Here is a 113442-nt window from a genome sequence, read left to right on the forward strand (position 1 = left end):
GCGTCGATCAAGGACGTGGTGGCCGAGGTGCAGACCTATGTGCCGGGGTACCGGTTGCTCAACGAGCCGCAGTTCGACGAGCCGTCGGTGGTCAATGGCGGTCAGCATCTGGTGACGACGTTCATCGAGGTGGAGGGCGCGGGGGACTACCTGCCGCCGTATGCGGGCAATCTGGACATCATGACCGCCGCGGCGGCCAAGGTGGGCGACGAGATCGCCAAGGAAGTTCTGGCAGCCACGACAGGGGGCCACGCGTGAGTACCGAACAGATCTACTTCAATCCGATGTGGGATGTGCGGATGACGGATACGTCGTTGCGCGACGGGTCGCATCACAAACGTCACCAGTTCACCAAAGACGAGGTCGGTGCGATCGTGGCCGCGCTCGACGCCGCCGGGGTGCCGGTCATCGAGGTGACCCACGGTGACGGGCTGGGCGGGTCGAGCTTCAACTACGGGTTTTCCAAGACCCCGGAGCAGGAGCTGATCAAGCTGGCCGCCGAGACGGCCACCGAATCCAAGATCGCGTTCCTGATGCTGCCTGGTGTGGGCACCAAGGAGGACATCAAGGAGGCCCAGAACAACGGTGGGTCGATCTGTCGTATCGCCACGCACTGCACCGAGGCTGATGTGTCGATCCAGCATTTCGGGCTGGCGCGCGAACTCGGATTGGAGACCGTGGGTTTTTTGATGATGAGCCACACGATCCCGCCGGAGAAGCTGGCCGCCCAGGCGCGCATCATGGCTGATGCGGGATGTCAGTGTGTCTACGTGGTGGATTCTGCGGGTGCGTTGGTGCTGGAGGGGGTGCGGGATCGGGTGGCCGCGCTGGTGGCCGAACTCGGTGACGATGCCCAGGTCGGGTTCCACGGTCACGAGAACCTGGGTTTGGGGGTGGCGAACTCCATCGAGGCGGTGCGGGCCGGGGCCAAGCAGATCGACGGATCGTGCCGGCGTTTCGGTGCGGGAGCAGGTAATGCGCCGGTCGAGGCGCTGATCGGGGTGTTCGACAAGATCGGTGTCAAGACCGGGATCGATTTCTTCGATATCGCCGATGCCGCCGAGGAGGTCGTCGCGCCGGCGATGCCGGCCGAGTGCCTGCTGGATCGCAACGCGCTGATCATGGGGTATTCGGGGGTGTACTCCAGCTTCCTCAAGCACGCCATCCGCCAGTCCGAACGCTACGGGGTGCCCGCGCACAAGCTGCTGCACCGTGCCGGGCAGCGCAAACTCATCGGCGGCCAGGAAGACCAGCTCATCGACATCGCACTCGAAATCAAACGGGAGATGGACGCCGAGGCCGCGAAAGCCTGACGACGCCGTCACAACTCGTCGGCCGCGGATCCACCGCGGGCGTCCCGCCGGCGGCTACGCTCTGCGTGCGCCGCGCGAACAGCGCCGGTTCCCCGGTGCCACCGCGGCTCGCTGACACATCGGAGATGTCCTGATCAACGGCGATCCGTCCGCCGCCCCTACGCTGCCCGCCGACGTCGTCGGTCTCCTCGCCGCGCCCCGTGCCCGGGGCTGGATCCATCTGGTCTCCGCCGTCGTGGCCGTCTTCGCCGGCATCGCGCTGCTGCAGGTGGCCTGGGTGGCCACGGCGCCGCACGCCGGCTGGGCGGCGTCGGTCTACGTGCTCGGCGTCGTCGCGATGTTCACCGTCAGTGCGTCCTACCACCGGGTGCGCTGGGGGCCGCCCGCCGAGAAGTGGATGATGCGTCTCGACCACTCCGTCATCTTCGTGTTCATCGCGGCGAGCTACACCCCGTTGGCCGTCCTCGGCATGCCCGCAGACGTCGGGGCCGAGGTACTGACGATCGTCTGGACCGGTGCGGTCGCCGGGGTGGCGCTGAAGATGTTCTGGCCCGCCGCGCCCCGGTGGGTGGGGATTCCGCTGTACCTGATGCTCGGTTACGTGGCGATCTGGTTCGCCGAGGCGCTGCTCGACGTGGCCGGTGTGACCGTGGTGGCCCTCCTGATCGCCGGTGGTGTCCTCTACAACGTGGGTGCCATCCTCTACGGGATGCGATGGCCCAACCCGTGGCCCGCCACGTTCGGCCACCACGAGTTCTTCCACGCCTTCACCGTGGCCGCGGCGGCGTGCCATTTCGTCGCCATCTGGCTTCTCGTGCACTGAGGGGCGTCCCGGCGGCGTCACACCCACCGGGCACGATGGGCCCATGACGAACACCGCGTCGCCGCACGTACCGACGGCCGGCAGAGCCGACGCCCAGGCGATCCTCGAGCAGCTGGCGGGTCCGGCCGCCGTCCTGCGTGATGACCAGTGGACGGCGATCGAGGCACTCGTCGTGCACCGGCGCCGGGCGCTCGTCGTCCAGCGCACCGGGTGGGGCAAGTCGGCGGTCTACTTCATCTCGGCCAAGCTGTTGCGCGCCGCCGGGCACGGGCCGACGGTCATCGTCTCGCCGCTGCTGGCCCTGATGCGCAACCAGGTCGCCGCCGCCGAGCGCGCCGGAGTCCGTGCCGCCACCATCAATTCGAGCAACGTGACGGACTGGTCCGAGATCCACGATCGGGTCCGCCGAGGTGAACTCGACGTGCTGCTGGTCAGCCCGGAGCGCTTGAACAACCCCGACTTCCGCGACGAGGTACTGCCCGCGCTCGCCCAGGATGCCGGATTGGTGGTCGTCGACGAGGCCCACTGCGTGTCCGACTGGGGTCACGATTTCCGGCCCGACTACCGGCGCATCCGGACGCTGCTGGCCGACCTCGGCGCCGACGTGCCGGTGCTGGCCACCACGGCGACCGCCAACGACCGGGTGGTCGCCGACGTCGCCAGTCAGCTCGGGGTGGGCGGCGCCGACACACTGGTGCTGCGCGGCGGCCTGGACCGCGAATCGCTGCGGCTGTCGGTGGTCACGGCGGGCAGTCCGGCGCAGCGTGCGGCATGGCTTGTCGCGCAGCTGGATTCGTTGCCGGGCTCCGGGATCGTCTACACGCTGACGGTCGCGCAGGCCAACGATGTGGCGGCTCTGCTGGCCGAGCACGGGCACAAGGTCGCGGCCTACACCGGGGCGACGGAGGCCGCCGAACGCGAACAACTCGAGGCGGACCTCCTCGCCAACCGCGTCAAGGCACTGATCGCGACCTCGGCGCTGGGGATGGGATTCGACAAACCGGATCTCGGGTTCGTGGTGCACCTGGGCGCGCCGTCCTCGCCGATCGCGTACTACCAGCAGGTCGGCCGCGCCGGCCGCTCGACCGCCAGCGCCGAGGTGATCCTGCTGCCCGGTCACGAGGACCAGGACGTCTGGCGATACTTCGCCTCGGTGGCCTTCCCGTCGGAAGCGATGGTGCGCACGGTGATCGGTGCGTTGAACACCGAACGCGCGCAGTCGACCGCCGCGTTGGAGCCGCTGGTCGACCTCGGACGCTCGCGCCTGGAGATGGTGCTCAAGGTGCTCGACGTCGACGGCGCCGTGCGCCGGGTGAAGGGCGGCTGGATCGCCACGGGCGCATCCTGGGAGTACGACGAGCCGCGCTACCGCACCCTGGACGAGGCCCGCAAGCGCGAACAGAAGGCCATGCTCGACTATCAGTCCACGCCGGACTGCCGGATGGCGTTCCTGCGCAGCCAGCTCGACGACCCCGAGCTGCGCGACGGGGAGCGGTGCGGCCGGTGCGACAACTGCGCGGGCGCCCGGCACACCGCCGACGTCGACGCCGCCGTGGTCGACGATTCCCGCGACCGGCTCATGCGTCCGGGTGTGGTCCTCGCCGCGCGCAAACAATGGCCGACGGGGCTGAAGAAGCTCGGTATCGACCTGAGCGGCAAGATCGCCGACGGCCCTGCACCCGGCCGCGTGATCGGCAGGCTGACCGACCTCGGATGGGGTGCGCGCCTGCGGGCATTACTCGACGCGGGCGACGCCGAGGTCTCCGATGACGTGGTGCAGGCGGCGGTCGCCGTGCTGGCGTCCTGGGACTGGCAGACCCGGCCCACCGCCGTGATGGCCGTGGACTCGGCCACGCACCCGCTGCTGATCTCCTCGCTTGCGCGCAGGCTCTCCGAGCTGGGCAGGCTGACCGATCTCGGCGTGCTGCGCTACGCACCGGACAGGCGACCGGCGACGGCCGCGAACTCTGCGTACCGGGTCGCGGCGCTGAACGGGGCCTTCGCGGCGCCGGATGCGGCAGCGCTGGGTGCTGCCGGCGGCCCGGTCCTGTTGGTCGACGACATGGCCGACACGGGATGGACGCTGACGATGGCCGCCCGGGTGCTCAAAGGCGCCGGCGCCTCCGAGGTGCTGCCTTTCGCACTGGCGAGCACGTCCTGAACCGACGATTTCGAGAATTCTGACGCCCGCCTGGACCTGCGCGGACGTGGGTAGCGGGCCCTCACGGTGGCCCGGGTGCGGGTTTGGTGTGCGCGGTAATCGGCTAGGCCTTGGGTGCGACCGACTGTGTCGCAGACCGTTAGGAGTGGTTTTTCATGAACACGTCCGTCACGACTGTGCGCCGCGGACTCTTCGGCATGTTCGCCGGTGGCCTGCTCGCCTTCGGATCGGCCGCGATCGTCGCACCGGTGGTCAATGCGCAGCCCGGCCCGGCACCCACGCCCCCGGCAGACTGCTCGGCCAGCAACGTGGCCGGCACCGTCAGCACGGCGGCTGCATCCGAGGGTGCCTACCTTGCGGCCAACCCGCAGACCAACGAGGCCCTGACGCAGATCTCCAGCCAGCCCCAGCCGGAGGCGCAGACCGCGTACGGCGCGTTCTTCGCCCAGAATCCGGTGGTCGAGGACCAGCTGAAGGCGATCCACGAGCCGGTCAGCAACCTTCAGACCCAGTGTGGCCTCCAATTGTCGCCCACCCCGGTCGCCCAGGCCGTGTGGAATGCCGGTGAGACCGCCGGGGCGCCGACTCCGCCCACGGCGCCGCAGGCTCCCGAGGTCATCGGGCCGCCGACCGCGCCCGGTATGACTCCGGACAACCCAACCGCCTGACCTTCTCGGTGGAATGCTCGCCGTGCTCACGCCTCGCGTGAGCACGGCGAGCGACTTTTGGAAACTCACTGTTGGAGTCGTAGGCGGGCCACTTCCGCCGCCCCATTGCCTGTGATCAGCCAGAGGGTGGCCAGGCCGGTGACGAGTTCTTCCACGGTCACCTCGGCGCGCCCGTCGAGGTAGGCGAGGATGGCGTCGGCCGTACCGCCGATGATGAAGGCGGGAGCCACTTCGGCAAGGGGATCTCGCTCCAGTTCCACACCGTGGACGCTGCGCGCGTGTGACACCAGGACGGCGGTCAGCCCGCGCAGGACCGTCGACCGATGCTCGTGCAGCGCAACCGAACTCGCGACACCCCCCAGGAGGACCCGTCCCCGCCTCGGGTCCTCGACCAGCGTGCGCACGAGTGCGTCGACTGCAGCCCACGCCTGCCTGTCAAGTGTTTCGTCTCCTGTGCGCTCGGCCGCGTTCATCGTCGCGACGCGCACGTCGTCGGCGATGTCGTCGACGGCGGCGGTCGCCACGTCGTCGAGAGTTCCGAAGCTTTCGTAGAAGTACCGCTTGTTCAAGCCGGCATCGGCGCAGAGGCGTTCGACGGTGATCGTCCGCCACGCATTTCCGGCAATCGCGTCCATCGCGGCATCCAGCAGCCGGGCCCGCCGCTGTCGGCGACGTGCGTCAGCGGTCTGTCCGCCGTAAGCACGCTGCGGTGTCTCGGTCACCGTTCGATCGTCGCACCCTGGTGGGTCGGCGGCGAACCTTGACTTCATCTCCCCATTCTGGCACGGTTCCGTACCAGAGTATCTGGCACAGAGTAGTACCAGTTGAAGGAGAACCCATGAGTGCTTCGTCCATTACCGCAGCGACACCCGTCGACGACCCGTCATCGCCGCCGGGCGGTTCGGTGCTGGCGCAGATCCGCGAACACGCCGCCCTTGCGCCGGCATTGGCCCGCCGATGGGCATGGGACTACCTGAGGGAGTTGGGAGACGGCGGGCGCCGTGACGAGTTGGCGGCGCTGTTCGCCCTCGGCACTGCTCCCGAGGGTCCGGACGGCCCGATGGAAGGCCTGATCGTCGGCAAACTGTTCGGCATTCCGGAGACGCGACTCGCGAACCCCCTGATGAAGATCGATCCGACGTGGCGGGGCAAGACCTTCGATCTCCGCGAAGGAACCGGGTTCAACCGGCTCAGCCCCCTGGCGAGATACAGCCTTCGGGCCGTGGCACCGCTGTACGGCGGTCTGCGTCGCGCCGGGGCAGAGGTCGTCGGCTTCGGCTTCGACCACAAGATCGACAGGGCCGCCTATCCGCCGTTCAATCAGGTTCGGGCGCTGGACTATTCACCCGCGCAGTACCGCAACCCCAGCGTGCGGACCTTCCCCATCAAACGCACCCGCGACGAGATCGTGGAACTGCTGCCCGGCCTGTATCTCGGCCGCGCCCTGCTGACCCTCCCCGACGGCGAGGTCCGCCTCATCGCCTACTTCGCGCTGCGCGAGTTCAGCCGCGAACCCGGCGCGCAGTCATGATCGACCTCGCGGGCACCGTCGTCTGCGTCACCGGCGGCGCACGCGGCATCGGACGCGCTACCGCCGCGGAGTTGGTCCGGCGCGGGGCGCGTGTCTGGATCGGTGACCTCGATGCCGAGGAAGCCGACCGGACCGCACACGAGATCGGCGCCCGGGCAACACGACTCGATGTCACCGAAGTGTCCAGCATGGCGGCGTTCCTCGCGGCCGCCACCGCCGACGGCCCGGTGGGCATGCTGGTCAACAACGCCGGCATCCAGTTGATGGGCCCTTTCGTCGATCAGAACATCGAGCTCTACCACCGCGAGGTGGCGGTCAATCTCATCGGCGTCATCAACGGCATGCACACCTTTCTTCCCGGCATGCTGGACCGCAACCACGGCCACATCGTGAACGTGGCCTCGATGGCTGCGAAGGTGACCACGCCGGGGATCTCGGTGTACTGCGCGACCAAGTACGCCGTCGCGGCGCTCTCGCGCGCAGTCCGCGCCGAGATCGCCTCCAGCGCGGTGACGGTGAGCACCGTGATGCCGACCGCGGTGCACACCGAGCTGACCGCCGGCGTCGCCCTGGATCTGCTTCCGACCCGTCAACCGGAGGACATCGCCGAAGCGATCGCCGCTTCCGCCTCCCGGCCGCGCAGCGAGATCACCGTGCCGCGGTGGCTGGCTCCGATGGGAACGATCGAGGAGGCGGTACCCGAACCGGTGCTGCGGCGACTCAAGCACCTCGCCACATTGCGGCGGCCCCCCGGTCATTTCGACCGGGAGGCGCGCAAGGACTACCTCGATCGGATCGGCCGGTGACGGGTGCGTTGAGCGACCCCGTCACGGCCGCGCGCCTGCGCGTGCAGTCCGCCGCGGCGGCGGTGACGTCGCGGTACCCGAGCCGCGTGCATGCGCTGGCCCGACCGCCGGCCGGGTCGGGCCTGAAACCGGTGATGGGCAACTACGGCTTCCCAATCCTCGGGCACATCATGAGTTCGATCGTCGAACCGCTGGAGTTCGCGCGTGACCGGTACGACCGCTACGGCGCCGTCTCGTGGGCGGGCGGAATCGGTTTCCGCATCGTGCAATTGATGGGACCCGAAGCCCTGGAGACCGTCTGGATCAACAAGGACAAAGCATTCAGCAGCACGCGGGGGTGGGCGCCGGTCATCGGGCCGTTCTTCCACCGCGGGATCATGCTGCTCGATTTCGAGGAGCATCGCGACCATCGCCGCATCATGCAACAGGCGTTCACCCGCGGTGCACTCGAAGGCTATCTCGATCTGATGCGTCCCGGAATCGCGCGCACGGTCACGAACTGGCCGTCGGCCCAGCGCTTCTCGTTCTACACCGCGGTCAAGCAGCTGCTGCTCGACCAGGCTGCCGAGGTGTTCGTCGGCGCCGTCCTCGGCGCCGAGGCCGACCGACTCTCCGCAGACTTCCACCACACCGTGTGCGGCGGGCAGGCCATGATCCGTGCGGACGTTCCCGGCGGCACATGGGCGCGGGGATTGCGGGCCCGCGAACGCCTGGAACGGTATTTCGTGGCTCAGATACCGGCGCGGCGGGCCGGTGAGGGCACCGACCTGTTCTCCATGATGTGCCGCAGCCGCGGCGAACAGGGAGAACGGTTCAGCGACGCGGACATCGTGAACCACATGATCTTCCTGCTGATGGCCGCGCACGACACCAGTGCCATCGCGATCTCGATGCTGGTCTATGAGCTGGGCCGAAATCCCGAGTGGCAGAACCGGCTTCGCGACGAGGCCCGCGAGGCCCCCAATGACAGGCTGACCCTCGCCGACCTCGACGGTGCCTACCCGCTACTGGACGCGGCCTTCAAAGAGATCCTGCGGATGTACGCCCCGGCGGGCACCCTGTTCCGCCAGACCATCGTCGACACCGAGGTGGCCGGGCATTTCATCCCGCGGCGGACCCAGGTCGCCATCAACGTGTACGCGTCGATGCGCCTGGCCGACTGGTGGCCCGATCCGGACCGATTCGACCCCGGCCGCTTCCTCGCCGGCGCCGACGCCGCGGTGGCGGTACACCGGTACGCCTTCGCTCCGTTCGGCGGCGGCGTGCACAAGTGTCTCGGCCAGCAGTTCGCCGACATGAACGTCAAGGCGATCATGCACCAGTTGCTGAGGCACTTCGACTGGCATGTCGCGCCCGGGTACCGGCCGCTGATGAGCTGGGGGACCGGGCCCACCCCGGCCGACGGCCTCCCGATCAACCTCAGGCGGTTACCGGACCGGTGCTGACCGGTCCGGCCGGCGAGGTGGAGTACCGCCCAGCTGGACGGTCATCGCATCGGCCGCCGCGACCACCGCACGGGCACGCGCCGTGATCTCGTTGTCGGTCAACGCCTTTCCGATGTGCATCGACGTCACCATCACCTGACGCCGATGATGGTCGAAGACCGGAGCCGAGATGACACTGATGTCGTGGCGCCGGCTCCCGGGGCTCTCCTCGCGCAGGTACACCCGCTCGCCGATGTCGGAGACCAGCTCGCCCAGCAGTGCCCGCAGCTCGTCCGGCAGATCCGTCGGCATGCCTGCCAGCAGCGCGTACAGCCGCCGTCCACCGGTGGTCAGGCGTTCCACCAGGTACCCGTCGGCGCGGCAACGTGCCACGACACGACGGAGTCGGGCCTCGTCGGTCCGCAGGGGGATGGTGGGTTTCTTCGCGAGCCACTCACGTTCGGCTTCGTCATCCCACAGCACGAACATGAGCCCGACGGGCGGTGCGAACGGATAACTCTGCCCGACCTGCACTCCGGTACGCGTGCCGCTCGGGGCCACCAGGTCCAGAAGGGTGATGCGGTCGTTCACCACGGCCGACAGCGCCGCGGTGGCGGCGAACTGGGCCGAGAGCCGGCGAAGTTGCTCGCGTGCGGCCGGGCTGACACGCAGTGACTCCTGGGCCCTGTGCCCCAGCGTGATCAGTGCCGGACCCAGGCGGTAGGTCTTGTCGGTGGCATCGCGTACCAGGTAGCCGGCCTCGGTCAGGGCTGTGACGATGCCGAGGCAGGTGGGCTTGCTGAGACCCACGCGGCGCGCGAGTTCCGAGACGCCGAAGCGCTCGGTGGGGCGACCGGCGAGGAAGTCGAGTATCCCGACGACGCGATCGGTGGGCGGAGACGATCGCCCTGAACGGGGGACGGGTGCGGCCATGTCCCACAACGTACGACAGACGTTCCAAATATGAAACGCACTGGTCCATATATTGACTAGCCTTAGAACAGGTTCTAGTTTGGGGCTGTGTTCGCACAGCCGCTCAACGATGCCATCGCCGAGGCCGAGGCACTGGTCGCCGCCGCACCGTTCATCGAATCCGAAGCCGATCTCCTCGAAGGGCTGCAGTACCTCGCGGGCTGTATCGCCGCGTGTACCCATGTGGCCTTCGACTACGACCGCGACCATCCGTTCCTGCACAGTGGCACAGGCCCGTTCACGAAGATGGGCCTGGACAACCCGGACACGATGTACTTCGGCACCCGGGTACAGCCCGGCTACGAATACGTCGTCACCGGCAGGCGGGGTACCACCACCGACGTCAGCTTCCAGTTGCTCGGCGGCGAGTACACCGACGAGGTCGTCCCCGACAGTGAGACGGCCTTCGACGATCGCAAACTCGACATCGCCGACGACGGCACGTTCGAGTGGCGCTTCACCCCGGAGGTACCGTCGCAGCTGGTCATCCGCGAGGTGTACAACGACTGGTCGGCGCAGCGAGGAACGTTCGCGATCGCACGCACCGACACCGCCGGGACCGCGCCGGCTCCGCTGACCCGCGAGCTCATCGAAAAGCGGTACGCGGTCGCCGGCAAGCAACTGGTCCAGCGGGTCAAGACCTGGTTGCAGTTCCCGCAGTGGTTCTACAACGACAGCGAGCCGAACACGATGGTGTCGCCCCGCCTCACTCCCGGAGGTCTGGCCACCCAATACTCGTCCGCCGGTCAGTTCGACCTCGGCGAGGATCAGGCGCTGATCATCACGCTGCCCGTGACCGACGCCCCCTATCTCGGCTTCCAACTCGGCAGCCTGTGGTACATCTCGCTGGACTACATCAACCATCAGACGTCGCTGAACGGCACTCAGGCACAGGCGGATCCGGACGACAAGATCCGCATCGTGGTCGCCGACCGCAACCCCGGCGTGACGAATTGGGTGGAGACACTCGGGCATCGCAAGGGCTACCTGCAGTTCCGCTGGCAGCGGGTGTCGCGCGAGATGACCGAGGCCGACGGACCCTCCGTCGAGCTCGTGCACGTCGACGACGTCGCCTCGGCCCTGCCGTACTACGACTCGAACAAGATCTCTGAGGAGGACTGGCGAGCGCGGATCGCGCTGCGTCAGAAGCTGATCGGCGAAAGAATGGTGGGCTGACACGTGACCGGAGCACTTCCCCTGCTGGAGAACAAAGTCGTCGTGATCAGCGGCGTCGGGCCCGCGCTGGGCACCACGCTGGCCCGGCGATGCGCCGAAGCCGGCGCCGATCTCGTGCTGGCCGCACGGACCGTCGAACGTCTCGACGATGTCGCCAAGCAGATCACCGATCTGGGTCGGCGGGCGGTGTCGGTGGGCACCGACATCACCGACGAAGCGCAGGTGGACAACCTCGTCGAGGAATCGCTGAAGGCGTACGGCAAGGTGGATGTGTTGATCAACAACGCCTTCCGCGTGCCCTCGATGAAGCCCTTCGCCAACACCACGTTCGAACACATGCGTGACGCGATCGAGTTGACGGTCTTCGGCGCGCTGCGCATGGTGCAGGCCTTCACGCCGGCACTCGCCGAGGCCAACGGTGCGGTGGTGAACGTCAACTCGATGGTGGTCCGGCACTCGCAGGCCAAGTATGGCGCCTACAAGATGGCCAAGTCGGCGCTGCTCGCGATGTCGCAGACGCTGGCCACCGAGCTGGGAGACCAGGGAATCCGGGTGAACTCCGTTCTGCCCGGCTACATCTGGGGCGGCACGCTGGAGTCCTACTTCAATCACCAGGCCGGCAAGTACGGCACGACCGTCGAGGAGATCTACAAGGCCACGGCGGCGTCGTCGGACCTGAAGCGCCTGCCCACCGAAGACGAGGTGGCATCGGCGATCCTGTTCATGGCCAGCGATCTGTCCAGCGGCATCACCGGCCAGGCGCTCGATGTCAACTGCGGGGAGTACAAGGCGTAATGAGTGGACGTACCGATGTGGGCACCGTCGAGGACCTGCACGCCTCCGCGGTGAAGGCATGCGGGCTCGACGACTTCGGCGCCGACGACGACAACTACCGGGAAGCTCTCGGCGTGCTGCTGGAATCCTTCCAGCGCGACGCCGACCTGACCGAACTGGGCAGCAAGATGCAGCGGTTCTTCGTCAGGAACGCCCTCGTCGCGCGCCTGGTGTCCGAAGCGGCGTTCAAGCAGTACCCGGAACACGTCGACGTGCCCATCGAGCGCCCGATCTTCGTCACCGGCCTGCCCAGGACGGGCACGACGGCGGTCCATCGCCTGCTGGCCGCCGATCCGCGGCACCAGGGTCTGGAACTGTGGCTCGCGGAGTTCCCGCAACCGCGTCCGCCCCGCGAAACATGGTCGCAGAACCCCGTTTTCCAGCAGCTCGATGCCCAGTTCACCAAGGCGCACGAGGAGAATCCCGACTACACCGGGCTGCACTTCATGACCGCCGACGAGGTGGAGGAATGCTGGCAGCTGCTGCGTCAGTCCCTGCACTCGGTGTCCTACGAGACGCTGGCGCATCTTCCGACCTACTCGCAGTGGCTGTCCCGCCAGGACTGGACCAAGCCGTATCAGCGGCACCGCCGCAACCTGCAGCTGATCGGACTCAACGACCGTGAGAAGCGGTGGGTGCTGAAGAACCCCAGCCACCTGTTCGCCCTCGACGCGTTGTTCGCGACCTACCCGGATGCCCTGGTGGTGCAGTGCCACCGGCCGGTCGAGACGATCATGGCCTCCATGTGCTCACTGGCCCAGCACACCACCGAGGGCTGGTCGAACACGTTCACCGGTGAGGTGATCGGCGCCGACTCGATGGAGACCTGGTCGCGCGGGCTGGAACTGTTCACCAGCGAACGGGCCAAACACGACCCGGCCCAGTTCTACGACCTGGACTATTTCGCTCTCATCAAGGATCCGATCGGCGCCGTCGAGGACATCTACCGCGCCTTCGGCATCGACTTCACCGACGCCGCCCGCGACGCAGTGAGCAACACGCACGAGGAGAGCAAGAAGGGGCCTCGTGCGCCGAAACATTCGTACTCACTGGCCGATTACGGCCTGACCGACGAACAGGTCAAGGAGCGCTTCGAGGGACTGTGAGCGGCTGGACGGCTCAGCCGTCGCCGGGCGACGGGGCGGTGGAGTACTCCTCCAGACACCCTTCCGCGACGGCGTGCCTGATGCTGTCCGCCAGCCGCGGGCAGGAGCGGGACCGGGCGGGATCCCCTCCGGACTCCCGGATCTCGGAGAAATGCGCGCACCGCTTGGTCGCCTCGGCGTTCCACTGCACCGACGTGTGAGTCGGCCCCAGCTTCTTCACCTGGACCGCCACGTGGCAGAAGCGGCAGTCGACCGACGCGAGCCCTGAGGTCAGGTAACGCTGACGGTCGCGGTCGGTGCTCTCCCGCACGGCCGCAGCCCGATCCGGATCCGACGCGAAATCCGGTGCCTTGCGCCATGATCCGGACCCCTCGCTTCCCGGACCGTGCCCGTGCTCCTCGTCGTCGTGTCCGTGGAGCAGAAGCATCGACCGCGCCAGGCGGTCCACATCCGGCGGCTGGTTCATGTCGCCGGCTGCTCCGCCTTCGCGGCTTCCCTCGCCTTCAGGTTCTGCTCGACCTCCACGTTCCACTTCTGGTTGGCGATCGTGGTGTCGACCTCCATCTCGAACCGGTCGGTCATCTCCGGGGTCACGTCGGCGACGTCGACGTAGAACTGCTGGTACCAGCGGCGCATCTGATAGACCGCGCCGTCCTCCTCGACCAACAGCGGATTGTCGATGCGGGTCTTGTGCTTCCAGATCTCGACGTCCTGCAGGAAGCCCTTGCTGACGCCGTCGGTGAACGCATCCGCGAGCTTCTCGGTGGTTTTGTCGTCGAGCCCCTTGGGCTTCTCGACGATGACACCCCACTGCAGCACGAACGAATCCTGGGTCACCGGGTAGTGGCAGTTGATCAGGATCGACTCGGCCTTGAAGTCGCCGTACTTGTTGTGCAGCCAGTTGATCATGAACGACGGGCCGAAATAGCTGGCCTCGGAGTCCAGCGACGCCTCGCCGTACGCGGTGCCCATGTCGTTGACATCCGGCCGGCCCACGTTGTGTAGGTACTGGCTGGCGATGTGACCTTCGAAGACGTTCTTGAAGTACGTCGGCAGGCCGAAGTGGATGTAGAAGAAGTGCGCCATATCGGTGACGTTGTCGATGATCTCGCGGCAGTTGGAGCCCTCGATCAGCATCGAGTTCCACTTCCAGTCGGTCCACTCACCGCTCGACCACTCCGCGATCTCGGGGATGCGGACCTCTTCCTGCGGCGGATTGCCCTCGTGGTCGTGCCACACGAACAGCAGGCCGCCGCGGACGTCGGTGTGCCACGCCCGGGTGCGGGCCAGGCGCGGGGTGCGCTTGGCGTACGGGACGAGCTTGCACTTGCCGTCCCCACCCCAGCGCCAGTCGTGGAACGGGCAGGCGACCTCGTCGCCCTTGACCTCGCCCTGTGCCAGGTTGCCGCCCATGTGGCGGCAGTACCCGTCGAGGACGTTCAGCTCGCCCTTGGAGTCGGCGAAGACGACCAGCATCGTGCCGAAGATCTCGATGCCGTGCGGCTTACCGTCCAGGTAATCCTTGACCGGGCCCAGGCAGTGCCACCCCCTGGCGAAACGGTCAGGCAGGGCGCCGGTGTCGATCTCGCGGATGTTCGCGGCTCCCGCAGCTACCTCGGTGCTCACTCGGGCCTCCCCATGTCTCGGCTTCTAACTAGAACACGTTACAGTTTTGCCCACTTTCGGGCAATTCAAGCGCCCCTCACCTGCGGACAATGTTGTCGACGCCACTCCTGCAGCACCGGATACCCACTTGCGGCCGCATATATAGTGGACAAAGTGTCCAGTAATAGGAGGTGGCCCCGATGACCGCTGTGGTGGCGCGGCCGGCGACGGCAGGCATCGCGCGAGACGGCACGCGGCGCTGGCTCGCGGTCGCAGCGGCGACCTTCGCGATCGCGTGGGGCGGCAACGAGTTCACGCCCCTGCTGGTCATGTACCGGGTCAACGACGGGTTCTCGCCGCTGACCGTCGACCTCCTGCTGTTCGCGTATGTGCTGGGAATCGTGCCGGCCCTGCTGATCGGCGGGCCGCTGTCGGATCGGTTCGGGCGGCGCCCGCTGATGCTGCCCGCGCCGGTGCTCGCGGCGGCGGGCTCGCTGATCCTGGCGATGGGCGCGCACTCCGCCGTCGCGCTCGGCGTCGGCCGGGTGTTCAGCGGGCTGGGCCTCGGCCTCGCGATGGCCGTGGGCGGGAGCTGGATCAAAGAGCTCTCCAGTCCGCCCTGGGACGCCGGTGACGCCGGAGCCCGGCGCGCCGCGATGAGCCTGACCGCGGGCTTCGCCCTCGGCGCCGCCACCGCGGGCGTGCTCGCCCAGTGGGGCCCAGCGCCGTCGGTGTCGCCCTACGCGATCAACATCGCCATGGCGCTCGCTGCCGCCACGCTGCTGGCCACCGCCCCCGAGACGCGCGCTGCCGGGGACTCGGGTCAGCGCTGGTGGCGCGACCTCGCGATCCCGGGTGCATCGCACCGCCGCTTCCTCGTCGTCGTCGTGCCCCTCGCGCCCTGGGTGTTCGGCGCCGGGGCCTCGGCGTACGCGGTGCTGCCCGCGCTGATGACCGAGCACGTCGCGGCTGCGCCCATCGCGTTCTCGGCGCTGTTGTGCGCGGTCACCCTCGGTGTCGGCTTCAGCGTGCAGCACCTGGGCCGCAACCTCGTCACCGGGGGACGCGCGGGGCTGCTCGTGGCTCTTGGGCTCGTCGTGTGCGGGATGGCTCTGGCCGCCTGGGCGTCCGCTGCCCTGACGGTGCCGGCGTCGCTGGTGGCGGCCGCGGTCCTCGGTGCCGGATACGGGATGGCACTGCTGGCGGGTCTGCAGGAGATTCAGCGCATCGCGGGGCCGGATGATCTGGCCGGCCTCACCGCGGTCTTCTACAGCCTCTGCTATCTCGGCTTCGGAGTGCCCGCGGCGATGGCATTCCTCGCCGACCTCGTCAGCTACCCGGTGATGTTCGGTGTCGGGGCGGCGGCGGCGCTTCTCTGCCTGGCCGTCACGATCGTCGGCTCGAAGCGGGTGACCCCAATAGGCTGACGGGGTGGCCACCCGGGGACGACCGCGAAGCGAGACGGTGCGGGACGCCGTGGTGGCGGCGGCCGCCGAACTGGCGCGCAGCGGCGGCCCGGCGGCGGCGACGGTGGAGGCCATCGCCAAACGTGCGCAGGTCAGCAGAACCACGATCTACAAGTGGTGGCCGTCTGCGGCGTCCATCGTCCTCGAGGGACTCCTGGAATCCCAGCGTGAATCGATCACCCGCCCGCCCGGCAGCTCTACACTCCAGGCCGTCACGCACCACGTGCAGGCGTTGAACGCCATCCTGGCCGACCCGACCGCGGGCCCGTTGCTGCGCAACGTGATCGCGGCGTCGGCATCCGATCCGACGATTCAGCAGGCGCTGGCAGACCAGTGGATCGCCCCGCGCCGCGGCGCCGTGGCTGTCACCCTTCGCGAAGCGGTCGAGCGCGGGGAGCTACCGGGCGACACGAACGTCGAGGTGGCTGTCGACGCGCTGGTGTCTCCGCCGTACTACCGCCTGATGCTCGGAATGGCTCCGCTGGACCGTGACGCCGTGGACCGGTTGCTGCGCACGGTGTTCCACGGCTGCCTGACGCCTGCGGACTAGGCGTCCTGCCAGCCCGAGTGGATGTAGGTCTCGGCGAAGCGCTTCAGCGAGTCCTTCTTCTGTTCGATCGGTGCGTCGAAGCTCAGACCGTCGAACACCCACGGGATCACGATGTTGTCCGTGACGCCCGCCTCGGCGAGTTCCCGGTGGCCGTCGACGCCGAACTTGTCGATGCAGACCGCCTGGAATTCGAAGGGCTCGTCGGCACGGCCGAATTCGTCACGCAGAGCATTGATCTTGCCGATGGTTTCGGCGAGCTGGTCACCGGTCATCATCGCGCTCGTCCAGCCGTCGCCCACGCGGGCGGCCCGCTTGAGTGCGACATCGGTATGGCCGCCGACGTAGAACGGCACCGGCTTGCTCGGCGCCGGGCTCATCTGCAGGCGGTCGAAGTCGTAGAACTCGCCGTGGAATTCGACCATGCCGCCGCCCAGGACGAGCTTGATGACCTCGATCATCTCGTCAACCCGCTTGCCGCGCCGGGCGTACGGCACCCCGCACCACTCGAATTCCTCCGGCGCCCAGCCGATCCCGACCCCGAAACCGAAACGGTTACCGGTCAGATTCGCCACCGAGCCCACCTGACGGGCCAGCAGCAACGGGTTCCGCGAACCGAGCTTCATCACGTTGGTGTAGAAGCGCAGCGTCGAGGTGACCGCACCCATTGCCCCCGCGGCGATCAGCGGGTCGACCCACGGCGTGTCCTCGTTCCACATCCGGGAGCCGTCGGGAGTGTACGGATAGTCCGCCGACTGCTTCTCCATGTAGAACAGCGAGTCCGGCAGCGCGATCGAATCGAACCCGACCTCTTCGGCCGTCCTGGCGATGTCGATGAGCTGATCGACCGGGCCCATCGCCACGCTGCAGGTGTACTGCATCCGCGTCATGAGGTGGCGGCGGCCGGGCCCGGCTTGTCGGCGCCGACCACCCACATCGAGTAGTACTGCGCGCCACCGCCGTAGGCGTGACCGAGGGCCTTGCGGGCACCCTGGACCTGATGTTCGCCGCCCTTGCCCATCACCTGAATGGCCGACTCGGCGAAGCGGATCATGCCCGAGGCGCCGATCGGGTTGGACGACAGCACGCCGCCCGACGGGTTGAACGGAATCCGGCCCGTCATCGCGGTCTCACCGGCCTCGGTGAGCTTCCAGCCCTCGCCCTCGGGTGCGAAGCCGAGGCTCTCCAGCCACATCGGCTCGTACCAGGAGAACGGCACGTAGACCTCGGCCACGTCGATCTCGTCGATCGGGCTGGTGATCCCGGCGGCCTTCCACAGCGCGGCGGCCGCATCGCGGCTCGCCTGCGGGTTCACCTGATCACGGCCGGAATATGCCAACGGTTCGGTGCGCAGCGCGGTGGCGTGGATCCATGCGACCGGATGCCCTTCGGCGACACGGGCATCGGCACTGGCCTCGTCGCCGATCACCAGCGCCGCCGCGCCGTCGGAGGACGGACAGGTCTCGTCGTAGCGGATCGGGTCCCACAGCATCGGCGACTCCATCACCTTCTCCAGGGTGATGTCCGGCTGGTGCAGGTGGGCCAGGGGGTTCCTGGCGCCGTTCTGCCGGTCCTTGACCGCCACCATGGCGCCGATGTGATTCGGGGCGCCCGAACGCCGGATGTAGGCACGCACGTGCGGGGCGAAGTAGCCGCCCGCGCCCGCGCCCACCGGCTTGGTGAACGGCACCGGAATGCTCAACGCCCACATGGCATTCGATTCCGACTGTTTCTCCCAGGCCATCGTCAGGACCCGGCGGTACTTACCGGACTGCACCAGGCTGGCCGCGACGATCGCCGTCGAGCCGCCGACCGAGCCGGCGGTATGAACACGGATCAGCGGCTTGCCGGTGGCGCCCGTGGCATCCGCCATGAACAGCTCGGGCATCATCACGCCCTCGAAGAAGTCGGGGGCCTTGCCGACCACGACCGCGTCGATGTCGGCCAGCGTCACACCGGCGTCGTCGAGCGCCCGGTCGATGGCCTCGCGCACGAGGCCGTTCATCGACACGTCCTTGCGCTTGGCGACATACTTCGTCTGCCCGGTGCCGAGAACAGCAGCGAGTTTCTTGGTCGTATCAGAAGCCATGTCTATTTACCCTCCAGCACAGCGACCAGATTCTGTTGCAGCGCAGGCCCGCTCGTCGCATGGGCCAGCACGCGAGAGGCCTTGCCCTCGAAGATGTGCTGAGCGGCGAAGCCGATCCGCTCAAGACCGGCCGAGAACATCGGGTTGGCGGCGAGCGCGCCCCCGGACGGATTGATCGTCGTGCTGTCGGGCAATCCGATCGCCTCTTTGAGGATCAGCTGCTGATGACTGAACGGGGCGTAGATCTCCGCGATCTCGATCGACGACGCGTCGCCACCGGTGGCCGCGGCGGCGGACGCTGCGGTCGACGGCGAGGTGGTCAGATCCCGCGCGCCGAGGACCGGCGTCTCGATGCGGTGCTCGATTCCGGTGATCCAGGCCGGACGCTCCCGCAACGCGCGGGCACGGTCCCCGGAGGCCAGCACGATCGCCGACGCGCCGTCGGTGATGGGCGCAATGTCATGGCGTCGCAGCGGTTCTGCGAAGTAGGGCTGCTCCAGCAGCTCCTCGACGCTGGTGCCGGACTCCAGGCGATCGACCCGCGGGGAGGCGGCCTGGGCATCGAGGGCGACCTGCGCCATCTGCTCGGCCGTCCACTTGCCGGCGTCCAGCCCGAAGCGGGCCTGCAGACCGGCCATGCTCACCGAGTCAGGCCACAGCGGAGCGACCGTGTACGGATCGGTCTGCAACGAGAGCACGCGGCGCAACGTGCCCGCCGACGACTTTCCGAATCCGTAGACCAGCGCCGTCTCGACCTCGCCGGTCAGGATCTTGATGTAGGCCTCGTACAGCGCCCAGGCGGCGTCCATCTCGACGTGCGACTCGTTGATCGGCGGCACGGCGCCGATGGAGTCGATCGCCGAGATGAAGGAGAAAGCCCGGCCGGCAAGGTAATCCGAGGATCCCGAGCACCAGAAGCCCAGATCGGTCTGCTGGAGGCCGAGCTCGGAGTAGAGCCGGTGGAAACACGGCATCAGCATCTCGACGCCGTTGGTGGTGCCGTTCGTACGGCGGACGTGGGGCGCGTGCGCGAACCCGACGACAGCTACTTCAGACATGCGCGATCCGTTCCGCTTCTCGCTGATGGGTCATGTGATGTGAAGGCCTTTACAGGTGGTGCTTGTAGGTGTCGTAATCGGCGTCGGGTTCGCCCGTGGGCTTGAAGTAGTCGATGTTGTCGATGCCCAGGCCCCACTCCTCCTTGGGCTTCCACACGGCCTGCACCCGCATCCCCATGCGGACCTCGGCCGGGTCGATCTCGGTGACGAGGTGCAGGAACGGGATGTCGGCGCCGTCGAGCAGCACGTAGGCCGCGACATAGGGCGGCTTGATGCGCTGACCCGCGAACGGGATGTTGATGATCGCGAAGGTCGTCACCGTGCCCTTGTCGGGCAGCTCGACGTAGTTGTCCAGCTCCAGGCCGGTCGCCGGGTTGGCCTCCTTGGGCGGGAAATACACCTTGCCGGTCTCGCCCGTGCGGGCGCCGAGCAGCTTGCCCTGCTCGAGCGCGCGCAGGAACGTGCTCTCGGGAAGCGATGCCGTGTGCTGGATCTCGATGGACGTGGGCACCACCACCATCGTCACCGGGTCGAGGCCCTCGGGCGGCGGCGGCACGTCCTCGGCCTGATCGCCCAGGGTGAAGTAGGCGATGTCGGTGATCGCCCCGACCGGCTCGTCGACCCAGTGCGCCGCGACCCGGGCGCCGGTGCTGATCGCGTCGGCCGACCCCGTGTCGACCGCGTGCAGCAGCGGGGTGTCGGCGCCGTCGAGCGTGATCAGTGCCCAGGCGAACGGACGGTCGAGCGGCTGACCTTCCAGCGGCTCGGGTTGCCACGTCCACGAAACGACCGTGCCGACACTGGCCACCGGTACGATCTCGGTCAATTGCTCCCAGGTGACGGGGTCGTATTCGGCCGGCGGTACGAGCACCGTGCCGTCCGAACCGCGGACGCCGACGATGCGCCGCTCGCGGAGGGCGGTGAAGAACTGACCGAGGAGTGGTCCTACTGAACGGGTGTAGTCGAAAGCGAGCTTCAGCGGAGCGGAAAGCGGCGGCTCATGGGGATCGATCTGCACCGGGCTGCTTTGGCTGGTGGTCACGGCATCGAGTAGAACAGGTTCTAAGAATGGTTTCAAGAAGCGGGCCCGGTGGCCCGGAAGGGCGAGTGGCATGAAGTTGGGTTTGCAGCTCGGATACTGGGGCGCACAACCGCCGACCAACCACGCGGAGCTCGTCGCCACCGCCGAGGACGCCGGCTTCGACACCGTGTTCACCGCGGAAGCCTGGGGCTCGGACGCGTACACACCGCTGGCGTGGTGGGGCCGCGAGACGACCCGGATGCGGCTGGGCACGTCGGTGATCCAATTGTCGGCGCGCACCCCGACCGCGTGCGCGATGGCCGCGTTGACGCTCGACCACCTCTCCGGCGGTCGGCACATCCTCGGCCTGGGCGTCTCCGGGCCCCAGGTGGTCGAGGGCTGGTACGGCGCGAAGTTCCCCAAGCCGCTGGCGCGCACCCGGGAGTACATCGACATCCTGCGCCAGGTCTGGGCGCGGGAAGCCCCCGTCCACAGCGACGGGCCGCACTATCCGCTGCCGCTGACGGGTGAGGGCACCACCGGGCTGGGCAAGAACCTCAAACCGATCACCCATCCGCTGCGCGCCGACATCCCCGTCATGCTCGGCGCCGAAGGGCCCAAGAACGTCGCACTGGCCGCCGAGATCGCCGACGGTTGGCTCCCGATCTTCTACTCCCCGCGCATCGGGGCCATGTACAACGAATGGCTCGACGAGGGTTTCGCGCGCCCCGGTGCCCGGCGCACGAGGGAGACGTTCGAGATCTGCGCGACGGCGCAGGTGGTCGTCACCGACGACCGGCCCGCGATCATGGAGCTGATGAAGCCGCACCTGGCGCTCTACATGGGCGGAATGGGCGCCGAGGACACCAACTTCCACGCCGACGTCTACCGGCGCATGGGCTATGCCGAGGTCGTCGACGACGTCACCAAGCTCTTCCGATCGGGCACCGAGGACGGTAAAGCGCAAGCGGCCAAGGTCATCCCCGACGAGCTGGTCGACGATTCCGCCATCGTCGGTGACCTCGCCTATGTCCAGGAGCAGATCAAGGCGTGGGAGGCGTCCGGCGTCACGATGATGGTCGTCGGAGCCCGTTCGCCCGAACAGATCCGCGACCTGGCCGCCCTGGTCTGACCGTCCCTTGCCGAAATCGACTAGACACTTCCTTGCCGAGTGTCTAGTGCGCGTTCTAGATTGACGGTGTGACCGGTACCACCTCTCCGTCCCAGCACACCATCGGCGACACCGTCCTGACGATGCCCGTGCGTGTGCGCACCGCGCATCAGCACACGGCGATGTTCGTCGTCGACGCCGACGCCGCACAGCGCATGATCGACTACAGCGGCCTGCGGGTCTGCCGCTTCGGCAGGCAGAATCGCCGCGCGCTCGTGGTGCTGATGCTCATGCGCTACGAGGACACCGACCTGGGCCGGTATTACGAGTACGGCACCAACGTGATGGTGAACCCGCCCGAAGCCCCCGGGGCCACCGGCCTGCAGGCGCTGCAATCGGCGGGTGCGTTCGTCCACCACCTTCCCGTGGACCAGTCGTTCACGCTCGAGGCGGGACGGACCATCTGGGGGTATCCGAAGCTGATGGCCGACTTCACCGTTCGCGGGTCGAAGGACGGGTTCGGCACCGGCCGTCAGTTCGGTTTCGACGTGAGCATCGGCGGCGAGCGCGTCGTCAGCATGGACTTCACCGCCGGCCTGCCCGTCCCGTCGGCACTCAGCGGCCGCCGGCAGGTGCACTCCACGTACTCGCACCTCGACGGCGTCACGCGCGAGACCGAGGGGGAGATGGTGCTCTCCGGTGTGCGGTACCGCCCGGGGGGCGTTCGTCTCCGGCTTGGCGAACATCCGTACGCCGCAGAGCTTTCGGCCCTAGGCTTGCCCAAACGCGCGCTCGTGTCGAGCTCGGCGGTCAACGTCGACATGACCTTCGCCGACTCCCGGATCATCAGGTAGGAACCCCATGACCTCAACACTGTCCGGCCAGACCGTCAATCTGGATGTCGATCTCGCCGACGGCAACTTCTACGCAGACGGGGTCGCGGCCCGCGAGGCGTATCGCTGGATGCGGGCCAATCAGCCGGTCTTCCGCGACCGCAACGGCCTCGCGGCGGCGACCACCTACAGTGCCGTGCTGGACGCAGAACGCAATCCCGAGCTCTTCTCCAGCACGGGTGGCATCCGGCCGGATCAGCCGGGCATGCCGTACATGATCGACATGGACGATCCCGCACACGTGCTGCGGCGCAAGCTGGTCAATTCCGGCTTCACCCGCAAGCGCGTGATGGACAAGGTGCCGTCGATCGAAAAGCTGTGCGACACACTGATCGACGCCGTCTGCGAGCGGGGCGAGTGCGATTTCGTCCGCGACATCGCCGCCCCGCTGCCGATGGCGGTCATCGGCGACATGCTCGGCGTGCTGCCCGAAGAACGAGACATGCTGCTCACGTGGTCCGACGACCTGGTGTGCGGGCTCTCCTCGACCGTCGATGACCAGGTCATCCAGAAGCTGATGGAGACCTTCGCGGCGTACACGGCGTTCACGATGGAGGTGATCGCCGACCGCCGGGCCAACCCGCGCGACGACCTGTTCTCGATCCTGGTCAACGCCGAGGTCGAGGGTTCCCGGATGTCGGACGACGAGATCGTGTTCGAGACGCTGCTGATCCTCATCGGCGGCGACGAGACCACTCGGCACACCCTGTCCGGCGGCACCGAACAGCTGCTGCGTCACCAGGACCAGTGGCGGCAGTTGGTGGCGGACCCGGATCTGCTGCCCGGCGCGATCGAGGAGATGCTGCGCTGGACCTCGCCGGTGAAGAACATGTGCCGGACGCTGACCGCCGACACGGACTTTCACGGGACGTCGCTGAAGTCCGGCGAGAAGATCATGCTGATGTTCGAATCCGCGAACTTCGACGAGGCGGTCTTCGGCGATCCGGAGAACTTCCGGATCGACCGGAACCCGAACAGCCACGTCGCCTTCGGGTTCGGCACCCACTTCTGCCTGGGCAACCAGCTGGCCCGCCTCGAGCTGAAGATCATGCTCGGCAAGGTCCTGCAGCGCCTGCCGGATCTGCGGCTGGCCGACGAGACGATGCTGCCGCTGCGGCCGGCGAACTTCGTCAGCGGCCTGGAATCGATGCCTGTGGTGTTCACGCCGTCGAAGCCCGTCGGCGCCTGACCCACGCGAGCGTGGGCCTCGTGCACGGGATTCGGTCGATTCCCGGGCACAGGGCCCACGTTCGGCGCGCTACTTCATCTGGAAGTTCGGCGGCCGCTTCTCCTTGAAGGCCCGAGGGCCTTCCTTGGCGTCCTCGGACAGGAACACCGGGATGCCGTTGGCGGTGTCGGGCTTGAAGGCCTCTTCCTCGTGCAGGCCCTCGGCCTCGCGGATGGTCTTCAGGATCGCCTGCACGGCCAGCGGGCCGTTGTTGTTGATCACCTCGGCGATCTCCAGAGCCTTGTCCAGGGCCGTGCCGTCGGGGACGACATACCCGATCAGCCCGTACTCCTTGGCTTCGGCGGCGGTGATGTGGCGGCCGGTCAGCAGCAGGTCGCACGCGATCGTGTACGGGATCTGGCGTGGCAGGCGGACCGCCGACCCGCCCATCGGGTAGAGGCTCCACTTGGCCTCGGAGATACCGAATTTGGCGCTCTCGCCGGCGATCCGGATGTCGGTGCCCTGCAGGATCTCGGTGCCGCCCGCGATCGCGGGGCCCTCGACGGCGGCGATCAGCGGCTTGGTCAGGCGGCGGCCCTTGAGCAGGCCCTCGATCTTCGACGGGTCGTAGCTGCCGTCCTTGAACGAGTCGCCCGGCGGTTTCTTCGATGCGGCCTTGAGGTCCATGCCCGCGCAGAAGTAGCCACCGGCGCCGGTCAGGATGCACGTCCGGATCTCGGGATCCTCGTCGACGCGGTTCCAGGCGTCGACCATGATCGAGAGCATCTCGCCTGAGAGCGCGTTGCGCGACTCCGGCCGGTTCAGCGTCACGATCAGCGTGTGTCCCCGCTGCTCAACGAGGGCATCGGGACCTTTCTGGGGCTCGCTCACGGGTGTGCGCCTTTCATCATCGAAGACAGCGACTTGTCTCGAAATGTAACACGTTCTAATTTAGACCCGTGGCTCTGAACATCGCCGATCTTGCCGAGCACGCCATCGACGCCGTGCCTGACCGAGTCGCCCTCATCTCGGGTGACGAACAGCTGACCTACGCGCAGTTGGAGGAGAAGGCCAATCGCCTGGCGCACTACCTCCTCGACCAGGGCGTCAAGAAGGACGACAAGGTCGGCCTCTACTGCCGCAACCGCATCGAGATCGTCATCGGCATGCTCGGCATCATCAAGGCCGGCGCCATCCTGGTGAACGTCAACTTCCGCTACGTCGAGGGCGAGCTGAAGTACCTGTTCGACAACTCGGACATGGTCGCGCTGGTGCACGAGCGCCGGTACGCAGACCGCGTGGCCAATGTGCTGCCCGAGACCCCGCTGGTGAAGACGATCCTCGTGGTCGAGGACGGCTCCGACGACGACTATCAGCGCTACGGCGGCGTCGAGTTCTACTCCGCGCTCGAACAGGGCTCTCCCGAACGCGATTTCGGCCCTCGCAGTGAGGACGACATCTACCTGCTCTACACGGGCGGCACCACGGGGTTCCCCAAGGGCGTCATGTGGCGTCACGAGGACATCTACCGCGTGCTGTTCGGCGGCACCGACTTCGCGACCGGTGAGCCGTACGCCGACGAGTACGACCTGTCCAAGCAGGCGGCGGCGAACCCGCCGATGGTGCGCTACCCGATCCCGCCGATGATCCACGGCGCGACGCAGTCGTGCACGTGGATGTCGATCTTCTCCGGCCAGACCACGGTGCTCACACCGGAATTCGACGCCGATTCGGTCTGGCGCACGATCCACGACCACAAGGTGAACCTGCTGTTCTTCACCGGTGACGCGATGGCCCGCCCGCTGCTCGACGCGTTGCTGGCGCATCAGGACGCCGGGAACACCTACGACCTCGACTCGCTGTTCCTGCTCGCCAGCACCGCGGCCCTGTTCTCCACCAGCCTCAAGGAGAAGTTCCTCGAGCTGCTGCCCAACCGGGTCATCACCGACTCGATCGGCTCGTCGGAGACCGGTTTCGGCGGCACCAGCGTGGTGGCCAAGGGGCAGTCCCACACCGGCGGTCCGCGCGTGACCATCGACAAGAACACCAAGGTGCTCGACGAGGACGGCAACGAGGTCGAGCCGGGCTCGGGCAAGCGCGGCATCATCGCCAAGTGCGGGCACATCCCGGTCGGCTACTTCAAGGACGAGAAGAAGACGGCCGAGACCTTCCGGACCTACCACGGGGTGCGCTACGCGATCCCCGGTGACTACGCCGAGGTCGAGGCGGACGGCACCGTGACGATGCTGGGCCGCGGCTCGGTGTCGATCAACTCCGGCGGCGAGAAGATCTATCCCGAAGAGGTGGAGGCGGCGCTCAAGGGCCACCCCGACGTCTTCGACGCACTCGTGGTGGGTGTCCCCGATCCGCGCTTCGGCCAGCACGTCGCCGCCGTGGTGCAGGCCCGGGAGGGCACCCGCCCGTCCCTGGCCGACCTCGATGCGTTCGTGCGCAAGGAGATCGCGGGATACAAGGTGCCGCGCAGTCTGTGGCTCGTCGACGAGGTGAAGCGCTCGCCCGCGGGCAAGCCGGACTACCGGTGGGCCAAGGACGTCACCGAGGAGCGCCCGGCCGACGAAGTCCACGAGAAGCACGCAGCAACCAGCTCCTAGGCAGGAAAGACCATGAGAACCGAACTCTGCGATCGCTTCGGCATCGACTACCCGCTGTTCGTCTTCACCCCGTCGGAGAAGGTCGCCGCCGCGGTGAGTAAGGCCGGCGGGCTCGGTGTGCTCGGATGCGTGCGCTTCAACGACGCCGACGACCTCGAGAACGTCCTGCAGTGGATGGACGCCAACACCGACGGCAAGCCCTACGGCGTCGACATCGTGATGCCGGCGAAGATCCCCACCGAGGGCACGTCCGTCGACATCAACAAGCTCATCCCCGCCGAGCACCGCGAATTCGTCGACAAGACCCTCGCCGACCTCGGCGTGCCTCCGCTGCCCGAGGACGAGGAACGCTCCGAAGGCGTTCTGGGTTGGTTGCATTCGGTGGCCCGCAGCCACGTCGAGGTCGCGCTCAAGCACCCGATCAAGCTGATCGCCAACGCGCTCGGCTCCCCGCCCAAGGACGTCATCGACCAGGTCCACGAGGCCGGGGTTCCGGTCGCTGCGCTCGCCGGATCGCCGAAACATGCTCTGCGACATGTGGAGAACGGCGTCGACATCGTCGTCGCCCAGGGCCATGAGGCGGGCGGACACACCGGCGAGATCGGCTCGATGGTCCTGTGGCCCGAGATCGTCGACGCGCTCGATGGCAGGGCCCCGGTGCTGGCCGCCGGCGGCATCGGCACGGGCCGCCAGGTCGCTGCCGCGCTTGCCCTCGGCGCACAGGGCGTCTGGATGGGATCGGCGTTCCTCACGTCGGCCGAATACGACCTCGGTGTGCGGCTGGAGTCGGGCCGTTCGGTCATCCAGGAGGCGATGCTGCACGCGACCTCCGCCGACACGGTCCGCCGCCGCATCTACACCGGCAAGCCGGCCCGTCTGCTCAAGAGTCGCTGGACCGACGCCTGGGACGCCGAGGGTGCTCCCGAGCCGCTGCCGATGCCGCTGCAGAACATCCTCGTCAGCGAGGCGCATCAGCGGATGAGCGAGTCGAGCGACCCGACCGCCGTCGCGATGCCGGTCGGTCAGATCGTGGGGCGGATGAACGAGATCCGGCCCGTCGCCGACATCGTCGCCGAACTGGTCAGCGGGTTCGAGGAAGCATCGAAGCGCCTGGACGGCATCCGCGAGGGCTGAGCCCGGCGTATAAAGCAGAGGTGAACGGCGCCCGCGCTCTGCTGACCACGCTCGTCGACAACGGCGTGGACGTGTGCTTCGCCAACCCCGGTACCTCGGAGATGCACTTCGTCGCCGCACTGGACGAGGTGCCGCAGATGCGGGCCGTGCTGACACTGTTCGAAGGCGTCGCCACCGGGGCCGCCGACGGGTATGCCCGGCTGGCCGGGAAACCCGCCGCGGTGCTGCTGCATCTCGGCCCTGGCCTGGGCAACGGGCTGGCGAACCTGCACAACGCGCGGCGGGCGCACGTTCCGATGGTCGTGGTCGTCGGTGACCATGCGACCCACCACAAGAAGTTCGACGCCCCGCTGGAATCCGACATCGACTCGGTCGCCCACACCGTCTCGGGATGGGTGCGCCGCACGCTGCACACCGCGGACGTCGCCATCGACGCGGCCGAGGCGGTCACGGCCGGCCGCGCCGGCGTCATCTCGACGTTGATCCTGCCCGCCGATGTGTCGTGGGGCGACGGGGAACTCCTGGAAGCCCTGCCGACGTCATCGCCGTCGCTCGACGTCGACGCGGAAGCCGTGCGGGACGCCGCAGCGGCGCTCAGCTCCGGAGCGCCCACGGTCCTGCTGGTGGGCGGCGATGCGACGACGGTTCCGGGACTCTCGGCGGCGGTGCGCATCGCCGAGCCCACCGGCGCGAGGGTGCTGTGCGAGACGTTCCCGACGCGCCTGCAGCGCGGCGCCGGCGTGCCCGGGGTCGAGCGTCTCGCCTACTTCGCCGAGGCCGCCGAAGCGCAGCTCGCCGGTACCGAACATCTGATCCTGGCCGGCGCGGCAGCGCCGGTGTCGTTCTTCGCCTACCCGGGCCGCGCCGGCGACCTGGTGCCGCCCGGATGCGAAGTGCACACGCTCGCAGGGTATTCCGGTGCGACCGCCGCCCTGGAGATGCTGGCCGAGGACCTCGCGAGCGGAATCGTCGCGCCGGTGGCGCAGCCGAGGCGCCCGGAGATCCCGTCGGGCGATCTCACCGCGTTCTCCGCCGCGGCGGTGATCGGGGCGATGCTGCCCGAGGGTGCCGTCATCGTCGACGAATCCAACACCGCGGGAATCGGACTGGCCGACGCGACGGCCGGGTCACCCGCCCACGACGTGCTGACCCTGACGGGCGGGGCGATCGGCTACGGCATGCCTGCGGCGATCGGCGCCGCGCTGGCGGCACCCGACCGTCCGGTCCTGTCGCTGCAGGCGGACGGGTCGGCCATGTACACCCTGTCGGCACTGTGGACCCAGGCGCGCGAGAGCCTGGACATCACCACGGTCATCCTGGCCAACGGCGCCTACGACATCCTCAAGATCGAACTGCAGCGCGTCGGGGCGGCCGATGGCTCGGCGCCGGGCCCCAGCGCCCGCCGGCTGCTCGACCTCGGTAGTCCGACCATCGATTTCGTGCGCATCGCCGAGGGAATGGGGGTCCCCGCCCGGCGCGCGCGGACGGCCGAGGAATTGGCAGAGGCGCTGGCCGAGGCGTTCGCGACGCCGGGCCCGCATCTCATCGAGGCCGTGGTCCCGTCGCTGGTGTCCGATTCGTTCAAGACCGCGCCGGTAGCGGGGGCCTAACGTCGCGGGCATGGACGTACGTGTGACCTCAGCAGCCATCGAGATCGTCTCGAAGGACCTCGACCGATCGCTCGCTTTCTATCGTCTGGTGGGTTTGGCGGTGCCCGCCGCCGACGGTCCGCACGTCGAGGTCGATCTGCCCGGCGGTGGCAAGCTGACCTTCGACACCGAGGAGACCATTGCGGGGCTGCATGAGGGCTGGACACCGCCCACCCAGTCCGGCCGGGTCGTGATCGGTTTCGAGCTGAACTCACCCGCCTCCGTGGATGGCCTGTACGAGAAGCTGACCGCCGCTGGCTATTCCGGCATTCTGGAGCCGTTCGACGCCTTCTGGGGGCACCGCTACGCGACGGTCGCGGATCCCGACGGAACGTCGGTCGACCTGTACGCCGCGCTCGCCACCTGACCCACGGACTGCCCGGCCAGGGCCCGAACCTCGCGATGGAGATGGGGCTGGTCTGCATAGCCCGACGCGTGCGCCGTGTCAGCGGCCGACATGCCCCCGCGCAGGAGGTGCACTGCTCGCCGGAACCGCAGGATCCGCCGCAGCAGTGCCGGGCCGTAGCCGTAGGCGGCAACGCTGTGGCGTTGCAGATTCCTTGCCGAACAACCGAGTTCGTCGGCCACCGACCGCACCGAAGCGCTTGCTGCGAAGCGGGTGGTGACGTGGGTGAGCTGGTCGACGGTCCAGGGCGCGGTCGTTCGGGTGGCCTCGGTGCGCAGGAGATGCGTGACGACCGTCCGCAGCGATGCGCCTGCCGCGTCGGGCCGGACGGACGCCAGCGGGACCCGCTCACCGCGGAACTCGGATGCCGGCACCCCGAGTAGGCGAGGGAGGGCGCCCGGCCGGAAGCGGATTCCGGTGGCGATGCGCGATGTGTGGTGGCTGACGAAGGCGGTGGTGTCCGGGCCGGCGACTACGATCGCATCGTCGATCTCGATGAGGTCCATGCAGCCGTCGGGCAGGATCCGGGCCGGACCGGCCCGGTCGGTCACCCACACGCATTCGGCGAGATCTCGCAGTGCCGGGGGTGCCGGCCTCTCGCGGTAGCTCACCTCGCCGAGGCTACCCCCGGCCTCCGACGCCGAGCTGCTCGCGGGGGAGAAGGGGGTCAGCTCGTGGCGAGCTTGCGGGCCGCCATGTTCTGCTCGACCTCCTGCTGCCACAGGTCGTTGGCGTGCGTGGTGTCGACTTCCTGCTCGTAGCGGTCCGTCATGTCCGGGGTCACGTCGGCGGCGTCGACGTAGAACTGCTGGTACCAGCGCCGGTGCTGATACACCGGCCCGTCCTCTTCGGTCAGCAGCGGATTCTCGATGGGGGACTTGTTCTTCCAGATCTCGACGTCTTCGAGGAATCCTTCGCCGAACGACCGGTTCATCGCGCCGGCCAGCTTGGCTGCCTTGTCGGCGGGCAGGCCGGGCATCTCCTGCACCGCGACACCCCACTGCAGCATGAACGAGTTGTGGGTGACGGGGTAGTGGCAGTTGATCAGCGCGACCTCGACGGTGAAATTCGGTGCGAGGTCGTTGTGCAGCCAGTTGATCATGTATGCGGGCCCGAAATAAGTCGCCTCGGAGCGCAGATACGTTCCCTCCCACAGCTTCTCGGGATCCGGGGTGAAGTCGGGCCGCGGCTTGGACTCCATGAACTGACTGGCCGTGTGGCCTTCGATGACGTTCTTGAAGTACGTCGGATAGGCGTGGTGGATGTAGAAGAAGTGCGCCATGTCGACGTTGTTGTCGACGATTTCACGGCAGTGCGCCCCTTCGATGAGGATGGAACTCCACTGCCACGGCGACCAGCGGCCCTCGTCGAACCCCTCGATGGTCGGCGGGGTCAGTTCCGGTGCGGGCGTGGAGCGCTCCGGGTCGTGCCACACGAGCAGCTGGCCGTTGACCTCCGTCGTCTGCCAGGCGCGGGTGCGGGCCAGCCGCGGTGTGCGTTTGGCGTAGGGCACCAGCGTGCACTTGCCGTCGCCGCCCCAGCGCCAGTCGTGGAACGGGCAGGCGACGTCGTCGCCTTTGATGCTGCCCTGCGCGAGGTTTCCGCCCATGTGCCTGCAGTAGCCGTCGAGAACCCTGAGCTCGCCGTGGGAGTCGGCGAAGACGACCAGCATCGAACCGAACGCGTTGATGCCGTGCGGTTTACCGTCGCGGAAGGACTCCGCGAGGCCGAGGCAGTGCCACCCGCGCGCGAACCGCGTCATGGCCTTGCCGGTGTCGATGTCGCGGACGTCTGTTCCTGCAGTGCTCATGGCCTGGTTCCTTTCACCATGTCCAGCACGGCCAAGTGGCTGAAGACCATGCTGGTGCCGATCGGGTTGCCGCCGCCCGGGTAGGCGGTACCGCTGGGGGCGGCCATCGTGTTGCCCGCCGCGTAGAGTCCCGGGATCACAGTGTCCGCCCTGTCGAGCACGCCCGCGGCGGTATCGGTCCGCAATCCGCCCTTGGTGCCGAGGTCGGAGACGCCGAACGCGGCCGCGTGGAACGGGCCCTTCTCGATCGGGTACAGCGGGGGCGCTCCACCGGAGAAGGCCCTGTCGTAGGGTTCGTCGCCGCGGCCGAAATCCTCGTCGACGCCGCGGCCGACGAACTCGTTGAACCGGGCGACGGTCTCGGCGAGGTTCTGCGGCGGAACGCCGATGGCGACCGCGAGTTCCTCGAGAGTGTCTGCGCTGCGCCACAAGTCGGCGGCGACATACTTCTCGGGCTCGACCATCGACACGTTGGTGGCCTTGACCGGGGGCATGAGCCCTTCGCGGTCGTCGTAAACCATCCAGAACGGGAGCGTGACGCGACCGTCGTCCATCGCCGCGAGCACCGCGCGGCCCAGACGGTCATAGGCCGCCGACTCGTTGACGAACCGCCTGCCGTGATCGTCGACGAAGATCCCGCCGGTGAACCACAGCGCGAACGCCGAGGAACCGTCGGGGTGAGTCAGCCCCGGAGACCACCACGCCTGATCCATCAGATCGGTGTCGGCGCCGGCGGCGATACCGGCCAGGTGTGCGAGGCCACGGTTTCCCCATGGTCCCATGGTGTCCCGCGAGTCGCCCGGCACTCCGTAGCGGGCCCGCATCTCGTCGTTGTGTTCGAATCCGCCCGCGGCGAGCAGCACCCCTCGGCGGGTACGGATGGCCCGGCGCTGCCCGTCGCTGTCGACGATCGCCCCGGTGACGGCCCCGTCTTCGACGACCAGCTCGACGAGAGCAGTGTTCAGGCGGGCCGAGGAGTGCGGGTACCGGGCGGTGGCTGCCAGGAATCGCGCGATGAGAGCGCGTCCGCCGACGAAGTAGTCCGTCGGCTGCGCTCGGCCCAGCCGGTCCGCGTCGAGGGGACCCCGGACGAGCTCACACAGGTCCGGTGCGGCGGCCACCTTCAGGGGCTTGGCGGCGATGTGCCGCATGCCGTCGGCGCGCGCCTTCGGCGCCTTGCCGAAGTAGTCGGGCCACGGCAGTAGCGAGAACTTCAGCAGCTCATCGGTTTCGAGGTACTCGATCAGCGGTGCGCCGCTGCGCACGTAGGTCTCCTGCAGCGCGCGCGGCGTGCGGTCGCCGACGACCGCGGTGTAGTACGCCAGTGCGTCGTCGAGGGTGTCGTCGGCGCCGGCGCGCTGCAGTACGGGGTTGCAGGGGAACCACATTCCGCCACCGCCCGAATACGCGGTGGTGCCGCCGAACTTCTCGGTCGCCTCGACCAGGATGACGTCGAGGCCTTCGCGCGCCGCGGTGTAGGCACCCGTGACGCCTCCGGCGCCCGAACCCGCCACCAGGACATCGGTGGTCTCATCCCACTCGGGCATGCTGTGCTCTTCCGTGCGTGGCGAATTCCGCGTCCAGTGCGGCACGGTCGTCGCCGGTCATCAGTCGGTACCGCGGACGCCCGCGGCCCTCCCACCGGAACACCGTCTCGCCCGCGTGCCAGCGCTCGGCCTGCAGGTCGCGCTTGAGGATCTTGTTCGACCCGGTGACGGGCAGGTTCGCCGAGACCCGCAGGAAACGGGGAAACCCTTTGGAACCCAGGTCGTCCTGGTCCACGAGGTAGGACACGAACGCGTCGGCGTCGAACGACGCCGGATCGGCGACCTCGACCGCCGCCATCACCTGATCGCCCGATCTCGGGTCGGGAACGCCGTACACCGCCGCCGCGACGATCCCGGGGTGACGGCGTATCACGCGTTCGATCGCCAGCGCCGAGGTGTTCTCGCCGTCGACCCGGATCCAGTCGCCGCGGCGTCCCGCGAAATACAGGAACCCGTTGTCGTCGACGTACCCGAGGTCGCCGGTCCAGTACCACCCGTTGCGCACGCGTTCGGCGTCGGCGGCGTCGTTGCGGTAATACCCCTCGAAGTCCCGCGCGCCACGGCGGTCGACGATCTCGCCGATCGCGTCGTCGGCGTTGAGCACACGGCCCCGGTCGTCGAGAACCGCGGTGGGACAGACATTCGTCGTCTCGGGATCGACGACCACGACGTCGTCGTGGGCGGGTCTACCGAGCGCCGTAGGCGGTGCGGCCGGGTCGGGTGTCGCGACCGCGCCGCCCTCGCTGGAGCCGTAACCCTCGTACAGTTCGGCGCCGAACCGGCGGCGGAATTCGTTCTGGTCCTCGGGGGAGGCCTCGGTGCCGAACCCCCGCTGCAGGGGGTTGTCGGCGTCGTCGGGCAGTTCCGGGGTGGCCATGAGGTAGGCCAGCGCCTTGCCGACGTAGGTGAAGAACGTGGCGCCGAAATAGCGGACGTCGGAGAGGAACCGGGACGCCGAGAACGTCGGGGTGAGGCAGATGGTGGCGCCGTTGGCCAACGCCGGTGCCCACAGGGCCATCAGCGCATTGCCGTGGAACAGCGGCATACAGCAGTAGTCGACGTCGTCGCGGTGGTGGCCGAACTTGTCGGTGGCGGTGTACGCGATGCGCGCGAGACGGCCCTGGGTGCACCTGACCGCCTTGGACGATCCCGTGGTTCCCGACGTGAACAGAAGCAGCAGTAGCGAATCGGGGCCCACGCCCGCTGCGGGCATCGGCGCGCTCCGGTGCCCGTCGAGGCGCTGTCGATATCCCGGTTCGTCGACCACCAGCACGCGGTCCGCGTCGAAGCCCAGATCGAGCCTCACGTCGAGGTCGTGCAGCCGTTCGGCGCCGGCGGTGTCGGTGACGATCAGCCCGCAGTCGGCGTGCCGGATGTCGGCGGCCAGTCCGGAGGCGCCCCGGGTGGGATTCAGTCCGACGATGGTGGCGCCGGCCAGTGCGGCGCCACCGAGCCAGAACACGAAATCGGGCACGTTGTCCAGGAGCACGCCGATGTGAAAGGGGGCAGAAGAGTTGCCCCACAACGCCTGGGCGAACGCTGCTCGTGTCGCCGACTCGCCGACCACCTCATCCCAGGTCCAGTCCCGTTCGCGGGTCCGCAGGCCGGGCCGCTGATCGCCGCGTCGGTCGAGCAGCATGGTCGCCACATCCGGGCGTCGCTCGGTCATGGTCGGCTGATCTCGTGGACGGGGTCGGCACATTCGGTCGCCTCGGCGGACAGTTGCCTCTTGAGGATCTTGAACGTCTCGGTGCGGGGGAGCGCGGCGGCGGTGCGTACGAATTTGGGCCACTGCTTGGGCCCGAGGTCGGCCTGCGCGGACAGGAATCGCGTGAACGCCTCCGGATCGAAGACGGTGTCACCGGGCAGGACCAGCGCGGCCATCACCTGGTCGCCGACGGCGGGGTCGGGAATGGGATAGACGGCGGCCTCGGTGACGCCGGGGAAGCGCATCAGGATCCGCTCGATGGGCGCCGTGCCGAGGTTCTCGCCGTCGACACGCATCCAGTCGCCGAGCCTGCCCGCGAAGTACGCGAAACCGTCCTCGTCGCGGTAGGCGAGGTCTCCGCTGTGGTAGACCCCGCCCCGCATCCGTTCGGCCTCGGCCTCGGGATCTCGGTAATAGCCCCGGAACTGGCCGGGGCCGTCGATGTTGACCAGTTCCCCGACCACGCCGGGAGGGCACTCGGCGCCGGTGTCGACGTCGAGGATCGTCACCCCGCCGACCAGCGGCCCCAGCGCCCCGTCGGGGGTGTCCGGGGTGCGGGCGATGGAGACCCCGCCCTCACTCGAACCGAAGCCGTCGACCACCTGGACCCCGAAGCGCCGGGCGAAGCGGCTCAGATCCCGTGGTGCGCCCTCGTTTCCGTAGGCCACGCGCAGCGGGTTGTCGGCGTCGTCGGGGCGTTCGGGAGTGGCCAGGATGTAGGACAGCGGCTTGCCGACGTAGTTGGCGTACGTCGCGCCGAACCGCCGCACGTCCGGGATGAACTGCGACGCAGAGAACTTGCGACGCAACGCGATCGAGGCACCGGCGGCCACGGCGGGTGCCCACCCGGCCATGATCGCGTTGGAATGGAACAGCGGCATCGACAGGTAGCAGGTATCCGACGCGCCGAGGCCGAAGCGCTCGGCGAGCATCACACCCGGGAACGCGACCTTCTCGTGCGTGCACCGCACCGCTTTCGGGTCCCCGCTCGTGCCCGAGGTGAAGATCAGCATGAACAGGTCGTCGGGATCGGGGCGGCGGAACTCGACGGCCGCTCCGTCGTGGGCCGCGAGTTCTGCACCGAATTCCGCGGATTCGACGTCCACGGCGTCGATGTCCACGGCGTCGATGCCCGCAGCCGCGTTGTCCCGGTCGGCCAGCACCACCTGGCAGTCGGCATGGTCGATGTCGCGCCGCAACGCATCGCCGCGACGCGTCGGGTTCAGGCCCACCGGCACGATTCCCGACAGCGCCGCCGCCACCAGCACGGTGCCGAAGAACGGTGTGTTGCCCAGCAGCACACCGACATGGGGTGGCCGGTCGGGATTCAGCCGGGCACGCAGGGCGGACGCGAGCGCGGCACCCTCACGGATGTGGCGGCGCCAGCTGACGAACGACGGCACCTCCGACCCGGGCTCCGCCCAGCGCACACCCCTGTCGTCCACCTCCGCGAGGTCCGCCAGCAGTGACGAGACGGTGGCCACCGGGACGTCAGGCCGGGGTGTCGGCCAGCTCGCGGCCGATACGCAGCAGCTGCCCCGTCGCCCCGCCGACCGCGAATTCCGTCTGCTTGGCGGCCAGGAAATAGCGGTGCACCGGGTGGTCGATGTCGATACCCACGCCCCCGTGGACGTGGACGGCGGTGTGCGCGACCCGGTGGCCGGCCTCGGCCGCCCAGAACGCGGTGCTGGCGACGTCGATATCGGCGGGCAGGTCCTCCGACAACCGCCACGCGGCCTGGGTCAGCGTCAGGCGCAGGCCCTTGATGTCGATGTAGCCGTCGGCCAGTCGCGACGACACGGCCTGGAAGCTGCCGATCGGTCGGTCGAACTGCTCGCGTTCGCGCGCGTATTCGGCGGTCATCTCGAGGGCGCGCTCCACGACGCCGAGCTGATAGGCGCTGCGGCCCAGCGCATGCCGCAGGAGAAGCCAGTCCAGCACCTCCGGGCCGCCGACGCGGCGGTCGGCCCCGACGGACGTGCCCTGCAGCTCGAGGGCGCCGACGCTGCCGTGGCCGGTCGTGTCGAGCGCGGTGACCGTGACCCCACTGTCCTGCGACGAGACGAGGAAAACCGCGACGCCCGAATCGGTTTCGGCCGGGACGAGGAACGCATCGGCGCTGCCGGCGAACGCCACCTGGGTTCTGGTGCCGGTGAGGGTGACGGCGTCGCCGGTGGTCTGGGCGCGGACGGGACCTTCGCCCATCTCCCCGTCGAGCGCGACCGAGAGGACCTTGTCGCCCTGGATGGCCGCGGTGCCCCATTCCTGCTGCAGTGTCTCGGATCCGAATCTGGCCAGGGCCCCGGCGCCGAGGACGACGGACTCCAGGAACGGGACGGCGCCGAGCTGGCGGCCGAGTGCCACGAGCACCGCCACCTCCTCCAGCACCCCGAATCCGCCGCCGCCCAGGGCTTCCGGGGATGTGGTGGACAGGATGTCGGCGTCGATCAGCTTGCCCCACAGGCTCTTGTCGAACCGTTCGTCGAGTGTGTCGAGCTCGCGCTGATGCTCCGGTGTGCACACCGACTCGGTGATGGTGCGCACCAGACCGCCGAGGTCCTCGCTGGCCTCTGTCGTCGTGAAGTCCATGTGAAGTCCCCTTACCGGTTGACTCGGGGCAGGCCGAGTGCCACCATGCCGATGATGTCGCGCTGGATCTCGTTGGTGCCGCCGCCGAACGTGAGGATCAGGCAGGAGCGGTGCATCCGCTCGATCCGGCCGCGCAGCAGGGCGCCGGGGGAGTTCGTGCGCAGCGTCGCCGCAGTGCCCAGCACCTCCATCAGCAGCCGGTAGGCCTCGGTCGCCAGCTCGGTGCCGTAGACCTTGGCCGCCGAGGCGTCGGCCGGAGACGGCGCGGCGTCGGTGGCCGAGGCCAGCTCCCAGTTGATCAGCTTGAGCACCTCGGCCTTGGCGTGCACGCGGGCCAGGTTCAGCTGTACCCATTCGGAGTCGATGAGCCGCTTGCCGTGGATGTCCTTGGTGTTCTGCGCCCACTCGCGAACCCCGTTGAGCGCCACGAAGATCGGCTGTGCCGACACGAGTGCGACCCGTTCGTGGTTGAGCTGGTTGGTGACGAGCTTCCAGCCGCCGTTCTCCTCGCCCACGAGCGCCGTCTTGGGCACCCGCACGTCCTGGTAGTACGTCGCGCTGGTGTCCACACCGGACATCGTGTGCACCGGCGTCCACGAGAAACCCTCGGCGGTCGTCGGCACGATCAGCATCGAGATGCCGCGGTGCTTCTTGGCTTCCGGGTTGGTGCGCACGGCGAGCCACACGTAGTCGGCGTAGGCGATGAGGCTGGTCCACATCTTCTGGCCGTTGATGACGTAGTCGTCGCCGTCGTGCACCGCGGTGGTGCGCAGCGACGCCAGGTCGGTGCCCGCCCCCGGCTCGGAGTAACCGATCGAGAAGTGCAGATCGCCCGCGGCGATCTTGGGCAGGAAGAAGTTCTTCTGCTCGTCGGTGCCGAAGTGCATGATCGTGGGCGCGACGCTGTTGATCGTCAGGAACGGCACCGGCACGTTGGCGATCGCGGCCTCGTCGTTGAAGATCAGGCCGTCCATCGGCGGGCGGGCCTGGCCGCCGAACTCCTTGGGCCACGACAGCGTGAGCCAGCCGTCCTTGCCCATCTGCGCGACGGTCTCGCGGTAGACGTTGCCGCGACCCATCTCCCCGTCGCTGGCGGCCAGCGCCTCCGCGCGCTCGGGGGTCATGAGCTTGGTGAAGTACGCCCGCAGTTCGCGGCGCAACTCCTCCTGTTCAGGGCTGTAGCCGATCCGCATCGCGTCGTCCTCACTTGTCTGCGAGCCTTGTGTTCGGGCGCCGCCCCCGAGCCTCGGGTGACACCTCAGGTCTTCCCCGGTTGTAACACGTTCTAGTGTTGGGGTCCAGGGTGGTGACACACTAGGTGCCCGGCAAGATCGGATCAGCAGCCCGGACCGACAGGAGAAACTCATGCGAGTGGAAGTGGATCGTGACCGTTGCGAAGGCAACGCCGTGTGTGTCGGAATAGCCCCCGACCTGTTCGACCTTGACGACGACGACTACGCGGTCGTCAAGGCAGATCCGGTGCCTGCGGACGAGGAGGCGGTGGCCGAGCAGTCCATCGCCGAATGCCCGCGCGCCGCCCTCATCCGCCACGACTAGAGGTATTCGTACTTTGTCTGAAAATTCGTCCCCCCGGGGGACCGACATCGATCTGTCCGGTCACGTCGCGGTGGTCACCGGGGCCGCCGCCGGTCTGGGCCGCGCCGAGGCCATCGGGCTGGCCGCCGCCGGAGCGACCGTCGTCGTCAACGACATCGCCCCGGCGCTCGACAAGTCCGACGTCCTGGACGAGATCGCCTCGGCGGGCGCCAAGGGAATCGCCGTTGCGGGCGACATCAGCGAGCGCTCCACGGCCGACGAACTCGTCGAGACCGCCGACGGCCTCGGTGGTCTGGGCATCGTCGTGAACAACGCCGGCATCACCCGGGACCGCATCCTGTTCAACATGACCGACGAGGAGTGGGACGCGGTCATCGCGGTGCACCTGCGCGGTCACTTCCTGCTGACCCGCAACGCCGCCACCTACTGGCGGTCGAAGGCCAAGGCCGGGGATGGCCAGGTGTACGGACGGATCATCAACACGTCCTCGGAGGCGGGGCTCTCGGGCCCGGTCGGTCAGCCGAACTACGGCGCGGCCAAGGCCGGTATCACCGCACTGACCCTGTCGGCTGCCCGCGCGCTCGGCCGGTTCGGGGTGCGGGCGAATGCCATCGCCCCGCGGGCCCGCACCGCGATGACCGCCGGGGTCTTCGGCGACGCACCCGAGCTGCCCGACGGCGGTGTCGACCCGCTCTCGCCCGAACACGTCGTGAACCTGGTCCGATTCCTGGCCTCCCCGGCCGCCGAAGCCGTCAACGGACAGCTGTTCATCGTTTATGGTCCGACGGTGACCCTCATTGCGGCTCCGACGGCGGAGCAGCAGTTCAGCGCCGACGGCGACGCCTGGGACCCGTCGGCGCTCTCGGACACGCTGCAGAACTACTTTGCTGATCGTGATCCGGAACGGAGTTTCTCCGCGGCGATGGGGCTGGGCGATCGAGACTGACAGTCTTGGTTGTCACGCACCGAAATCCGCTAGAACACGTTCTAGAATGAGCTGGATCACAGTGCCCTTGAACAGGTGGTTTATAACGATTAGGACCTGTTTCACCGTTCTTTGACACTGCGAACACGTTCTAGTTAATATGAGCCGGCTCACTAAGAGCAGCGCTGAAAACATTGGTGGGGACCCGACCGGCGCGACCTGAACCTGGCACTTCGCCACGGGGCTGGTGCGCACACACGGTCCCGACCCCCCGTCCCGAGAACGGAGCCGAGCTTGATCGAACAGCTTGCGGCGCCTGCGCGGGCCGTGGGCGGGTTCGTCGAGATGTCCTTGGATACGTTCGTCAAGACATTTCGCCGCCCGTTCCAGTTCCGGGAATTCCTCGAGCAGACCTGGATGATCGCCCGCGTCTCGCTGGTGCCGACACTGCTCGTCGCGATCCCGTTCACAGTGCTGGTCGCCTTCACGCTGAACATCCTGCTGCGGGAGATCGGCGCCGCCGACCTCTCGGGGGCGGGCACGGCCTTCGGGACCATCACGCAGCTGGGTCCCGTCGTCACCGTGCTGGTGGTCGCCGGTGCGGGCGCCACCGCGATCTGTGCCGACCTCGGCGCGCGCACCATCCGTGAGGAGATCGACGCGATGCGCGTGCTGGGCATCGACCCGATCCAGCGCCTCGTCGTGCCCCGGGTGCTGGCGTCCACGTTCGTGGCACTTCTGCTCAACGGCCTGGTCTGTCTGATCGGCCTGGCGGGCGGATACGTGTTCTCGGTCTTCCTGCAGGGCGTCAACCCGGGTGCGTTCATCAACGGCCTGACGGTGCTGACGGGCCTGGGTGAGCTGTTGCTCGCCGAGATCAAGGCACTGCTGTTCGGGGTGGTCGCCGGGCTGGTCGGCTGTTACCGCGGGCTCACCGTCAAGGGCGGGCCCAAAGGTGTGGGCAACGCCGTGAACGAAACGGTGGTCTATGCGTTCATCTGTCTGTTCGTGATCAACGTGATCATGACGGCGATCGGCGTGAGAGTGCTGGTGCGGTAGCGATGAGCGCTGACGCAGTGATGAGCTCCGGCGAAGAGCACAGCGCGAAGAGCCGAGGGCTCCGATGAGCTACGACGCCACCGTTCGTTTCCGCCGGCTCTTCCGCGGCCTGCCCAGGGCGGTCGACACCGTGGGTGAGCAGGCGCTCTTCTACGGCGAATCGATCCGCTACATCCCCAACGCGGTCACCCGCTACCGCAAGGAGACCATCCGGCTCATCGCCGAGATGACCATGGGCACGGGTGCACTCGTGATGATCGGCGGCACGGTCGGTGTCGCGGCCTTCATGACGCTGGCCTCCGGCGGTGTCATCGCCGTGCAGGGCTACTCGTCGCTGGGCAACATCGGCATCGAGGCGCTCACGGGCTTCCTGTCGGCCTTCCTCAACGTCCGCATCGTGGCGCCGGTGATCGCCGGCATCGCGCTCGCGGCGACGATCGGCGCGGGCGCCACGGCACAGCTGGGTGCGATGCGGGTCGCCGAGGAGATCGACGCCGTGGAATCGATGGCGGTGCACTCGGTTTCCTACCTGGTGTCCACCCGCCTCATGGCCGGGCTGATCGCGATCGTCCCGCTCTACGCGCTCTCGGTGCTGGCCGCGTTCTTCGCCGCACGGTTCACGACCGTCTACATCAACGGACAGTCGGCGGGCCTCTACGACCACTACTTCAACACCTTCCTGATCCCGAGCGACCTGCTGTGGTCGTTCCTGCAGGCCATCGTGATGTCGATCGCGGTGATGCTCGTGCACACCTACTACGGCTACAACGCCTCGGGTGGTCCCGTGGGCGTCGGTATCGCCGTGGGTCAGGCGGTGCGCACGTCGCTGATCGTGGTGGTCACGATCGTGCTGTTCATCTCACTCGCCGTCTACGGCGCGTCCGGCAACTTCAACCTCTCGGGATAGGGCGGGAACCTCATGGCCGACGGTGACGCGAAGCGCAGCCACGTCAGGATCGCAGCGGCGATCCTGGCCGCGCTGGTGCTCGCCGCCGCGGTCTTCACCTACCTCTCCTACACCGCGGCGTTCACCTCGACGGACAAGGTGACGGTGTTCTCCCCGCGCGCCGGCCTGGTCATGGAGGACAAGGCGAAGGTCAAGTTCCGCGGCGTGCAGGTCGGTGAGGTCGAGTCCATCGAATACGCCGGCGACACAGCGAAGCTGACGCTGGCGATCCGCAGCGGCGAGCTGCGTTACATCCCGTCGAATGCGCCGGTGCGGATCGCCGGCACCACAATCTTCGGCGCGAAGGCCGTCGAGTTCCTGCCGCCCAACGACCCGAGGCCTACGTCGCTGGAGCCGGGCGCCGAAGTGCGCGCCGGCGATGTGCAGCTCGAGGTCAACACGCTGTTCCAGACCCTGACGGACACGCTGCAGAAGGTGGACCCGGTCAGCCTCAACGCCACGATGTCCGCGCTCGCCGAGGGTCTGCGAGGCAACGGCGACGACGTCGGCGCGTTGATGTCGGGCTTCACCACCTACCTCGGTCAGCTGAATCCGAAACTGCCTGCCCTGCAGGAGGATCTGCGCAGGACCGCCGAGGTCGCAAACATCTACGGCGACGCCGCTCCGGACCTGGTCCGGGTCTTCGAGAACGCACCGTCGATCGCGCAGACCATCGTCGACGAGGAGGACAACCTCAACGCGACGCTGCTGGCCGCGACCGGGCTGGCCAACAACGGCACCGCAACACTCGAGCCCGCCGCCGACAACTACATCGCCGCCGTGCAGCGGCTGCGTGCGCCGCTCAAGGTCGCCGGGGAGTACTCGCCGGTGATCGGCTGCACCCTGAAGGGCACCGCGAAGGCCATCGACCGGTTCGCCCCGATCATCGGAGGCATCCGGCCCGGACTGTTCGTGTCGTCGAGCTTCATCCCCGGCGCCCCCGCCTACACCTACCCCGAGAGCCTGCCGATCGTGAACGCCTCCGGCGGCCCGAACTGCCGTGGCCTGCCGGATGTTCCGAGCAAGCAGTACGGCGGCAGCTGGTACCGGACGCCGTTCCTGGTGACCGACAACGCCTACGTTCCCTACCAGCCGAACACCGAGTTGCAGTTCGACGCACCGTCGACGCTGCAGTTCCTGTTCAACGGCGCATACGCGGAAAGGGACGATTTCTGATGAATCACCGCCGCACGGTCGTCAACGTCTCGATCTTCACCGTCGTCATGCTGTTGGTGGCGAGCATGCTCATCGTGGTCTTCGGTGAGTTTCGGTTCGGGTCCGACCAGGACTATCACGCCACCTTCCCCGACGCGTCGCGGCTGAAGTCGGGCCAGGACGTCCGCATCGCCGGCGTCCCCGTGGGCAGCGTGAAGGACGTGTCCCTCAACGAGGACAACACGGTCGATGTCGCCTTCACCGTGAACGAGAAGTACCAGCTCTACACGTCCACCAAGGCGGTGGTGCGGTACGAGAACCTGGTCGGCGACCGGTACCTGGAGATCACTTCGGGGCCCGGGGATCTCGTGAAGTTGCCGCGGGGCGGCACCATCACCCAGACCGAACCGGCGCTGGATCTCGACGCGTTGCTCGGTGGTCTGCGCCCGGTGCTCAAGGGACTGGACGGTGAGAAGGTCAACCAGATCAGCAACGCCGTCATCGAACTGCTGCAGGGCAACGGCGGCGCGCTGTCGAGCATGCTGTCGAGCACGAGCGCGTTCACCCAGAACCTCGCGGCCCGCGATCAGCTGATCGGCGACGTGATCACCAACCTCAACACCGTGCTGGGCACCGTCGACGACAAGGGCGCCGAGTTCGATGCCAGCGTGGACCGGCTGCAGAAACTGCTGACCGGTCTGGCCGAGGGCCGGGATCCCATCGCCGGCGCCATCGGTCCGCTCGCGCAGGCAGAGGTGGATCTGACGCAGATGCTGCAGGAGTCGCGCAGGCCGCTGCAGGGCGTCATCGAGAACGTCCGCCCGCTGGCCCAGCGCCTCGACGAGCGCAAGGGTGACGTCAACAAGGTCATCGAGCCGCTGGCCGAGAACTACCTGCGACTGAACGCGCTCGGCGCCTACGGCGCCTTCTTCAACATCTACTACTGCTCCATCCGGATGAAGATCAACGGCCCGGCGGGAAGCGACATCCTGATCCCGTTCGGTGGGCCGCCGGATCCGTCGAAGGGGAGGTGTTCTGAGAATGGCTAGGTCCGGACCCCGAGACGGGAGCAACCCGCTCCGCACAGGAATCTTCGGCATCGTCCTCGTCGTGTGCCTGGTGCTGGTGTCGTTCGGCTACTCCAGCCTCCCGTTCATGCCGCAGGGCAAGCAGTACGAGGCGTTCTTCATCGACGCCGGGGGCATCACGCCGGGGAACGACGTCAACGTCTCCGGCATCCGCGTCGGCAAGGTCACCGGGGTGGCGCTGGCGGGGGACGCCGCGAAGGTCACGTTCACCGTGGATCGCAAGGTCCCGGTGGGCAACCAGTCGCTCGTCGCCATCAAGACCGACACGGTCTTGGGGGAGAAGTCCCTGGCCGTCACGCCCAAGGGCAGTGGGTCGGAGACGACGATCCCGTTGGGCCGCACCACGACTCCGTACACGCTCAACACCGCCCTGCAGGACCTCGGCCAGAACGCCAGCGAGCTGGACAAGCCCCGGTTCGAGACGGCGATCAACACCCTGACCGACTCGCTGCGCGACGCGACGCCGCAGCTGCGCAACGCCCTCGACGGGGTCACCAATCTGTCGCGCAGCCTGAACAAGCGCGACGAGGCGCTCGAGCAGCTGCTCGGACACGCCAAGCGGGTCTCCGACATGCTGGCCGCACGTGCGGGCCAGGTGAACCAGCTGATCGTCGATGGCAATCTGCTTTTCGCCGCGCTCGACGAGCGCCGTCAGGCCCTGAGCAACCTCATTGCCGGGATCGACGATGTGTCGCAACAGCTCTCGGGGTTCGTCGCCGACAACAAGGTCGAGTTCGGGCCGGCACTGGAGAAGCTGAACCTGGTGATGGACAACCTGCTCGAGCGCCGCGAACACATCGGAGAGGCGCTGCGCCGCCTTCCCCCGTATGCCACTGCGCTGGGTGAGGTCGTCGGATCGGGCTCGGGCTTCAACATCAACCTCTACGGCCTGCCTCCGGCGAGCCTCGCCGAGGTACTGCTCGACACCTACTTCCAGCCGGGCAAGCTGCCCGACAGTCTCGCCGACTACCTGCGCGGGTTCATCTCCGAGCGCATGATCATCAGGCCGAAGTCGCCATGACCGAACCGAGAGCGAACCGTCATCGCGGCCTGCGCATCGCAGTGGCCGTCGCGCTGGTGGCCGTGCTGGCGGTCGGCGTGTACCTGATCTGGCCGTCACGCACCGGCAACAAGGTCGTCGCGTACTTCGAGTCCGCGGTCGGTCTCTACTCCGGCGACGAGGTCCGCATCATCGGCGTGCCGGTGGGCTCCATCGATTCCATCGAGCCGAGGGCCGGCGACGTCAAGATCACGATGTCGCTCGACGACGGCGTGAAGGTTCCCGAGAACGCCCAGGCACTGATCATCGCGCCGAATCTCGTTGCCGCGCGCTTCATTCAGCTCACCCCCGCCTACACCGGCGGTGCGGTGATGGCCGACGGCACGGAGATCGGTCTCGACCGCACCGCGGTTCCCGTGGAATGGGACGAGGTCAAGGAGCAGCTGACGCAGCTGAGCGCCCAGCTCGGCCCGCAACAGGGTTCGGTGCAGGGTCCGCTCACCGCGTTCGTGAACCAGGCCGCCGACACCTTCGACGGCAACGGCGACACGTTCCGGCAGGCGGTCAGGGAGCTGTCGCAGACCGCGGGTCGCCTGGGTGATTCGCGCACGGACCTCTTCGGCACGATTCGCAACCTCCAGGTGCTCGTGGACGCGCTGTCCAACAGCAACGAGCAGATCGTCCAGTTCACCAACCATGTCGCCTCGGTGTCGCAGGTGCTCGCAGACAGCTCCGCCGACCTCGACGGCACGTTGAGCACCTTGAACCAGGCCCTCGGCGACGTGCGCGGCCTACTCCAGGACAACAACACGGCGCTCATCGACCAGGTCGGAAAGCTCGCGGACTTCACCCAGATCCTGACCGACCACAGCGACGACATCGAGCAGGTGCTGCACGTCACGCCCAATGGTCTGTCGAACTTCTACAACATCTACAACCCCGCCCAGGGCACCGTCGGCGGCCTGCTCTCGCTGCCGAACTTCGCCAACCCGGTGCAGTTCATCTGCGGCGGTACCTTCGACGTCGGTGCGTCGCCGGACAACTACAAGCGCGCCGAGATCTGCAGGCAGCGAATGGGTCCGGTGTTCAAGCGCATTGCGATGAACTACCCGCCGGTGCTGTTCCACCCGATCAACAGCATCACCGCCTACAAGGGGCAGGTCATCTACGACACACCCGCCACCGAGGCGAAGGCCGAGACCCCGGTGCCGTATCTGCAGTGGCAGAACGCGCCCGGCGTCACCCCGCCGGTGATCCCGCCCGACGCGGACCTGGCGTCGCTGCTGGTGCCGCCGGCGCCCGAGGAAACCTCCGGCGCATCCGCTCCTCCGGCCTCGACGTCGCATGTCGGCGGCCCGGAGGCCGCCACACCGGGGGCTGCCCCCGGCCCGGTGCCGGGGGGTGCGGGCGGATGATCCGCAAAGCACTCGCGTTCGGCTCGCTGCCGCTGCTGGTGGCCGGGTGTCAGTTCGGCGGCCTCAACTCGCTGGACATGCCGGGCACGGCCGGCCACGGGGCGGGCGCGTTCACCGTCACCGTGCAGCTGCCCGATGTGACGACGCTCCCGCAGAACTCGCCGGTCATGGTCAACGACGTGACGGTCGGCAGTGTGTCCGGCATCGAAGCGGTGCAGGGCTCCGACGGGACCTTCTACGCGGCAGTGCAACTGTCGCTGGACGGCGACGTCACCCTGCCGGAGAACGCCATCGCCAACGTCGCGCAGACGTCCCTGCTCGGATCGCAGCACATCGAGCTCGCGCCGCCACCGGACGAGCCGGGTGTGGGCCGCCTCCAGGAGGGCTCGAACATCCCGATCGATCGGACCGGCCGGTACCCGAGCACCGAAGAGGTGCTGTCCTCGCTGGGCGTGGTGGTGAACAAGGGCAATCTCGGTGCGCTGCAAGACATCACCGAGGAGACCTACAACGCGGTGGTCGGCCGGGAAGGGACGTTCGCCGAGCTGATCCCGCGGCTGGCCGAGCTGACCGGTTCGCTGGACCGGCAGACCAACGACATCATCGCCGCCGCCGAGGGACTCGACCGGTTCGCCGGAATCCTGGCCAGGAGCAAGGACAGCCTCGGCCGCACGCTGGACACCCTCCCGGCCGCGCTGGACGTGCTGAACCGCAACCGCACGCACATCGTCGACGCGTTCGGCGCGCTGCGCAGCTTCGCCCTGGTGGGTTCACGGATCCTGCAGGAGACCAAGACCGACTTCGCCGCGGACTTCAAGGACCTGTACCCGATCATCAAGTCGCTCAACGACAACGCCGATGACTTCATCAAGAGCCTGGAGTTCCTGCCGACGTTCCCGTTCCACTACGAATACCTCCGCAACGCGGTGCGCGGTGACTACCTGAACGTGTTCGTGACCTTCGACCTGACGCTGCGCCGGCTGGGTGAGACGGTGTTCACCACGTCCAAAGGGCTCGACCCGAACATGAAGAGGATGAACGAGATCATCACGCCGCCCGACTTCATGACCGGATCGGTGGCCAATCTGTCCGGCCAGGCAGCGGATCCGTTCACGATCCCGCCGGGCACGGCCGCACAGCACGAGGGGGCGCCCTGATGATCGACCGCCTCTCCAGGATCCAGCTGATGATCTTCGCCGTCGTCACGGTGCTGACCGTCGGTGCGATCTCGATCTACTACCTGAGGCTGCCCGAAGCCGTCGGCATCGGGTCCTACAAGATCTCTGCGGATTTCGAGGCGGGCGGCGGCCTCTACGAGAATGCCAACGTCACCTACCGCGGTGTGACGGTCGGCAGGGTCGAATCGGTGGGTCTGACCGACAACGGCGTGGTCGCGCGCATGCAGATCAACAGCGGCACTCCGATCCCGGAAGACGTCACCGCGACCGTGAAGAGCGTGTCGGCCATCGGTGAGCAGTACGTCGACCTGGTGCCGCCCGAGGGTGCCTCGCAGGCGACGCTTCGCGACGGCTCGACCATCGCGATGGACCACACCGCGATCGGTCAGGACATCTACGGCCTGCTCGAGCAGTCCGACGCATTGATCAGCAGCATCGGGGACAGCCGCCTGCAGGACCTCCTGCGCGAGACCTTCAAGGCGTTCAACGGGTCCGGTCCCGAGCTCGCACGGCTGATCCAGTCCTCGCGGCTGCTGGTCGACGAGGCCAATGCCAGCTACGGACAGACCTCGCAGCTCATCGATCAGGCGCTGCCGTTCCTGGAGGCCCAGATCCGCAGCGGCGACGACACCCGGTCGCTGGCCGACGGTCTGGCGCGGCTCACCGCCGAGGTGTCCAACGCCGACCCGCAGCTGCGCGAGACCCTGCAGACCGTGCCCGGTACCACCGAGGCCGCGAACACCACGTTCGAGGGCATCCGGCCGACGTTCCCGGTCCTGGCGGCCAACCTCGCCAACTTCGGCCGGATCGGCGTGATCTACAACAAGTCCCTCGAGCACGCCCTGGTGGTGTTCCCGGCGCTGCTCGCCGCGCTGAACACCGTCGCCGGCGGTCTGCCCGCCGACGAGGGCGGCAAGCTCGACTTCAAGATCGATCTCGGCGACCCACCGCCGTGCTCGGTGGGCTTCATCCCGCCCAGCCAGATCCGCACGCCGGCGGACACCACGCTTCGCGAACTGCCCACCGACATGTACTGCAAGGTGGCACAGAACGATCCGAGTGTGGTGCGCGGCGCCCGCAACTACCCGTGCCAGGAATTCCCCGGCAAGCGGGCCCCGACGATCCAGCTGTGCCGCGATCCGAAGGGCTACGTGCCGATCGGCACCAACCCGTGGCGCGGGCCGCCCGTCCCATACGGCACGCCGGTCACCGACGGGCGGAACATCCTGCCGCCCAACAAGTTCCCGATGATCCCGCCGCAGGTGGATCCCGACCCCGGGCCGCCGTCGGTGCAGTTGCCGCCCGGTGTCGCCCCGGGGCCGGGCCCGGCGCCGCACGCGCCGTTCCCGCTGCCGGTGCCGCCGAACGAGGTGGGTCCGCCGCCGCCGCCGTGGCCGTACTTCGCGCCGCCGGACCAGAACGTGCCGCCGTACGGTCGTCCGCCGCTGGCGCCGCCGCCGGGGCCCGTTCCCGCTCCGGCACCGGGTTCGCCGGTCCTGCCGCCCGCGGCACCTGCTCCGTCAGGCCCGCTTCTGCCGGCCGAGGCGATCCCGCAGGCCGGCGCGAGCTACGACCAGAACGGGGTGTTCGTGGACCCTGCGGGCGGAACTGGCGTCTTCGCGGGCGGAACTGACACACTGGCGCCCGCAGAGAACTGGGTCGACCTGATGTTGTCGCCCAAGCAGGCATAGGCAGGCATAGGACAGCGCAGTGGTAGAAGAAGCGCCCCCGACCGAGGGGCGGCCGGTTCGTCGGCGTGCCTCCCGGGCAGCAGGGCCGGCGGGCACCCCGGCCGTCATCTCGGCGGCGCCGGGTGGCGAGGCGACGGTGTCGACCACCACCCCGGCGAAGGCCCGCACGGCCCGGCCGGTGGCGCCGCCACCCCGGCGAGCGTCCCACCGGGCCCTGGTCGCCCTGGTGGCGATGATCGCGCTCGTGCTCTCGGGCGGGTTGCTGGCCGGCGGAATCGCCTGGATGGCGCACTCCCAGTCCGCCGGAAAGGCCGCACTGGCGCGGGACCAGCGGTTCGTCGACACCGCCTCGCAGCTGGTGGTCAACATGTTCTCCTACACCCAGGACGACATCGACCAGAGCGTGAACCGGTTCGTCGACAGCACCAGCGGCCCGCTGCGTGACATGTTGAGCCAGGACAACAACGTCGACAACCTCAAGGCGATCTTCCGCGACACCAACGCCAGCTCCGAGGCTGTCGTCAACGGCGCCGCGCTGGAGACGATCGACGAGGTGACCAACAACGCCGCAGTGCTGGTGTCGGTGCGCGTCACGGTCACCGACATGGATGGCACCAACAAGCCGTCGCAGCCCTACCGGCTCCGCGTGATCGTGCACGAGGACGACAACGGCCACATGACCGGCTACGACCTCAAGTACCCCGACGGGGGCAACTGATGAGCAACCGCGTCGCGAAAGTCGTTGCCGCGCTGGCGGTGCTGCTGTCGATCGCCTTCGTCGGCGCCGCCGCGGTGGGCGGCCGGCTGTACTGGAGCGGGGTGGAGCTGCGCGGCGAGCAGGCGGCGCGCGCGGAGCTGCCCCCGTTGGCGGTCAACCAGATTCCGCGGGTGTTCGGCTACGACTATCAGACCGTGGAGCGCAGCCTCAACGACGTCTATCCGCTGCTGACCCCCAGCTACCGGCGAGAGTTCCAGGACCGGGCGAACAAGGACATCATCCCGCAGGCGCGGGAGCGTCAGCTCGTCAGCCAGGCGAACGTGGTGGGCGTCGGAGTGCTCGATGCACAACGCACGACAGCCTCGGTGATGGTCTACATGAACCGTACGGTGACCGACAAGGGCGGGCAGCCCGTCTACGACGGCAGCCGACTGCGCGTCGACTACCAGAAGGTCGGCGGGCAGTGGCTGATCAACTACATCACTCCGATCTGAGATCGGGCTCGGGCTGCTGAGGGCGGTTGGCCAGTGCGTCGAGGAATGACCGCGCCCACCGGTCCACATCGTGGGCGAGCACCTGACGCCGCAGCGCACGCATGCGTCGCCTGCCCTCCTCGGGCGTCTGGTTGATCGCCGCCTCGATCGCGTCCTTGACGCCTTCGATGTGGTGCGGATTGGTCAGGTAGGCCTGGCGCAGTTCGGCTGCGGCGCCGGTGAATTCACTGAGCACCAGCGCACCGCCGAGATCGCTGCGGCAGGCCACGTACTCCTTGGCGACCAGGTTCATCCCGTCGCGCAGCGGCGTCACGAGCATCACGTCGGCGGCGACGAAGAACGCGACGAGATCCTCGCGGGGGATGGGCCGGTGCAGATAGTGCAGCACCGAATGACCGACCTCGCCGAACTCTCCGTTGACATGGCCGACCTGGCGCTCGATGTCCTCGCGCATCGCGATGTAGCTCTCGACGCGTTCCCGGCTCGGCGTCGCTAACTGGACGAAGACGGTGTCCTCGGGATTGATGCGGCCCTCTTCGAGCAACTCCGAGAACGCGCGCAACCGCACGTCGATGCCCTTGGTGTAGTCGAGGCGATCGACCCCCAGCAGGACCTTGCGGGGGTTGCCGAGGTCGCGGCGGAGATCCTTGGCGCGCTGCCTGATCGCGCGGCTGCGGGCCTGCTGGTCGAGTTCGTCGGAGTCGATCGAGATGGGGAACGCCCCGACCTTGACGGTCCGCGAGCCGAACTGGACCTCGCCGAAACGGGAGCGGACGCCGACCGTCGCGCGCGAGGTCGTCGCCCCGACGAGGCGGCGGGACAGGATGAGGAAGTTCTGTGCGCCGCCCGGCAGGTGGAAGCCCACCAGATCGGCGCCGAGCAGGCCTTCGGTGATCTCGGTGCGCCACGGCATCTGCAAGAACAGCTCCACCGGCGGGAACGGGATGTGCAGAAAGAACCCGATGACCAGATCGGGGCGCAGCATGCGCAGCATCTTCGGCACCAGCTGCAGCTGGTAGTCCTGGACCCACACCGTCGCGCCTTCGGCGGCCGTGCGGGCGGTGGCTTCGGCGAAGCGGCGGTTGACCTCGACGTAGCGGTCCCACCACTGGCGGTGATAGATCGGCTTGACGATCACGTCGTGATAGAGCGGCCACAGCGTGGCGTTGGAGAAACCCTCGTAATATTCGGCGACGTCCTCGGCGCTCAGTCGCACAGGCACCAACGTCATGCCGTCCTGTTCGAACGGCTCGTCGGTCGCATCCGGGTCGTCCGGTTCCTCCGGGACGCCGGGCCAGCCGATCCACGCGCCGCGGCGGCGCCGCAGCAGCGGCTCGAGGGCGGTCACCAGGCCGCCGGGGCTGCGCTTCCACTCGGTGGAACCGTCGGGTAGCCGCACCCGGTCGATCGGCAGCCTGTTGGCCACCACGACGAAGTCAGCCGAGGCTGAGGGCGGCACGGGGTGTGCCGAATCGGAGCGGGCCTCGGGTCCGCTCTCGGGCGCCATTACGCGTCGGCGAGCTTCGCCGGTCCGATGCCGAGCATCGACAGGAAGACGCGGCACTCGTCGGCGTCGGTGGCGTAGGCGGCCACGACGCGTCGCGCCTGGCGTTCGGTGCTGTCGGCGATGGGTTCGACGTCGCCGATCTCGGCGGGATCAGATTTGGCAGGCATGTCACAACTCTAGCCAACTACCAGGTGAGTGCCGGGGTCGTGTGCGGACACGTGACACTTCGGCCGTAATGTGAAACGTGTGGCGGACCAGGAACAGGTGACTTACGAGACCCTCGACGAGGGGCGCATCGCGCGGATGTGGCTCAACCGGCCGACCGCGCAGAATGCCCAATCACGCACGCTGCTGGTGCAGCTCGACGAGGCGTTCGGCCGAGCCGAGGCCGATGACGCCGTGCGCGTAGTCATCCTCGCCGCCCGCGGCAAGAACTTCTCGGCCGGGCACGACCTCGGTTCGGAGGAGGCGATGGCCGAGCGGACGCCCGGCCCCGGCCAGCACCCGACGTTCACCTGCAACGGCGCGACCAGGGACGCCGTCATCGAGCGGACGTATCTGCAGGAGTGGCACTACTTCTTCAACAACACCAGCCGCTGGCGGGATCTGCGCAAGATCACGATCGCCCAGGTGCAGGGCAACGCGATCTCGGCGGCACTGATGCTGATCTGGGCCTGCGATCTGATCGTTGCCTCCGACGACGCCCGGTTCAGCGACGTCGTGGCGGTGCGCATGGGCATGCCGGGCGTCGAGTACTACGCGCACCCGTGGGAGTTCGGCGCGCGCAAGGCCAAGGAGCTGCTGCTCACCGGCGATGCGATCGACGCCGACGAAGCGCACCGGCTGGGCATGGTGTCGAAGGTGTTCGCGCGGGCCGAGCTGGAGGACAAGACGCTGGAGTTCGCACGCAGGATCGCCGAACGGCCCACGATGGCGGCGCTGCTGGTGAAGGACTCGGTCAACGCGGCCAGCGACGCGATGGGCTTCAGCGAGGCGCTGCGGCACGCGTTCCACATCCACGAGCTCGGTCACGCGCACTGGGCGGCACACAACGAGAACCGGTTCCCGGTCGGACTTCCGCCCGACGTGCCGGACTGGCGCACGCTCGGCGCACCAAAGCTCTCCCGTCACGGCGAGCCGTGACGTATAACTGGAACCTGTTCTAGTTAGCCGCACTACGTTCAGGGGATCGCCCATGCTGCTGTCGTTATCGGATCGCACCTACCTGGTCACCGGAGGTGGCAGCGGAATCGGCAAGGGTGTCGCCGCTGCCGTCGTCGCCTCCGGGGGCAACGTCGTGCTGGCGGGGCGCAACGCGGACAGGCTTGCGGCGACCGCCGAGGAGTTGAAGGCCGCAGCCGGCGGCGGCGACGGTCAGGTCATGTACGAGCCCGCGGACGTGACCGACGAGGATCAGGCCGCCCGTCTGGTCGCCGCCGCCACGGCGTGGCACGGCCGGCTCGACGGCGTCGTGCACAGCGCCGGCGGTTCGGAAACCATCGGCCCGCTCACGCAGATCGACTCGGCGGCCTGGCGCAACACGGTGAACCTGAACGTCAACGGCACCATGTACGTCCTCAAGCACGCGGCACGCGAGATGGTGCGCGGCGGCGGTGGCTCGTTCATCGGGATCTCGTCGATCGCCTCCAGCAACACCCACCGGTGGTTCGGCGCCTATGGACCCAGCAAGGCGGCGCTGGACCACCTGATGATGGTCGCGGCCGACGAACTCGGACCGTCGTCGGTGCGCGTCAACGGAATTCGTCCCGGGCTGACGCGGACCGACATGGTGGCGCCGATCATGGAGTCGCCCGCGGTCAGCGAGGACTACCGCGCGTGCACGCCGCTGCCGCGGGTCGGCGAGGTCGAGGACATCGCGAATCTGGCGGTGTTCCTGCTGAGCGACGCGGCGAGCTTCATCACCGGTCAGGTCATCAACGTCGACGGCGGGCACGGCCTGCGCCGCGGCCCCGACCTCTCGGGCATGCTCGAACCGCTCTTCGGTGCCGACGGCCTGCGCGGAGTCGTCGCCGAGTAGGGACGGCCTGGGCGGGTGCCGCGGGCCGACGCTGTAAGCACGCAGCGAAAGTTCGAGTGAGGGCCTGCCGGAATACCGTTTCGGCGGGGGTCAGCTGCCCGGCTTGGGGCCGCCCGCCTCCCACGCCGCGAGCGCGCCGAGCGCCGCCCAGTCCAGGTCCCGGCCCCCGGCGGCCATCAGGGTGATGAGGCGGTCACGGACCAGGCTGGCCACCGGCAGCGGCACCTCGAGCTGCTCGCCGGCCGCCAGCACCAACCGCACGTCCTTGAGGCCCAGGTGCGCGGCGAAGCCCGCCGGCTCGAAGTCGTCACGCGCGAGCAGCCCGCCGTAGGTCTTGTAGGCCGGGGCGGCGAACAGCGTCGAGGTCAGCAGGTCCAGGTACTCCTGCTTGTCCACGCCGGCCTTGCCGACCAACGCCATTGCCTCGCCGAGGGATTCGATCATCGAGGCGATCAGGAAATTGCCCGAGAGCTTGACGAGGTTGGCCGCCTTCGGATCCGCTGACACCGCGAAGGTGCGCTGCCCGATCGCATCGAAGAGCGGCTGCAGATCGGCCACGACCGCCGGATCACCCGCGGCGACGACGAAGAGTTTGCCCGCCTCGGCGGCCTCGGGCCTGCCGAACACCGGCGCGGACACGAAGTGCCGGCCCGACTCGGCGTGCGTGGCGGCCAGCCTCTCGGCCAGGGTGACGCTGATGGTGCTCGACGAGACGTGCGTGGCGCCGGGCGGGAGCGATTCGGCGATGCCGCCGTCGCCGGAGACCACCGATTCGACGGCCGCATCGTCGGCGAGCATCGTGACGACCACGTCGGCGTCGCATGCCGCAGCGACCGACTCCGCGGCCACGGCACCGCGCTCGGCCAGCGCCGCGACCCTCCCGGGGGACCGGTTGTACGCGAGAACCTCGTGACCTGCCGCCAGAAGGTTGGCGGCCATGCCGGAGCCCATGTTGCCCAGTCCGATGAAGCCGATTCTCATGACGTCGATGCTAGGCGTGCCCGGGGCGTGGTCAGCCCATGGTCTCGGCGGCTCGTTTGACCGCGTTGACGATGCCCTGGTATCCGGTGCAGCGGCAGAAGTTGCCGGACAGGCCCTCGCGGATCTCGGTGTCGGTCGGGTTCGGGTTCTCCTGGAGCAGCGCCGTGATGCTGGTGACGAAACCCGGTGTGCAGAAGCCGCATTGCAGACCGTGGCATTCGCGCATCGCGGCCTGGACCGGCGACAGTTCACCGTTCTCGTCGGCGATACCCTCGACGGTCGTCACTTCTTGTCCGTCGACCTGCACCGCGAAGACGAGGCACGAGCGCACCGCCTGGCCGTCGAGCAGCACCGTGCAGGCGCCGCAGGCGCCGTGCTCGCACCCCAGATGGGTCCCGGTGAGGCCGCAGCGTTCGCGCAGGTAGTCCGCCAGCGTCAGCCGGGGCTCGACCGTGCCGGCCTGCCGGCGGCCGTTGACCGTGAGCTCGACGGGAATCTCATGCATGGACTGCGCTCCTCGTTTCGAGAGCCGACGTGGTCGCCTCGGTCCAGGCCCGCGCGACCATCGCGGCGCACACCTTCGCACGGTAGGCCGCGGTGCCCTGCAGGTCGGCGGGAATGTCGTCGAGCGCCGAGACAGCCAGGCGGCCGACCTCCTCGGCAGAGATGTCGCCGACACGTTTGCCGACGACGGCGGATTCGGCAGGGTGCGCACGTTCGGGCGTCGATCCCATGCCGAGCAGTCCGATGCCGCAGCGTGCCACGGTGTCGTCGTCGTCGAGCTGCACGGCCAGCGTCGCCCCGGCGATCGCGAAATCGCCGTGGCGGCGAGCGAATTCCTGTACGGAGAAACCGCACCGCCCCGACCAGACCGGGAACGCGACGGCAGTCAGGATCTCGTCGGACGACAGCGCGGTCTCCCACAGGCCGGTGAAGAAATCGGCGGCGGGGATGCGCCGCGTCCCGCGCGCCGACGTCGCCTCGATCTCGGCGTCAAGGGCCAGCGCGACGGCCGCGTACTCGGCGGCCGGGTCGGCATGGGCGATCGCCCCGCCCAGCGTGCCTCGGGTCCGGATCTGGAAGTGCCCGATGTGGGGGGTCGACAGGGTCAGCAACGGAACCGATTCCGCGACTTCATCGTCCATCCCGACCAGTGCATGCGGGGTGCCCGCACCGATCCACACCGCGCCGTCGCGCAGCTCGATGTTGCGCAACTCCTCGACCCGCGAGATGTCCACGAGGTGCTCGAAGTGGGTCAGTCGCATCGCCAGCATGGGGACCAGGCTCTGGCCACCGGCGAGGATCTTCGCGTCGTCACCGAGCTCGCCGAGCAGTGACACCGCGTCGGCGACGGTGCCGGGCCGGTGATAGGCGAACGGGGCGGCTTTCATGAGGCGAGCAACCGGGCCAGGGCGGCCTGCAGGTCGTCGGCGAGGACCGCGGCGGGACCCTTGCGTCGGCGACGTCCGAGCGCGAAACCGAGCGTGCCGGCCGCGGCCGCCGCGGCCAGCAACGGCGCGAACCGTTTGGCCATCGGCACGGCCACCACCTTGAGCAGATCCACCGAGTCACCGCCGGGTTGTGCTGCCGCCGCGGCGGTTTCGGCCGTCGGCGCCGCAGTGGCGGTGGTGGCCGCCGCGGGCGTCGTCCCGCCCAGCAGCTCGGCCTCCAGGCTGCGGGCGAATTGCGCGATCAGGTTGCCCGACACGTCCGCCAGCACGCCGCGGCCGAACTGGGCCGCCTTGCCCGAGATCGCCAGATCGGTGGTGATGGCCACCTGGGTGGCGTCGCCCTCGTCGTTGAGCACGGCGGTGACGGTCGCCGCGGCGGTCCCGTTGCCGCGGGTCTCCTTGCCCTCGGCGCGCAGCACGATCCGCCTGCCGTCGGCGTCCTTCTCCTTGTACGTCGCAACGCCCTTGTAGGACACCGTGATCGGACCCACCTTGACCTTGACCGCGCCGTGGAAGGTGTCGCCCTCCACCGACAGCAGGGTGGCGCCGGGCAGGCAGGGTGCGACGCGCTCGACGTCGGTGAAGACCTCCCAGACCTTCGCGGACGGGACCGCAACCCGGAATTCGTTGTTCAGCTCCACGGTCAGTGGTCCTTTCCAGCTTTTTCGATGAGGTCGACGATCGTGGCGGGGGTGGCGGGCAGTTGGGTCAGCGTCACGCCGAGCGGCGCCAAGGCGTCGTTGATCGCGTTGATGACGGCCGGAGGGGCGCCGATGGCCCCGCCTTCGCCTGCCCCCTTGTAGCCGCCCACGCCGGGCCCGGGGATCTCGACGTGGCCGAACTCGATGGGCGGTACCTCGGTGGCCGTCGGCAGCAGGTAGTCGACGAACGTCGAGGCCACCGGGTTGCCCGCGTCGTCGTAGGCGAGCTTCTCCAGCAGCGCGCCGCCGATGCCCTGCACCGTGCCGCCGGCGACCTGACCTTCGACGACGTTCGGGTTGATCATCGGGCCGACGTCCTCGCTGACGATGTAGCGGGTCAGCGTCACATGGCCGGTCTCGACATCGACCTCGCAGGTGCAGACGTGGGTTGCGTTGGCCCAGTGGATCATCGCCTGCGAGTTGAAGCGGGCGGTGGCCTCCAGGGTGGGGGATACGCCGCCGAGCTGGGCGGGGTCGTAGTAGGAGCGGTACGCGATGTCGGCGAAGCTGACGCTCTTGTCCGGGTCCGTGCGCACGGCGGCCCTGGAGTGGCCGAGTTCGATGTCGGTGCTCTCCACCCCGAGCATCTGTGCGGCGATCGCGACGATCTGGTCGCGCAGGATCCCGCCCGCCTCGTTGACCGCGCCCGCCGTCATCGGCCCGCTGCGGCTGCCCTGGGTCCCCGCGCCGTACGGCGTGACCGCGGTGTCGCCCAGGATGGCGGAGACGTCCTCGATGTTGGCGCCCACGGCATCCGCGGTCAGCTGGACGATCGTCGTCTCGATGCTGTTGCCGGCCGAACCGCCGTTGGCGTAGACGTTGATCTTGCCGGTGGACTCCATCCGGACGGTGGCGCCCTCGGTTGCGAGATGTCCGGTCGCGGCGCCCGTGGGTTCGATGTAGGCCGAGAAACCGAGCCCGATGTAGCGCCCCTGGGCCAGCGCCTCGGCCTGTTCCTTTCGGAAGCCCTCGTGGTCGAGGATCTTCACCGCCTGCTCGAAAGTGTCTGCCGGAGCACAGTTGTCGTAGGGCATGCCGTTGGGGTTGAAGAACGGCATCTCGTCACCGCGCAGGATGTTGATGCGGCGCAGCTCGACGGGGTCCATGCCGATCTTGCGGGCCGCGCAGTCGAGAAGCATCTCCCGCGTGAGGGTTTCGTACTGCCAGGGGCCGCGGTAGGCGTGCAGTCCCGGCGTATTGGAGAACACGGTCTTGTAGTTGAAGCTCGCCTTGGGCACCCGGTACGGGCCGGGGAAGAACATGCCGATGGCCGCGGTGGTCAGCACGGGGTACGGCGTGGGATAGGAGCCCACGTCCTGGATGAAGTCGATGTCGGCGGCGAGGATTTTGCCGTCCTCGTCGAAGGCCATCCGGACCTTGCCGTCGACGTGGCGCGACTGACCGGCCGACATCAGGTTCTCGCGGCGGTCCTCGATCCACTTCAGCGCGGCGGGCACCTTGCGGGCGGCGAGCAGGATGCACATGTCCTCGCGCATCGGCACGACCTTCTGGCCGAACGCGCCGCCCGTGTCGCGCATGATGACCCGCACGCCGTGGGCCGGAACACCGAGCAGCCGCGCCGCGAACGCCCGGAGCTCGTGCGGCGTCTGGGTGGACGCCCACACCGTCAGCTCCGACGTGGTCGGCGTCCACTCGACGACCATGCCGCGCGTCTCCATCGGCACCGGCACGTACATCTGCTGATAGATGTGTTCCTCGACCACGTGCGCGGCGGAGGCGAACAGCTCCTCGTCCGGCGGCATGCCCCCCATGCCGCCGGCCACGTTGTCCGGGTACGCCTCGTGCACCACCGGAACCCCGGCCTCGGCACCCCCGACCGCCTTGCGGAAGTCGGCGATCGCCGGCAGCGGGGCGTAGTCGACCTCGACGAGATCCACCGCGTCCTCGGCCACGTAGCGGCTCTCGGCCACCACCAGCGCGACGGGGTCACCGACGAACTTCACCTCGCCCTCGGCCAGCGGCGGGCGCGGGGTGTCGGGAATGTCCTTGCCGGCTACGGCGTGCCAGGCCTCGCGCACCTCGGGGTTGAGGTCGGCGGCGGTGAACACGGCGTGGACGCCGGGAAGGGCGAGGGCGGCCGAGGCGTCGATGCCGTTGATCGCGGCCCGGGCGAACGGGCTGCGGACGAAGCAGGCGTGCAGCATCCCCGGGCGGCTGATGTCGTCGACGAACCGGCCGTGACCAGTGAGAAGACGGTTGTCCTCGATGCGCGGAACGCGCTGCCCGGCGTAGCGCGGGGCGACGGCGTCCGCAGCGTTGACGGCGGTGTCTGTCACGTGGATCACACTCCTCGGGCTGTAGAGAGTGACGTTATCGCATCCGAGAGCGACATTTCCACCACTGGTGTCTCACTGTTCGTGGTGAATGCGCCCGCCCGTCTCGCTCAAGGGGCGTCCGCCCCCGCCCCAGCGCTGCGCGATGATCTCCGCGGCGATGGAGACCGCCGTCTCCTCCGGGGTCCGGGCTCCGAGATCCAGCCCGATCGGACTGGCGAGCCGGTCCAGCTCGGCGTCGGTGAGGCCCGCGTCGCGCAGGCGCTCCAGGCGGTCCTCATGCGTGCGGCGCGACCCCATCACGCCGATGTAGCCCGCCTCGGGCAGCCGCAGGGCCACCTCGAGCACCGGCACATCGAACTTCGGATCGTGGGTCAGGACGCAGATCGCGGTGCGGGCGTCGACGGCGCCCTGCTCGGCCTGCCCGGCCAGGTACCGGTGCGGCCAGTCGACGACCACCTCCTCGGCCGCCGGGAAGCGGGCGGCCGTGGCGAAGACCGGCCGGGCATCGCAGACGGTCACCCGGTAACCCAGGAAGGCCGCCTGCTGGGCCAACGCCGCCGCGAAGTCGATGGCGCCGAACACCAGCATCCGTGGGCGGGGGGCGTAACTGGAGACGAACACCTCCATGCCCGCGTCCTGGCGCTGGCCGTCGGGACCGTAGACCAGCACCCCGGAGGTGCCCGCCAGCAGCAGCCCGCGCGCATCGTCGGCGACGGCGTCATCGGCGCGCGGCGATCCCACCGACCCGTGCCGGACGTCCCGGCCGACGATGAGCCTCCTTCCGACCCGGGTCGGATCGGGATGGGCGATGACGGTGGCCACGGCCACCGCGCGGTGGGCGGCGATGTCGTCGGCCACATCCTGCAGCTGCGGAAAAGTGTTGCGCGACACGGGCTCGATGAAGATGTCGATGGTGCCGCCACAGGTCAGGCCCACGGAGAACGCATCGTCGTCGCTGACGCCGTAGCGCTGCAGTTCAGCTGCGCCGGTCGCGGCCACCTCCTGCGCCACCTCGTACACGGCGCCTTCGACGCATCCGCCCGACACCGAGCCGGCCACCGTTCCGTCCGGCGCGACCACCATCGCGGCGCCCGGTGGGCGGGGTGCGGACTTCATGGTGCGCACCACGGTCGACAGCCCCGCGGTGCCGCCGGCCCGCCACACCGCCAGCAACTCGTCGAGGACGTCGCGCACCAGCGCAGTGTATGCCTACGCTGAACCGATGAGCGTTCAAGCGCTGCGCTACTTGGTCATTGGGGCGCTGGCGGCGTTCGCCGCCGTGGGTCCGTCCGCGACGGGCTCGGCCGCGCCGGTACCGCCGGTGTCCGACGCCGCCCGCGCCGCCGGCTTCGTCGACGTCCGCAGCGTCGTCCCCGACGCCGTCGTCGATCTGCGGTACGCGACACCGGACAACTTCGTCGGCGTGCCGCTGTACCCCGCGAACGCGCGCTGCCTGGTCCACGAGTCGCTCGCCGCCGGTCTGACCACGGCGGCGGATCTCCTGCGCCGCGGCGGGGAGCGCCTCGTCTTCTGGGACTGCTACCGGCCGCACGAGGTTCAGGTCCGCATGTTCGAGCAGGTCCCCGACCCGGCCTGGGTGGCCCGGCCGGGGGAGTTCGCGCGCAGCCACGTCGCGGGACGGTCGGTCGACGTCACGCTGGCCGGCGCGGACGGATTGGTCGACATGGGCACCGGATTCGACGACTTCACCGCTCGCAGCCTGGCCTACGCCGCCGAGGGCGTCAGCGCGGCGGCGCAGGCCAACCGGGCCCGCCTGCGCGAGGCGATGGTGGCGGGCGGGTTCACCGTCTACGACGGGGAGTGGTGGCATTTCGACGGGCCGGGCGCCGCGGTGGGGCGCCCGATCGTCGATGTGCCGGTCGACTAGACGCTCTGGGAGGTCAGGCACCGCACGTCGGATCGGTTCTGCCGGTTGACGATTCAGAGTTTGGCGAGGTCGGTCTTCATCAGCATGACGTTGTACTCCGACCACAGCGACAGGTTCCAGTACAGTTCGGGCCCCGTGCCCTGCGTCGCCGGCGACCACGGGTGCAGCATCGGCGCATAGATGCCGCCCGTCTGCTGACGCATCAGCACCGTCGCGTCCGACCAGGTGCCCTCGGGCGTATCGGCGGTGCGCATGACGATGTTGTTGGACTGATCGCCGTACAGCACGATGTACTTGCCGAGGTATTCGTTGTACTGCACCGACATCTCGCTGACGGTGTAGCCCGGCTTGGTGAAGCCCAGGAAGCCGCCGGACTTGCCGATGATCGCCGACGCCGATGACGGGCTGCCCTTGACCCACTTCGCCTGCGTGTTGCCGAACCAGCCCGACGACGCCTTCTTGTAGTACTCGTACTTCGAGACGTCGAGGATGTCCTCCGGTGCGACGCGCGCCAGATACGCCGCGCCCTGCCGTCCGTTGGGAGTGCCGTAGACGTAGACGTAGCCGTCGTCGCCCTTGACGAAGGCCGACTGCTGGAAGTTGCGGTTGGCGCTGAGGAACGAGTTGTATCGCACGGATTGCGGTGCGACGGTGAAGTTCTCGCCGTTGTCGGTCGAATACGCGATGGCCGAGTAGTTGGTGTTCCACCGGCCGGCCTGGCCCCACTTCGACACCGACATGAAGCTCACGTACTGGATGGTGCCGAACGGGGTCTCCTCGGTGACCTCGGTGGGCACCGAGACGCCGGCGGTCGGGATGAGGGTCACCGAATTGGGGGCCCACGAAGGCCGGTTGATGATCGGCCGGGCCTGATACTTCTGCGACAGCGGGGCTCCGCCGAACATGTTGCCGTTGAACCATTCCCCGTTGGGGATGTCCATGCCGTCGGACAGATCGGTGTCGGAACTGCGGAACAGCGTGTTGTAGATCCACCTTCCGGTCATCCCCGGGGAGCCGAAGGTGTCGCCGACGGCGATGAGCACCTGGTGTTCGTTGATGTCGGGTGTGGACGGGTCGTCGACCATCCCGTTGTCCCACATCACGCCGACGTCCGTGCCGTACACCTGGTAGCGGGCCAGGGTGTTGGCCAGCAGCGGATTGTTCTTGTAGACGTTGGGACCCGTCACCCAGCTCACGAAGTTCGTCGACGGGCTGACCTGCGGATTGAGCCACGGCGAGTACGAGGGGACCAGTGCCGCCGTGGTGGTCGCGCCCTCGGCCAGAGCCAGGCTCGTCGAGGCGATCGCACTGCTGCGCGGCGCATTCGAGGTGGTGCGGGCGGCGAACAGGTTGTCGAGCTCGCGGCGAGCGAACGACATCAACGCCCACAGGAACGGAGGCTGCGGCGCGTCACCGGGGTCGGCGTCGGCACGCTGGCGGGCCCAGTCGATCATGCTGTTGACCACGTTGACCACCGCGGTGATCAGGGTGGGCCGCTTCGTCACCGCGTCGTCCTGCCCGGGGGTCAGGAGTGCGGCCGTCGTCTGCGAGCTCTTCTGCGTGAGAGTGGACGCGTTGGCGAACACCGCGACCTTCGTCAGCTCCTGCGGCGGCGCGCCGGGGTCGTCGGACTTCGGCTGCGTGGTCACCCCGGTCGGCGCCTCGGTGTCGGTGTCCGCGTCTTCGACGGCGTTGGCATCGGTGTCTTCGGTGTCTTCGGTGGCGCCGGTCGCCTCGGGTTCGGTCTCGCCGGACGTGGCGTCGGACGCCGGTGGGGTCCCGGCATCGCCTCGGTCCTCGGAATCGTCCTCACCGACGGCGGGCTCGGGTTCCGGGTCGCCGGCGGGCGCGGGGTCCACCTCGTCGGTGGGGGTCTCCGCCACCGGGGTCTCCTCGTCCGGCGTTTCCTCGTCGGGGGTCTCTGCGTCGGGGGTCTCTGTATCGGGGGTCTCTGCGTCGGTTTCGTCGTCGGTTGCTTCGTCGGCCGCGTCGTCGGCAGCGTCGTCGGCGGCGGTGGCGGCAGCGTCGTCGGCCGGGGCGTCCCGTCCCGGGGAGTCCACCGAGGCAGAACGGTCCGTCGATTCGCTGGGGGACGTTGCTGAGGTCGACGAGGTCGAGGTTCCGGAGTCGGCCACGTCCGCCGATGCGACACCCTGCCCTGCAAACACTGCTGATCCGACGCCCAGCGCGACGGCCAAGCCGCCGACTCGACCGACGTACGCTGCGGCACCCATGAAACCCCTCAATCCGACCGTGACCTGCCCCCGACGTCTGGACCATTGAATCGCATCGTGGAGGGGGCGGCGAGCAAAAGGATATATCGCCGGATTCGCCGTTTTGTTACCGACAGCATGCGGCTTTCGATCTCGGTGCCATGGGTGAGCGTGCGGCTGGCAAACATCTACGGCATCCGTGGTGCCGACTCGCCAGCGCCTTCGGTTTCAGAACACCGCCCTCGGCAACGAGGTCGCGAAGGCTTCACACCCGTCGCCGACGGCTCTGGCAACAGGATGCACACGATTGGGCGTCAACTCGGACTCGGGCCGGCGAGCGAAGGCGTCGACAGGGCGCGGCCGTGGGCGCGCCGGACCGGCCGTCGCTCTCGCGAGAATTTGCGCCCCGCTACGGCGCGACGTAGTAGGTGGTGTTGCCGACCCTCGCCCGGATCTGCGCCGTGGCGAGGTCGACCCGGCTGTAGTCGAGGTGGTCGGCCATCCTGCCCGCGAGCAGAACGGCCTTCATCGCGAGCGTGAGTTCGGCCGGCCACCCGTCGTTGTTGCACCAGCCGTCGTGTGCGCGGGCCACGTCCAGGACGGTGTACCGGGTGTCATCGGGGGTTCGGTTCAACGGTTTGCCGTCCCAGCCTTTCCGGCCCGCACCGCCGTACCGGCGGCGGGGGTTGCCGAGCAGGATGAACCGGACGCGGTCGGCCGGGGGAGCGTGCGGCGCCGAGGCATACCGCTCGAGCCATTCGGAGACGACCTCGGCGCCCTGGCTGTGGGCGACAACGTCGACCGGTCCGTCGGCGGCCGCCAGCGCCGACCGCAGTGCCTGCTCCAACGCCTCGACCCCGGCCGGGATCGACCTCGCGGACACCGACTGCGGGTACCGCACCACGACCCGATCGTGGGCGCGGGCATAGCCGTGCAATGCGGCGCCGACATGGTCGTTCGTGCCGTAGTTGAGGCCGCCGAGCGTGAGAACCGTGGTCATGAGCGACACCCGTGCAACGGCACCTCCGTGCAATGGTGATGCAGATTCGCCGTCGATGCCGGACTGCGGGTCAGTGGTCCTGGTCGTCCTCCGCCGGTGCCTCGACGAGCAGCGAGAGACCCTGGTGCGCGCTGAGTTCGACACTGAAGCTGTGCAGGTCGTCCACAGTCGCCAGGTGCCGGCCCGAGAACATGTCGGACACTTCGCTGCCGGGCGGCAGCTTCTCGGAACGCACTGTGCCCGTCACGTCTTCGTTGGCGAAGTTCAGCACCGTGAGCTGGTACTGGTTCACCGCGTCGAGCTGGTGGACCAGGACCAGCATGCCGCGCTGGGACACCTCGGGGATGTCGATCTGCCTGCTGGTCGCGATGCCGTAGTGGGACCGGACCTTGAGGATGGCCTGCAGCTGCCGAAGGAAACTGGTGTCATCGGCCAGCTGGTCGGGGATCGATCCGTAAAGGCTTCGCCCCCTGGGCATTCCGGCGGGGGACTGGTTCGCGGTGGGGTTGACCCCCATCAGGTCGTGGGCGGCGCGGTGGATCCAGCGGGTGTCGCCGCCGCGCAGCAGCTCCCGGATCTCCGAGGCCGGCAGCGTGAGCATGCCGCACACGTCCCAGCCGGACAGCGCGAAGACACCCGGCTGCAGCGCGTTGAACATCACCAACAGCAGATGAGCCCGGCGGATTCGGTCGATCTGCTCGTCGTCGACGATCTCGTCGAGGTCGCGGACACCGAGGACCGCGGCGATGACCGTCGCGGTGGTGCAGGCGATGCCGTTGGTCGTGAAAACCAGGTTATAGGGCGCGTTCTCACCCGACAGCTTGTCCCGGAGGTCGGTACGCACCGTCTCGCCGAGGACCTCGCCGGTGACTTCCTCGCCCTTGTAGGTGAAGAGGTCGTCGCGGTGCCCGTTCGACCAGTGGACCAGCTCGTAGGTCAGCTCGTCGTGGTTCTGCATGGCGTGCACCAGCGATGCGGGGTCGACGCCGAGCTCCAGGGTGGTGCGCAGCGTCAGCCGCAGGAATTCGGTGTCGGCGGTGGCGAGCGCGTGCTGCGCGGCCGGCCGGGTGATGAAGTCGTAGGACAGGTCCGCCCCGGCTTCGCCGATCTCGCGGATGTCGTCGATGGTGAGGTTCAGCTCCTGGAACGTGAACCCGCCGACCTTGCGCACCATGCTGGCGATCAGGTGGTTGGCGGCTTCGGAGAGGGGGTGCCCCTCGGACCAGGCGGCGCTGTCCTCGGCCGCGGTCTTCTCGGCGCCGAGGAAACCGTTGGCGTCCAGGCGCAGACCGCCGGTGCCGAGATCGGTCAGCGAGTGCAAGGCATCGCCGATCACCAGCCGCATGCCGGCGAAGGACGGGTCGAGCCAGTTGATCGACGGCTGGCCGTCCTTGAAGTAGTGCAGATACACCCAGCGCCGCTCCACCCCGTCGATGCCGACGACCGGGCGGGTCACGCTCCAGTTGGTCTCCTTGATGCCCTCGGCGTAGAAGATGACCCGCTGCAGCGCGCCGATGATGTAGCCGGCCTTGTCGAGCCACTCCTCCGTCGCGGCATCGATGTTGACCGAATCGGCGCCCGCGGGGACCACGGGCAGGTGTTCCCAGTCGCGCGGATCCACCTCAACCATGTGATAGATGCCGGGGTAATCCGCGTACTTCATCTCCGCCAAGCGGAAATCCGCGCCCTTGCCGGTGTGCCCGGGCACGATGTCGTCGATGATGGTGCCGCCGTACCAGTTGGCGGTCCCGCACATCTGCCGGAACTCCTCCTCGGTACCGAAGGCAGGATCGATCTCGGTGCTGATGCGGTCGAAGTGACCGTCGACGCTCGGCGTGAGGTCCCAGCCGGAGATGCCGCCGGCGCGCTTCACCGGACCGGTGTGGACGGCCTCGATGCCGATATCGGCGAACGCCTTCCACATGTCCACGTCGGCCATCGCCTTCAGGAACGACTCGTTCGACCGCGTGATCAGCGACAGGGGATAGGCGGTGAACCACACCGACGCCGTCTCCACGGCGCCGCGTGGGCTCGGGGTCGCATAAGGGTTCTGCCACATCGAACCCTGACCCGAGAACTGCTGGCTGATCTCGTTGGCGTCGGCCAGCATCGACTGGCTGATCAGCCAGGAGACATACGCGGGGTTGTCGCCGGTGGGCGAACCGTCGCGAGCCAGCGAGCGCCGGGTGAACGGTGCCCGCACGCGCGGCCGGAACCGCAGCGACCGCGGCCGCGCAGGATGAAGGTGTTCGTCGAACGTGAGCTCGGGCGCCTCGATGCCCTGGTCTTCAGATTCCGACTCCGCGGCTTGAGACAAAAGTTCCGCCTTCGCAAGGTTGATGACGTATCGACTGCTACCGAGTATTGCCTCGTGCGGGCGGAGTTGAAACTGGAGCGGGTCAGAACGACCTGCCGTCGGCGTACCGCTGTCGTCGGGAATGACGCCCGTTGCCGCGGTTGCGGCTCTTGTACGTCGTCAACTGGGAGTCGCAGTTCGGGCAGACGAGCCGGAGGTTCTCCCGCTGATTGTTCGACGCGTTGCCATCGATGTGGTCGAGGACGAAGGTCAGCGGACGGCCCCGCCACACGGCGGCAGCACCGCAGATCGCGCAGCACCCGTTCTGTTCGGCATCGAGATACCGGCGGATGAAATGGCCACGACGGCTGTCGACCCAGGCGTCGCCGGACTCCAGCCATCGCTGCGTGCCGGCTTCGCGCCGTGCTGCGGCCTGGCAGGCGTTGCTGCAGTAGACCTTCTGGCTTCGCCTCGACAGCGATGCCCCGCACCCGCGACAACTCCCCACGGCGCCGACGGTACGGTCGGCGTCCGACATGGGCCATCGGACGATCGTGGAGCCTCCTGTCAGGATTGAACTGACGACCTTCCGCTTACAAGGCGGGTGCTCTACCACTGAGCTAAGGAGGCGGGTCCTACGAACGCGCCAGATCCTATCGGCTCATTCCTCGGCTTCGATAATCCGCTGCGGTGTCACCGGGCGCGATGTCGGGCGGTTGCGCATGCGACGGCCCGGCAGCGGGATGCGGTCGGCGATGTTGCTCAGCGGGTTGACCACCTGGCTGAGCACGATGACCGCCTCACGCAGCGCCTCGATCGTCGGTTCCAACGCCTCGAGGCCCGGCGTCAGCCGGTTCAGCGTGTCGGCCACGGTGGCCAGTTGCTCCAGCGGACCATTGCGCGCGGTCAGGGTGTCCACCACGCCGCCCTCGGCGAAGAGCCGGTCGGCAACCCCGTCCTCGGCCAGCAGTCGGTCGATCAGACCTTCTTCCGAGAGCAGCTGATCCACGAGGCCGCCGGGTTCGATGGCCCGCATCAGCCCGCCGTCCTGCTGGGTCATCCGGTCCAACGCGCCGCCGGGTGCGGTCAGGCGGTCGACCACCCCGCCCGGCTGCAGCAGCCGGTCGATGGGACCGCCCGGCGCCAGTGCACGACCCAGCGGCTGGTCCTCGTCCATCAGTTTGGCCAGCCGGTTGGCGCGCTCGACGGCATCCTGAACACCCAGCATGTTGGCGAAGGAGGTGGGCTGCCGCGTCACCTCTGTGCCCTCGCCCAGCGCGCGGTAGGCGATGTCGATGCTGCTCTTGGCGACCCCGAGACCCGCGTCCGCCACGGCCAACCCTGCGCGCACCGGCGCGAAGGCGAGAGCCGTCAGGGACTTCCCCACGTTCATTCGCTCAGTCTATGGACAGCGCAAGCGCAAACTCACAGGAAGTGCACAGCTGGCAGGCAGCACATTTCCAACTGATCGGAGAAACATGAAGCTCTATGGCCATGCCGGTTCCGGATAACGTCCCAGAAGCGCGAGTGCTCGTGGTCGACGACGAGACCAACATCGTCGAGCTGCTCTCGGTGAGCCTCAAATTCCAGGGATTCGAGGTCCACACCGCGTCCAACGGCCCCGCCGCGCTCGACAAGGCCCGTGAGGTGCGCCCGGACGCCATCATCCTGGACGTCATGATGCCCGGCATGGACGGCTTCGGCCTGCTGCGCCGGCTGCGCGCCGACGGCATCGACGCCCCCGCGCTGTTCCTGACCGCCCGCGATTCACTCCAGGACAAGATCGCGGGGCTGACGCTCGGCGGCGACGACTACGTCACCAAGCCGTTCAGTCTCGAAGAGGTGGTCGCGCGGCTGCGAGTGATCCTGCGTCGTACCGGTGGTCGAGCCCAGGAGCCGCGGACCTCGCGTCTGACGTTCGCCGACATCGAACTCGACGAGGACACCCACGAGGTCTGGAAGGCCGGCGAGCCGGTGTCGCTGTCGCCGACGGAGTTCACACTGCTGCGCTACTTCATCATCAACGCGGGCACGGTGCTGTCGAAGCCGAAGATCCTCGACCACGTCTGGCGCTACGACTTCGGCGGCGACGTCAATGTCGTGGAGTCCTACGTCTCCTACCTGCGCCGCAAGATCGACACGGGCGACAAGCGACTGTTGCACACCCTGAGGGGTGTCGGATATGTCCTCCGGGAGCCGCGATGAGCGCTCGCGCGAAGAGCCGAGGATGACGATGAGCGCTCGCGCGAAGAGCAATGGGTGTCGCTGAGCCCGACAATGGTGGGGTGGCAGGTCATATAACTCGCGGCGTCCCACTTCGGGTGGGGCTCGTCGCGGCCACGCTGCTGTTGGTGGCGTGCGGACTTCTGGCGTCCGGCATCGCGGTCACGACGATCATGCAGCACAGCATGATGAACCGTGTCGACGACACCTTGCTCGACGCATCCCGCGGCTGGGCGCAGGTGCCCCGCCGGGTGCCCACCGTTCCGATGGAGGGCCCCAATCCCGCGCGGCCTCCGTCGGACTTCTACGTCCGGGGCATCGACCCCGACGGGCACATCTGGATGGCGGTCAACGACCGCGAACACGAACCGGCGCTGCCCGCCGACAACGACGTGGGGCCCGTGCCGGTGACCGTGGGATCGGTCGATCAGCCCGACGAGCAGTGGCGGGCGATGACGGTGCGCGGTTTGCGCGGTGAGCTCACCACGGTGGCCATCGACCTGTCCGATGTGAAATCGACGATGCGGTCCCTGGTGTACACCCAGATCGGGATCGGCGCCGCAGTGCTGGTGATCCTCGGCATCGCCGGTTACGCCGTCGTGCACCGCAGCCTGCGTCCACTCTCAGAGGTCGAGCAGACGGCGGCGGCGATCGCCGCCGGGCAGCTCGATCGTCGTGTCCCCGAACGCGATCCGCGCACCGAGGTGGGCCGCCTGTCCTCGGCGCTCAACGGCATGCTCGCGCAGATCCAGCGCGCGATGGCGTCGTCGGAATCGTCGGCCGAGCAGGCGCGCAGTTCGGAGGAGCGGATGCGGCGGTTCATCACCGACGCCAGCCACGAGCTGCGCACCCCGCTGACGACCATCCGCGGCTTCGCCGAGCTGTACCGGCAGGGCGCCGCGCGGGACGTCGAGATGCTGATGGGCCGCATCGAGAGCGAGTCGAGGCGGATGGGCCTGCTCGTCGAGGATCTGCTGCTGCTGGCGCGCCTCGATGCGCAGCGGCCGTTGGAACAACATCGCGTCGACCTGTTGGCCCTGGCCAGCGACGCCGTCCACGACGCCCAGTCGATCGCCCCGAAGCGCAGCATCCGGATGGAGGTCTTCGACGGCCCCGGCACCCCCGAGGTTCTCGGCGACGAGGCCCGGCTGCGGCAGGTGCTGTCGAATCTGGTGGCCAATGCGCTGCAGCACACCCCGGAAGCGGCCGGGGTGACGGTGCGGGTGGGCACCGACGACGACAACGCGGTCCTCGAAGTGTGTGACGAGGGGCCGGGAATGGAGCCCGAGGACGCCCAGCGGGTGTTCGAGAGGTTCTACCGGGCGGATTCGTCGCGCACCCGCGCCAGCGGCGGGACGGGCCTGGGTCTGTCGATCGTCGACTCGCTGGTCTACGCCCACGGCGGGCGCGTCAGCGTGACCACCGCACCCGGACGGGGCTGCCGGTTCCGCGTGAACCTGCCCCGGTACGCCGAAGCGGTCGCGCCCGTCAGCGCAGCTGCGCCAGCGCATCCTTGATCTTGGACTGCGCCTCGTCGAGCGATTCCGGCGACGGGTTCTGGTCAACGTTGGCGAACCCGAAGTCGGACAGGTCGCGTGCCGGGAACACGTGCACGTGCAGGTGCGGCACCTCGAGCCCCGCGATGATGACCCCGGAGCGTTCGGTGTCGAAGGCCTTGCAGACCGCCTTGCCGATGAGCTGCGACACCTCCATCACGCGAGCGAAGACCGCGGGCTCGATGTCCTGCCAGTTGTCGATCTCGGCCCGCGGCACGACCAGCGTGTGGCCCTGCGTCATCGGAGCGATCGTCAGGAACGCCACGATCTCGTCGTCCTCGTAGACGAATCGGCCGGGGATCTCGCCGTTGATGATCTTGGTGAAGACGGTCGCCATGGCGCCCACGCTACCGACCGGGGCCCACGGTTCGGTGCCCTAGCCGGGGATGTGGGCCGGTGGGTCGGCGAAGTTCGGATCGGCGGGCCGCACGGCAGGGCCCATGAATTGGCAGTTCCTCACCGGGATGAGGTGTGAGCTCAGGCCGGACGGCACCCACCGGGCCACGGTCACGCAGCGCTCCCAGTTGCCGTCGGCCTGAACGGGGCCGTCGCACTTGCCCAGAACGGGGCCGCCGTAGATGCAGCCGGCGCCGGCCGTCGGTGCCGCCACCAGCTGTCCTGCGACGAACAGCAGGGCAGCCGCACCACCGGCGATACAGCGCTTCATGGTCGCCTCCCGTCCCCACACGCCACGGCGGGCGTTGCCGAGTCCGTACGACGCTACCGCCTGGGCTTGATCCGGCAGGCAAAAGCGCCGTGATTGTCGCTCGCGCAACCGTTCCGCTCTAGCCTGGCGGGATGCTTGGCTTGATGCAGGACCGCCCGCTGATGATCTCGTCGTTGATCGAGCACGCGGCGGCCTACCACGGGGACACCGAACTGCTGTCCCGGTTGCCGGAGGGGCCCATCCGGCGGACCACCTGGCGCGAGGTCAACGGCGTCGCCAAACAGGTCGCCAACGCGCTGGCCGAACTCGGCATCGCGCACGGGGACCGGGTCGCGACACTGGCGTGGAACAGCGACCGCCATCTGGCGCTGTACTTCGGTGTGTCCGGCGCGGGCGCGGTCATGCACACGGTGAACCCGAGGCTGTTCCCCGAGCAGATCACCTACATCGTCAACCACGCCGAGGACCGGGTGTTGTTCTTCGACATCACTTTTGCGCCTCTGGTCAGCCGGCTCGCCGCCTCGCTGGACACCGTCGAGGCGTTCGTCGTGATGACCGACCGCGACCACATGCCCGACGTGCCCGGCGTGCCCGACGGCCGGCTGATGTGCTGGGAGGACCTGGTCGGCCGGCAGTCCCCGCAGTACGAGTGGCCGGAGTTCGACGAGCACAGCGCCTCCTCGCTGTGCTACACCTCAGGGACCACCGGTAATCCGAAAGGTGTTCTGTACTCACATCGTTCGACGATGCTGCACACGCTGATGAACGCCGCCCGCGACACCAACGACGTGCACAGCGGATCGCGCATCCTGCTGGTGGTGCCGATGTTCCACGCCAACGCGTGGGGCACGCCGTACACCGCGGCGATGGTCGGGGCCACGCTGGTGATGCCCGGCCCGCACCTCGACGGCGAGTCGGTGTACCAGCTGATGAAGACGGGCCGGGTCAACCAGAGCCAGGGGGTGCCGACCGTCTGGATGATGCTCTTCGCCTATCTCGACGAGCATCCGGAGATCGACGCCCACGAGCTGGGCCTGCGGATCGCCGGCACCGGGGGAGCGGCCCTGCCTCTGTCGATGATCGAGCGCTTCGCCCGGGATTTCGGCGCGGAGACCATCCAGGGGTGGGGAATGACCGAGACCAGTCCCCTGTGTGTGATCGGCAGGCCGCTGCCCAAACACGCCGGCCTCAGCTTCGAGGACGAGGCCCAGATCAGACTGAAGCAGGGCCGCGGCATCTGCGGCGTCGACATCAAGATCGTCGACGACGACGGCAACCGGTTGCCTTGGGACGGCGAGGCTTTCGGCGAGGTCTGGGTCCGGGGGCCCTGGATCGCCAGCGGTTATTTCAAGGGCGAGGGGGGAGACAAGCTGGACGCCGAGGGCTTCTTCCCCACCGGCGACGTCGCCACGATCGACCCGGACGGTTACCTGCAACTGGTGGACCGTGCCAAGGACGTCATCAAGTCCGGCGGTGAATGGGTCAGTTCGATCGACCTGGAGAATGCCGCCATGGGTCACCCGGCCGTCGCGGAGGCCGCCGTGATCGGTGTGCCGCACCCGAAGTGGCAGGAACGCCCGCTGCTCATCGTCGTGGCGCGCAAGGGGCACGACGCCTCTCGCGAGGAGCTGCTGGAGTACCTGTCCGGGCAGGTCGCGAAATGGTGGCTGCCGGACGACGTGGTGTTCGTCGACGAACTGCCGCACACCGCGACGGGCAAGGTGCTCAAACTGCAACTGCGGGAGCAGTTCCGAGAGCATCGGCTACCTACGGTCTGACCTTGGCCGCGATCTCGTCGATGGTCCACGGCGGGTCGTCGTGGTGGTCGCGGTAGGCGACGATCGACGGCGTCTGCCGCTCGAAGCGCCCGATGAAACCCCCTGCGGCGATGAAGATCTGACCCGTCACGTCCTTGGCCAGATCGCTGACGAGGTAGGCGTAGGTCGGGGCGACGTACTCGGGTGGCGCCGCATCGAGCGCACCCTGCATGCTGACGTCGTCGAGCAGGCCGCGGCGGTTCAGCTCCGCGATGTGCGCTTCGTAGTCGGACCCGGTCGACAGCCGTGTCTTTGCGCCGGGGCACACCACATTCGCGCGGACGCCGTGCTCCCGCAGCTCCGCGGCGATGGCCAGCGTCAGGCCGTTCACGGCGCCTTTGCCTGCGGGATAACCGGTTCCGCCGTAATCGCCGAGGGACGCGAACGAGCTCGTGTTCACGATGGCGCCACCGCCCTGCCGGACCATGTGTGGCGCCGCGGCGCGGCACGTCTCGAACGCCGTGCCCAGGTGTGCGTCGATTAGATTTCGGAACTGCTCGCTCGTCACGGTCAGGATCGACGATCCCGCCGGCTCGGCGGTGCCCGCACAGTTGACCAGGATGTCGATGCGGCCGAACGCGCCCACGCAGGTGTCGATCAGCGCATCGGCGACCGCGGCATCGGCCGGCGAGCCCGGGTGCGCCAGTGCGCCCGGAATGGTGTGCGCCGCAGCAGCTGCGGCGTCTCCGTCGCGGCCGTTGACCACGACACCGGCGCCGAGTGACGCCAGTAGCTGCGCGACCGCCAGCCCCACCCCGCGGGTACCGCCGACGACGACGGCACCGCGATCGGCCAGCGGGGCCGACGCGGGCGTGCTAATCCGTCTTCTCCGCCTCGGTGAAGGTCATCGAGTCCATGTTCCAATAGCCGCGCAGGTTGGTGATCAGCCCCGCATCGTCGACCCGGTAGGTGAACACGCCGCGGACCGTGGCGACGAACCCGTTCGGGAACGTCGTCTCCAGCACCAGGATGTAGGCGATCTCGCTCGGGCTGCTGGACGGGAACGTCGCCTCGCAGGTGACGCGCAGCTGGTTCGGGCCGATGTTCGCGTCGTAGAACGCCGCGAGCGCCTCCTTGCCGCGCACACCCGTGCCGTCGGGGTTGGTGACGGCCTCGCCGATCGGGTCCTCGACGACGATGTCGTCGGACATCAGGGCCAGCCAGCCCTCCCGATCGCCGGTCTGCACGCAGCGCCACGAGTTCCGCGACGCCGCGACCACCGGGGTCACGTCCTCCACCGTGCCGGTCTGGTCGGTCATGGTGCTTACCGGTCGGCGTCGGTGTAGCGGATGACTCCGCGGATGTTGCGGCCTTCCAGCATGTCCTGGTAGCCGTCGTTGATCTGCTCCAGCTTGTACTGCCGGGTGACCATGTCGTCGAGATTGAGGCGACCGGTCTTGTACATCGACAGCAGCTGCGGGATGTCGTAGTGCGGGTTGCCGCCGCCGAAGATGGTGCCCTGCAGGTTCTTCTGGAGCAGGGTGAGCATCGACAGGTTCAGCGTCACGTCGGAGTGCGCCATGTTGGCGACCGCGGTGACGACGCAGGTGCCGCCCTTGGCGGTGATGTTGAGGTAGTTGTCGATCTCTTCGCCCTTGAGCTCACCGGTGGTGATGATCGTCTTGGCAGCCATCCGGCCCTGGGTGACCTCGGCGACGCCGCCCATCGCGCTGAAGATGTCCGGGTAGACGTGCGTGGCACCGAATTTCAGCGCCTGGTCGCGCTTCCACTCCACAGGGTCGACGGCGAAGATGTTGCGGGCGCCCGCGTTGAGCGCACCCTGCAGCGCGCCCATGCCGACGCCGCCGATGCCGGCGATCACGACGTCGTCACCGGGGCGCACGTTCGCGCTGCGCACGGCCGAGCCGTAGCCGGTGGTGACACCGCAGCCCACGAGGCAGGCGACCTCGAACGGGATGGACGGGTCGATCTTCACCACGGAGCTCTTGTGCACGACCATGTACGGGCTGAAGGTGCCCAGCAGGGTCATCGGGATGACCGGTGTGCCGTCGGCGGCGTGGATGCGGTGGGTGTTGTCGGAGACCGCGGTGCCCTGCAGCAGCATGGCGCCGAGGTCGCACAGGTTGCGCAGACCGGCCTGACACGACGGGCACGAACCGCAGGACGGGATGAACGAGAGCACGACGTGGTCGCCGGGCTCGAGGCCCTCGACGCCGGGTCCGACCTCGGTGACGATGCCGGCGCCCTCATGGCCGCCGAGAACCGGGAAACCGGCCATCGGGATGTCGCCGGTGACCAGGTGATGGTCGGAATGGCACATGCCCGAGGCTTCCATCTGGATCTTGACCTCGTCCTTGACGGGGTCGCCGATCTCGATCTCCTCGATCGACCACGGCTGGTTGAATTCCCAGATCAGAGCGCCTTTGGTCTTCATCTCTCCTGCTTTCGACTAGAGCATCTAGTACCAGACTAGAGGCTCTAGTTAGCCACATCACAGCCTCCCCAAGCAACTGCTTGGTGGTGACTTCACCAAATGGGAACGGGTGCCTGTCCGAGCGGGTAGTAGCCGGGCAATTTCTCGCCCGACAGCGACCGCTCGATGCGCTTCTGCATGGTCGGGGTCAGGTCGCCCGACTCGATCAGCTTCGAGTAACCCTTCACGACGTGGCCGAAGTCGAAGAAGTCACGCTGCCACTCGATGAGCAACTTGTCGTTGAGCCGGAACCAGCTGCCCCCGATGCCGTAGATCTCGTCGCGGCTGCCGTCGCTCTTGTGCGCGATCTGCTTCCAGAACCCGACGATCTCGTTCTGCTTCTCGTCGATCAGCGTCTTCTGGTACTCGTAGACCCAGTTCTCCAGGCCTTCCATCTCCAGACCGAGCGCGACGTCCCGGATCTCGTTCTTGCCGACGCACATCACGTCTTCCTTGGGCCCGATGTTCCACCCGTAGGTGGCGTCGTCGGTGTAGAACTCCGCCAGGGGTTTCCAGTCGCCCGCCTTCTCGGCATCCTGGTTGGCCGTGAGCCAGCGCTCGACCCAGTCTTCGAGTTGCTCGCGAGTTGCCATGGCTAATCCTTTTCTGTGATCGATATTGCGCGGGTGGGACACATGTCGACGGCCATCTCCACGGCATCGCGGAGTTCGTCGGGCGGCTCTGCGTCAAGGATCTCGACGACGCCGCGTTTGGGCACCCTGAAGACATCCGGTGCCTCGAGCTCACACATGGCGTGGCCCTGGCACAGGTCTTCGTCGAGTTCCACTCGGTAGCAGCCCATGTCGATACGCCTTGCTCAAGCCTTCACTCGTCGGCGATAGCGCACCTTCGCCGGCTGGGCCAGCTGCACCACCATCTTCGAGTGGTCGTTGTGGTAGCTCTCCGCTGGCTGGGCCATCTCGAACTCGTACTCGCGCAGCAGAACCGAGAAGATCGCCTTGATCTGCATCTGCGCGAACGCGGCGCCCACGCACCGGTGTTTGCCGGCGCCGAACGGGATCCACGTCCACCGGTTAGCGATGTCGGCCTGCTCGGGTTTGTTGTAGCGATCCGGATTGAAGGCGTCAGGGTCGGGGAAGTCCTCCGGGATCCGGTTGGAGATCGCCGGGGAGGCCGCGACGAAGTCGCCTTTGTGGATCGGGAAACCCTTCACCTCGAACTCGTCCTGCGCGACGCGCATCAGGATGATCAGTGGCGGGTGCAGGCGCAGCGTCTCCTTGACGACGTTGTCGAGCTTCGGAATCTGGCGCAGTGCATGGAAACTCACCTCCTGGCCGTCGGCGTAGAGCTCGTCGAGCTCGGCGCACACCTCGGCGTAGGTGTCGGCGTGGCGGATCAGCTCGATCAGCGTCCACGCCGAGGTGCCTGAGCTGGTGTGGTGCCCGGCGAACATCAGCGAGATGAACATCCCGGTCACCTCGTTGGCGGTGAACCGGGGGTTGCCCTCGTCGTCCTTGATCGAGACCAGTACGTCGAGCAGGTCGCGATCCTCTTTGCCCTTCGGCGGATTCGCGATCCGTCCGTCCATGATCTCCTGGACGAGCTCGACGAGTTTCACCCGCGACTCATCGCGGATCCGGAAGCTCTCGATGTCGAGATACGGGTCGACGTAGCAGAGTGGGTCGGTGCCGCGCTCCAGCTGGTGGTAGTAGTGGGCGAAGCGACTGTCCAGCTGCTCACGGAACTTCAGCCCGATCAGGCACGCCGTCGAGGTGTAGATCGTCAGCTCCGAGAAGAAGTCGAGCAGCTCAATCTCGCCGTCGTCGCCCCAGTCGGCGATGATCTTCTTGACCTCGTTCTCGATGGTCGACGCGTGGCCCTTCATCTGCTCTCCGCGCAGGGCGGTGTTGTGCAGCATCTCGGCACGCCGCTCCGGGTCGGCGTCGAACACCACGCCCTCGCCGAAGATCGGTGTCATGAAGGGGTAGGCCTCGGCCTGGTTGAGCTCGCTGTCGCTGGACCGGAAGAAGAACTCGTTGGCCTCGGCGCCGTAGAGCATCACCACCTGCTTGTCGGCGAGCTGGAACCAGCCCACGTCCCCGCACTCCTCGCGGACGCGTTTCATCAGTCCGATGGGGTCGGTCCGGAACTCTTCGAGGTGCCCGTGCTCCTCTTCGCCGCCGGAGACGCGGGGGACGATCGCAGTGGTCATTTGTTCAGGTTCTCCTCGTTCAGAACCAGCTTCTGGCGGTCCGCAGGGGCGTTGTCCAGCGGAGCTTCGGGCTGGAGTTCCATGTTCGCGATGAACCCGCCGCGCGGGGTTTCGGCGACGAACGTGATGGCGCGCGCGAGATCGTCGGCGCGCAGGAAGTAGTCGTGGCGGGCCTGACCCCATTTCGCCCAGTCCTCCAGTGCGGGGCCGATCAGCTCCGCGGGCAGGCTCCAGCCCATCGAGGTCTTGGTCGGGCCGGGATGCACGATCGAGGCGCGCACGCCGGTGCCTTCGAGTTCCATCTGGTAGTTGGTGACCATCGCGACGAGCGCCGCCTTGGCCGCGCCGTAGGCGCCCATGTGCGGCCGCTGACGCAGGGCGACATCGGATCCCACGAAGATCAGGTCGCCGCGCCGGCGCTCGATCATGCCGGGCAGCACTGCGGTCGCGACGCGGTTGGCGCCGATGAGATGGATCTGCACCTGGGATTCGAACTGCTCGGTGCTGATGCTGTCGAGCTTGCCGAAGTACGTGTCGCCCGCCCCGGCGACAAGGACCTCGATGTCGCCGAGCTCCGAGGTCGTCTGTTCGACGGCCGCCTTCACCGAGTCCGGGTCGGTCACGTCGAGGTGCACGGCGATGGCCTCGCCGCCGTCGGCGCGGATCTTGCCGACGATCTCGTCGAGCTTCTCCACCCGGCGCGCGCCGAGGGCGACCGGGAAACCGTTGCGTGCGAGGCGGATCGCGGTGGCCTCACCGATGCCGGAGGAGGCGCCGGCAACCAGAGCGGGGCGCCGGTCGGGCAGAGGTTCGAAGCGGGGCATGCCTGGCCTTTCAGTTCTCAGCGGGTCTGGACAGACATCGGAAGGTGAGCGAATCCGCGGACGTTGCTGGAGTGGACGCGGACGGCATTGGCCTCGTCGACTTCGTATCCGCGGATTCGCTTGAACAACTCGGCCAGGGCGACGCGGGCCTCCATGCGCGCGAGGTGCGCGCCGAGGCAGAAGTGCGCGCCACTGCCGAAACTCATGAGCTTCGAGCCGATCTCACGGCCGATGACGAAGTCGTCGGGATCGTCGAAGACGCGCTCGTCGCGATGTGCCGAACCCGGAAGCAGCAGCAGTACGTCACCGTCGGGAATCACGGTGTCGTAGAGCTCCAGCTCACCCTGCACCGTGCGGGCAAGGATCTGGCTGGACGTGTCGAAGCGCAGCGTCTCCTCCACCCACAGCGGGACCCGTTCGAGGTCGTCGAACACCGGGCCGAGCTGGTCGGGGTTGCGGTGTCCCCAGAACGCGGCGTTGGCAAGCAGTTTGGTGGTGGTCTCGTTCCCGGCGATCACCATCAGGAACATGAAGCCGATGATCTCGTCGTCGGTGAGCCGGTCACCGTCGATCTCGGCTTCCAGTAGGGCCGTGGTGAGGTCGTCGGTGGGCTTCCTGCGGCGTTCGGCGACCATCTCCTGGTAGTAGACGATCAGGTTCAGCGAGGCCTCGATCGCGGAGTCCGGAACGTCGGTGACGCCTTCGTCGCGGTGCATCACCGCATCTGCCCAGGCCCGCACCTGGACCCGGTCGACCTCCGGCACTCCCATCAGTTCGGAGATGACGTCCATGGGGAGCTTGCCGGCGAATTCATCGACGTAGTCCACGATTCCGCCGTCGCGCGCGATCTCCAGCATGGTGTCGAGATGCTGCACCGCGATCTCGGTCACCCGCGGCTCGAGCTCGCGGATGCGGCGCGGGGTGAACCCCTTGGAGACCAGGGTGCGCAGCCGCAGATGGTCGGGATCGTCCATCGCCAGGAACGACATCGTCTTGGACGCGTGCGGCCCACGCGACGCCGGGTCGAGCGAGACGCCGAACTTGTTCGACAGCGTCGTGCTGTTGCGGAAACCCTGCAGCACGTCGCGGTGGCGCGACAGCGCCCAGAAACCCAGTTCGTCGTTGCGGTACAGCGGGGCCTCGTCGCGCAACCGCCGGTAGTACGGGTAGGGGTCCTCGTGGAAGTCGTAGTTGTAGGGATCGAGCCCCACCTCGCTGATGGTCATGTCATGCCTCCGGCATTGAAGGTCAACGGTCCTCCCCGACGATGAGCCCGACCACATAGCTGAGGCGGTCGGCGATTTGGTGGTAGGTGTAGGCGCCGCTGCCGGCGTTGACCAGTGCGCCGAAGAACGTCATCTCCAGGGCGGCCAGTGTGCGCGGATCCGGGTCCGGGCCGACCGCCGCGCGGATGCGCCGGTGGATCTCGCTGCCGATCTTCTCCCGCACGGTGCGCACCGCGGCGTCGTTGCCCGACAGCAGTGCCGTCGTGCAGGCCGCGGCTACCTCGGGGTCGTCGGCCAGTGTCAGCGCCATCGTGCGCAGCGTCTTCTCCACCCGGGTGGCGGTGCTGTCGTTGACGTCGGTGAAGTAGTCGACGCGCTGCATGAGATCGAGGTAGATCTCGGCGATCAGGTGGTTCTTCGACGAGAAGTAGGTGTAGGCGGTCGCCGGGGCGACCTTGGCCCGCGCGGCGACGGCGCGCACCGTCAGATCGGCGTAGGACGACTCGCGCAGCATGTCGAGGCCGGCCGCCAGAACTCTGCGGAACGTCTCTTCCTGCCGCCGGTTGCGAGGCGGCTGCGCCGGCTCGGATGTGAGCGCGGCAACAGCATCACTGGACACATGTCCAAGTTATCGGACGGGGTGTCCGTAGGCAAGCGAAGCGCTGAAAATGCCGCTCACATGCATTGATTCGGCGAGATGGAACGGCTCCCTTGCCTGGCATCGCCGTCTGCGGCTATGGTTCGGAAGAACTCTGTCGGACAGTTGTCCAGGAATCAGATACAGGAGGTCGGATGGCAATCCTGACCGATCGCGAAAGCTCACTGCTCATCGACGGCAAGCTGGTCGCAGGCAGCGCAGGGACGTTCCCGACGATCAATCCCGCGACCGAGGAGACCCTCGGCGTGGCGGCCGATGCCGGGGCCGACGACATGGACGCCGCGATCGGCGCGGCACGGCGCAGCTTCGACGAGACGGGTTGGGCGACCGACACCGCTCTGAGGGTGCGCTGCATCCGGCAGCTGCAGGACGCGATGCGCGACCACATCGAAGAGCTGCGCGATCTGACCATCGCCGAGGTCGGCGCTCCGCGCATGCTGACGTCGGCCGCCCAGCTCGAAGGTCCTGTCGAGGACCTGACGTTCTGTGCCGACACCGCCGAGTCCTACCAGTGGACCACCGATCTGGGCATCGCCTCGCCGATGGGTATCAAGACCCACCGCACCGTCGCGCGCGAAGCCATCGGCGTCGTCGGGGCGATCACCCCGTGGAATTTCCCGCACCAGATCAACCTCGCCAAGATCGGTCCGGCGCTGGCGGCGGGAAACACGTTGGTGCTCAAGCCTGCTCCCGACACGCCGTGGGCCGCCGCGGTGCTCGGCGAGCTGATCGCCGAGCACACCGACTTCCCGGCCGGCGTCATCAACATCGTCACCTCCAGCGACCACGGTGTCGGCGCGATGCTGTCGAAGGACCCGCGGGTCGACATGGTCTCGTTCACCGGTTCGACGAACACGGGTCGCGCGGTGATGGCCGACGGGGCTGCGACCTTGAAGAAGGTGTTCCTCGAGCTCGGCGGCAAGTCCGCATTCCTCGTGCTCGACGACGCCGATCTGGCCGGCGCCTGCTCGATGGCGGCGTTCACGGCGTCGATGCACGCCGGGCAGGGGTGTGCCATCACGACGCGACTGGTGGTGCCCCGTGCGCACTACGACGCCGCGGTCGAGGCCGCCGCCGCCACGATGAGCGGTCTCAAGCCCGGCGACCCGACGAATCCCGGCACGATCTGTGGCCCGGTGATCTCCGAACGTCAGCGCGACCGCGTGCAGAGCTACCTGGATTCGGCCGTGGACGAGGGTGGCAGATTCGCCTGCGGCGGAGGACGTCCCGCCGACCGCGACACCGGGTTCTTCATCGAGCCGACGGTGATCGCGGGCCTGGACAACAACGCCAAGGTCGCCCGCGAGGAGATCTTCGGTCCGGTGATGACCGTCATCGCCCACGACGGCGACGACGACGCCGTCCGGATCGCCAACGACTCGCCCTACGGACTTTCCGGCACGGTGTTCTCCGGGGATCCGGACCGTGCCGCCGGCATCGCCGCGCGCCTGCGGGTCGGCACCGTCAACGTCAACGGCGGGGTGTGGTACTCCGCGGACGTGCCGTTCGGCGGTTACAAACAGTCCGGTATCGGCCGGGAGATGGGCGTCGCCGGTTTCGAGGAGTACCTCGAGATCAAAGCGATTGCCACAGCAGCCAACTGACGAGACGCTCGGACTTCAGGAAGGGACGACATGGGTTTGTACGGCGACCAGTTCACGGAGAAGGTGGCGATCGTCACCGGTGCCGGAGGCGGTATCGGGCAGGCGTACGCCGAGGCGCTGGCCCGCGAGGGCGCGGCGGTCGTCGTCGCCGACATCAACACCGAGGGGGCGCAGAAGGTCGCCGACGGCATCAAGGCCGAGGGTGGCAACGCGCTCGCCGTGCGTGTCGACGTGTCCGACCCCGACTCGGCCAAGGAGATGGCCGCACAGGCGCTCTCGGAGTTCGGCGGCATCGACTACCTGGTCAACAACGCGGCGATCTTCGGCGGGATGAAGCTCGACTTCCTGATCACCGTCGATTGGGACTACTACAAGAAGTTCATGAGTGTGAACCTCGACGGCGCGCTCGTCTGCACCCGGGCGGTGTACCGCAAGATGGCCAAACGCGGCGGCGGCGCGATCGTCAACCAGTCCTCCACCGCGGCGTGGCTGTACTCCAATTTCTACGGGCTGGCCAAGGTAGGCATCAACGGCCTGACCCAGCAGTTGGCCACCGAACTGGGCGGGCAGAACATCCGCGTCAACGCGATCGCCCCCGGGCCGATCGACACCGAGGCCAACCGGACCACCACCCCGCAGGAGATGGTGGCCGACATCGTCAAGGGCATTCCGCTCTCGCGGATGGGCCAACCCGACGACCTGGTCGGCATGCTGCTGTTCCTGCTCTCCGACCAGGCCAAGTGGGTCACGGGCCAGATCTTCAACGTCGACGGCGGGCAGATCATCAGGTGAGCGCCCACGATCTGAAACTCGGCTACATCGGCCTGGGCAACCAGGGTGCGCCGATGGCCAAGCGCCTCGTCGACTGGCCGGGCGGGCTCATCGTGTTCGACGTCCGCACCGAGGCGATGACCCCGTTGGCCGAGCTCGGCGCCACGCTGGCCGACAACATCGCCGACGTCGCCCGGGCCGACGTCATCAGCGTCACCGTGCTCAACGATGCGCAGGTGCGCGAGGTCGTCGCCGAGCTCGGCGCCCACGCCGAGCCGGGAACCGTCATCGCGATCCACTCCACCATCGAGCCGGCGACTGCCGGAGAGCTGGCCGAGCAGTTGCGGCCCAGGGGTGTCCACGTGGTCGACGCCCCGGTCAGCGGTGGCGCGGGAGCCGCCGAGAAGGGCGAGCTGGCCGTCATGGTGGGCGCCGACGAGCACGCCTACGACCGGGTCAAGCCGGTCTTCAAGAAGTGGGCCTCCATGGTGGTCCGCGCCGGCGAACCCGGCGCGGGCACGCGAATGAAGCTGGCCCGCAACATGTTGACCTTCATCGGCTTCGCCGCGGCGTGCGAGGCGATGAAGCTCGCCGAGGCCTCGGGTCTCGACCTGCAGAAGCTGGGACGGGTGGTCCGGCACAGCGACGCCCAGAGCGGTGGGCCCGGCGCGATCATCGTCAGGGACGACATGTCCCCGCTGACGTCGGACCACTTCCTCCACGACATGTTCGTCCACACCCGCGGGCTCGGGGAGAAGGATCTGAAGCTGGCCCTGCGGCTCGGCGAGGAGACCGGCGTCGAGCTTCCGCTGGCCGAGATCGCCCTCCGAGACCTGGCCGCCGGACTGGGTGTGCCCGCTGCGAATTCGACACAGGAAGTGACCCCATGAGCTCAGACGAGTTGCGCCGCAAGGGCCTTGAGAAGATGAACGAGGTGTACGGCTGGGAGATGCCCGACATCCAGGGCGATCCCTTCTTCGACCTCACCGTCGACCACCTGTTCGGCACCATCTGGACCCGGCCGGGGCTGTCGATGCGCGACAAACGCATCATGACGCTGACCGCCGTCGCGGCCCTGGGCAACAGCGACCTCGCCGAGATCCAGGCCAATGCGGCGCTGCACAACGACGAGCTCACCGGCGACGAACTCAAGGAGATGGCGGTCTTCCTGACGCAGTACCTGGGTTTTCCGCTCGGCAGCAAGCTCGACGGCGCCGTGAGCAAGGTGATCAAGAAGCGCAAGAAGGCCGCCGAGCGCGGCGGTGAGAAGGACGAGGCCGCAGAAAGGCGCGCCAACGTCAACGCCGCGGTCCAGATGCATTCCGGGGGAACGGTGCACGATGAGTCCGATGAGTAGGTACGCCGCGCTCTCCCGCGAGGAGCTGGCGACCCTGGTCCCGGAGCTGCTGCTGATCGGTCAGCTGATCGACCGCTCCGGAATGGCCTGGTGCATCTCGTCGTTCGGCCGCGAGGCGATGGTGCAGATCGCGATCGAGGAATGGGCCGGCGCGAGCCCGCTCTACACGAAGCGGATGCAGAAGGCGCTCAAGTACGAGGGCGTCGACATCATCACCATCTTCAAGGGGCTGCAGCTCGATATCGGCGCGCCGCCCCAGTTCATGGATTTCCGCTACACGGTCCATGATCGCTGGCACGGCGAGTTCCACCTCGACCACTGTGGTGCGTTGCTCGACGTCGAACCGATGGGCGACGACTACGTGCGCGGCATGTGCCACGACATCGAGGACCCGACATTCGACGCGACCGCGCTGGCGACCAACCGGCGGTGTCAGGTGCGGCCGATTCACCGGCCCCCCAGGGCGCCGTCGGACCGGCACCCGCACTGCGCGTGGACGGTCATCATCGACGAGTCCTACCCGGAGGTCGACTTCATCCCGCAGCTCGACATCATCGGCGCCAGCCGCGCGTACCACACCGAACTCGACGCCATCGACCCCGACGACGAGGGTCAGGCGGACTATTCCGGCCCCCTCGTCTCCGACGTCGACTTCGGCGCGTTCTCCCACTCGGCGCTGGTGCGCATCGCCGACGAGGTGTGCCTGCAGATGCACCTGCTGGTGTTGTCGTTCACCCTCGCCGTCCGGGCGCGCGCCAACGGCGATGTGGCGCTGGAGGAGTCGATCCGCTACAAGGCGCTGACCGGTATCGCCGGGGTCGCCGCCGAACGCATCAAGAACGCGTTGAACATCCCCGCCGACGCCACCGGGGCGCTTCGGGTGCTCGAGTTGCACCCGCTGCTGAACCCGGCCGCGTACGTGTCGGTCTCCGTCGACGCCGACCATCTGCACGTGCGCACGTCCCCCGCCTACGAGGACGGCGCGTGGATCTCGTTGGTCTCACCGGCGGCCGACCGGCCGATCCAGGCGGTCGTGCAGGCCGTCGATCCGCATCTGCGTGCCGAACTCAGTGGGACCGCGTCCGACTGGACGGTGCGCGTCATCGAGACCGACACCCCCGCCAAGGAGTTCTCCGAGGTGTCGGTGTGCAAGGTGTCCGGTGGGGCGTCCTGGGTCTTCGAGGGCCGCACGTCGCTGCCGCTGACTGTCGTCTGACTCGCCGAGTGCCTCGGTGGGGGACTCTCGGGGGACTCTCGGGGACTCGGTCAGTTGCCGGCGGACAGTGCGTTGCCGACCCACCGGCGGAGGTAGGCGCGCAGCTCGTCTCCGCTGCGCGGCGGTCGGCCGGGGTCGAGCACGAACGACTGGATGATGCGCAGCAGGTGCTCCGACAGCTGATCGAGGTCGGCGTCGCGGTATCCGTATGCCGCCCAGTCGACGTCGAGCCTGCCGACCATGTCTCGGCCGAACCGCAGCGCGATGTCCGAGGTCACCGACTGGATGTGGGTGGACCCGCCGGGCACCATGATCAGCCCGATGTACTTCTCCCGGGGCAACCACTCCAAAGCGGTGGCGACAGCCTCGGTGACCGCCTCGGGCGGCTCGGTGACACCGGACAGGTGGGCGGTCAGCCGGTCGAGGAATCCGTCCACCGCGTGGACCGCCGCGGCCACGAGCAGTGCCTCGGTGCTGGAGAAGTACCGGTACACGGTCTGGCGGGTGACGCCGACGGTGCGCGCGACGTCGGAGATGCTGAAGTCGGCACCGCGCTCCTCGATGGCCTTTCCCGCGGCTTCGAGAATGCGGGCGACGGCCTCCTCGTCCGAGGCCGGCTTAGCCCCTGACCAACCGTGGGTGCGCACGAAGGAACCATAGGCCACCTCGCGATCGCGGCTACCTGTAGGCGACCTGCAGGTCCTTGACGCCGTTGATCCACCCCGAACGCAGCCGCTGGGGCTCCGCCAGCTTGGAGATGTCCGGGATCTGGTCGGCGATCTCGTGGAACATCAGCTTGATCTCCATGCGCGCCAGATTGGCCCCGATGCAGAAGTGTGCGCCGTTGCCGCCGAAGGCCAAGTGCGGGTTCGGATTACGCAGGATGTCGAAGCTGAACGGATCGGTGAAGACGGTTTCGTCGAAGTTCGCCGAGCTGTAGAACAGGCCCGCCCGCTGGCCCTCGGAGATGGTGACCCCGCCCAGCTCGACGTCCTCCAGAGCCGTGCGCTGGAAGCAGTGCACCGGCGTCGCCCAGCGGATGATCTCGTCGATGGCCGTCTCGGGCCGCTCGCGCGTGAACAGCTCCCACTGCTGCGGGTTGTCGAGGAAGGCGTTCATGCCGTGGGTCATCGCGTTGCGCGTGGTCTCGTTGCCGGCGACCGCGAGCAGGATCACGAAGAACGCGAACTCGACCTCACTCATGGGCTCCTCGGCGTCGGCGCCGTCCCCCGGGCCGTCCCCTGTGCCGTTCCCCGTGCCATCTCCAATGCCGGCCTGCACGAGGCGCGTGACGATGTCATCGGCCGGACAGCGCCGACGCTCCTCGGCCATGGTGTAGGCGTAGCCCATCAACTCCGCGTTGGCGGTCGTGGGATCGGAGTCGAAGTCCGGGTCGTCGGTGTTCATGATCGCGTTGGTCCAGTGGAAGAGCTTCTCGCGGTCGTCCTCGGGTACGCCGATGAGGTCGGCGATGGCCAGCAGGGGAAGCCGGGTCGCGACGTCCTCCACGAAGTTGCCGGAATCCCGCTGAGCGGCTGCGCGCACGATCTCGCGGGCGGCCCCGGCCAGCTTGCGCTCCATCCCGGCGATCGCGCGCGGCGTGAACAGCCTCGACACGATCTTGCGCAGCCGCGTGTGCTCGGGGGCGTCGTGATTGATCAACAGCGCCTTGGTCAGGTCGAGCTGTTCGGCGGTGACGCCGTCGGGCAGCCGCATCACCGCACCCTTGGCGTTCGTGGACCACACCGTGCTGTTCCGGGAGATCGCCTTGATGTCCTCGTGCCGCGAGATCACCCAGTAGCCGCCGTCGCCGAAGATCGACTCCTCCTGCGCGTTCCACCACACCGGGGCCGTCCTGCGCAGCTCGGCGAACTCCCGGACCGGGATGCCCTCGAGCAGCACGTCCGGGTCGGTGAAGTCGTACCCCTGGGGCAGGAAGGGACAGCTCTGGGCCCGGGTGTCTTCGGCGGTCATCGGACGCGTCTCCTGTGTGATGTGGGGCACGGTCTTTTCGACCATACACTTTGGCGACAAGCTGTATGGCCGGTGAGGTGGGTGCCGATGGGTGCGTAGCCATTAGGGTGGGCATCTGTGCACGTCCTGGTGGTTGGTTCCGGAGCCCGTGAACACGCGCTGCTGCTCGCACTGCGCCGAGATCCGGAGGTGGACGCGTTGTCGGTGGCGCCCGGCAACGCCGGCACCTCCGCCGTGGCCGACCAGTACGAGCTCGACGTGAGCTCGGGCGAGGCGGTCACCGCGTTGGCCAGGGGCATCGGTGCCGATCTCGTCGTCATCGGGCCCGAGGTGCCGTTGGTGCTGGGTGTCGCCGACGCCGTGCGCGCCGCGGGGATCGCCTGCTTCGGCCCGACCAAGGACGCCGCGCGCATCGAGGGATCCAAGGCGTTCGCCAAGGACGTCATGACCACCGCAGGGGTGCGCACCGCGCTCAGCGAGATCGTCGACAACCCCGCCCACCTCGACGCGGCCCTGGACAGATTCGGGCCCGCGGCGGGCCAGGCCGCCTGGGTCGTCAAGGACGACGGGCTGGCCGCAGGCAAGGGCGTGGTGGTGACCTCGGACCGCGACGCCGCCCGCGCCCATGCCGCCGGGCTTCTCGACGCCGGTCATCCGGTGCTCCTGGAATCCTTCCTCGAAGGGCCGGAGGTGTCGCTGTTCTGCGTGGTCGACGGCGAGACGGTGGTGCCGCTGCTGCCCGCGCAGGACTTCAAGCGTGTCGGCGACGGTGACACCGGACCCAACACCGGCGGCATGGGGGCGTACACGCCGCTGCCGTGGCTCCCCGAGGACGTCACGGCGCGCATCGTCGACGACGTGGTCAAACCCGTTGCCGCCGAACTCGTCCGGCGCGGGAGCTCGTTCTCCGGATTGCTGTACGCCGGGCTGGCCATCACCTCCGAGGGTCCGGCCGTCGTCGAATTCAACTGCCGCTTCGGCGATCCCGAGACCCAGGCCGTGCTGGCCCTGCTCGAATCCCCCCTCGGGCAGCTGTTGCGCGCGGCCGCCACCGGCGAGTTGTCCGACCAGCAGCCGCTGCAGTGGCGCGAGGGCGCAGCGGTCACCGTGGTGCTGGCCGCCGAGAACTACCCGGGCCGGCCCCGCGTCGGCGACGTCATCCACGGTGCGGACGCCCCGTCTGTTCTGCACGCCGGCACCGCGCGGCGCGACGACGGCAGTGTCGTCTCCTCGGGTGGGCGGGTGCTCTCGGTGGTCGGGGTCGGTGACGATCTCACGGCTGCGCGCGCATCCGCCTACGCCACACTCGAAGGGATCCGGTTGCCGGGCAGCCACTTTCGCAGCGACATCGGTCTGGCCGCCGCCGAGGGCCGCATCAGCCTCTAGGCGACGAGCAGCGGGGCCATCCAGCTCAGCTCGGCGGTCAGCTGCGAGGACCAGAACGAGGCGTTGTGCCCGCCGGGGGAGAAGCCACCGGCGGGCGGCGAGGCGAGTTGGGCGATGAACTGTTCGGTCGCGGCGGCGAACGGGTCGTCGAACCCGCAATCGATGCGCAGCGGTATCTCGTTGAGGGCGGCCGATCCCCACACGCTGTGGGCGTCGTAGTCGGCGGCGTCGTCGAAGGCGCCGGGGGCCGCGGCGCCCGGTGATGTCCACAGTGCCGGGCTGACCGCGCAGATGGCGGCGGTACGGGCGGGGCCCAGCCGCGAGCCGAGCAGCATCGCGCCGTAGCCGCCCATCGACCAGCCCAGGAAGCCCACCCTGGAGGTGTCCAGACCCTGCTCGCCCAGCAGCGGCAAGAACTCGTCGAGCACCATCGCCCCGGAGTCGTCGCCCGACGCCCGCCGGTGCCAGTAGCCGTTGCCGCCGTCGACGGCGGCGATCGCGAACGGCGGCAACCCGGCAGCCACCGCGTCGGCGAGGAACCGCTCGACACCCATCGACATCACCGTGCTTGCCGAGGAGTCTTTGCCGTGCAGCAGGATCACCGGACGCAGGGGCTGGGTCTGCCCCGGCGGGCGGGCGATCGCCCACCCGGTCGCCGCTCCGCTACGCGCGGCGGAGATGAACGTTCCCGTCGCCGAGGTCGGTGCCGGTGGGGCGGCTGAGGCCACGGACGACAAAGACGTCACCGAGGACGCGGCGGCGCCGATGGCGGTCACCCCTGCGGTGACGAGTCCGGTGCGCAGACCCAGGGCGAGCATGTCCCGGCGGTTCATGGTCGGCATGGCGCCATCATCGCACCCGGGCGGTCGCGGGCTGCCGGGGTGACCCGGCCGTCCGGCCAGGTTGAGGCCCGACGATTCGGCGAAACACCGATGTCGAAACCCTGTGACTGGCAGCATGCTAGGCGTGACAGCAGCGGTCACTCCCAAGGGAGAGCGTCGACGGTACGCGCTGGTCACTGCTGCCGCCGACCTGCTCTGCGAAGGGGGCTTCGATGCGGTCCGCCATCGCGCCGTCGCGCGCCGTGCGGGTCTGCCACTGGCGTCGACGACCTACTACTTCTCTTCGCTGGACGACCTGATCGCCAAGGCCGTCGAACACGTCGGCACCAGGGAGAGCGAACATCTGCGGCACCGCGTCGAGGCACTGTCGCGCCGGCGGCGCGGCGCTGAGTCGACCGCAGACATCCTCGTCGACCTCCTGATCGGTGACAATCCCGAACGCGTCACCGAACAGATGATCTCGCGGTACGAGCGCTACATCGCGTGCGCACGGCAGCCCAGCCTGCGGGACATCCAGCGCAGGATCCTGCGGCAGCGCAGCGAGGCCGTCGTCGAGGTCGTCCAGCGGTCCGGCCGGTCGGTGCGCGCCGAACTGGTCACCGCGCTGGTGTGCGCGGTCGACGGCGCGGTGGTGGCGGCCCTGGTCGGTGACGGGGACGGACCCCGTGCGACCGCGCGGGCCACCCTCATCGACGTCATCGACGTCCTGGCGCCGTTCAACTAGCGCGTTTGCTTCGCGTGCCGGTTGGTTACACCCGTCTGGTGAAATTCGCCGGGACACTGAGGTGTTGGCGCCGCGGCGCGGTTCCCGGCATCACGGGTGCAACACGGAACCGGTTCGGATTATCCCGTTGACACTGCACAGCAGTGCCCACTGGTCGATGATGGATGATTCGAGCGAATCAGTGAAGGGGGCGTGATGTCAGAATCAGCGGTCAGCCCGGGCAGCGCGGAGAAGCAGCCCGAGCTCAAGCGGGTGATGGGCCCGGGGCTGCTTCTGCTGTTCGTCGTCGGCGACATTCTCGGCACCGGCGTGTACGCGCTCGTGGGCGATGTCGCAGCCGAAGTCGGCGGAGCGGCATGGCTTCCGTTCCTGGTGGCGTTCGCCGTCGCCACCATCACCGCTTTCAGCTACCTGGAACTGGTCACCAAGTATCCCCAGGCTGCAGGCGCAGCGCTCTACGCGCACAAGGCTTTCGGCATCCACTTCATCACCTTCCTGGTCGCCTTCATCGTGATGTGCTCCGGAATCACCTCGGCGTCAACAGCTTCCAGAGCCTTCGCGGCGAACCTGTTCACCGGTATCGGGGTCGACGAAGCGCCCAAGGCGGGCGTCCTGCTGCTGGCATTGCTGTTCATGGCCGCACTGGCTGCGATCAACTTCCGCGGCGTCGGCGAGAGCGTGAAGCTCAACGTCGTCCTGACCGTCATCGAGATCACCGGCCTGCTCCTGGTGATCCTGGTCGGGCTGTGGGCGTTCACCGGCGGCGGCGACGTGGACTTCAGCCGCGTGGTGGCCTTCGAAACGGCCACGGACAAGAACACGTTCCTGGCGGTGACGGCAGCCACGTCACTGGCCTTCTTCGCGATGGTCGGCTTCGAGGACTCGGTCAACATGGCCGAGGAGACCAAGGATCCGGTCAGGACCTTCCCCAAGATCCTGCTGACCGGCCTGTCCATCGCCGGCGTGGTCTACATCCTGGTGTCGATCGTCGCCGTGGCGCTGGTCCCCGTCGGCGAGCTGGAGAAGAGCGACACCCCGCTGGTGGAGGTCGTCAAGGCGGGCGCCCCGGGGCTCCCGATCGACACGATCCTGCCGTTCATCACGATGTTCGCGGTGTCGAACACGGCGTTGATCAACATGCTGATGGCCAGCCGGTTGATCTACGGCATGGCCCGGCAGCGCGTGCTGCCTCCGGTGCTGGGGTCGGTACACCCCACGCGTCGCTCGCCGTGGGTGGCCATCATCTTCACCACCCTGATCGCGTTCGGGCTCATCGCGTACGTGTCGACGGTGGCCAGCAGCAACGCGATCTCGATCCTGGGCGGGACGACCAGCCTCCTGCTGCTCACGGTGTTCGCCGTCGTGAATGTCGCCGTGCTGGTGCTGCGGCGTGACGTCCGGCAGTCGGGCGGGCACTTCACGACTCCGACGGCCCTCCCGGTGATCGGCTTCCTGGCCTCGCTCTACCTCGTCCTGCCGTTCTCCGGCCGGCCCGCCCAGCAGTACATCGTCGCCGGCGGCCTGGTCGTCGTCGGCATCCTGCTCTTCTTCCTGACCCAGCTGATCAACAAGCAGCTCGGAATTCGCGACGCGCACATCACCGACCCGACCCATCTGGGGTCGGCGCCGGACTGATGCGTGCTACGGAGCCGGGTGCAGACGTTCCAGCCGGGCCTCCAGTAGCTTGACCCGATGCGAATTGCCCTGCAGGGCAATGTAGTCGGTGCCGTAAACCGCGAGCAGCGCGTCGTCGAGCCGGCGTACCGCGCCGGCTGGATAGCGGTAGTCCATCGCGGCGTTCACCGCGTCGGTGTCGATGCCGTCGAGCACGGTGTCCACCTCGTCGATGGAGTCGATGCCCAGATCCAGGAGCAGACCCGCGATCCACGCGTAGTGGTCGGTGCGCGACCACCCGGCGTCCGGGAACCTGTTGCCCAGATAGGTGGCCAGCACCGCCGTGGGGATCCGGGGATCGCTGGTGGTCTCCGGGGCGTTCGTGTCGGGAGTCGTGGTCCGCAACCGCTCACGCACGGCGGAGAACTCGCGGTCGGCGAGCTCGAGGAGCCCGGCGGCCAGCGTGAAGCGCCGGTCCAGGTCCGGCGCATGGGCGGCGGGAATCGAACCCTTGTAACGGATTTCGTGCTCGAACTCGGCCCAGGCGTGCTGGAGCACGGTGCGCACCTGGATCGACGCGGGTTGCTGGACCCCCTCGACTCCGACGAGCAGGTGCCGGCTGGCGTAGCCCCAGCGCCCTTCGCGCGCCGTCTCCTGGCCCATGTCGCGGTCGTCGAGCAGACGCATCTCCTCGGCCAGCAGGTCGGCGACGGTGGCGACGTCCTCGCGAAGATAGGTGATGACGCGCAGACCGATCAGATCGGTGATCTCCACCAGTGGCTCGGTGTAGAGCGGCGTGCCGTCGGGGCCGAGGCGCTGCGTCTTCGCCGCGAACGAATCGACGCTCTTCGTGCGTGCCGTGACCGACAGATAGTTGATTCCCGCATCGTCGAGCAGGCCGGTGACCAGCGCCAGGTAGTGGTCGGTGGCCGCCACGAGCGCGGGCCTGCGTTCGGCGTACTCGGCCACCACCGGCGACGGCGCCGTGGGTGTGGAGTTCCGCGGCGTCGCGGTCTTGGGCTCGCGGGCGGTGGGCAGCGAGGGGGTGACGATGTAGCCGGAGGCGATGTCGCCGTAGATCGTCACGTCCTCCGGCCGGCAGTACCAGTACAGGCCGACGTAGGCGCAGATGACCGCGTCCACCGGGTCCTCGTCGCGGTCGAGGTGGCTCGGCTTGGTCGCCGCCTCCACCCGTCTGCGCAACTCGACCCACGCGGCACTGCGGTTCACGCGCAGTCGCGGGCTCGCGTCGTCGAGACCCTCGATGAGCGTCATCAGGCGCAACAGCTCGCGCTGCCGGTCCTCGAACGGGCCCCGCTTGTACTTGAGGGTCTTCTCCAGGTCGAACAACACGACCGTCGCGGGATGCGGATACACCTCGATGGCGCGCCGCCTGGCGGTCGACGCCGGATCCACGTCGAGTCCGAGACGTTCGGCCACCCGCGCCGCCCGCGGATGCTTGAACTCCGGACGGTCGGTGAAGGCCGGACGCGCCCCGGCCTGGAAGCGCTGGAAGTCCCGGTTGAACTGCGTCTCCGCCGGCCGGTGGCCGGTCGCGTTCTTCACGATCAGCGGGGCGTCGATGGCGACCAGGCAGTCGTCTCCGGTGTACGGCGCGACCGCAGCCTCGATGCTGTCGTCGTCGTGGGCCGCCCCGACATGCAGCAGGCGTCCGTCGGAATCGATCACCGCGACGCCGGTCTGGTTCTTCTCACCCCATGCGAGGTCGAGTCCGACGAAGTGCATCCCGCTACTGTGCCCGAAAGCCGCGCCGCACACGCGCCGATAAGCTGTGTGTTCGTGAGCATCCCCAATGTGTTGGCCACTCGGTACGCCAGCGAGGAGATGGTGGCCATCTGGTCACCGGAAGCCAAGATCGTCGCCGAGCGGCGGCTGTGGCTGGCGGTGCTGAAGGCCCAGGCGGAGCTGGGTGTCGATGTCCCCGAGGGCGTCGTCGCCGACTACGAGCGGGTGCTGGAGAACGTCGATCTCGCCTCCATCGCCGCCCGCGAGCGGGTGCTCCGCCACGATGTGAAGGCCCGTATCGAGGAGTTCAACGCCCTGGCCGGCCACGAGCACGTGCACAAGGGCATGACCAGCCGGGACCTGACCGAGAACGTCGAGCAGCTGCAGATCCGCCGGTCGCTCGAGCTGGTCCTGGCACACGGCGTCGCCGTCGTCGCCAGGCTGGCCGAACGCGCCGCGCTGTACCGCGACCTGGTGATGGCCGGCCGCAGCCACAACGTCGCCGCCCAGGCCACGACGCTGGGCAAGCGGTTCGCCTCGGCCGCCGAGGAGCTGCTCGTCGCGCTCAAGCGGGTCGAGGAACTCCTGGCGCGCTACCCGCTGCGGGGCATCAAGGGCCCGATGGGCACCGCGCAGGACATGCTCGACCTGTTCGACGGCGACACCGGCCGCCTCGCCGATCTCGAGCGGCGCGTCGCGCAGTTCCTCGGCTTCGCGGACATGTTCACCAGCGTCGGGCAGGTGTATCCCCGCTCGCTCGATCACGACGTGGTGTCCGCGCTCGTCCAACTCGGCGCCGGGCCGTCGTCGCTGGCGCACACCATCCGTCTGATGGCCGGACACGAACTCGTCACCGAGGGCTTCGCGCCCGGACAGGTCGGGTCGTCGGCGATGCCGCACAAGATGAACACCCGGTCCTGCGAGCGGGTGAACGGACTGCAGGTCGTGCTGCGCGGCTACGGCTCCATGGCCGCCGAACTCGCCGGCGCCCAGTGGAACGAGGGCGACGTGTTCTGCTCCGTGGTGCGCCGGGTGGCCCTGCCCGATGCGTTCTTCGCCCTCGACGGCCAGACCGAGACGTTCCTGACGGTGCTCGACGAGTTCGGTGCCTACCCCGCGGTGATCCAGCGCGAGCTGGACCGATACCTGCCCTTCCTGGCCACCACGCGCATCCTGATCGCGGCGGTGCGCGCCGGTGTGGGACGCGAGACCGCGCACGAGGTCATCAAGGAGCACGCCGTCGCCGTCGCGCTGGCGATGCGCGAGAGGGGCGCCGAACCCGATCTGCTGGACCGGCTCGCCGCCGACCCGCGACTGCCGCTGGACCGGGCGGCCCTGGACGCCGCGCTCGCCGACAAACAGGTCTTCACCGGCGCGGCCGCCGACCAGGTCGACCGCGTCGTGGCCGCCGTCGACGATCTGATCGCGCGCTATCCGGACGCGGCGAAGTACACCTCGGGCGCGATTCTGTGACCTCCGTCGGGCAGCTGGGTGCGCTGGCCGGGGTCGACTTCACCGACCTCGACAACTTCGCCGACGGTTTCCCGCACGAACTGTTCGCGCTGCACCGCGAGCACGCCCCGGTGTACTGGCACGAGCCCACCGAGAACACCCCCGACGGCGAAGGCTTCTGGTCGGTGGCCACCCACGCCGAAACCCTTGCGGTGTTCCGTGATCCGGAGACGTACTCGTCGGTGACCGGGGGAGAGCGCCCGTTCGGCGGCACCCTGCTGCAGGATCTGTCGATCGCGGGCCAGCTGCTCAACATGATGGACGACCCGCGCCACGGCGCGGTGCGCCGGCTCGTGAGCTCGGGCCTGACACCGCGGATGATCCGGCGCGTCGAGGACGACCTGCGGGAGCGGGCAGGCCGGCTGCTCGACGAGGTGGCCGCCGGCGAACCGTTCGACTTCCTCACCGACATCGCCGCCGAGGTGCCGATGCAGATGATCTGCATCCTTCTCGGAGTGCCGGAGTCCGAACGACATTGGCTCTTCGAGGCCATCGAACCGAGCTTCGACTTCGGTGGTTCGCGCAAGGCCTCCATCACCCGCCTCTCGGTCGAGGAGGCGGGGTCGCGGATGTATGCCTACGGCCAGGAGCTGATCGCCGCCAAACGTGCGCATCCCGGCGACGACATGCTCTCGGTGGTGGTGAACTCCGGCGATCCCGAACTGTCGGACATCGAGAACTACCTGTTCTTCAACCTGCTGTTCAGCGCCGGGGCCGAGACCACCCGCAACGCGATCGCCGGCGGGCTGCTCGCACTGGCCGAGAACCCCGACGCGTACCGGTCGCTGCGCGAGCAGCCTGACCTGCTGCCCACGGCCATCGAGGAGATGGTCCGCTGGACGTCGCCGTCACCGTCGAAGCGGCGCACCGCGACCCGGCGCGCCACCCTGGGCGGACACACCGTCGAGCCCGGCCAGAAAGTGCTCGTGTGGGAGGGCTCGGCGAACCGGGACGCCGCCGTGTTCACCGAGCCGGACCGCTTCGACATCGCACGGAAACCCAACCCCCACCTCGGTTTCGGCCAGGGCGTGCACTACTGCCTCGGTGCAAACCTGGCACGGCTGGAGCTGCGGGTCATCTTCGAGGAGTTGCTGCGGCGTCACCCGAGCGTGGAACTGGCCGCGCCGGTGGAATGGACCCGCAGCAACCGCCACACCGGGATGCGCCACCTGGTGGTCGCGCTGGGAACCTGCGCATAAGCTGGGGCCACATGGACTCCTCCGGACACCCCGACATCAGGGCATCGGACGCCGACCGCGCTGCGGTGACCAAGATCCTGGAACACGCGGTGGGTCAGGGCATGCTGAACCTCGACGAATACGCCGAACGCGTCGACGTCGTGATCGCGGCGCGGACCCGCCGGGAACTCGACACCGTCATCGCCGACCTGCCGCACATCCGCCGGGAGTCGCCGGCCGTGCGGCCGGAGCTGCTGAAGAGCTGGATGTCGAGCATCACCCGCAAGGGCCGGTGGAGCGTCCCGCCACGATTGCAGCTGGTAACCCGGATGTGTTCGACGACACTCGATTTCACTTCAGCCGTGCTACCGGGGCCCGTGGTGCACATCGACATCGACGACTACTTCAGCTCGACGGAGCTGATCCTGCCCGACGGGGCCACGGCCGATCTGAACGGCGTCGGCAACCTCGCCTCGTCCACGACGATGAAGGCCGCGACCAGCCCGCCGTCGCGTCAGCTGCACGTCGTCGTCACCGGCCAGGTGCGGTTCGGGTCGGTGACCGCACGGCACCCGTTCGGGACCGCGTTCAAGCGGTTGCTCAAGTAGCCGGCAGGAGACGCGATGGGCACATCCGGGCGCGACGCCCCGCCGCCGGGCACGGGCGGCGGTGAAAAGGACACGCTCGTCGGCTTTCTCGACTATCTGCGCACGGGCGTGATCGCGAAGCTCGACGGCGCCGCCGAGCCGGCGGTGCGCACCGCCGGGGTCCCGTCGGGCACGCACTGCCTGGGGCTCGTCAAGCACCTCGCCTACGTCGAGCGGTTCATGTTCCTCGGCGAGGACGCGCAGTGGCCCGCGACCTTCCGCGCGGCGGACGGGGACACCGTCGCCTCGGTCATCGCGGACTACCGGGACGCCGTCGCCCGGGCCAACAGTGTGATCGCGGCGTGGGAGGACCTGGGTGCGCCGTGCCCGCGGCCGGCGCGGCGCGGAGACCCGCCGTCGAGGCGATGGGCCCTGACCCACATGATCGAGGAGACGGCGCGCCACGCCGGCCACCTCGACATCCTGCGCGAGCTGATCGACGGCACCGTCGGCCGCTGATCCCGGCCGCTAGTCGGCCCGCTTCAGGTTGGCCGCGCGGATGCCCGAGGCGCGCAGCTCGAGCGCAGCCAGACCCCGGATCGCGACCGGATCCTGATCGCGCCAGGCGCCCACCGGGTCGGTGCTGATCGCCGCGAGTTTCGGCAGGGGCCGGTTGGCCAGGGCACGCAGCGCGAGCAGTTCTTCCCCGGCCCGGGTCGACGACAGCGTGACCGCCGTCCACTTGCGCCGGAAGAACCGAACCCGCAGGAACAGCCACGGCATCATCAGCGCGAGGATGGGAGGCGCCGCGACCGCCAGCGCCAGCAGCCACGCCAACCAGCCCGCCGTCACCCCCAGCGACTGGCCGGCGCCGGCGATCTCGCGCGCCGCATCGCCGGCCCCGCGCAGTGGGCCCGACAACGCACCGCCGATCAGCGGGAAGTCGCCGGCGCTGTTGCCGGCGTCGTCGAGATTGCCGGCGACGCCGTTGGCGCCGCTCTCCAGCTGGTACCCGAACTCGGCGATGGTGGAGATCGCGGCGTGCACCGCGCTGCCGATCCAGACCCAGATGACGGTCCACCCGACCACGACGATGTCGCTCACCAGCTGCCACAGCAGCCGGCCGGGGGTCGTGGCGTACGGGATCCACCGAGATTTCATGCCGTCGATCACAGCATGTTCCCCTGTGGCTGCGCTCGACCTTTCCCGCGGGCGGCTTCTGACGGCCCGATAGGCTGGCCCGATGCGTCCCGCTCTGTCCGACTACCAGCATCTGGCCAGCGGCAAGGTTCGTGAGCTGTACCGCATCGACGAGGATCACCTACTGTTCGTCGCGACGGACCGGATCTCGGCCTACGACCACATCCTGGAGTCCCACATTCCGGACAAGGGCCGCGTGCTGACCGCGATGAGCGTGTTCTTCTTCGGTCTCGTCGATGCGCCCAACCACCTGGCGGGTCCGCCCGACGACGACCGGATCCCCGACGAGGTGCTGGGGCGGGCGCTGGTGGTGCGCCGACTGGAGATGCTGCCCGTCGAGGCGGTGGCCCGCGGGTACCTCACCGGCTCGGGCCTGATCGACTACCAGCAGACCGGGGCGGTCTGCGGCATCGGCCTGCCCTCGGGCCTCGTCGAGGCGAGCAGATTCGACGAGCCGATCTTCACGCCGGCCAGCAAGGCCGACCTCGGCGACCACGACGTCAACATCACCTTCGACGAGGTGGTGGCCTCCATCGGCGACGAGCGCGCCGAAGAGCTGCGCGAACGTACGTTGCAGATCTACCGACAGGGCGCCGAACACGCCCTGACCAAGGGAATCATTCTGGCCGACACCAAATTCGAGTTCGGGGTCGACGCCGCCGGTGAACTCACCCTCGCCGACGAGGTGTTCACCCCGGACTCCTCGCGGTACTGGGCGGCCGAGGACTATGTCGAGGGCCAGGTGCAGAACAGCTTCGACAAGCAGTTCGTCCGCAACTGGCTGACCGGACCCGACTCGGGGTGGGACCGGCACGGCGACCAACCGCCCCCGCCGCTTCCACACGAGATCGCCGAGGCCACTCGGGCGCGCTACATCGAAGCCTACGAACGCATCTCAGGACTGCGGTTCGACGACTGGATTGGAGGCACCGCGTGAGCGGTGACGTGACAGCACCGATCGCCAAGCGGGTCGACTTCCGTCGGGAACACCACGGCGACGTCTTCGTCGACCCCTACGAATGGCTGCGGGAGAAGTCGAGCCAGGACGTCATCGACTACCTGGAGGCCGAGAACGCGTTCACCGAACACGTCACCGAGAACCTGGCACCGCTGCGACAGAAGATCTTCGACGAGATCAAGGCGAGAACCAAGGAGACCGACCTGTCGGTACCCACCCGCCGCGGCGACTGGTGGTACTACGGACGCAGCTTCCAGGGCAAGCAGTACGGGGTCCAATGCCGGTGTCCCATCGCCGATCCCGGGGACTGGACGCCGCCGCTGTTCGACGAGAACACCGAGATCCCGGGCGAACAGATCCTGCTCGACGAGAACGTCGAGGCCGAGGGCCACGACTTCTTCTCCCTCGGCGCGGCCTCGGTGAGCGTCGACGGCAACATCCTCGCGTACTCGGTCGACGTCAAGGGCGACGAGCGCTACACGTTGCGGTTCAAGGATCTTCGCACCGGGGAGCGCTACGACGACGAGATCGTCGGCATCGGGGCCGGCGCGACGTGGGCCGCCGACAACGAGACCGTCTACTACGTCACCGTCGACGACGCCTGGCGGCCCGACACGGTGTGGCGGCACCGCCTCGGATCGGGGCTGCCCGCGCAGCGGGTGTATCACGAAGCCGACGAACGCTATTGGATCGGCGTCGGGCGCACCCGCAGCAACAAGTACGTGATCATCGCGGCGGGCAGCGCCGTCACCTCCGAGCTTCGCTACGCCGACGCCGCAGACCCCGAGGCCGAGTTCGTGACCGTGTGGCCGCGCCGCGATTCCGTCGAGTACTCGATCGAACACGCCGTCGTGGCCGGTGAAGACCGGTTCCTCATCCTGCACAACGACGGCGCGGAGAACTTCACACTGGTCGAGGCCCCGGTCGCCGACCCGACGAACATCTCCACGCTGATCGGGCATCGCGAAGACGTCAGACTGGACGCCGTCGACGCGTTCGACGGGCACCTCGTCCTCAGCTACCGCAAAGACGCGCTACCGCGGATTCAGCTGTGGCCGCTGCACGACACGGGATACGGCGAGGCACAGGACATCACCTTCGACTCCGAGCTCATGTCGGTGGGGTTGTCGGCGAACCCGAACTGGAGCGCCCCGAAGATGCGCATCGGGGCGACGTCCTTCGTCACCCCGGTCCGCATCTACGACCTCGATCTGGCGACCGGCGAACGCACGCTGCTGCGCGAACAACCCGTGCTCGGCGATTACCGTCCCGAGGACTACGTCGAACGCCGCGACTGGGCCGTCGCCTCCGACGGCGCGCGCATCCCGATCTCGGTCATCCACCGCGTCGGGCTGCAGTACCCCGCGCCGGTGCTGCTCTACGGATACGGCGCCTACGAGTCCTGCGAGGATCCGCGCTTCTCGATCGCCCGGCTGTCGCTGCTCGACCGCGGGATGATCTTCGCCGTCGCCCACGTGCGCGGCGGTGGCGAACTCGGCCGGCCGTGGTACGAGCACGGCAAGATGCTGGAGAAGCGCAACACCTTCACCGATTTCATCTCCGCGGCAAGCCATCTCGTCGGCACCGACGTCACCCGGCCGGAGAACCTGGTGGCCTACGGCGGCAGTGCGGGCGGCCTGCTGATGGGTGCGGTGGCCAACATGGCGCCCGATCTGTTCGCCGGCATCCTGGCCGCGGTGCCGTTCGTCGATCCGCTCACCACGATCCTGGATCCGTCGCTGCCGCTGACCGTCACCGAATGGGACGAGTGGGGCAATCCGCTGGAGGACCCCGAGGTCTACCGGTACATGAAGTCCTATTCGCCCTACGAGAACGTCGAGACGAAGAACTACCCGGCCATCCTTGCGATGACATCGCTGAACGACACCAGGGTGTACTACGTCGAACCCGCCAAATGGGTTGCCGCGCTGCGCCATGCGCAGACCGACCCGGCCGGCGAGGCCGCCAAGGTGCTGCTCAAGACCGAGATGAACGCCGGACACGGCGGAATCAGCGGCCGCTACGAGCGCTGGAAGGAAGTCGCGTTCCAGTACGCCTGGCTGCTGGACGTCGCGAAAGCCGAACAGTCCGGCTGAGTTCCGATGACCAGGGCCTCCTACCACCACGGCGACCTCAAGGCCGTCATCCTGGCGCAGGCGGCCGCCCTGGTCGCCGAACGCGGCGCCGACGGCGTCTCCCTGCGCGAATTGGCGCGCGCGGCAGGGGTTTCACACGCCGCGCCGGCGCACCACTTCACCGACCGCCGCGGATTGTTCACCGCACTGGCCGCCCAGGGGTGGCGGATGCTGGCGGTCGCGCTGGCCGATGCCCGGCCCGAGTTCCTCGACGCCGCCCGGGCATACGTGCGCTTCGCGGTCGACAACCCGGGCCATTACGACGTGATGTTCGACCGCTCGCTGGTCAACCCCGACGACGACGAGCTCATCTCGGCCCAGGATGCCGCGGGGGCCGAGCTCGCGACGGGGGTCGGCACACTCGACGACGCGCGAGCCAGAGAAGACCCGCAGGCGGCGGGACTGGCGGCATGGTCGCTGGTGCACGGCTTCGCGATGCTGTGGCTCAATGGGGCCATCGACACCGACGCCGATGCGGTCGCCACCGCTCAGCGCGTGGCCCGCATGCTCTTCACCACGTGAGCCGCGAGTAGCGTCGGCGCCATGACTGATCTCGCCGGAATCCCGCTCACCACCCTGGACGGCCGGTCCACCACGCTGGCCGAACTGGCCGACGGCGCCGCTCTGGTGGTCAACGTCGCCTCCAAATGCGGTCTCACGCCGCAGTACACCGCGCTGGAGCAACTGGCCAAGGAGTACGGCGACCGGGGCCTGACGGTGATCGGTGTGCCGTGCAACCAGTTCATGGGGCAGGAGCCGGGCAGCGCCGAGGAGATCCAGACCTTCTGCTCGACCACCTACGGCGTCACGTTCCCGCTGCTGGAGAAGACCGACGTCAACGGTGACGGCCGCCACCCGCTGTACGCCGAACTGACCAGGACCGCCGACGATTCGGGTGAGGCCGGCGACGTGCAGTGGAACTTCGAGAAGTTCCTGCTCGCCCCGGGCAGCAAGGTCGTCAAGCGGTTCCGTCCGCGCACCGCTCCCGACGCCCCCGAGGTGATCTCGGCCATCGAGGCCGTCCTGCCGCGATAGCCGTCGCTGGCCTGCCGGACACCTGCGCGCGGAGTGTTGTCCACCGTCAGGACACCTGGCATTGCGACACTGCGGTCGTGGCAGGACAACTGATCGTCTCGATCTCCGGTGTCAGCGGCCGCACCCTCGACGACGTCGCGGCCTTCCGTGCGCGACTCGACGAGCGCGGGGTGCCGGCGTCGTTCCTGGTGGCGCCGCGACTCAAGGGTGACTACCGGCTCGACGCCGATCCGGGCACCGTCGACTGGCTCGTGCAGCGGCGCGCCGACGGTGACGCCGTCGTCCTGCACGGCTTCGACGAGGCCGCGACCAAGCAACGCCGCGGCGAGTTCGCGACGCTGCCCGCCCACGAGGCGAACCTGCGGCTGATGGCCGCCGACCGCATTCTCGAGCACCTGGGTCTGCGCACCCGGCTGTTCGCCGCACCGGGATGGAACGTCTCGCAGGGGGCATTTCTGGCGTTGCCGCGCAACGGTTTCCGGCTCGTCGCGGGACTGGGTGGAATCACCGATCTGGTCCGGCAGGACACCGTGCGCGGTCGCGTGCTGGGCATCGGGGAGGGCTTTCTCACCGAGCCGTGGTGGTGCCGCACCCTGGTGCTCGCCGCCGAGCGCACCGCGCGCCGCGACGGCGTCGTCCGGGTGGCCGTGGCCGCCCGGCACCTGCGCAAGCCGGGCCCGCGGCAGGCGATGCTCGAAGCCGTCGACCTGGCGCTGATGCACCACTGCGTGCCGACCGTCTACCAGTGGCAACCACGACCTGCGCTGACCGACGCCGCCTGACGGCCCGGGCTCGTTACATTGGGCGTCATGGCTGACGCTGATGTCATCGTGGTGGGCGCTGGACTGGCCGGACTGGTCGCGGCGTGTGAACTGGCCGAACGCGGTCGCCGTGTCCTGATCGTCGACCAGGAGAACGAGGCCAACGTCGGCGGCCAGGCCTTCTGGTCGTTCGGCGGGCTCTTCTTCGTCGACAGCCCGGAGCAGCGGCGTTTCGGCATCCGGGACAGCCACGAACTCGCGCTGCAGGACTGGATGGGCTCGGCGGGGTTCGACCGGCCCGAAGACCACTGGCCACGCCAGTGGGCCCACGCCTACGTCGACTTCGCCGCCGGCGAGAAGCGCAGCTATCTGCGTGACCGTGGCCTGCAGACCTTCGCGTTGGTCGGCTGGGCGGAACGCGGCGGCTACAACGCCAACGGCCACGGCAACTCGGTGCCGCGCTTCCACATCACCTGGGGCACCGGGCCCGCCCTCGTCGACATCTTCGCGCGGCGTCTGGTCGGCAACGAGCGGGTCCGGTCCGCCCACCGGCATCGCGTCGACGAGCTGATCGTCGAGGACGGCACGGTGGTGGGCATCCGCGGCGCGGTGCTCGAACCGTCCACCGCCGTCCGCGGCGCCCCGTCGTCACGAGAAGTGCTCGGCGAGTTCGAATTCCGGGCGCAGGCCGTGATCGTGGCCAGCGGCGGCATCGGCGGCAACCACGACCTCGTCCGCAAGTACTGGCCCACGCGGATGGGGCGGGTCCCCGAACAACTGCTCAGCGGCGTGCCGGCCCATGTGGACGGCCGCATGCTGGAGATCTCGGCGACGGCCGGGGCGAACGTGATCAACAGCGACCGGATGTGGCACTACACCGAAGGCATCACCAACTACGACCCGATCTGGCCGCGCCACGGCATCAGGATCCTGCCCGGGCCGTCGTCGCTGTGGCTCGACGCCCACGGCAAACGGCTACCGGTGCCGCTGTACCCGGGATTCGACACGCTGGGCACGCTCGAATACATCGCCCAGACCGGTCAGGACTACACGTGGTTCGTGCTGAACTCGCGGATCATCGCCAAGGAGTTCGGTCTGTCCGGCCAGGAGCAGAACCCCGACCTGACCGGCCGCAGCATCCGGGCCGTCATCGAGCGGGGCCGCAAGGGCCCCGCGCCCGTGCACGCGTTCGTGGACAAGGGCGTCGACTTCGTCAGCGCCACCACGCTGCGCGAGCTCGTGACGAAGATGAACGCCGTCCCCGGGGTGCAACCGCTGGCATTCGACGTGGTGGAGGCCGAGGTCACGGCGCGAGACCGCGAGGTGGACAACACGTTCACCAAGGACGGCCAGATCACCGCGATCCGCGGCGCCCGCAACTACCTCGGGGACCGGCTGAGCCGCGTCGTCGCCCCGCACCGCCTGACCGACCCCAAGGCGGGCCCGCTCATCGCGGTGAAGCTGCACATCCTGACGCGAAAGTCGCTGGGTGGGTTGGAAACCGACCTCGACGGGCGGGCGCTGCACAGCGACGGCACCGTGTTCCCCGGCCTGTACGCCGCCGGTGAAGCGGCCGGGTTCGGCGGCGGGGGAGTGCACGGGTACCGGTCGCTGGAGGGGACGTTCCTCGGCGGCTGCGTGTTCTCGGGGCGCGCGGCGGGCCGGGCGGCCGCCAAGGCAGTCCTGTAGGGCGCCGGCTTCCCCCGCGAGCAGACACGAACTCGCGCGACACGCCGAGGCGACACGCGATTTCGTGTCGGCTTGCGAGGTGCCCTTGGCGCCCGGGTCAGAAGTCGGTGGCGCTCTCCTGCTCCAGCACCTGGAAGTCGGTGTCGGTCATCTCCGTCAGACGCCCGTAGAAGATCGGCCGGCCGATGGGGTCGATGATCGCCTGGTGGATGGGCACGGCGCGCGCCGGCGCGACAGCCCGCAGATAGTCCACGGCTTCGGACACCTTCAACCACGGCGCGGCCGCGGGGGTGGCGAGCACGTCGACCGGCTCGTCGGGCACGAAGAGCGCATCGCCCGGGTGCATCAGCTTCGCGGGATGGTCGGCATCGCCGACGAGATACGAAATGTTGTCGATCACAGGGATTTCCGGGTGGATGACCGCATGCTTACCGCCGGCCCCGCGGACCGTCAGCGACCCGATGGACAACTCGTCGCCGACGTTCACCGCCTGCCATGACCCGCCGAGCTGTGCGGCAGTCTGCGGGTCGGCGTAGAGGGCGGCCTGCGGATTGGCGTCGATCAACGCCGGCAGGCGTTCGGTGTCGGCGTGATCCGGATGCTGATGGGTGATCAGGATCGCGCTCAGGCCCGTGACCCCCTCGAAGCCGTGCGAGAACGTCCCCGGGTCGAACAGGAGCGTGGTCTGTGGGCCCGACCCGTCAGCGAAGCTCGCCAGCAGGCATGAATGGCCGAAATGTGTGAGCTGCATCCCTATATTGTGACGCTCGGGGGCAGGTGGGGGTGCAGGTGTACGTGCGATTGATGTTCGCGCTGGCCATCGCGGTGGCGGGGTGGATGCTGGTGCCGGCGGCGGCCGGCGCGGCGCCGGGTCCGTGCCCCCCGAGATGCGACCAGATTCCCGACTCGGCGTGGATCGAGCCCGGCGCCATCCCGCTGGCACCGGCCTACCGCTGGCCCGGGCTCGCCGGTCTGGCCGTGGGCGTGACCACGCCCCGGTTCGAGTTCGAATCCTGGTGCGCGAGCCCCGGCCGCGACAGCGACCCCCGCGACTACGCCGTCGCCGCACGCGCTCAGGTCAGCAATCCGCCCGGCCAGTGGAACCTGCACGTCCAGGTCGTGCACTGGCGCGGCGACACCGTGACAGGTGGCCGCGAGGCGCTCGAGACGCTGGAATGGGCCAGGATGGCGCTGGCGTCGTGCCAGCTGACGGCCCCGGAGGTCTCGCCGTCCCTGACGACCAGCGGCGCGATGGAGCTGGCGACGGTGATCAGTGACGGCGGCCGGCGGGTGATGCACGCCTACCTGGTGGCCGACCCGGCCAGCAGCACGGTGGTGGAGATGGTGCTGTGGTCGACGGTGCCGCCGACAGTCCCGTGGCGGGCTGTGGCGCCCGACACAGAGGTGTTCGACGCGATGGCGGCCCCGCTGTGTGAGGCGTACCTGGGCTCATGCCGGTGACGCGAACCGGTCGTCGTCGCAGGTAGAGTGACCGCGTGGCAAAAGTGGTGGTGAACGTCATGCCGAAGGCTGAGATCCTCGACCCCCAGGGGCAGGCGATCGTCGGTGCGCTCGGCCGGCTCGGCTTCGAGGGAATCTCAGATGTCCGTCAGGGCAAGCGATTCGAGTTGGACATCGACGGCGACATCAGCGACGACAAGCTCGCCGAGATCGCTGAGTCGCTGCTCGCCAACACCGTGATCGAGGACTGGTCGATCACCCGGGAGGGGCAGTCATGAGCACCCGAGTGGGCGTCATCACATTCCCCGGCACGCTCGACGACATCGACGCCGCGCGCGCCGTGCGTCTGGCCGGCGCCGAGGCCGTCAACCTGTGGCACGGCGACGCCGACCTCAAGGGTGTGGACGCGGTCGTGGTGCCCGGCGGGTTCTCCTACGGGGACTACCTGCGTGCCGGCGCCATCGCGCGGTTCGCGCCGGTGATGGGCGAGGTCGTCGACGCGGCGAACAAGGGGATGCCCGTCCTCGGTATCTGCAACGGCTTCCAGGTTCTGTGCGAGGCCGGCCTGCTGCCCGGCGCGCTCACGCGCAACAAAGGACTGCACTTCATCTGCCGTGACACCTGGCTCGAAGTCGCCTCCAACACCTCGGCGTGGACCAGCCGCTACGAACAGGGCGCCGATCTGCTGATCCCGCTGAAGTCCGGCGAGGGTCGCTACGTGGCGAGCGACGAGGTCCTCGACGAGCTCGAAGGTGAAGGCCGCGTGGTGTTTCGCTACCGCGAGAACCTCAACGGATCCATGCGCGACATCGCCGGGATCAGCTCGGCCAACGGCCGCGTCGTCGGACTGATGCCGCACCCCGAGCATGCGACCGAGGCCTTGACGGGCCCCTCCGACGACGGGCTGGGCCTGTTCCTCTCGGCGCTGGATTCGGTGCTGGTGGCTTAAGGCGGATCTCTACGCGCGCTCGCGTTCCGTGAGCGCGCGCGAAATGCCGGTGCCCGCGGCGCGTCGGCGTGCAGACACGCGCGCTCGCGGTGCGGGTCCGGGGCAGGGCGGTCAGGCGGTCAGGCGATCAGGGCGACCGAGGCCTCCGCGGTGTAGCAGAGGAACGTCAGCGTCTCCTGCAGGTACAGCTGTACGGTGTCGGGGTCGTGGGACAGGTATCCGATGCACACGTCGGTGCCCAGCTGCAGGTCGAAATCACCCCCGCGCGTGGACAACACGAACGCCCCGTCGATCGCGGGGGCCCAGATGATGTCGCCGTCGACGAGCCTGTTGAGGTGCTCCCGGATCGGATAACCGTGCGCGGTCGTCTCGCTCACCTTGGTGTACACGTCGGCGGACAACAGCACGCTGTACGGCCCGTCGACGCCGGCGAGCCGCAGCTCGGAGAGCGCCTGGCTGATCACGTCGGGGATGTCGCGGGGGTCGTCGGGCAGCACCAGGTTCGGGCACGAGCTCGACTTGCGGATCCCGCCGATGTGCGCGGCCTCGTACCCCTCGAAGATCGCCCGGTCCTCGGCGAAGGCCAGCTTCTTGGCGGCCTCCTTCACCGCGTCCCAGTCCGAGTCCTGCGATCCCCGCTCGACGTCGTCGACGTCGATCCGCCTGACGGAGAACGGAACCCGCAATCTGACCAAGGGGCGCGCGTCGCGCAGATGCGCGATCACCCCGTCGCCGGGCGGCAGCACGTCGAGCAGATGTCCGGTGCTGACCGCGGCCGTCACCGGTCCGCCCGGCTCGCTCACGTCCACCACCCGCCGCCCGGCGATGTGGCGCTTGAACGTCCGGGTGGCCTCCTGTTCGATCTCCGCCCACGCGGCGTCGGAGATGGGAGCCAGCTCCCGGTAGAGGTTGTTCATCGTCATCGTCATCGTCCTTTCAGGCTGCCGATCGCAAGAGAACCGTCACCCGCCGGTGCGACGGGGTCGGCGCCGTCCTCCGTCGAATCGGGAAGCGGCGGTGGGTCGTTGAGGAAATCCGTGATCGGCGTGAAGAACATCGAACCGGTCACCGCGGTCGAGAAGTCCAGGACGCGGTCGGTGTTGCCCGGCGGATCGCCCAGGAACATGTTGCGCAGCATCCGCTCGGTGACGGTCGCCGTGCGCGAATAGCCGATGAAATGGGTGCCGAACTCACCCTTGCCGATCTCCCCGAACGGCATGTTGTGCCGCACGATCTTGAGCTCGTTGCCGTCCTCGTCGGTGATCACGTTCAGCGCCACATGCGAATTCGACGGTTTCACCGCGTCGTCGAGCTCGATGTCGTCGAGTTTGGTGCGGCCGATGACCTTCTCCTGCTCCTCGGTCGACAGCGCGTTCCACGCGTCCATCCGGTGCAGGTACTTCTGCACGTGGACGTAACAGCCGCCCGCGAAGTCGGGATCCTCCGACCCGATCTGGGTGGCGCTGTCGGCGAGGGGGCCGTCGGGATTCTCCGTGCCGTCGACGAAACCCAGCAGATCGCGATTGTCGAAGAACCGGAAGCCGTGCGTCTCGTCGACGACGGTGATCGCGCCCATCGCCGCGACGAGCTTGGTCGCCAGCTCGAAGCACACGTCCATCGACTCGGCACGGATGTGGAACAGCAGGTCGCCCGGGGTCGACGGGGCGCGGTGTGTGCCGCCGTCCAGGGCGACGAACGGGTGCAGCTCGGCGGGGCGCGGGCCGGTGAACAACCGCCCCCAGGCGTCGGACCCGATGGACGTCACCACCGACAGCCGCTTGGCCGGATCGCGGAATCCGATCGCCCGCACCAGGCCCGCGACCTCACCGAGAGCGTCGTGTACCTCGGCTTCACCGCCCTCGTCGATGGTGGCCACCAGGAAGATCGCCGCCGGGGTCAGCGGCGCCAGAACCGGCTGGGGCAGTGGGGCGGGCACGGGGTCGACCCTAAATCAAGATCGGCGGGATTGATCGAGGAAGATGGGAAGATGCCTGCTAGCCCCCAGGGACTGTGCGAGTTCATCGACGCGTCGCCGTCGCCGTTCCACGTGTGCCGTACCGCTGCGGAGCGGCTCGTGGCGGCGGGGTTCACCGAACTCGCGGAAAGCGACCCGTGGCCCGGTGAGGGCGATTTCTTCGCCGTGCGCGCGGGGTCGCTCATCGCGTGGCGGGCGGCCGAAGGCAGCCGCGCGCGTCCGTTCCGCGTCGTGGGCGCGCACACCGACAGCCCGAACCTGCGGGTCAAGCAGCATCCCGACCGCTTCCTGTCGGGGTGGCGCATCGTCGCGCTGCAGCCCTACGGCGGAGCCTGGCTGAACTCGTGGCTGGACCGCGATCTCGGTGTCAGCGGCCGCCTTTCGGTGCGCGACGGCGCGGGCGTCCGTCATGCGCTGGTACGCATCGACGAGCCGTTGCTGCGGGTGCCGCAACTGGCGATCCACCTCGCCGAGGACCGCAAGGGCGTCGAGCTGAACCCGCAGCGCCACGTCAACGCCGTGTGGGGAGTGGGCGGCGGGCCGGGGTCGTTCCTCGGTCACGTCGCCGAACGGGCCGGCGTCGCCGAGGACGCCGTTCTCGGCTTCGACCTGATGACCCACGACATCAACCCGTCGCGGCTGGCCGGAGCCGACGACGACCTGGTCAGCGCGCCCCGGCTGGACAACCAGGCCACCTGCTACGCAGGCCTGGAGGCCTTTCTCGCCGCGCCGCCGTCCGATGCCGTGCTCCCGGTGCTGGTGCTCTTCGACCACGAGGAGGTCGGCTCGCAGTCGGATCACGGCGCACAATCCGACCTGCTGCTGACCGTGCTGGAGCGCATCACCCTGGCGGCCGGCGGCGACCGCGAGGACTTCCTGCGCCGACTGCCCGGATCGGTCGTCGCGTCGGGGGACATGGCGCACGCCACCCACCCGAACTATCCGGAGCGCCACGAGCCCGGCCACCTCATCGAGGTCAACGGCGGGCCGGTGCTCAAGGTGCAACCCAATCTGCGCTACGCCACCGACGGCCGCACCGCGGCGGCGTTCGCCCTGGCCTGCGAGCAGGCCGGTGTCCCGCTGCAGCGCTACGAGCACCGCGCCGACCTGCCCTGCGGCTCCACGATCGGCCCGATGACCGCCGCCAACACCGGTATCCCCACCGTCGACGTGGGCGCCGCGCAGCTGGCGATGCATTCGGCACGCGAGGTGATGGGCGCGGCCGATGTCGCGATGTATTCGGCCGCGCTCGGGGCTTTTCTGTCACCGGTGTGATCTAGGGTCGGGCCATGGCACTGAGTGTGGAGATGATCACCTTCGACTGTGTGGATCCCGACGGGCTCGCCGACTGGTGGGCCAAGGCCGCGGGTGGAGACGTGAACGCCGTGGCGCCAGGCGAATTCGTGATGGTCACCAGCGAGGGCCGCACCACTCTGGGCTTCCAGCGGGTGCCCGATCCGACGCCGGGCAAGAACAAGGTGCACCTCGACTTCCACGCCGCCGACAAGGAGGCGGAGGTGGCCCGGCTGATCGGCCTGGGCGCGAAGGAGACGGGGCGGAACAGCTTCGGGCCGGAGTTCGAGTGGGTCGTGATGGCCGACCCCGAGGGCAACGCCTTCTGCGTGGCAGGAGGCTGATCGGCCGCGCGGCTAGACTGTCGCGGTGACGTCTGGGTTGACCCAAGAGGTAGACACCGTCGAGCGGGCCTCCGCCACTCCCGAGCAGCCGCAGCCGTATCGGGAGCTCGGGCTCAAGGACGACGAATACGACCGGATCCGCGAGATCCTCGGCCGTCGCCCCACCGACGCCGAGCTCGCGATGTACTCGGTGATGTGGAGTGAGCACTGCTCGTACAAGTCCTCCAAGGTGCATCTGCGCTACTTCGGCGAGACCACCACCGCGAAGATGCGCGAGACCATGCTGGCGGGCATCGGCGAGAACGCCGGCGTCGTCGACATCGGCGACGGGTGGGCCGCCACCTTCAAGGTGGAGTCCCACAACCACCCGTCCTACATCGAGCCCTACCAGGGTGCGGCGACCGGCGTCGGCGGCATCGTGCGCGACATCATGGCGATGGGCGCCCGTCCGGTCGCGGTGATGGACCAGTTGCGTTTCGGCGCCGCGGACGCCCCCGACACCCGCCGGGTACTCGACGGCGTGGTCCGCGGGATCGGCGGCTACGGCAACTCGCTGGGGCTGCCCAACATCGGCGGCGAGACGATCTTCGACCCCAGCTATGCGGGCAACCCGCTGGTCAACGCCCTCTGCGTCGGCGTGCTGCGCAAGGAGGACCTCAAGCTCGCCTTCGCGTCGGGTGCGGGCAACAAGATCATCCTGTTCGGCGCGCGCACGGGACTCGACGGCATCGGCGGCGTCTCCGTGCTGGCGTCGGAGACGTTCGGCGGTGATGAATCGGGCGGACACGAAGCCGGAGGCGGAGCTGGACCATCAAGGAGCGCGGGCCGCAAGAAGCTGCCCAGCGTGCAGGTGGGCGATCCGTTCACCGAGAAGGTCCTCATCGAGTGCTGCCTCGAGCTCTACGCGGCCGACCTCGTGGTCGGCATCCAAGATCTCGGCGGCGCCGGATTATCCTGTGCGACATCGGAACTGGCCTCAGCCGGCGACGGCGGCATGAAGGTCGAGTTGGAGCAGGTGCCGCTGCGCGCGACGAACATGACGCCCGCGGAGATCCTTTCCAGTGAGTCCCAGGAACGCATGTGCGCCGTGGTGACCCCGGACAACGTGGATGCGTTCATGGCGGTGTGCCGGAAATGGGATGTGCTCGCCACGGTCATCGGCGAGGTCACCGACACCGGCCGGCTCGAGATCACCTGGCACGGCGAGACCGTCGTCGACGTGCCGCCGCGCACCGTCGCCCACGAGGGGCCGGTCTACGAGCGGCCCGTGGAACGTCCCGCCGGCCAGGATGCGCTGGCGGCCGACACGACGTCGTCGTTGGCGCGCCCGCAGACCGGCGACGAACTGCGCGCCACCCTGCTGGCGATGGTCGGCAGCCCGCACCTGTGCAGCCGCGGGTTCATCACCGAGCAGTACGACCGCTACGTGCGCGGCAACACGGTGCTGGCCGAACATGCCGACGGCGGCGTGCTGCGCGTCGACGAACAGACCGGGCGTGGCATCGCGCTCTCGACCGACGCGTCGGGCCGCTACACGGCCCTCGATCCGTACGCGGGCGCCCAGCTCGCGCTCGCCGAGGCCTACCGCAACGTCGCCGTCACCGGCGCCACCCCGGTCGCGGTCACCAACTGCCTGAACTTCGGATCGCCTGAGGATCCCGGGGTGATGTGGCAGTTCTCCCAGGCGGTTCGCGGCCTCGCCGACGGTGCTGCGGCGCTGGGCATCCCGGTCACCGGCGGTAATGTCAGCTTCTACAACCAGACGGGGAACACCGCGATCCTGCCCACGCCCGTCGTCGGCGTCCTCGGCGTCATCGACGACGTGAAGCGGCGCATCCCGACCGGTTTCGGCAACGAACCCGGCGAGACCCTGATGCTGCTCGGCGACACCCGCGACGAGTTCGACGGCTCGATCTGGGCGCAGGTCAGCGCCGGGCACCTCGGCGGCGTCCCGCCCAAGGTCGACCTGGCGCGCGAACAGCTCCTCGCCGAGGTCCTCACCGCGGCCTCGCGCGACGGTCTCGTCTCGGCGGCCCACGATCTATCCGAGGGCGGGCTGATCCAGGCCGTCGTGGAGGCGTCGCTGGCCGGCGAAACAGGTTGCCGCATCCTGCTTCCCGAGGAATTCCAGGAGGGGACGGCGCCGTTCGTCTTCCTCTTCAGCGAGTCCGCGGGCCGGGTGCTCGTCGCCGTGCCTCGTACCGAGGAGAGCAGGTTCACGGCGATGTGCGAGGCACGTGGCCTGCCCGCCGCGCGGATCGGGGTCGTCGACCAGGGACCCGCCGGCGGTGAACCGGCCGTCGAGGTGCAGGGCCAGTTCACGGTGACCCTTGAGGAGTTGCGGCGCACATCGGAAGGTGTGCTGCCCGGGTTGTTCGGGTGACCTCGGTCGGCACCCGCCGACATCCCGCCCTGCTCTGGGCATGGCGGTTGCTGCGCCTCGACTTCACCGGCGTCGCACTGGGCGCGCTGTTCTTCTGTGTGTCCCTGACCCCGTCGCTGCTGCCGAGGGACTGGTTGTTCCAAGGACTGATCGGCGGCATCAACGCCGCGATCGGCTACGGCATCGGCGTCTTCGTCGAGCGGATGCTGCGGCGCTTCGTCCTGGCCCGCCGCACATGGTGGCCGCCGTCGGCGCGAATCCTGTACGCGCTTAAGACGATCACCGTCGTCGTCTCGGTCGGTGCGTGCATCGGGATGGTGATCCCGGCGGCAGCGTGGCAGCGCC

At 68.4% G+C, this 113442-nt stretch carries 110 protein-coding genes, 1 tRNA gene and 1 pseudogene (1 of these 112 only partly in view); 63 read left to right on the forward strand and 49 right to left on the reverse strand.

Features of this window, described 5'->3' with window-relative positions; genetic code table 11:
* The 5 genes and pseudogenes from FHR72_RS10390 to FHR72_RS10410 all read left to right on the forward strand — a co-directional run.
* A pseudogene (locus FHR72_RS10390) lies at positions 1 to 258 on the forward strand (acetaldehyde dehydrogenase (acetylating)); the annotation flags it as partial.
* On the forward strand, positions 255 to 1313 hold the full coding sequence (gene dmpG, locus FHR72_RS10395) for a 4-hydroxy-2-oxovalerate aldolase (RefSeq protein WP_183467895.1): 1059 nt from the start codon (positions 255 to 257) through the stop codon (positions 1311 to 1313). The pseudogene FHR72_RS10390 and the gene dmpG, both read left to right, overlap by 4 nt.
* 130 nt (positions 1314 to 1443) lie before the next feature.
* On the forward strand, positions 1444 to 2136 hold the full coding sequence (trhA, locus tag FHR72_RS10400) for a PAQR family membrane homeostasis protein TrhA (protein ID WP_221193415.1): 693 nt from the start codon (positions 1444 to 1446) through the stop codon (positions 2134 to 2136).
* Positions 2137 to 2179: 43 nt separating this feature from the next.
* Positions 2180 to 4297 carry a RecQ family ATP-dependent DNA helicase gene (locus FHR72_RS10405; protein WP_183467896.1) on the forward strand — a complete coding sequence of 706 codons (2118 nt, stop codon included), beginning with the start codon at positions 2180 to 2182 and terminating at the stop codon, positions 4295 to 4297.
* A gap of 155 nt (positions 4298 to 4452) precedes the next feature.
* Entirely contained in the window at positions 4453 to 4965 is a 513-nt protein-coding gene (locus FHR72_RS10410) for a heme-binding protein (RefSeq protein ID WP_183467897.1), read from the forward strand.
* A 65-nt stretch (positions 4966 to 5030) separates the two neighbouring features.
* On the opposite strand, the gene FHR72_RS10415 is transcribed toward FHR72_RS10410, so the two are convergent.
* Positions 5031 to 5687: a TetR/AcrR family transcriptional regulator gene (locus FHR72_RS10415; RefSeq protein WP_183467898.1), complete on the reverse strand. Its 657-nt coding sequence runs from the start codon at positions 5685 to 5687 to the stop codon at positions 5031 to 5033.
* Between the two features lie 116 nt (positions 5688 to 5803).
* Between FHR72_RS10415 and FHR72_RS10420 the strand changes: the two genes are divergently transcribed.
* The 3 genes from FHR72_RS10420 to FHR72_RS10430 are packed head-to-tail and all read left to right on the forward strand — an operon-like array spanning position 5804 to position 8747.
* Entirely contained in the window at positions 5804 to 6496 is a 693-nt protein-coding gene (locus FHR72_RS10420; RefSeq protein ID WP_183467899.1) for a hypothetical protein, read from the forward strand.
* Positions 6493 to 7302: an SDR family NAD(P)-dependent oxidoreductase gene (locus FHR72_RS10425; RefSeq protein WP_183467900.1), complete on the forward strand. Its 810-nt coding sequence runs from the start codon at positions 6493 to 6495 to the stop codon at positions 7300 to 7302. Before FHR72_RS10420 ends, FHR72_RS10425 begins: the two co-directional genes overlap by 4 nt.
* Positions 7299 to 8747 carry a cytochrome P450 gene (locus FHR72_RS10430; protein ID WP_183467901.1) on the forward strand — a complete coding sequence of 483 codons (1449 nt, stop codon included), beginning with the start codon at positions 7299 to 7301 and terminating at the stop codon, positions 8745 to 8747. The genes FHR72_RS10425 and FHR72_RS10430 overlap by 4 nt, the downstream gene beginning before the upstream one ends.
* Here the strand turns inward: FHR72_RS10430 and FHR72_RS10435 are convergent.
* On the reverse strand, positions 8730 to 9659 hold the full coding sequence (locus FHR72_RS10435) for an IclR family transcriptional regulator (protein WP_183467902.1): 930 nt from the start codon (positions 9657 to 9659) through the stop codon (positions 8730 to 8732). The genes FHR72_RS10430 and FHR72_RS10435 overlap by 18 nt on opposite strands.
* 87 nt (positions 9660 to 9746) lie before the next feature.
* On the opposite strand from FHR72_RS10435, the gene FHR72_RS10440 reads away from it, so the two are divergent.
* The 3 genes from FHR72_RS10440 to FHR72_RS10450 are packed head-to-tail and all read left to right on the forward strand — an operon-like array spanning position 9747 to position 12814.
* Entirely contained in the window at positions 9747 to 10874 is a 1128-nt protein-coding gene (locus tag FHR72_RS10440) for a hypothetical protein (RefSeq protein ID WP_183467903.1), read from the forward strand.
* 3 nt (positions 10875 to 10877) lie between these two features.
* Positions 10878 to 11669 (forward strand): SDR family oxidoreductase, encoded by a 792-nt coding sequence (locus tag FHR72_RS10445; protein ID WP_183467904.1) that lies wholly within the window; start codon positions 10878 to 10880, stop codon positions 11667 to 11669.
* Entirely contained in the window at positions 11669 to 12814 is a 1146-nt protein-coding gene (locus tag FHR72_RS10450; RefSeq protein WP_183467905.1) for a sulfotransferase family protein, read from the forward strand. Before FHR72_RS10445 ends, FHR72_RS10450 begins: the two co-directional genes overlap by 1 nt.
* Before the next feature lie 13 nt (positions 12815 to 12827).
* On the opposite strand, the gene FHR72_RS10455 is transcribed toward FHR72_RS10450, so the two are convergent.
* On the reverse strand, positions 12828 to 13280 hold the full coding sequence (locus FHR72_RS10455; protein WP_183467906.1) for a hypothetical protein: 453 nt from the start codon (positions 13278 to 13280) through the stop codon (positions 12828 to 12830).
* Complete coding sequence (locus FHR72_RS10460) at positions 13277 to 14440, reverse strand: 3-ketosteroid-9-alpha-monooxygenase, oxygenase component (RefSeq protein WP_183467907.1); 1164 nt, start codon at positions 14438 to 14440, stop codon at positions 13277 to 13279. The genes FHR72_RS10455 and FHR72_RS10460 overlap by 4 nt, the downstream gene beginning before the upstream one ends.
* A gap of 179 nt (positions 14441 to 14619) precedes the next feature.
* Here FHR72_RS10460 and FHR72_RS10465 point away from each other — a divergent pair, with 179 nt between their 5' ends.
* On the forward strand, positions 14620 to 15846 hold the full coding sequence (locus tag FHR72_RS10465; RefSeq protein WP_183467908.1) for an MFS transporter: 1227 nt from the start codon (positions 14620 to 14622) through the stop codon (positions 15844 to 15846).
* A gap of 4 nt (positions 15847 to 15850) precedes the next feature.
* Positions 15851 to 16435 (forward strand): TetR/AcrR family transcriptional regulator, encoded by a 585-nt coding sequence (locus FHR72_RS10470; protein WP_311736114.1) that lies wholly within the window; start codon positions 15851 to 15853, stop codon positions 16433 to 16435.
* On the opposite strand, the gene FHR72_RS10475 is transcribed toward FHR72_RS10470, so the two are convergent.
* From FHR72_RS10475 to FHR72_RS10490, 4 genes are read right to left on the reverse strand one after another with little or no spacing between them, the layout of a single operon-like run.
* Entirely contained in the window at positions 16432 to 17313 is an 882-nt protein-coding gene (locus FHR72_RS10475) for a TIGR03619 family F420-dependent LLM class oxidoreductase (protein ID WP_183467909.1), read from the reverse strand. The genes FHR72_RS10470 and FHR72_RS10475 overlap by 4 nt on opposite strands.
* Positions 17314 to 17318: 5 nt before the next feature.
* Positions 17319 to 18521, reverse strand: a complete 1203-nt coding sequence (locus FHR72_RS10480) for a thiolase family protein (RefSeq protein WP_183467910.1) — start codon at positions 18519 to 18521, stop codon at positions 17319 to 17321.
* 2 nt (positions 18522 to 18523) lie between these two features.
* The gene (locus FHR72_RS10485; RefSeq protein ID WP_183467911.1) at positions 18524 to 19579 is read right to left on the reverse strand and encodes a thiolase family protein; all 1056 of its coding nucleotides are present in this window, start codon (positions 19577 to 19579) and stop codon (positions 18524 to 18526) included.
* A gap of 49 nt (positions 19580 to 19628) precedes the next feature.
* On the reverse strand, positions 19629 to 20621 hold the full coding sequence (locus FHR72_RS10490) for a Zn-ribbon domain-containing OB-fold protein (protein ID WP_183467912.1): 993 nt from the start codon (positions 20619 to 20621) through the stop codon (positions 19629 to 19631).
* Positions 20622 to 20691: 70 nt separating this feature from the next.
* Here FHR72_RS10490 and FHR72_RS10495 point away from each other — a divergent pair, with 70 nt between their 5' ends.
* The 3 genes from FHR72_RS10495 to FHR72_RS10505 all read left to right on the forward strand — a co-directional run bounded on the left by FHR72_RS10495 (position 20692) and on the right by FHR72_RS10505 (position 23793).
* Positions 20692 to 21732, forward strand: a complete 1041-nt coding sequence (locus FHR72_RS10495; RefSeq protein WP_183467913.1) for an LLM class F420-dependent oxidoreductase — start codon at positions 20692 to 20694, stop codon at positions 21730 to 21732.
* A gap of 122 nt (positions 21733 to 21854) precedes the next feature.
* Positions 21855 to 22565 (forward strand): acetoacetate decarboxylase family protein, encoded by a 711-nt coding sequence (locus FHR72_RS10500; RefSeq protein WP_183468423.1) that lies wholly within the window; start codon positions 21855 to 21857, stop codon positions 22563 to 22565.
* Between the two features lie 7 nt (positions 22566 to 22572).
* Entirely contained in the window at positions 22573 to 23793 is a 1221-nt protein-coding gene (locus FHR72_RS10505; protein ID WP_183467914.1) for a cytochrome P450, read from the forward strand.
* A 69-nt stretch (positions 23794 to 23862) separates the two neighbouring features.
* Here FHR72_RS10505 and FHR72_RS10510 read toward each other — a convergent pair whose 3' ends face one another.
* A complete protein-coding gene (locus tag FHR72_RS10510) occupies positions 23863 to 24663 on the reverse strand; it encodes a crotonase/enoyl-CoA hydratase family protein (protein ID WP_183467915.1) in 801 nt (266 codons plus the stop codon).
* A gap of 68 nt (positions 24664 to 24731) precedes the next feature.
* Here FHR72_RS10510 and FHR72_RS10515 point away from each other — a divergent pair, with 68 nt between their 5' ends.
* The 4 genes from FHR72_RS10515 to FHR72_RS10530 are packed head-to-tail and all read left to right on the forward strand — an operon-like array spanning position 24732 to position 29534.
* Positions 24732 to 26384, forward strand: coding sequence for a medium/long-chain-fatty-acid--CoA/3-oxocholest-4-en-26-oate--CoA ligase (locus FHR72_RS10515; RefSeq protein WP_183467916.1), 1653 nt, complete (start codon positions 24732 to 24734; stop codon positions 26382 to 26384).
* A 12-nt stretch (positions 26385 to 26396) separates the two neighbouring features.
* On the forward strand, positions 26397 to 27518 hold the full coding sequence (locus FHR72_RS10520; protein WP_183467917.1) for an NAD(P)H-dependent flavin oxidoreductase: 1122 nt from the start codon (positions 26397 to 26399) through the stop codon (positions 27516 to 27518).
* Positions 27519 to 27538: 20 nt separating this feature from the next.
* A complete protein-coding gene (locus tag FHR72_RS10525) occupies positions 27539 to 29128 on the forward strand; it encodes an acetolactate synthase large subunit (protein ID WP_183467918.1) in 1590 nt (529 codons plus the stop codon).
* A gap of 10 nt (positions 29129 to 29138) precedes the next feature.
* A complete protein-coding gene (locus FHR72_RS10530; RefSeq protein WP_183467919.1) occupies positions 29139 to 29534 on the forward strand; it encodes a VOC family protein in 396 nt (131 codons plus the stop codon).
* On the opposite strand, the gene FHR72_RS10535 is transcribed toward FHR72_RS10530, so the two are convergent.
* From FHR72_RS10535 to FHR72_RS10565, 7 genes are read right to left on the reverse strand one after another with little or no spacing between them, the layout of a single operon-like run.
* Positions 29471 to 30184, reverse strand: a complete 714-nt coding sequence (locus tag FHR72_RS10535; RefSeq protein ID WP_183467920.1) for a DUF6597 domain-containing transcriptional factor — start codon at positions 30182 to 30184, stop codon at positions 29471 to 29473. The two genes, FHR72_RS10530 and FHR72_RS10535, sit on opposite strands and share 64 nt — an antisense overlap.
* 56 nt (positions 30185 to 30240) lie before the next feature.
* Positions 30241 to 31383: a 3-ketosteroid-9-alpha-monooxygenase, oxygenase component gene (locus tag FHR72_RS10540; protein WP_183467921.1), complete on the reverse strand. Its 1143-nt coding sequence runs from the start codon at positions 31381 to 31383 to the stop codon at positions 30241 to 30243.
* Positions 31380 to 32930, reverse strand: a complete 1551-nt coding sequence (locus FHR72_RS10545; RefSeq protein ID WP_183467922.1) for an FAD-binding protein — start codon at positions 32928 to 32930, stop codon at positions 31380 to 31382. The genes FHR72_RS10540 and FHR72_RS10545 overlap by 4 nt, the downstream gene beginning before the upstream one ends.
* Positions 32914 to 34599 carry a steroid-22-oyl-CoA synthetase gene (gene casI / locus FHR72_RS10550; protein WP_183467923.1) on the reverse strand — a complete coding sequence of 562 codons (1686 nt, stop codon included), beginning with the start codon at positions 34597 to 34599 and terminating at the stop codon, positions 32914 to 32916. The genes FHR72_RS10545 and casI overlap by 17 nt, the downstream gene beginning before the upstream one ends.
* Positions 34596 to 36122, reverse strand: a complete 1527-nt coding sequence (fadD17, locus tag FHR72_RS10555; protein WP_183467924.1) for a long-chain-fatty-acid--CoA ligase FadD17 — start codon at positions 36120 to 36122, stop codon at positions 34596 to 34598. Before fadD17 ends, casI begins: the two co-directional genes overlap by 4 nt.
* Before the next feature lie 7 nt (positions 36123 to 36129).
* Complete coding sequence (locus FHR72_RS10560) at positions 36130 to 37227, reverse strand: acyl-CoA dehydrogenase family protein (protein ID WP_183467925.1); 1098 nt, start codon at positions 37225 to 37227, stop codon at positions 36130 to 36132.
* A gap of 11 nt (positions 37228 to 37238) precedes the next feature.
* A complete protein-coding gene (locus FHR72_RS10565; RefSeq protein ID WP_183467926.1) occupies positions 37239 to 38420 on the reverse strand; it encodes an acyl-CoA dehydrogenase family protein in 1182 nt (393 codons plus the stop codon).
* A 172-nt stretch (positions 38421 to 38592) separates the two neighbouring features.
* On the opposite strand from FHR72_RS10565, the gene FHR72_RS10570 reads away from it, so the two are divergent.
* From FHR72_RS10570 to FHR72_RS10625, 12 genes are all read left to right on the forward strand, one after another.
* Positions 38593 to 38784 carry a ferredoxin gene (locus tag FHR72_RS10570; protein ID WP_183467927.1) on the forward strand — a complete coding sequence of 64 codons (192 nt, stop codon included), beginning with the start codon at positions 38593 to 38595 and terminating at the stop codon, positions 38782 to 38784.
* 13 nt (positions 38785 to 38797) lie between these two features.
* On the forward strand, positions 38798 to 39730 hold the full coding sequence (locus FHR72_RS10575) for a 3-oxoacyl-ACP reductase (protein WP_183467928.1): 933 nt from the start codon (positions 38798 to 38800) through the stop codon (positions 39728 to 39730).
* Between the two features lie 273 nt (positions 39731 to 40003).
* Positions 40004 to 40768, forward strand: a complete 765-nt coding sequence (locus FHR72_RS10580) for an MlaE family ABC transporter permease (protein ID WP_183467929.1) — start codon at positions 40004 to 40006, stop codon at positions 40766 to 40768.
* A 64-nt stretch (positions 40769 to 40832) separates the two neighbouring features.
* On the forward strand, positions 40833 to 41675 hold the full coding sequence (locus tag FHR72_RS10585) for an MlaE family ABC transporter permease (RefSeq protein ID WP_183467930.1): 843 nt from the start codon (positions 40833 to 40835) through the stop codon (positions 41673 to 41675).
* 12 nt (positions 41676 to 41687) lie between these two features.
* Positions 41688 to 42890, forward strand: coding sequence for an MCE family protein (locus FHR72_RS10590; RefSeq protein WP_183467931.1), 1203 nt, complete (start codon positions 41688 to 41690; stop codon positions 42888 to 42890).
* On the forward strand, positions 42890 to 43918 hold the full coding sequence (locus FHR72_RS10595; RefSeq protein ID WP_183467932.1) for an MCE family protein: 1029 nt from the start codon (positions 42890 to 42892) through the stop codon (positions 43916 to 43918). The genes FHR72_RS10590 and FHR72_RS10595 overlap by 1 nt, the downstream gene beginning before the upstream one ends.
* A complete protein-coding gene (locus tag FHR72_RS10600; protein ID WP_183467933.1) occupies positions 43911 to 44978 on the forward strand; it encodes an MCE family protein in 1068 nt (355 codons plus the stop codon). The genes FHR72_RS10595 and FHR72_RS10600 overlap by 8 nt, the downstream gene beginning before the upstream one ends.
* Positions 44975 to 46372, forward strand: coding sequence for an MCE family protein (locus FHR72_RS10605; protein WP_183467934.1), 1398 nt, complete (start codon positions 44975 to 44977; stop codon positions 46370 to 46372). The genes FHR72_RS10600 and FHR72_RS10605 overlap by 4 nt, the downstream gene beginning before the upstream one ends.
* Entirely contained in the window at positions 46369 to 47529 is a 1161-nt protein-coding gene (locus tag FHR72_RS10610; protein ID WP_183467935.1) for an MCE family protein, read from the forward strand. Before FHR72_RS10605 ends, FHR72_RS10610 begins: the two co-directional genes overlap by 4 nt.
* Positions 47529 to 49241, forward strand: coding sequence for an MCE family protein (locus tag FHR72_RS10615; protein WP_183467936.1), 1713 nt, complete (start codon positions 47529 to 47531; stop codon positions 49239 to 49241). The genes FHR72_RS10610 and FHR72_RS10615 overlap by 1 nt, the downstream gene beginning before the upstream one ends.
* A gap of 19 nt (positions 49242 to 49260) precedes the next feature.
* Positions 49261 to 49959, forward strand: a complete 699-nt coding sequence (locus FHR72_RS10620; RefSeq protein WP_183467937.1) for an Rv1363c family protein — start codon at positions 49261 to 49263, stop codon at positions 49957 to 49959.
* On the forward strand, positions 49959 to 50453 hold the full coding sequence (locus tag FHR72_RS10625) for a mammalian cell entry protein (RefSeq protein ID WP_183467938.1): 495 nt from the start codon (positions 49959 to 49961) through the stop codon (positions 50451 to 50453). The genes FHR72_RS10620 and FHR72_RS10625 overlap by 1 nt, the downstream gene beginning before the upstream one ends.
* Here the strand turns inward: FHR72_RS10625 and FHR72_RS10630 are convergent.
* Together FHR72_RS10630 and FHR72_RS10635 are read right to left on the reverse strand one after the other, a co-directional pair.
* Positions 50440 to 51960 (reverse strand): alpha,alpha-trehalose-phosphate synthase (UDP-forming), encoded by a 1521-nt coding sequence (locus FHR72_RS10630; RefSeq protein WP_221193391.1) that lies wholly within the window; start codon positions 51958 to 51960, stop codon positions 50440 to 50442. The genes FHR72_RS10625 and FHR72_RS10630 overlap by 14 nt on opposite strands.
* Positions 51960 to 52127 (reverse strand): hypothetical protein, encoded by a 168-nt coding sequence (locus FHR72_RS10635; protein ID WP_183467939.1) that lies wholly within the window; start codon positions 52125 to 52127, stop codon positions 51960 to 51962. The genes FHR72_RS10630 and FHR72_RS10635 overlap by 1 nt, the downstream gene beginning before the upstream one ends.
* Before the next feature lie 79 nt (positions 52128 to 52206).
* Between FHR72_RS10635 and FHR72_RS10640 the strand changes: the two genes are divergently transcribed.
* Together FHR72_RS10640 and FHR72_RS10645 are read left to right on the forward strand one after the other, a co-directional pair.
* On the forward strand, positions 52207 to 53103 hold the full coding sequence (locus tag FHR72_RS10640; RefSeq protein WP_396888425.1) for an enoyl-CoA hydratase: 897 nt from the start codon (positions 52207 to 52209) through the stop codon (positions 53101 to 53103).
* Between the two features lie 52 nt (positions 53104 to 53155).
* A complete protein-coding gene (locus FHR72_RS10645; protein ID WP_183467941.1) occupies positions 53156 to 53998 on the forward strand; it encodes an SDR family oxidoreductase in 843 nt (280 codons plus the stop codon).
* A gap of 90 nt (positions 53999 to 54088) precedes the next feature.
* On the opposite strand, the gene FHR72_RS10650 is transcribed toward FHR72_RS10645, so the two are convergent.
* From FHR72_RS10650 to FHR72_RS10675, 6 genes are all read right to left on the reverse strand, one after another.
* The gene (locus FHR72_RS10650; RefSeq protein ID WP_221193392.1) at positions 54089 to 54979 is read right to left on the reverse strand and encodes an NAD(P)-dependent oxidoreductase; all 891 of its coding nucleotides are present in this window, start codon (positions 54977 to 54979) and stop codon (positions 54089 to 54091) included.
* Between the two features lie 31 nt (positions 54980 to 55010).
* The gene (locus FHR72_RS10655) at positions 55011 to 55484 is read right to left on the reverse strand and encodes a (2Fe-2S)-binding protein (protein ID WP_183467942.1); all 474 of its coding nucleotides are present in this window, start codon (positions 55482 to 55484) and stop codon (positions 55011 to 55013) included.
* Positions 55477 to 56370, reverse strand: coding sequence for an FAD binding domain-containing protein (locus FHR72_RS10660; RefSeq protein ID WP_183467943.1), 894 nt, complete (start codon positions 56368 to 56370; stop codon positions 55477 to 55479). The genes FHR72_RS10655 and FHR72_RS10660 overlap by 8 nt, the downstream gene beginning before the upstream one ends.
* Positions 56367 to 57071 (reverse strand): SRPBCC family protein, encoded by a 705-nt coding sequence (locus FHR72_RS10665; protein WP_183467944.1) that lies wholly within the window; start codon positions 57069 to 57071, stop codon positions 56367 to 56369. Before FHR72_RS10665 ends, FHR72_RS10660 begins: the two co-directional genes overlap by 4 nt.
* A gap of 2 nt (positions 57072 to 57073) precedes the next feature.
* Positions 57074 to 59428: a xanthine dehydrogenase family protein molybdopterin-binding subunit gene (locus FHR72_RS10670; RefSeq protein ID WP_183467945.1), complete on the reverse strand. Its 2355-nt coding sequence runs from the start codon at positions 59426 to 59428 to the stop codon at positions 57074 to 57076.
* A gap of 72 nt (positions 59429 to 59500) precedes the next feature.
* Positions 59501 to 60622 (reverse strand): XdhC family protein, encoded by a 1122-nt coding sequence (locus FHR72_RS10675; RefSeq protein ID WP_183467946.1) that lies wholly within the window; start codon positions 60620 to 60622, stop codon positions 59501 to 59503.
* A gap of 28 nt (positions 60623 to 60650) precedes the next feature.
* On the opposite strand from FHR72_RS10675, the gene FHR72_RS10680 reads away from it, so the two are divergent.
* Positions 60651 to 61316: a M15 family metallopeptidase gene (locus FHR72_RS10680; protein ID WP_183467947.1), complete on the forward strand. Its 666-nt coding sequence runs from the start codon at positions 60651 to 60653 to the stop codon at positions 61314 to 61316.
* 53 nt (positions 61317 to 61369) lie between these two features.
* Here FHR72_RS10680 and FHR72_RS10685 read toward each other — a convergent pair whose 3' ends face one another.
* The 6 genes from FHR72_RS10685 to FHR72_RS10710 all read right to left on the reverse strand — a co-directional run bounded on the left by FHR72_RS10685 (position 61370) and on the right by FHR72_RS10710 (position 68218).
* Positions 61370 to 63550, reverse strand: a complete 2181-nt coding sequence (locus FHR72_RS10685) for a glycoside hydrolase family 183 protein (protein ID WP_183467948.1) — start codon at positions 63548 to 63550, stop codon at positions 61370 to 61372.
* Positions 63551 to 63938: 388 nt separating this feature from the next.
* Positions 63939 to 64529 (reverse strand): PE-PPE domain-containing protein, encoded by a 591-nt coding sequence (locus tag FHR72_RS10690; RefSeq protein WP_183467949.1) that lies wholly within the window; start codon positions 64527 to 64529, stop codon positions 63939 to 63941.
* A 70-nt stretch (positions 64530 to 64599) separates the two neighbouring features.
* A complete protein-coding gene (gene treS / locus FHR72_RS10695; protein ID WP_183467950.1) occupies positions 64600 to 66846 on the reverse strand; it encodes a maltose alpha-D-glucosyltransferase in 2247 nt (748 codons plus the stop codon).
* An 82-nt stretch (positions 66847 to 66928) separates the two neighbouring features.
* Positions 66929 to 67363 (reverse strand): HNH endonuclease, encoded by a 435-nt coding sequence (locus FHR72_RS10700; protein ID WP_183467951.1) that lies wholly within the window; start codon positions 67361 to 67363, stop codon positions 66929 to 66931.
* A 17-nt stretch (positions 67364 to 67380) separates the two neighbouring features.
* Positions 67381 to 67455: transfer RNA gene (locus FHR72_RS10705), tRNA-Thr, on the reverse strand.
* 31 nt (positions 67456 to 67486) lie between these two features.
* Complete coding sequence (locus FHR72_RS10710) at positions 67487 to 68218, reverse strand: MlaD family protein (RefSeq protein ID WP_183467952.1); 732 nt, start codon at positions 68216 to 68218, stop codon at positions 67487 to 67489.
* A 95-nt stretch (positions 68219 to 68313) separates the two neighbouring features.
* Here FHR72_RS10710 and FHR72_RS10715 point away from each other — a divergent pair, with 95 nt between their 5' ends.
* Positions 68314 to 69030, forward strand: coding sequence for a response regulator transcription factor (locus FHR72_RS10715; RefSeq protein ID WP_183467953.1), 717 nt, complete (start codon positions 68314 to 68316; stop codon positions 69028 to 69030).
* Between the two features lie 50 nt (positions 69031 to 69080).
* Positions 69081 to 70565 carry a sensor histidine kinase gene (locus tag FHR72_RS10720; RefSeq protein WP_221193393.1) on the forward strand — a complete coding sequence of 495 codons (1485 nt, stop codon included), beginning with the start codon at positions 69081 to 69083 and terminating at the stop codon, positions 70563 to 70565.
* On the opposite strand, the gene FHR72_RS10725 is transcribed toward FHR72_RS10720, so the two are convergent.
* Together FHR72_RS10725 and FHR72_RS10730 are read right to left on the reverse strand one after the other, a co-directional pair.
* The gene (locus FHR72_RS10725) at positions 70537 to 70941 is read right to left on the reverse strand and encodes an HIT family protein (protein ID WP_183467955.1); all 405 of its coding nucleotides are present in this window, start codon (positions 70939 to 70941) and stop codon (positions 70537 to 70539) included. The two genes, FHR72_RS10720 and FHR72_RS10725, sit on opposite strands and share 29 nt — an antisense overlap.
* Before the next feature lie 39 nt (positions 70942 to 70980).
* Entirely contained in the window at positions 70981 to 71271 is a 291-nt protein-coding gene (locus FHR72_RS10730; RefSeq protein ID WP_183467956.1) for a CDGP domain-containing protein, read from the reverse strand.
* Between the two features lie 131 nt (positions 71272 to 71402).
* Here FHR72_RS10730 and FHR72_RS10735 point away from each other — a divergent pair, with 131 nt between their 5' ends.
* Positions 71403 to 73049, forward strand: a complete 1647-nt coding sequence (locus tag FHR72_RS10735) for a long-chain-fatty-acid--CoA ligase (protein WP_183467957.1) — start codon at positions 71403 to 71405, stop codon at positions 73047 to 73049.
* On the opposite strand, the gene FHR72_RS10740 is transcribed toward FHR72_RS10735, so the two are convergent.
* From FHR72_RS10740 to FHR72_RS10780, 9 genes are all read right to left on the reverse strand, one after another.
* Positions 73039 to 73884 (reverse strand): SDR family NAD(P)-dependent oxidoreductase, encoded by an 846-nt coding sequence (locus FHR72_RS10740; RefSeq protein WP_221193428.1) that lies wholly within the window; start codon positions 73882 to 73884, stop codon positions 73039 to 73041. The two genes, FHR72_RS10735 and FHR72_RS10740, sit on opposite strands and share 11 nt — an antisense overlap.
* A gap of 19 nt (positions 73885 to 73903) precedes the next feature.
* On the reverse strand, positions 73904 to 74347 hold the full coding sequence (locus FHR72_RS10745; RefSeq protein WP_183467958.1) for a nuclear transport factor 2 family protein: 444 nt from the start codon (positions 74345 to 74347) through the stop codon (positions 73904 to 73906).
* 5 nt (positions 74348 to 74352) lie between these two features.
* The gene (locus FHR72_RS10750) at positions 74353 to 75483 is read right to left on the reverse strand and encodes an NDMA-dependent alcohol dehydrogenase (RefSeq protein ID WP_183467959.1); all 1131 of its coding nucleotides are present in this window, start codon (positions 75481 to 75483) and stop codon (positions 74353 to 74355) included.
* A 92-nt stretch (positions 75484 to 75575) separates the two neighbouring features.
* The gene (locus FHR72_RS10755) at positions 75576 to 76115 is read right to left on the reverse strand and encodes a nuclear transport factor 2-like protein (protein ID WP_183467960.1); all 540 of its coding nucleotides are present in this window, start codon (positions 76113 to 76115) and stop codon (positions 75576 to 75578) included.
* A 2-nt stretch (positions 76116 to 76117) separates the two neighbouring features.
* Positions 76118 to 76324, reverse strand: coding sequence for a ferredoxin Fdx (locus tag FHR72_RS10760; protein ID WP_183467961.1), 207 nt, complete (start codon positions 76322 to 76324; stop codon positions 76118 to 76120).
* Positions 76325 to 76339: 15 nt separating this feature from the next.
* Positions 76340 to 77695, reverse strand: coding sequence for a lanosterol 14-alpha demethylase (locus FHR72_RS10765; RefSeq protein WP_183467962.1), 1356 nt, complete (start codon positions 77693 to 77695; stop codon positions 76340 to 76342).
* On the reverse strand, positions 77692 to 78519 hold the full coding sequence (locus FHR72_RS10770) for an SDR family oxidoreductase (protein WP_183467963.1): 828 nt from the start codon (positions 78517 to 78519) through the stop codon (positions 77692 to 77694). The genes FHR72_RS10765 and FHR72_RS10770 overlap by 4 nt, the downstream gene beginning before the upstream one ends.
* 17 nt (positions 78520 to 78536) lie before the next feature.
* Positions 78537 to 79745: a cytochrome P450 gene (locus tag FHR72_RS10775; RefSeq protein WP_183467964.1), complete on the reverse strand. Its 1209-nt coding sequence runs from the start codon at positions 79743 to 79745 to the stop codon at positions 78537 to 78539.
* 22 nt (positions 79746 to 79767) lie between these two features.
* Positions 79768 to 80364, reverse strand: coding sequence for a TetR/AcrR family transcriptional regulator (locus FHR72_RS10780; RefSeq protein ID WP_183467965.1), 597 nt, complete (start codon positions 80362 to 80364; stop codon positions 79768 to 79770).
* A gap of 173 nt (positions 80365 to 80537) precedes the next feature.
* Between FHR72_RS10780 and FHR72_RS10785 the strand changes: the two genes are divergently transcribed.
* The 5 genes from FHR72_RS10785 to FHR72_RS10805 are packed head-to-tail and all read left to right on the forward strand — an operon-like array spanning position 80538 to position 85351.
* A complete protein-coding gene (locus FHR72_RS10785) occupies positions 80538 to 82007 on the forward strand; it encodes an aldehyde dehydrogenase (RefSeq protein WP_183467966.1) in 1470 nt (489 codons plus the stop codon).
* 30 nt (positions 82008 to 82037) lie between these two features.
* The gene (locus FHR72_RS10790; RefSeq protein WP_183467967.1) at positions 82038 to 82799 is read left to right on the forward strand and encodes an SDR family oxidoreductase; all 762 of its coding nucleotides are present in this window, start codon (positions 82038 to 82040) and stop codon (positions 82797 to 82799) included.
* Positions 82796 to 83668: an NAD(P)-dependent oxidoreductase gene (locus FHR72_RS10795; RefSeq protein WP_183467968.1), complete on the forward strand. Its 873-nt coding sequence runs from the start codon at positions 82796 to 82798 to the stop codon at positions 83666 to 83668. The genes FHR72_RS10790 and FHR72_RS10795 overlap by 4 nt, the downstream gene beginning before the upstream one ends.
* The gene (locus FHR72_RS10800) at positions 83665 to 84135 is read left to right on the forward strand and encodes a carboxymuconolactone decarboxylase family protein (protein WP_183467969.1); all 471 of its coding nucleotides are present in this window, start codon (positions 83665 to 83667) and stop codon (positions 84133 to 84135) included. The genes FHR72_RS10795 and FHR72_RS10800 overlap by 4 nt, the downstream gene beginning before the upstream one ends.
* A complete protein-coding gene (locus FHR72_RS10805; protein WP_183467970.1) occupies positions 84119 to 85351 on the forward strand; it encodes a hypothetical protein in 1233 nt (410 codons plus the stop codon). Before FHR72_RS10800 ends, FHR72_RS10805 begins: the two co-directional genes overlap by 17 nt.
* 50 nt (positions 85352 to 85401) lie before the next feature.
* Here the strand turns inward: FHR72_RS10805 and FHR72_RS10810 are convergent, their stop codons facing one another.
* Complete coding sequence (locus tag FHR72_RS10810) at positions 85402 to 86016, reverse strand: TetR/AcrR family transcriptional regulator (RefSeq protein WP_183467971.1); 615 nt, start codon at positions 86014 to 86016, stop codon at positions 85402 to 85404.
* 13 nt (positions 86017 to 86029) lie between these two features.
* Positions 86030 to 87325 carry a cytochrome P450 gene (locus tag FHR72_RS10815; protein ID WP_183467972.1) on the reverse strand — a complete coding sequence of 432 codons (1296 nt, stop codon included), beginning with the start codon at positions 87323 to 87325 and terminating at the stop codon, positions 86030 to 86032.
* A 117-nt stretch (positions 87326 to 87442) separates the two neighbouring features.
* Between FHR72_RS10815 and purD the strand changes: the two genes are divergently transcribed.
* Positions 87443 to 88711 (forward strand): phosphoribosylamine--glycine ligase, encoded by a 1269-nt coding sequence (gene purD, locus FHR72_RS10820; protein ID WP_183467973.1) that lies wholly within the window; start codon positions 87443 to 87445, stop codon positions 88709 to 88711.
* Here the strand turns inward: purD and FHR72_RS10825 are convergent.
* Complete coding sequence (locus tag FHR72_RS10825) at positions 88708 to 89553, reverse strand: alpha/beta hydrolase (protein WP_183467974.1); 846 nt, start codon at positions 89551 to 89553, stop codon at positions 88708 to 88710. The two genes, purD and FHR72_RS10825, sit on opposite strands and share 4 nt — an antisense overlap.
* A gap of 115 nt (positions 89554 to 89668) precedes the next feature.
* On the opposite strand from FHR72_RS10825, the gene FHR72_RS10830 reads away from it, so the two are divergent.
* Positions 89669 to 90277: a TetR/AcrR family transcriptional regulator gene (locus tag FHR72_RS10830; protein ID WP_183467975.1), complete on the forward strand. Its 609-nt coding sequence runs from the start codon at positions 89669 to 89671 to the stop codon at positions 90275 to 90277.
* Positions 90278 to 90472: 195 nt separating this feature from the next.
* On the forward strand, positions 90473 to 91912 hold the full coding sequence (locus tag FHR72_RS10835) for an APC family permease (protein WP_183467976.1): 1440 nt from the start codon (positions 90473 to 90475) through the stop codon (positions 91910 to 91912).
* A 6-nt stretch (positions 91913 to 91918) separates the two neighbouring features.
* Here the strand turns inward: FHR72_RS10835 and relZ are convergent, their stop codons facing one another.
* A complete protein-coding gene (gene relZ / locus FHR72_RS10840) occupies positions 91919 to 93637 on the reverse strand; it encodes a bifunctional ribonuclease/(p)ppGpp synthase (RefSeq protein WP_183467977.1) in 1719 nt (572 codons plus the stop codon).
* Positions 93638 to 93691: 54 nt separating this feature from the next.
* On the opposite strand from relZ, the gene purB reads away from it, so the two are divergent.
* The 4 genes from purB to FHR72_RS10860 are packed head-to-tail and all read left to right on the forward strand — an operon-like array spanning position 93692 to position 97433.
* The gene (gene purB / locus FHR72_RS10845; protein ID WP_183467978.1) at positions 93692 to 95110 is read left to right on the forward strand and encodes an adenylosuccinate lyase; all 1419 of its coding nucleotides are present in this window, start codon (positions 93692 to 93694) and stop codon (positions 95108 to 95110) included.
* On the forward strand, positions 95107 to 96348 hold the full coding sequence (locus FHR72_RS10850; protein WP_183467979.1) for a cytochrome P450: 1242 nt from the start codon (positions 95107 to 95109) through the stop codon (positions 96346 to 96348). Before purB ends, FHR72_RS10850 begins: the two co-directional genes overlap by 4 nt.
* Before the next feature lie 11 nt (positions 96349 to 96359).
* On the forward strand, positions 96360 to 96935 hold the full coding sequence (locus FHR72_RS10855) for a DUF1707 SHOCT-like domain-containing protein (RefSeq protein ID WP_183467980.1): 576 nt from the start codon (positions 96360 to 96362) through the stop codon (positions 96933 to 96935).
* 15 nt (positions 96936 to 96950) lie between these two features.
* The gene (locus FHR72_RS10860) at positions 96951 to 97433 is read left to right on the forward strand and encodes a DinB family protein (protein WP_183467981.1); all 483 of its coding nucleotides are present in this window, start codon (positions 96951 to 96953) and stop codon (positions 97431 to 97433) included.
* 9 nt (positions 97434 to 97442) lie between these two features.
* Here FHR72_RS10860 and FHR72_RS10865 read toward each other — a convergent pair whose 3' ends face one another.
* Positions 97443 to 98075, reverse strand: a complete 633-nt coding sequence (locus FHR72_RS10865; protein ID WP_183467982.1) for a hypothetical protein — start codon at positions 98073 to 98075, stop codon at positions 97443 to 97445.
* An 82-nt stretch (positions 98076 to 98157) separates the two neighbouring features.
* Here FHR72_RS10865 and FHR72_RS10870 point away from each other — a divergent pair, with 82 nt between their 5' ends.
* The 6 genes from FHR72_RS10870 to FHR72_RS10895 all read left to right on the forward strand — a co-directional run bounded on the left by FHR72_RS10870 (position 98158) and on the right by FHR72_RS10895 (position 104692).
* Complete coding sequence (locus tag FHR72_RS10870) at positions 98158 to 99051, forward strand: phosphoribosylaminoimidazolesuccinocarboxamide synthase (RefSeq protein WP_183467983.1); 894 nt, start codon at positions 98158 to 98160, stop codon at positions 99049 to 99051.
* Between the two features lie 8 nt (positions 99052 to 99059).
* Positions 99060 to 101168 carry a S9 family peptidase gene (locus tag FHR72_RS10875; RefSeq protein WP_183467984.1) on the forward strand — a complete coding sequence of 703 codons (2109 nt, stop codon included), beginning with the start codon at positions 99060 to 99062 and terminating at the stop codon, positions 101166 to 101168.
* A 6-nt stretch (positions 101169 to 101174) separates the two neighbouring features.
* Positions 101175 to 101729: a TetR/AcrR family transcriptional regulator gene (locus FHR72_RS10880; RefSeq protein ID WP_183467985.1), complete on the forward strand. Its 555-nt coding sequence runs from the start codon at positions 101175 to 101177 to the stop codon at positions 101727 to 101729.
* 21 nt (positions 101730 to 101750) lie between these two features.
* Complete coding sequence (locus FHR72_RS10885) at positions 101751 to 102242, forward strand: glutathione peroxidase (protein WP_183467986.1); 492 nt, start codon at positions 101751 to 101753, stop codon at positions 102240 to 102242.
* Positions 102243 to 102319: 77 nt separating this feature from the next.
* Positions 102320 to 103024, forward strand: a complete 705-nt coding sequence (locus FHR72_RS10890; protein WP_183467987.1) for a DUF2334 domain-containing protein — start codon at positions 102320 to 102322, stop codon at positions 103022 to 103024.
* A 27-nt stretch (positions 103025 to 103051) separates the two neighbouring features.
* Positions 103052 to 104692 (forward strand): FAD-binding dehydrogenase, encoded by a 1641-nt coding sequence (locus FHR72_RS10895; protein ID WP_183467988.1) that lies wholly within the window; start codon positions 103052 to 103054, stop codon positions 104690 to 104692.
* A 97-nt stretch (positions 104693 to 104789) separates the two neighbouring features.
* On the opposite strand, the gene FHR72_RS10900 is transcribed toward FHR72_RS10895, so the two are convergent.
* A complete protein-coding gene (locus tag FHR72_RS10900; protein ID WP_183467989.1) occupies positions 104790 to 105443 on the reverse strand; it encodes an MBL fold metallo-hydrolase in 654 nt (217 codons plus the stop codon).
* Positions 105444 to 105496: 53 nt separating this feature from the next.
* Between FHR72_RS10900 and FHR72_RS10905 the strand changes: the two genes are divergently transcribed.
* The 3 genes from FHR72_RS10905 to purQ are packed head-to-tail and all read left to right on the forward strand — an operon-like array spanning position 105497 to position 107102.
* A complete protein-coding gene (locus FHR72_RS10905) occupies positions 105497 to 106153 on the forward strand; it encodes an ATPase (protein ID WP_221193436.1) in 657 nt (218 codons plus the stop codon).
* Between the two features lie 35 nt (positions 106154 to 106188).
* Entirely contained in the window at positions 106189 to 106431 is a 243-nt protein-coding gene (gene purS, locus FHR72_RS10910; RefSeq protein ID WP_183467990.1) for a phosphoribosylformylglycinamidine synthase subunit PurS, read from the forward strand.
* The gene (purQ, locus tag FHR72_RS10915; RefSeq protein ID WP_183467991.1) at positions 106428 to 107102 is read left to right on the forward strand and encodes a phosphoribosylformylglycinamidine synthase subunit PurQ; all 675 of its coding nucleotides are present in this window, start codon (positions 106428 to 106430) and stop codon (positions 107100 to 107102) included. Before purS ends, purQ begins: the two co-directional genes overlap by 4 nt.
* Positions 107103 to 107221: 119 nt before the next feature.
* On the opposite strand, the gene FHR72_RS10920 is transcribed toward purQ, so the two are convergent.
* Together FHR72_RS10920 and FHR72_RS10925 are read right to left on the reverse strand one after the other, a co-directional pair.
* Entirely contained in the window at positions 107222 to 108019 is a 798-nt protein-coding gene (locus FHR72_RS10920) for a family 1 encapsulin nanocompartment shell protein (RefSeq protein WP_183468433.1), read from the reverse strand.
* Between the two features lie 8 nt (positions 108020 to 108027).
* Positions 108028 to 109038 carry a Dyp-type peroxidase gene (locus FHR72_RS10925; RefSeq protein ID WP_183467992.1) on the reverse strand — a complete coding sequence of 337 codons (1011 nt, stop codon included), beginning with the start codon at positions 109036 to 109038 and terminating at the stop codon, positions 108028 to 108030.
* Positions 109039 to 109089: 51 nt separating this feature from the next.
* On the opposite strand from FHR72_RS10925, the gene FHR72_RS10930 reads away from it, so the two are divergent.
* The 4 genes in view from FHR72_RS10930 to FHR72_RS10945 are tightly spaced (at most 25 nt apart) and all read left to right on the forward strand, a layout consistent with a single transcriptional unit that may run on beyond the window.
* On the forward strand, positions 109090 to 110352 hold the full coding sequence (locus tag FHR72_RS10930) for a M18 family aminopeptidase (RefSeq protein WP_183467993.1): 1263 nt from the start codon (positions 109090 to 109092) through the stop codon (positions 110350 to 110352).
* Positions 110353 to 110366: 14 nt separating this feature from the next.
* Entirely contained in the window at positions 110367 to 110714 is a 348-nt protein-coding gene (locus tag FHR72_RS10935) for a VOC family protein (RefSeq protein ID WP_183467994.1), read from the forward strand.
* A 25-nt stretch (positions 110715 to 110739) separates the two neighbouring features.
* Entirely contained in the window at positions 110740 to 113097 is a 2358-nt protein-coding gene (purL, locus tag FHR72_RS10940; RefSeq protein ID WP_183467995.1) for a phosphoribosylformylglycinamidine synthase subunit PurL, read from the forward strand.
* Positions 113094 to 113442: the beginning of an alpha/beta hydrolase gene (locus FHR72_RS10945; protein WP_183467996.1), read on the forward strand. 1373 nt of this gene lie beyond the right edge of the window; the window shows 349 of its 1722 coding nt (coding positions 1–349); the start codon lies at positions 113094 to 113096; its stop codon lies beyond the right edge, outside the window. Before purL ends, FHR72_RS10945 begins: the two co-directional genes overlap by 4 nt.

The sequence above is a fragment of the Mycolicibacterium iranicum genome, from assembly GCF_014190915.1.
GTDB lineage: Bacteria > Actinomycetota > Actinomycetes > Mycobacteriales > Mycobacteriaceae > Mycobacterium > Mycobacterium iranicum_B.

Excerpts from the sequence above, each read along its gene's own strand:
- FHR72_RS10735 (WP_183467957.1), top strand. The coding sequence starts at position 71,403 with ATGCTTGGCTTGATGCAGGACCGCCCGCTGATGATCTCGTCGTTGATC.
- relZ (WP_183467977.1), bottom strand. The coding sequence starts at position 93,637 with ATGCACTTCGTCGGACTCGACCTCGCATGGGGTGAGAAGAACCAGACC.
- FHR72_RS10465 (WP_183467908.1), top strand. The coding sequence starts at position 14,620 with ATGACCGCTGTGGTGGCGCGGCCGGCGACGGCAGGCATCGCGCGAGAC.
- casI (WP_183467923.1), bottom strand. The coding sequence starts at position 34,599 with ATGACCGAGCGACGCCCGGATGTGGCGACCATGCTGCTCGACCGACGC.
- FHR72_RS10405 (WP_183467896.1), top strand. The coding sequence starts at position 2,180 with ATGACGAACACCGCGTCGCCGCACGTACCGACGGCCGGCAGAGCCGAC.
- FHR72_RS10870 (WP_183467983.1), top strand. The coding sequence starts at position 98,158 with ATGCGTCCCGCTCTGTCCGACTACCAGCATCTGGCCAGCGGCAAGGTT.
- FHR72_RS10825 (WP_183467974.1), bottom strand. The coding sequence starts at position 89,553 with ATGCCGACCATGAACCGCCGGGACATGCTCGCCCTGGGTCTGCGCACC.
- FHR72_RS10485 (WP_183467911.1), bottom strand. The coding sequence starts at position 19,579 with ATGTCTGAAGTAGCTGTCGTCGGGTTCGCGCACGCGCCCCACGTCCGC.
- FHR72_RS10660 (WP_183467943.1), bottom strand. The coding sequence starts at position 56,370 with ATGAAAGCCGCCCCGTTCGCCTATCACCGGCCCGGCACCGTCGCCGAC.
- FHR72_RS10860 (WP_183467981.1), top strand. The coding sequence starts at position 96,951 with ATGGGCACATCCGGGCGCGACGCCCCGCCGCCGGGCACGGGCGGCGGT.
- FHR72_RS10450 (WP_183467905.1), top strand. The coding sequence starts at position 11,669 with ATGAGTGGACGTACCGATGTGGGCACCGTCGAGGACCTGCACGCCTCC.
- FHR72_RS10600 (WP_183467933.1), top strand. The coding sequence starts at position 43,911 with ATGGCTAGGTCCGGACCCCGAGACGGGAGCAACCCGCTCCGCACAGGA.
- FHR72_RS10720 (WP_221193393.1), top strand. The coding sequence starts at position 69,081 with ATGGGTGTCGCTGAGCCCGACAATGGTGGGGTGGCAGGTCATATAACT.
- FHR72_RS10880 (WP_183467985.1), top strand. The coding sequence starts at position 101,175 with ATGACCAGGGCCTCCTACCACCACGGCGACCTCAAGGCCGTCATCCTG.
- FHR72_RS10730 (WP_183467956.1), bottom strand. The coding sequence starts at position 71,271 with ATGAAGCGCTGTATCGCCGGTGGTGCGGCTGCCCTGCTGTTCGTCGCA.
- FHR72_RS10585 (WP_183467930.1), top strand. The coding sequence starts at position 40,833 with ATGAGCTACGACGCCACCGTTCGTTTCCGCCGGCTCTTCCGCGGCCTG.
- FHR72_RS10420 (WP_183467899.1), top strand. The coding sequence starts at position 5,804 with ATGAGTGCTTCGTCCATTACCGCAGCGACACCCGTCGACGACCCGTCA.
- FHR72_RS10725 (WP_183467955.1), bottom strand. The coding sequence starts at position 70,941 with ATGGCGACCGTCTTCACCAAGATCATCAACGGCGAGATCCCCGGCCGA.
- FHR72_RS10595 (WP_183467932.1), top strand. The coding sequence starts at position 42,890 with ATGAATCACCGCCGCACGGTCGTCAACGTCTCGATCTTCACCGTCGTC.
- FHR72_RS10815 (WP_183467972.1), bottom strand. The coding sequence starts at position 87,325 with ATGACCGCCGAAGACACCCGGGCCCAGAGCTGTCCCTTCCTGCCCCAG.
- FHR72_RS10425 (WP_183467900.1), top strand. The coding sequence starts at position 6,493 with ATGATCGACCTCGCGGGCACCGTCGTCTGCGTCACCGGCGGCGCACGC.
- FHR72_RS10615 (WP_183467936.1), top strand. The coding sequence starts at position 47,529 with ATGATCGACCGCCTCTCCAGGATCCAGCTGATGATCTTCGCCGTCGTC.
- FHR72_RS10905 (WP_221193436.1), top strand. The coding sequence starts at position 105,497 with ATGTTCGCGCTGGCCATCGCGGTGGCGGGGTGGATGCTGGTGCCGGCG.
- FHR72_RS10830 (WP_183467975.1), top strand. The coding sequence starts at position 89,669 with ATGCTAGGCGTGACAGCAGCGGTCACTCCCAAGGGAGAGCGTCGACGG.
- FHR72_RS10800 (WP_183467969.1), top strand. The coding sequence starts at position 83,665 with ATGAGCTCAGACGAGTTGCGCCGCAAGGGCCTTGAGAAGATGAACGAG.
- FHR72_RS10475 (WP_183467909.1), bottom strand. The coding sequence starts at position 17,313 with ATGCAGTACACCTGCAGCGTGGCGATGGGCCCGGTCGATCAGCTCATC.
- FHR72_RS10765 (WP_183467962.1), bottom strand. The coding sequence starts at position 77,695 with ATGACCACTGCGATCGTCCCCCGCGTCTCCGGCGGCGAAGAGGAGCAC.
- FHR72_RS10650 (WP_221193392.1), bottom strand. The coding sequence starts at position 54,979 with ATGAGAATCGGCTTCATCGGACTGGGCAACATGGGCTCCGGCATGGCC.
- FHR72_RS10625 (WP_183467938.1), top strand. The coding sequence starts at position 49,959 with ATGAGCAACCGCGTCGCGAAAGTCGTTGCCGCGCTGGCGGTGCTGCTG.
- FHR72_RS10610 (WP_183467935.1), top strand. The coding sequence starts at position 46,369 with ATGATCCGCAAAGCACTCGCGTTCGGCTCGCTGCCGCTGCTGGTGGCC.
- FHR72_RS10755 (WP_183467960.1), bottom strand. The coding sequence starts at position 76,115 with ATGGCAACTCGCGAGCAACTCGAAGACTGGGTCGAGCGCTGGCTCACG.
- FHR72_RS10565 (WP_183467926.1), bottom strand. The coding sequence starts at position 38,420 with ATGCGGATCGGCTACAGCCCTGAACAGGAGGAGTTGCGCCGCGAACTG.
- FHR72_RS10920 (WP_183468433.1), bottom strand. The coding sequence starts at position 108,019 with ATGAACAACCTCTACCGGGAGCTGGCTCCCATCTCCGACGCCGCGTGG.
- FHR72_RS10835 (WP_183467976.1), top strand. The coding sequence starts at position 90,473 with ATGTCAGAATCAGCGGTCAGCCCGGGCAGCGCGGAGAAGCAGCCCGAG.
- FHR72_RS10855 (WP_183467980.1), top strand. The coding sequence starts at position 96,360 with ATGGACTCCTCCGGACACCCCGACATCAGGGCATCGGACGCCGACCGC.
- FHR72_RS10480 (WP_183467910.1), bottom strand. The coding sequence starts at position 18,521 with ATGGCTTCTGATACGACCAAGAAACTCGCTGCTGTTCTCGGCACCGGG.
- FHR72_RS10790 (WP_183467967.1), top strand. The coding sequence starts at position 82,038 with ATGGGTTTGTACGGCGACCAGTTCACGGAGAAGGTGGCGATCGTCACC.
- FHR72_RS10495 (WP_183467913.1), top strand. The coding sequence starts at position 20,692 with ATGAAGTTGGGTTTGCAGCTCGGATACTGGGGCGCACAACCGCCGACC.
- FHR72_RS10635 (WP_183467939.1), bottom strand. The coding sequence starts at position 52,127 with ATGCCTGCCAAATCTGATCCCGCCGAGATCGGCGACGTCGAACCCATC.
- FHR72_RS10930 (WP_183467993.1), top strand. The coding sequence starts at position 109,090 with ATGCCTGCTAGCCCCCAGGGACTGTGCGAGTTCATCGACGCGTCGCCG.
- FHR72_RS10530 (WP_183467919.1), top strand. The coding sequence starts at position 29,139 with ATGGACGTACGTGTGACCTCAGCAGCCATCGAGATCGTCTCGAAGGAC.
- FHR72_RS10935 (WP_183467994.1), top strand. The coding sequence starts at position 110,367 with ATGGCACTGAGTGTGGAGATGATCACCTTCGACTGTGTGGATCCCGAC.
- FHR72_RS10895 (WP_183467988.1), top strand. The coding sequence starts at position 103,052 with ATGGCTGACGCTGATGTCATCGTGGTGGGCGCTGGACTGGCCGGACTG.
- FHR72_RS10700 (WP_183467951.1), bottom strand. The coding sequence starts at position 67,363 with ATGTCGGACGCCGACCGTACCGTCGGCGCCGTGGGGAGTTGTCGCGGG.
- FHR72_RS10540 (WP_183467921.1), bottom strand. The coding sequence starts at position 31,383 with ATGAGCACTGCAGGAACAGACGTCCGCGACATCGACACCGGCAAGGCC.
- FHR72_RS10630 (WP_221193391.1), bottom strand. The coding sequence starts at position 51,960 with ATGGCGCCCGAGAGCGGACCCGAGGCCCGCTCCGATTCGGCACACCCC.
- FHR72_RS10410 (WP_183467897.1), top strand. The coding sequence starts at position 4,453 with ATGAACACGTCCGTCACGACTGTGCGCCGCGGACTCTTCGGCATGTTC.
- purQ (WP_183467991.1), top strand. The coding sequence starts at position 106,428 with ATGAGCACCCGAGTGGGCGTCATCACATTCCCCGGCACGCTCGACGAC.
- FHR72_RS10505 (WP_183467914.1), top strand. The coding sequence starts at position 22,573 with ATGACCTCAACACTGTCCGGCCAGACCGTCAATCTGGATGTCGATCTC.
- FHR72_RS10760 (WP_183467961.1), bottom strand. The coding sequence starts at position 76,324 with ATGGGCTGCTACCGAGTGGAACTCGACGAAGACCTGTGCCAGGGCCAC.
- FHR72_RS10710 (WP_183467952.1), bottom strand. The coding sequence starts at position 68,218 with ATGAACGTGGGGAAGTCCCTGACGGCTCTCGCCTTCGCGCCGGTGCGC.
- FHR72_RS10500 (WP_183468423.1), top strand. The coding sequence starts at position 21,855 with ATGCCCGTGCGTGTGCGCACCGCGCATCAGCACACGGCGATGTTCGTC.
- FHR72_RS10435 (WP_183467902.1), bottom strand. The coding sequence starts at position 9,659 with ATGGCCGCACCCGTCCCCCGTTCAGGGCGATCGTCTCCGCCCACCGAT.
- FHR72_RS10745 (WP_183467958.1), bottom strand. The coding sequence starts at position 74,347 with ATGACCGACCAGACCGGCACGGTGGAGGACGTGACCCCGGTGGTCGCG.
- FHR72_RS10865 (WP_183467982.1), bottom strand. The coding sequence starts at position 98,075 with ATGAAATCTCGGTGGATCCCGTACGCCACGACCCCCGGCCGGCTGCTG.
- FHR72_RS10900 (WP_183467989.1), bottom strand. The coding sequence starts at position 105,443 with ATGCAGCTCACACATTTCGGCCATTCATGCCTGCTGGCGAGCTTCGCT.
- FHR72_RS10690 (WP_183467949.1), bottom strand. The coding sequence starts at position 64,529 with ATGACCACGGTTCTCACGCTCGGCGGCCTCAACTACGGCACGAACGAC.
- FHR72_RS10885 (WP_183467986.1), top strand. The coding sequence starts at position 101,751 with ATGACTGATCTCGCCGGAATCCCGCTCACCACCCTGGACGGCCGGTCC.
- FHR72_RS10680 (WP_183467947.1), top strand. The coding sequence starts at position 60,651 with ATGAGCGTTCAAGCGCTGCGCTACTTGGTCATTGGGGCGCTGGCGGCG.
- FHR72_RS10605 (WP_183467934.1), top strand. The coding sequence starts at position 44,975 with ATGACCGAACCGAGAGCGAACCGTCATCGCGGCCTGCGCATCGCAGTG.
- FHR72_RS10770 (WP_183467963.1), bottom strand. The coding sequence starts at position 78,519 with ATGCCCCGCTTCGAACCTCTGCCCGACCGGCGCCCCGCTCTGGTTGCC.
- FHR72_RS10590 (WP_183467931.1), top strand. The coding sequence starts at position 41,688 with ATGGCCGACGGTGACGCGAAGCGCAGCCACGTCAGGATCGCAGCGGCG.
- FHR72_RS10545 (WP_183467922.1), bottom strand. The coding sequence starts at position 32,930 with ATGCCCGAGTGGGATGAGACCACCGATGTCCTGGTGGCGGGTTCGGGC.
- FHR72_RS10645 (WP_183467941.1), top strand. The coding sequence starts at position 53,156 with ATGCTGCTGTCGTTATCGGATCGCACCTACCTGGTCACCGGAGGTGGC.
- FHR72_RS10455 (WP_183467906.1), bottom strand. The coding sequence starts at position 13,280 with ATGAACCAGCCGCCGGATGTGGACCGCCTGGCGCGGTCGATGCTTCTG.
- FHR72_RS10685 (WP_183467948.1), bottom strand. The coding sequence starts at position 63,550 with ATGGGTGCCGCAGCGTACGTCGGTCGAGTCGGCGGCTTGGCCGTCGCG.
- FHR72_RS10785 (WP_183467966.1), top strand. The coding sequence starts at position 80,538 with ATGGCAATCCTGACCGATCGCGAAAGCTCACTGCTCATCGACGGCAAG.
- FHR72_RS10570 (WP_183467927.1), top strand. The coding sequence starts at position 38,593 with ATGCGAGTGGAAGTGGATCGTGACCGTTGCGAAGGCAACGCCGTGTGT.
- FHR72_RS10520 (WP_183467917.1), top strand. The coding sequence starts at position 26,397 with ATGAGAACCGAACTCTGCGATCGCTTCGGCATCGACTACCCGCTGTTC.
- FHR72_RS10560 (WP_183467925.1), bottom strand. The coding sequence starts at position 37,227 with ATGGACTTCACGACGACAGAGGCCAGCGAGGACCTCGGCGGTCTGGTG.
- FHR72_RS10805 (WP_183467970.1), top strand. The coding sequence starts at position 84,119 with ATGAGTCCGATGAGTAGGTACGCCGCGCTCTCCCGCGAGGAGCTGGCG.
- FHR72_RS10775 (WP_183467964.1), bottom strand. The coding sequence starts at position 79,745 with ATGACCATCAGCGAGGTGGGGCTCGATCCCTACAACTACGACTTCCAC.
- FHR72_RS10750 (WP_183467959.1), bottom strand. The coding sequence starts at position 75,483 with ATGAAGACCAAAGGCGCTCTGATCTGGGAATTCAACCAGCCGTGGTCG.
- FHR72_RS10655 (WP_183467942.1), bottom strand. The coding sequence starts at position 55,484 with ATGCATGAGATTCCCGTCGAGCTCACGGTCAACGGCCGCCGGCAGGCC.
- FHR72_RS10715 (WP_183467953.1), top strand. The coding sequence starts at position 68,314 with ATGGCCATGCCGGTTCCGGATAACGTCCCAGAAGCGCGAGTGCTCGTG.